The organism is Rhizobium sp. WW_1 (assembly GCF_003610155.1).
GTDB classification, from domain to species: domain Bacteria; phylum Pseudomonadota; class Alphaproteobacteria; order Rhizobiales; family Rhizobiaceae; genus Rhizobium; species Rhizobium tropici_A.
Window position 1 is genome coordinate 54,694 of sequence record NZ_RAIN01000010.1, and the last position, 114,581, is coordinate 169,274.

The 114,581-nt window shown below is 59.7% G+C and carries 107 protein-coding genes, 2 tRNA genes and 1 pseudogene (2 of these 110 only partly in view); 47 read left to right on the top strand and 63 right to left on the bottom strand.

Features of this window, described 5'->3' with window-relative positions; all coding sequences use genetic code 11:
* The 5 genes in view from glp to BJ928_RS25825 are tightly spaced (at most 25 nt apart) and all read right to left on the bottom strand, a layout consistent with a single transcriptional unit that may run on beyond the window.
* Nucleotides 1–87, bottom strand: the beginning of a protein-coding gene (gene glp / locus BJ928_RS25805; RefSeq protein WP_047633398.1) for a gephyrin-like molybdotransferase Glp. Its footprint begins 1,140 nt before the window's first position; the window shows 87 of its 1,227 coding nt (coding positions 1–87); the start codon lies at nt 85–87; its stop codon lies beyond the left edge, outside the window.
* 3 nt (nt 88–90) lie between these two features.
* A complete protein-coding gene (gene moaC, locus BJ928_RS25810; protein WP_047633490.1) occupies nt 91–585 on the bottom strand; it encodes a cyclic pyranopterin monophosphate synthase MoaC in 495 nt (164 codons plus the stop codon).
* Nucleotide 586: 1 nt separating this feature from the next.
* On the bottom strand, nt 587–1,402 hold the full coding sequence (gene trpC / locus BJ928_RS25815) for an indole-3-glycerol phosphate synthase TrpC (protein WP_047633397.1): 816 nt from the start codon (nt 1,400–1,402) through the stop codon (nt 587–589).
* A gap of 6 nt (nt 1,403–1,408) precedes the next feature.
* On the bottom strand, nt 1,409–2,431 hold the full coding sequence (gene trpD / locus BJ928_RS25820) for an anthranilate phosphoribosyltransferase (RefSeq protein WP_047633396.1): 1,023 nt from the start codon (nt 2,429–2,431) through the stop codon (nt 1,409–1,411).
* Nucleotides 2,432–2,456: 25 nt separating this feature from the next.
* Nucleotides 2,457–4,349 carry a peptidylprolyl isomerase gene (locus BJ928_RS25825; protein ID WP_047633395.1) on the bottom strand — a complete coding sequence of 631 codons (1,893 nt, stop codon included), beginning with the start codon at nt 4,347–4,349 and terminating at the stop codon, nt 2,457–2,459.
* Between the two features lie 180 nt (nt 4,350–4,529).
* Between BJ928_RS25825 and BJ928_RS25830 the strand changes: the two genes are divergently transcribed.
* From BJ928_RS25830 to BJ928_RS25845, 4 genes are all read left to right on the top strand, one after another.
* Complete coding sequence (locus BJ928_RS25830) at nt 4,530–4,811, top strand: hypothetical protein (RefSeq protein WP_047633488.1); 282 nt, start codon at nt 4,530–4,532, stop codon at nt 4,809–4,811.
* Between the two features lie 309 nt (nt 4,812–5,120).
* On the top strand, nt 5,121–5,585 hold the full coding sequence (locus BJ928_RS25835) for a MarR family transcriptional regulator (RefSeq protein WP_047633394.1): 465 nt from the start codon (nt 5,121–5,123) through the stop codon (nt 5,583–5,585).
* Nucleotides 5,578–6,804: an HlyD family secretion protein gene (locus BJ928_RS25840; RefSeq protein ID WP_047633393.1), complete on the top strand. Its 1,227-nt coding sequence runs from the start codon at nt 5,578–5,580 to the stop codon at nt 6,802–6,804. Before BJ928_RS25835 ends, BJ928_RS25840 begins: the two co-directional genes overlap by 8 nt.
* Complete coding sequence (locus BJ928_RS25845; protein ID WP_047633392.1) at nt 6,797–8,341, top strand: DHA2 family efflux MFS transporter permease subunit; 1,545 nt, start codon at nt 6,797–6,799, stop codon at nt 8,339–8,341. The genes BJ928_RS25840 and BJ928_RS25845 overlap by 8 nt, the downstream gene beginning before the upstream one ends.
* A gap of 71 nt (nt 8,342–8,412) precedes the next feature.
* On the opposite strand, the gene BJ928_RS25850 is transcribed toward BJ928_RS25845, so the two are convergent.
* Nucleotides 8,413–9,009: a DNA-3-methyladenine glycosylase gene (locus BJ928_RS25850; RefSeq protein WP_047633391.1), complete on the bottom strand. Its 597-nt coding sequence runs from the start codon at nt 9,007–9,009 to the stop codon at nt 8,413–8,415.
* Between the two features lie 716 nt (nt 9,010–9,725).
* Between BJ928_RS25850 and BJ928_RS25855 the strand changes: the two genes are divergently transcribed.
* Nucleotides 9,726–9,815: transfer RNA gene (locus BJ928_RS25855), tRNA-Ser, on the top strand.
* A gap of 89 nt (nt 9,816–9,904) precedes the next feature.
* On the opposite strand, the gene BJ928_RS25860 is transcribed toward BJ928_RS25855, so the two are convergent.
* Nucleotides 9,905–10,660 carry an FkbM family methyltransferase gene (locus BJ928_RS25860; protein WP_047633390.1) on the bottom strand — a complete coding sequence of 252 codons (756 nt, stop codon included), beginning with the start codon at nt 10,658–10,660 and terminating at the stop codon, nt 9,905–9,907.
* A gap of 222 nt (nt 10,661–10,882) precedes the next feature.
* Here BJ928_RS25860 and BJ928_RS25865 point away from each other — a divergent pair, with 222 nt between their 5' ends.
* The 7 genes from BJ928_RS25865 (at nt 10,883) to BJ928_RS25895 (ending at nt 17,588) form a co-directional block, all read left to right on the top strand.
* Complete coding sequence (locus tag BJ928_RS25865; protein ID WP_082011902.1) at nt 10,883–11,506, top strand: flavodoxin family protein; 624 nt, start codon at nt 10,883–10,885, stop codon at nt 11,504–11,506.
* The gene (locus BJ928_RS25870; protein ID WP_047633389.1) at nt 11,499–12,371 is read left to right on the top strand and encodes a sigma-70 family RNA polymerase sigma factor; all 873 of its coding nucleotides are present in this window, start codon (nt 11,499–11,501) and stop codon (nt 12,369–12,371) included. The genes BJ928_RS25865 and BJ928_RS25870 overlap by 8 nt, the downstream gene beginning before the upstream one ends.
* A 78-nt stretch (nt 12,372–12,449) precedes the next feature.
* Entirely contained in the window at nt 12,450–12,953 is a 504-nt protein-coding gene (locus BJ928_RS25875) for a GNAT family N-acetyltransferase (RefSeq protein WP_047633485.1), read from the top strand.
* Nucleotides 12,954–13,274: 321 nt separating this feature from the next.
* Nucleotides 13,275–14,447: a septal ring lytic transglycosylase RlpA family protein gene (locus BJ928_RS25880; RefSeq protein ID WP_047633388.1), complete on the top strand. Its 1,173-nt coding sequence runs from the start codon at nt 13,275–13,277 to the stop codon at nt 14,445–14,447.
* A 70-nt stretch (nt 14,448–14,517) separates the two neighbouring features.
* Complete coding sequence (locus tag BJ928_RS25885; RefSeq protein ID WP_047633387.1) at nt 14,518–15,729, top strand: D-alanyl-D-alanine carboxypeptidase family protein; 1,212 nt, start codon at nt 14,518–14,520, stop codon at nt 15,727–15,729.
* A 153-nt stretch (nt 15,730–15,882) separates the two neighbouring features.
* Nucleotides 15,883–16,560 (top strand): dTMP kinase, encoded by a 678-nt coding sequence (gene tmk / locus BJ928_RS25890; RefSeq protein WP_047633386.1) that lies wholly within the window; start codon nt 15,883–15,885, stop codon nt 16,558–16,560.
* A complete protein-coding gene (locus BJ928_RS25895; protein ID WP_047633385.1) occupies nt 16,557–17,588 on the top strand; it encodes a DNA polymerase III subunit delta' in 1,032 nt (343 codons plus the stop codon). Before tmk ends, BJ928_RS25895 begins: the two co-directional genes overlap by 4 nt.
* Nucleotides 17,589–17,726: 138 nt before the next feature.
* Here the strand turns inward: BJ928_RS25895 and BJ928_RS25900 are convergent, their stop codons facing one another.
* The 3 genes from BJ928_RS25900 to BJ928_RS25910 all read right to left on the bottom strand — a co-directional run bounded on the left by BJ928_RS25900 (nt 17,727) and on the right by BJ928_RS25910 (nt 22,181).
* Nucleotides 17,727–20,213, bottom strand: a complete 2,487-nt coding sequence (locus tag BJ928_RS25900) for a glycogen/starch/alpha-glucan phosphorylase (protein ID WP_245432538.1) — start codon at nt 20,211–20,213, stop codon at nt 17,727–17,729.
* Nucleotides 20,214–20,543: 330 nt separating this feature from the next.
* Nucleotides 20,544–21,170, bottom strand: a complete 627-nt coding sequence (locus tag BJ928_RS25905) for a cysteine hydrolase (protein ID WP_047633384.1) — start codon at nt 21,168–21,170, stop codon at nt 20,544–20,546.
* A 171-nt stretch (nt 21,171–21,341) separates the two neighbouring features.
* On the bottom strand, nt 21,342–22,181 hold the full coding sequence (locus BJ928_RS25910) for a sulfite exporter TauE/SafE family protein (protein WP_052227783.1): 840 nt from the start codon (nt 22,179–22,181) through the stop codon (nt 21,342–21,344).
* A 210-nt stretch (nt 22,182–22,391) separates the two neighbouring features.
* Here BJ928_RS25910 and metG point away from each other — a divergent pair, with 210 nt between their 5' ends.
* The 4 genes from metG to BJ928_RS25930 are packed head-to-tail and all read left to right on the top strand — an operon-like array spanning nt 22,392 to nt 26,056.
* Nucleotides 22,392–23,945 (top strand): methionine--tRNA ligase, encoded by a 1,554-nt coding sequence (gene metG / locus BJ928_RS25915; protein ID WP_047633383.1) that lies wholly within the window; start codon nt 22,392–22,394, stop codon nt 23,943–23,945.
* An 8-nt stretch (nt 23,946–23,953) separates the two neighbouring features.
* Nucleotides 23,954–24,736, top strand: a complete 783-nt coding sequence (locus tag BJ928_RS25920) for a TatD family hydrolase (RefSeq protein WP_047633382.1) — start codon at nt 23,954–23,956, stop codon at nt 24,734–24,736.
* A gap of 4 nt (nt 24,737–24,740) precedes the next feature.
* Nucleotides 24,741–25,568, top strand: a complete 828-nt coding sequence (locus BJ928_RS25925) for an MBL fold metallo-hydrolase (RefSeq protein WP_047633381.1) — start codon at nt 24,741–24,743, stop codon at nt 25,566–25,568.
* Nucleotides 25,565–26,056, top strand: a complete 492-nt coding sequence (locus tag BJ928_RS25930) for a YbaK/EbsC family protein (RefSeq protein ID WP_047633380.1) — start codon at nt 25,565–25,567, stop codon at nt 26,054–26,056. The genes BJ928_RS25925 and BJ928_RS25930 overlap by 4 nt, the downstream gene beginning before the upstream one ends.
* Nucleotides 26,057–26,347: 291 nt before the next feature.
* On the opposite strand, the gene BJ928_RS25935 is transcribed toward BJ928_RS25930, so the two are convergent.
* The 3 genes from BJ928_RS25935 to BJ928_RS25945 form a co-directional block, all read right to left on the bottom strand.
* Nucleotides 26,348–27,451 carry an agmatine deiminase family protein gene (locus BJ928_RS25935; RefSeq protein ID WP_183079454.1) on the bottom strand — a complete coding sequence of 368 codons (1,104 nt, stop codon included), beginning with the start codon at nt 27,449–27,451 and terminating at the stop codon, nt 26,348–26,350.
* A 273-nt stretch (nt 27,452–27,724) separates the two neighbouring features.
* Nucleotides 27,725–28,576, bottom strand: a complete 852-nt coding sequence (locus BJ928_RS25940) for a D-alanyl-D-alanine carboxypeptidase family protein (RefSeq protein WP_047633379.1) — start codon at nt 28,574–28,576, stop codon at nt 27,725–27,727.
* 327 nt (nt 28,577–28,903) lie between these two features.
* Complete coding sequence (locus BJ928_RS25945; RefSeq protein ID WP_047633378.1) at nt 28,904–29,128, bottom strand: DUF1127 domain-containing protein; 225 nt, start codon at nt 29,126–29,128, stop codon at nt 28,904–28,906.
* A gap of 99 nt (nt 29,129–29,227) precedes the next feature.
* On the opposite strand from BJ928_RS25945, the gene BJ928_RS25950 reads away from it, so the two are divergent.
* Complete coding sequence (locus BJ928_RS25950; RefSeq protein ID WP_047633377.1) at nt 29,228–30,121, top strand: LysR family transcriptional regulator; 894 nt, start codon at nt 29,228–29,230, stop codon at nt 30,119–30,121.
* A 44-nt stretch (nt 30,122–30,165) separates the two neighbouring features.
* Here the strand turns inward: BJ928_RS25950 and BJ928_RS25955 are convergent, their stop codons facing one another.
* Entirely contained in the window at nt 30,166–30,822 is a 657-nt protein-coding gene (locus BJ928_RS25955; protein WP_047633478.1) for a dihydrofolate reductase family protein, read from the bottom strand.
* Nucleotides 30,823–31,050: 228 nt separating this feature from the next.
* Between BJ928_RS25955 and BJ928_RS25960 the strand changes: the two genes are divergently transcribed.
* Together BJ928_RS25960 and BJ928_RS25965 are read left to right on the top strand one after the other, a co-directional pair.
* Nucleotides 31,051–32,940, top strand: a complete 1,890-nt coding sequence (locus tag BJ928_RS25960) for an ABC transporter ATP-binding protein (protein WP_047633376.1) — start codon at nt 31,051–31,053, stop codon at nt 32,938–32,940.
* Nucleotide 32,941: 1 nt separating this feature from the next.
* Complete coding sequence (locus BJ928_RS25965) at nt 32,942–34,843, top strand: ABC transporter ATP-binding protein (RefSeq protein WP_047633375.1); 1,902 nt, start codon at nt 32,942–32,944, stop codon at nt 34,841–34,843.
* A 76-nt stretch (nt 34,844–34,919) separates the two neighbouring features.
* Here the strand turns inward: BJ928_RS25965 and BJ928_RS25970 are convergent, their stop codons facing one another.
* Nucleotides 34,920–35,300 (bottom strand): nuclear transport factor 2 family protein, encoded by a 381-nt coding sequence (locus tag BJ928_RS25970; RefSeq protein WP_047633374.1) that lies wholly within the window; start codon nt 35,298–35,300, stop codon nt 34,920–34,922.
* 216 nt (nt 35,301–35,516) lie between these two features.
* On the opposite strand from BJ928_RS25970, the gene BJ928_RS25975 reads away from it, so the two are divergent.
* The gene (locus tag BJ928_RS25975; protein ID WP_047633373.1) at nt 35,517–36,107 is read left to right on the top strand and encodes an NADPH-dependent FMN reductase; all 591 of its coding nucleotides are present in this window, start codon (nt 35,517–35,519) and stop codon (nt 36,105–36,107) included.
* Nucleotides 36,108–36,192: 85 nt separating this feature from the next.
* Here the strand turns inward: BJ928_RS25975 and BJ928_RS25980 are convergent, their stop codons facing one another.
* A complete protein-coding gene (locus BJ928_RS25980) occupies nt 36,193–36,684 on the bottom strand; it encodes a GNAT family N-acetyltransferase (protein ID WP_052227782.1) in 492 nt (163 codons plus the stop codon).
* 96 nt (nt 36,685–36,780) lie between these two features.
* Here BJ928_RS25980 and BJ928_RS25985 point away from each other — a divergent pair, with 96 nt between their 5' ends.
* From BJ928_RS25985 to BJ928_RS25995, 3 genes are read left to right on the top strand one after another with little or no spacing between them, the layout of a single operon-like run.
* Nucleotides 36,781–37,287, top strand: coding sequence for a helix-turn-helix domain-containing protein (locus BJ928_RS25985; protein WP_047633372.1), 507 nt, complete (start codon nt 36,781–36,783; stop codon nt 37,285–37,287).
* A gap of 17 nt (nt 37,288–37,304) precedes the next feature.
* Nucleotides 37,305–38,570, top strand: a complete 1,266-nt coding sequence (fabF, locus tag BJ928_RS25990; protein WP_047633371.1) for a beta-ketoacyl-ACP synthase II — start codon at nt 37,305–37,307, stop codon at nt 38,568–38,570.
* 56 nt (nt 38,571–38,626) lie between these two features.
* Nucleotides 38,627–39,049: a DUF4864 domain-containing protein gene (locus BJ928_RS25995; protein WP_047633370.1), complete on the top strand. Its 423-nt coding sequence runs from the start codon at nt 38,627–38,629 to the stop codon at nt 39,047–39,049.
* A gap of 77 nt (nt 39,050–39,126) precedes the next feature.
* On the opposite strand, the gene BJ928_RS26000 is transcribed toward BJ928_RS25995, so the two are convergent.
* The 7 genes from BJ928_RS26000 to coaD form a co-directional block, all read right to left on the bottom strand.
* Complete coding sequence (locus BJ928_RS26000; protein ID WP_047633369.1) at nt 39,127–40,017, bottom strand: cell wall hydrolase; 891 nt, start codon at nt 40,015–40,017, stop codon at nt 39,127–39,129.
* Nucleotides 40,018–40,275: 258 nt separating this feature from the next.
* Nucleotides 40,276–40,695, bottom strand: coding sequence for a VOC family protein (locus BJ928_RS26005; protein WP_047633368.1), 420 nt, complete (start codon nt 40,693–40,695; stop codon nt 40,276–40,278).
* Nucleotides 40,696–40,937: 242 nt separating this feature from the next.
* On the bottom strand, nt 40,938–42,068 hold the full coding sequence (gene tgt, locus BJ928_RS26010; protein ID WP_047633367.1) for a tRNA guanosine(34) transglycosylase Tgt: 1,131 nt from the start codon (nt 42,066–42,068) through the stop codon (nt 40,938–40,940).
* Nucleotides 42,069–42,074: 6 nt separating this feature from the next.
* Nucleotides 42,075–43,160, bottom strand: a complete 1,086-nt coding sequence (gene queA / locus BJ928_RS26015) for a tRNA preQ1(34) S-adenosylmethionine ribosyltransferase-isomerase QueA (protein ID WP_047633366.1) — start codon at nt 43,158–43,160, stop codon at nt 42,075–42,077.
* A gap of 88 nt (nt 43,161–43,248) precedes the next feature.
* Entirely contained in the window at nt 43,249–43,758 is a 510-nt protein-coding gene (locus BJ928_RS26020) for a peptidylprolyl isomerase (protein WP_047633365.1), read from the bottom strand.
* Between the two features lie 132 nt (nt 43,759–43,890).
* The gene (locus BJ928_RS26025; RefSeq protein WP_047633364.1) at nt 43,891–44,463 is read right to left on the bottom strand and encodes a peptidylprolyl isomerase; all 573 of its coding nucleotides are present in this window, start codon (nt 44,461–44,463) and stop codon (nt 43,891–43,893) included.
* A 29-nt stretch (nt 44,464–44,492) separates the two neighbouring features.
* Nucleotides 44,493–45,005, bottom strand: a complete 513-nt coding sequence (coaD, locus tag BJ928_RS26030) for a pantetheine-phosphate adenylyltransferase (protein WP_047633475.1) — start codon at nt 45,003–45,005, stop codon at nt 44,493–44,495.
* A 201-nt stretch (nt 45,006–45,206) separates the two neighbouring features.
* Between coaD and BJ928_RS26035 the strand changes: the two genes are divergently transcribed.
* From BJ928_RS26035 to BJ928_RS26040, 4 genes are all read left to right on the top strand, one after another.
* Nucleotides 45,207–45,431, top strand: coding sequence for a hypothetical protein (locus BJ928_RS26035; RefSeq protein ID WP_245432541.1), 225 nt, complete (start codon nt 45,207–45,209; stop codon nt 45,429–45,431).
* A 91-nt stretch (nt 45,432–45,522) separates the two neighbouring features.
* Entirely contained in the window at nt 45,523–45,681 is a 159-nt protein-coding gene (locus tag BJ928_RS38905) for a hypothetical protein (RefSeq protein WP_167078361.1), read from the top strand.
* Nucleotides 45,682–45,720: 39 nt separating this feature from the next.
* Nucleotides 45,721–45,855, top strand: a complete 135-nt coding sequence (locus BJ928_RS39745; RefSeq protein ID WP_281023965.1) for a hypothetical protein — start codon at nt 45,721–45,723, stop codon at nt 45,853–45,855.
* 179 nt (nt 45,856–46,034) lie between these two features.
* The gene (locus BJ928_RS26040) at nt 46,035–46,925 is read left to right on the top strand and encodes an NAD(P)-dependent oxidoreductase (RefSeq protein WP_047633362.1); all 891 of its coding nucleotides are present in this window, start codon (nt 46,035–46,037) and stop codon (nt 46,923–46,925) included.
* Nucleotides 46,926–47,076: 151 nt separating this feature from the next.
* On the opposite strand, the gene gyrA is transcribed toward BJ928_RS26040, so the two are convergent.
* The gene (gyrA, locus tag BJ928_RS26045) at nt 47,077–49,872 is read right to left on the bottom strand and encodes a DNA gyrase subunit A (RefSeq protein WP_047633361.1); all 2,796 of its coding nucleotides are present in this window, start codon (nt 49,870–49,872) and stop codon (nt 47,077–47,079) included.
* Nucleotides 49,873–50,097: 225 nt separating this feature from the next.
* On the opposite strand from gyrA, the gene BJ928_RS26050 reads away from it, so the two are divergent.
* Nucleotides 50,098–50,730: a MarC family protein gene (locus BJ928_RS26050; RefSeq protein ID WP_047633473.1), complete on the top strand. Its 633-nt coding sequence runs from the start codon at nt 50,098–50,100 to the stop codon at nt 50,728–50,730.
* 52 nt (nt 50,731–50,782) lie between these two features.
* Here the strand turns inward: BJ928_RS26050 and BJ928_RS26055 are convergent, their stop codons facing one another.
* Nucleotides 50,783–51,352, bottom strand: coding sequence for a single-stranded DNA-binding protein (locus BJ928_RS26055; RefSeq protein ID WP_047633471.1), 570 nt, complete (start codon nt 51,350–51,352; stop codon nt 50,783–50,785).
* Nucleotides 51,353–51,623: 271 nt separating this feature from the next.
* Here BJ928_RS26055 and uvrA point away from each other — a divergent pair, with 271 nt between their 5' ends.
* The gene (gene uvrA, locus BJ928_RS26060) at nt 51,624–54,545 is read left to right on the top strand and encodes an excinuclease ABC subunit UvrA (RefSeq protein ID WP_047633360.1); all 2,922 of its coding nucleotides are present in this window, start codon (nt 51,624–51,626) and stop codon (nt 54,543–54,545) included.
* Nucleotides 54,546–54,578: 33 nt separating this feature from the next.
* Nucleotides 54,579–55,385: a DUF72 domain-containing protein gene (locus BJ928_RS26065; protein WP_047633359.1), complete on the top strand. Its 807-nt coding sequence runs from the start codon at nt 54,579–54,581 to the stop codon at nt 55,383–55,385.
* Between the two features lie 2 nt (nt 55,386–55,387).
* Here the strand turns inward: BJ928_RS26065 and BJ928_RS26070 are convergent, their stop codons facing one another.
* Nucleotides 55,388–56,863 carry a bifunctional ADP-dependent NAD(P)H-hydrate dehydratase/NAD(P)H-hydrate epimerase gene (locus BJ928_RS26070; protein ID WP_047633358.1) on the bottom strand — a complete coding sequence of 492 codons (1,476 nt, stop codon included), beginning with the start codon at nt 56,861–56,863 and terminating at the stop codon, nt 55,388–55,390.
* A 348-nt stretch (nt 56,864–57,211) separates the two neighbouring features.
* Between BJ928_RS26070 and BJ928_RS26075 the strand changes: the two genes are divergently transcribed.
* The 3 genes from BJ928_RS26075 (at nt 57,212) to hspQ (ending at nt 59,567) form a co-directional block, all read left to right on the top strand.
* The gene (locus tag BJ928_RS26075; protein ID WP_015339877.1) at nt 57,212–57,550 is read left to right on the top strand and encodes a P-II family nitrogen regulator; all 339 of its coding nucleotides are present in this window, start codon (nt 57,212–57,214) and stop codon (nt 57,548–57,550) included.
* A gap of 63 nt (nt 57,551–57,613) precedes the next feature.
* Nucleotides 57,614–59,023: a type I glutamate--ammonia ligase gene (glnA, locus tag BJ928_RS26080; protein WP_047633357.1), complete on the top strand. Its 1,410-nt coding sequence runs from the start codon at nt 57,614–57,616 to the stop codon at nt 59,021–59,023.
* Between the two features lie 214 nt (nt 59,024–59,237).
* Nucleotides 59,238–59,567 (top strand): heat shock protein HspQ, encoded by a 330-nt coding sequence (gene hspQ, locus BJ928_RS26085; protein WP_047633356.1) that lies wholly within the window; start codon nt 59,238–59,240, stop codon nt 59,565–59,567.
* 88 nt (nt 59,568–59,655) lie between these two features.
* On the opposite strand, the gene BJ928_RS26090 is transcribed toward hspQ, so the two are convergent.
* Nucleotides 59,656–60,060, bottom strand: coding sequence for a GNAT family N-acetyltransferase (locus BJ928_RS26090; RefSeq protein ID WP_197070138.1), 405 nt, complete (start codon nt 60,058–60,060; stop codon nt 59,656–59,658).
* 263 nt (nt 60,061–60,323) lie between these two features.
* On the bottom strand, nt 60,324–60,983 hold the full coding sequence (locus tag BJ928_RS26095) for an invasion associated locus B family protein (RefSeq protein ID WP_047633354.1): 660 nt from the start codon (nt 60,981–60,983) through the stop codon (nt 60,324–60,326).
* A gap of 263 nt (nt 60,984–61,246) precedes the next feature.
* Between BJ928_RS26095 and BJ928_RS26100 the strand changes: the two genes are divergently transcribed.
* The 4 genes from BJ928_RS26100 to BJ928_RS26115 all read left to right on the top strand — a co-directional run bounded on the left by BJ928_RS26100 (nt 61,247) and on the right by BJ928_RS26115 (nt 65,809).
* Nucleotides 61,247–63,058, top strand: coding sequence for an extracellular solute-binding protein (locus tag BJ928_RS26100; RefSeq protein WP_047633353.1), 1,812 nt, complete (start codon nt 61,247–61,249; stop codon nt 63,056–63,058).
* Between the two features lie 90 nt (nt 63,059–63,148).
* Nucleotides 63,149–63,820, top strand: coding sequence for a DsbA family oxidoreductase (locus BJ928_RS26105; protein ID WP_047633352.1), 672 nt, complete (start codon nt 63,149–63,151; stop codon nt 63,818–63,820).
* A 122-nt stretch (nt 63,821–63,942) separates the two neighbouring features.
* Nucleotides 63,943–64,857: a 4-hydroxybenzoate octaprenyltransferase gene (ubiA, locus tag BJ928_RS26110; RefSeq protein ID WP_047633469.1), complete on the top strand. Its 915-nt coding sequence runs from the start codon at nt 63,943–63,945 to the stop codon at nt 64,855–64,857.
* 154 nt (nt 64,858–65,011) lie between these two features.
* On the top strand, nt 65,012–65,809 hold the full coding sequence (locus BJ928_RS26115) for a class I SAM-dependent methyltransferase (RefSeq protein WP_047633351.1): 798 nt from the start codon (nt 65,012–65,014) through the stop codon (nt 65,807–65,809).
* A gap of 12 nt (nt 65,810–65,821) precedes the next feature.
* On the opposite strand, the gene mfd is transcribed toward BJ928_RS26115, so the two are convergent.
* Both mfd and BJ928_RS26125 read right to left on the bottom strand, forming a co-directional pair.
* On the bottom strand, nt 65,822–69,322 hold the full coding sequence (mfd, locus tag BJ928_RS26120; RefSeq protein ID WP_047633350.1) for a transcription-repair coupling factor: 3,501 nt from the start codon (nt 69,320–69,322) through the stop codon (nt 65,822–65,824).
* Nucleotides 69,319–69,633 (bottom strand): succinate dehydrogenase assembly factor 2, encoded by a 315-nt coding sequence (locus BJ928_RS26125; protein WP_047633467.1) that lies wholly within the window; start codon nt 69,631–69,633, stop codon nt 69,319–69,321. Before BJ928_RS26125 ends, mfd begins: the two co-directional genes overlap by 4 nt.
* Nucleotides 69,634–69,806: 173 nt before the next feature.
* Here BJ928_RS26125 and recG point away from each other — a divergent pair, with 173 nt between their 5' ends.
* Nucleotides 69,807–71,912: an ATP-dependent DNA helicase RecG gene (gene recG, locus BJ928_RS26130; RefSeq protein WP_047633349.1), complete on the top strand. Its 2,106-nt coding sequence runs from the start codon at nt 69,807–69,809 to the stop codon at nt 71,910–71,912.
* A 42-nt stretch (nt 71,913–71,954) separates the two neighbouring features.
* Here the strand turns inward: recG and BJ928_RS26135 are convergent, their stop codons facing one another.
* From BJ928_RS26135 to pcsA, 12 genes and pseudogenes are all read right to left on the bottom strand, one after another.
* The gene (locus BJ928_RS26135; RefSeq protein ID WP_047633466.1) at nt 71,955–73,451 is read right to left on the bottom strand and encodes an esterase-like activity of phytase family protein; all 1,497 of its coding nucleotides are present in this window, start codon (nt 73,449–73,451) and stop codon (nt 71,955–71,957) included.
* 228 nt (nt 73,452–73,679) lie between these two features.
* Complete coding sequence (locus BJ928_RS26140) at nt 73,680–74,378, bottom strand: DUF502 domain-containing protein (protein ID WP_047633348.1); 699 nt, start codon at nt 74,376–74,378, stop codon at nt 73,680–73,682.
* 176 nt (nt 74,379–74,554) lie between these two features.
* Nucleotides 74,555–76,381, bottom strand: coding sequence for a glutamine--fructose-6-phosphate transaminase (isomerizing) (gene glmS, locus BJ928_RS26145; RefSeq protein WP_047633347.1), 1,827 nt, complete (start codon nt 76,379–76,381; stop codon nt 74,555–74,557).
* A 112-nt stretch (nt 76,382–76,493) separates the two neighbouring features.
* Nucleotides 76,494–77,855 (bottom strand): bifunctional UDP-N-acetylglucosamine diphosphorylase/glucosamine-1-phosphate N-acetyltransferase GlmU, encoded by a 1,362-nt coding sequence (gene glmU / locus BJ928_RS26150; protein ID WP_047633346.1) that lies wholly within the window; start codon nt 77,853–77,855, stop codon nt 76,494–76,496.
* Between the two features lie 101 nt (nt 77,856–77,956).
* Nucleotides 77,957–78,703, bottom strand: a complete 747-nt coding sequence (locus BJ928_RS26155) for a FadR/GntR family transcriptional regulator (RefSeq protein WP_047633345.1) — start codon at nt 78,701–78,703, stop codon at nt 77,957–77,959.
* A 16-nt stretch (nt 78,704–78,719) separates the two neighbouring features.
* Nucleotides 78,720–79,059, bottom strand: a pseudogene (locus tag BJ928_RS38595) (sugar ABC transporter permease YjfF); the annotation flags it as partial.
* Nucleotides 79,060–79,206: 147 nt separating this feature from the next.
* The gene (locus BJ928_RS26160; protein ID WP_047633344.1) at nt 79,207–80,283 is read right to left on the bottom strand and encodes a BMP family ABC transporter substrate-binding protein; all 1,077 of its coding nucleotides are present in this window, start codon (nt 80,281–80,283) and stop codon (nt 79,207–79,209) included.
* Between the two features lie 52 nt (nt 80,284–80,335).
* Nucleotides 80,336–81,256: an ABC transporter permease gene (locus tag BJ928_RS26165; RefSeq protein ID WP_047633343.1), complete on the bottom strand. Its 921-nt coding sequence runs from the start codon at nt 81,254–81,256 to the stop codon at nt 80,336–80,338.
* Complete coding sequence (locus BJ928_RS26170; RefSeq protein WP_047633342.1) at nt 81,253–82,338, bottom strand: ABC transporter permease; 1,086 nt, start codon at nt 82,336–82,338, stop codon at nt 81,253–81,255. The genes BJ928_RS26165 and BJ928_RS26170 overlap by 4 nt, the downstream gene beginning before the upstream one ends.
* On the bottom strand, nt 82,328–83,902 hold the full coding sequence (locus BJ928_RS26175; RefSeq protein ID WP_047633341.1) for an ABC transporter ATP-binding protein: 1,575 nt from the start codon (nt 83,900–83,902) through the stop codon (nt 82,328–82,330). The genes BJ928_RS26170 and BJ928_RS26175 overlap by 11 nt, the downstream gene beginning before the upstream one ends.
* A 41-nt stretch (nt 83,903–83,943) precedes the next feature.
* On the bottom strand, nt 83,944–84,927 hold the full coding sequence (locus BJ928_RS26180; RefSeq protein ID WP_047633340.1) for a quinone oxidoreductase: 984 nt from the start codon (nt 84,925–84,927) through the stop codon (nt 83,944–83,946).
* Between the two features lie 12 nt (nt 84,928–84,939).
* Nucleotides 84,940–85,665 (bottom strand): phosphatidylcholine synthase, encoded by a 726-nt coding sequence (gene pcsA, locus BJ928_RS26185; protein WP_047633339.1) that lies wholly within the window; start codon nt 85,663–85,665, stop codon nt 84,940–84,942.
* Between the two features lie 212 nt (nt 85,666–85,877).
* Here pcsA and BJ928_RS26190 point away from each other — a divergent pair, with 212 nt between their 5' ends.
* A complete protein-coding gene (locus BJ928_RS26190) occupies nt 85,878–87,080 on the top strand; it encodes a UbiH/UbiF family hydroxylase (protein ID WP_047633338.1) in 1,203 nt (400 codons plus the stop codon).
* Here the strand turns inward: BJ928_RS26190 and BJ928_RS26195 are convergent.
* Both BJ928_RS26195 and BJ928_RS26200 read right to left on the bottom strand, forming a co-directional pair.
* Nucleotides 87,057–88,019 carry an AEC family transporter gene (locus BJ928_RS26195; protein ID WP_047633337.1) on the bottom strand — a complete coding sequence of 321 codons (963 nt, stop codon included), beginning with the start codon at nt 88,017–88,019 and terminating at the stop codon, nt 87,057–87,059. The two genes, BJ928_RS26190 and BJ928_RS26195, sit on opposite strands and share 24 nt — an antisense overlap.
* 63 nt (nt 88,020–88,082) lie before the next feature.
* A complete protein-coding gene (locus BJ928_RS26200; RefSeq protein WP_047633336.1) occupies nt 88,083–88,835 on the bottom strand; it encodes a cytochrome c biogenesis protein CcdA in 753 nt (250 codons plus the stop codon).
* A 284-nt stretch (nt 88,836–89,119) separates the two neighbouring features.
* Between BJ928_RS26200 and BJ928_RS26205 the strand changes: the two genes are divergently transcribed.
* Complete coding sequence (locus BJ928_RS26205) at nt 89,120–89,395, top strand: PsiF family protein (protein ID WP_047633335.1); 276 nt, start codon at nt 89,120–89,122, stop codon at nt 89,393–89,395.
* Between the two features lie 430 nt (nt 89,396–89,825).
* Here the strand turns inward: BJ928_RS26205 and BJ928_RS26210 are convergent, their stop codons facing one another.
* The 4 genes from BJ928_RS26210 to BJ928_RS26225 form a co-directional block, all read right to left on the bottom strand.
* The gene (locus BJ928_RS26210) at nt 89,826–90,047 is read right to left on the bottom strand and encodes a hypothetical protein (protein WP_047633334.1); all 222 of its coding nucleotides are present in this window, start codon (nt 90,045–90,047) and stop codon (nt 89,826–89,828) included.
* Between the two features lie 15 nt (nt 90,048–90,062).
* Nucleotides 90,063–90,431 (bottom strand): hypothetical protein, encoded by a 369-nt coding sequence (locus BJ928_RS26215; protein WP_052227781.1) that lies wholly within the window; start codon nt 90,429–90,431, stop codon nt 90,063–90,065.
* 145 nt (nt 90,432–90,576) lie between these two features.
* The gene (locus BJ928_RS26220; protein ID WP_047633333.1) at nt 90,577–90,780 is read right to left on the bottom strand and encodes a hypothetical protein; all 204 of its coding nucleotides are present in this window, start codon (nt 90,778–90,780) and stop codon (nt 90,577–90,579) included.
* 470 nt (nt 90,781–91,250) lie between these two features.
* Entirely contained in the window at nt 91,251–91,607 is a 357-nt protein-coding gene (locus BJ928_RS26225) for a hypothetical protein (protein WP_245432543.1), read from the bottom strand.
* Here BJ928_RS26225 and BJ928_RS39410 point away from each other — a divergent pair.
* Nucleotides 91,582–91,923: a hypothetical protein gene (locus BJ928_RS39410; RefSeq protein WP_245432545.1), complete on the top strand. Its 342-nt coding sequence runs from the start codon at nt 91,582–91,584 to the stop codon at nt 91,921–91,923. The genes BJ928_RS26225 and BJ928_RS39410 overlap by 26 nt on opposite strands.
* Nucleotides 91,924–92,067: 144 nt before the next feature.
* Here the strand turns inward: BJ928_RS39410 and aspS are convergent, their stop codons facing one another.
* Nucleotides 92,068–93,468 (bottom strand): aspartate--tRNA(Asn) ligase, encoded by a 1,401-nt coding sequence (gene aspS, locus BJ928_RS26230; protein WP_245432547.1) that lies wholly within the window; start codon nt 93,466–93,468, stop codon nt 92,068–92,070.
* 779 nt (nt 93,469–94,247) lie between these two features.
* Nucleotides 94,248–94,323: transfer RNA gene (locus BJ928_RS26235), tRNA-Lys, on the bottom strand.
* Nucleotides 94,324–94,700: 377 nt separating this feature from the next.
* Between BJ928_RS26235 and BJ928_RS26240 the strand changes: the two genes are divergently transcribed.
* The 3 genes from BJ928_RS26240 to BJ928_RS26250 all read left to right on the top strand — a co-directional run bounded on the left by BJ928_RS26240 (nt 94,701) and on the right by BJ928_RS26250 (nt 96,185).
* On the top strand, nt 94,701–94,958 hold the full coding sequence (locus BJ928_RS26240) for a GlsB/YeaQ/YmgE family stress response membrane protein (protein WP_047633331.1): 258 nt from the start codon (nt 94,701–94,703) through the stop codon (nt 94,956–94,958).
* Between the two features lie 214 nt (nt 94,959–95,172).
* Complete coding sequence (locus BJ928_RS26245) at nt 95,173–95,379, top strand: hypothetical protein (RefSeq protein WP_047633330.1); 207 nt, start codon at nt 95,173–95,175, stop codon at nt 95,377–95,379.
* A 191-nt stretch (nt 95,380–95,570) separates the two neighbouring features.
* Nucleotides 95,571–96,185 (top strand): GntR family transcriptional regulator, encoded by a 615-nt coding sequence (locus BJ928_RS26250; RefSeq protein WP_047633329.1) that lies wholly within the window; start codon nt 95,571–95,573, stop codon nt 96,183–96,185.
* A 54-nt stretch (nt 96,186–96,239) separates the two neighbouring features.
* On the opposite strand, the gene BJ928_RS26255 is transcribed toward BJ928_RS26250, so the two are convergent.
* From BJ928_RS26255 to cysG, 5 genes are all read right to left on the bottom strand, one after another.
* Nucleotides 96,240–97,052: a ferredoxin--NADP reductase gene (locus tag BJ928_RS26255; RefSeq protein WP_047633328.1), complete on the bottom strand. Its 813-nt coding sequence runs from the start codon at nt 97,050–97,052 to the stop codon at nt 96,240–96,242.
* A 231-nt stretch (nt 97,053–97,283) separates the two neighbouring features.
* Complete coding sequence (locus tag BJ928_RS26260) at nt 97,284–97,796, bottom strand: DUF934 domain-containing protein (protein WP_047633327.1); 513 nt, start codon at nt 97,794–97,796, stop codon at nt 97,284–97,286.
* An 11-nt stretch (nt 97,797–97,807) separates the two neighbouring features.
* Nucleotides 97,808–99,487, bottom strand: a complete 1,680-nt coding sequence (locus BJ928_RS26265) for a nitrite/sulfite reductase (RefSeq protein ID WP_047633326.1) — start codon at nt 99,485–99,487, stop codon at nt 97,808–97,810.
* 17 nt (nt 99,488–99,504) lie between these two features.
* Nucleotides 99,505–99,819, bottom strand: a complete 315-nt coding sequence (locus BJ928_RS26270) for a DUF2849 domain-containing protein (RefSeq protein WP_047633325.1) — start codon at nt 99,817–99,819, stop codon at nt 99,505–99,507.
* A 3-nt stretch (nt 99,820–99,822) separates the two neighbouring features.
* Complete coding sequence (cysG, locus tag BJ928_RS26275) at nt 99,823–101,259, bottom strand: siroheme synthase CysG (RefSeq protein ID WP_047633324.1); 1,437 nt, start codon at nt 101,257–101,259, stop codon at nt 99,823–99,825.
* 295 nt (nt 101,260–101,554) lie between these two features.
* On the opposite strand from cysG, the gene BJ928_RS26280 reads away from it, so the two are divergent.
* Nucleotides 101,555–102,142: a nucleoside deaminase gene (locus tag BJ928_RS26280; protein ID WP_047633323.1), complete on the top strand. Its 588-nt coding sequence runs from the start codon at nt 101,555–101,557 to the stop codon at nt 102,140–102,142.
* Nucleotides 102,143–102,164: 22 nt separating this feature from the next.
* On the top strand, nt 102,165–103,013 hold the full coding sequence (gene mazG / locus BJ928_RS26285) for a nucleoside triphosphate pyrophosphohydrolase (RefSeq protein WP_047633463.1): 849 nt from the start codon (nt 102,165–102,167) through the stop codon (nt 103,011–103,013).
* Nucleotides 103,014–103,020: 7 nt separating this feature from the next.
* On the opposite strand, the gene hflX is transcribed toward mazG, so the two are convergent.
* The 8 genes from hflX to dusB form a co-directional block, all read right to left on the bottom strand.
* A complete protein-coding gene (gene hflX, locus BJ928_RS26290; RefSeq protein ID WP_047633322.1) occupies nt 103,021–104,355 on the bottom strand; it encodes a GTPase HflX in 1,335 nt (444 codons plus the stop codon).
* Between the two features lie 78 nt (nt 104,356–104,433).
* Nucleotides 104,434–104,676, bottom strand: a complete 243-nt coding sequence (hfq, locus tag BJ928_RS26295; RefSeq protein WP_003539403.1) for an RNA chaperone Hfq — start codon at nt 104,674–104,676, stop codon at nt 104,434–104,436.
* 107 nt (nt 104,677–104,783) lie between these two features.
* Nucleotides 104,784–105,647: a D-amino-acid transaminase gene (locus BJ928_RS26300; RefSeq protein ID WP_047633321.1), complete on the bottom strand. Its 864-nt coding sequence runs from the start codon at nt 105,645–105,647 to the stop codon at nt 104,784–104,786.
* Nucleotides 105,648–105,697: 50 nt separating this feature from the next.
* Nucleotides 105,698–107,062: a sigma-54 dependent transcriptional regulator gene (locus BJ928_RS26305; protein ID WP_047633320.1), complete on the bottom strand. Its 1,365-nt coding sequence runs from the start codon at nt 107,060–107,062 to the stop codon at nt 105,698–105,700.
* On the bottom strand, nt 107,052–109,325 hold the full coding sequence (locus BJ928_RS26310) for a PAS domain-containing sensor histidine kinase (protein WP_047633319.1): 2,274 nt from the start codon (nt 109,323–109,325) through the stop codon (nt 107,052–107,054). Before BJ928_RS26310 ends, BJ928_RS26305 begins: the two co-directional genes overlap by 11 nt.
* Nucleotides 109,326–109,610: 285 nt before the next feature.
* Nucleotides 109,611–111,062, bottom strand: coding sequence for a nitrogen regulation protein NR(I) (gene ntrC / locus BJ928_RS26315; RefSeq protein ID WP_047633318.1), 1,452 nt, complete (start codon nt 111,060–111,062; stop codon nt 109,611–109,613).
* A complete protein-coding gene (locus BJ928_RS26320; RefSeq protein ID WP_047633317.1) occupies nt 111,059–112,216 on the bottom strand; it encodes a nitrogen regulation protein NR(II) in 1,158 nt (385 codons plus the stop codon). The genes ntrC and BJ928_RS26320 overlap by 4 nt, the downstream gene beginning before the upstream one ends.
* A complete protein-coding gene (dusB, locus tag BJ928_RS26325; protein ID WP_047633316.1) occupies nt 112,213–113,241 on the bottom strand; it encodes a tRNA dihydrouridine synthase DusB in 1,029 nt (342 codons plus the stop codon). Before dusB ends, BJ928_RS26320 begins: the two co-directional genes overlap by 4 nt.
* Nucleotides 113,242–113,462: 221 nt before the next feature.
* On the opposite strand from dusB, the gene BJ928_RS26330 reads away from it, so the two are divergent.
* Nucleotides 113,463–114,581, top strand: partial view of a bifunctional 2-C-methyl-D-erythritol 4-phosphate cytidylyltransferase/2-C-methyl-D-erythritol 2,4-cyclodiphosphate synthase gene (locus BJ928_RS26330; protein ID WP_047633315.1) — the 5' portion only. Its footprint extends 102 nt past the window's final position; only the first 1,119 of its 1,221 coding nucleotides appear in the window; the start codon lies at nt 113,463–113,465; its stop codon lies off the right edge, out of view.

Below are 114,581 nucleotides of genomic sequence, written 5' to 3' on the forward strand. Positions count from 1 at the left end.
GTCGAGAGGAACACTTTCGAAACGATGAATTGGCGTAGCGCTGTTCAGCAGGCGTGCTTGTGCTTCGGCAACGGGCAATAGGCTCATAGGTCAGGCCTCTGGGTGGCGGAAATCTCCGGATTTGCCGCCGGATTTCTCCAATAATGTGATTCCGCCGATCTCCATGCCCCGATCTGCGGCCTTCGCCATGTCGTAGATCGTGAGGCAGGCGACGGAAACTGCCGTAAGGGCTTCCATCTCGACGCCGGTGCGGCCGGTCAGCTTTGCCGTTGCGGTGACACGCAAGCCGGGCAGGCTGGCATCCTCCGCGATATCGACAGCAACTTTCGTCAGCATCAACGGATGACACAGGGGTATGAGATTGCTTGTCTGCTTTGCCGCCATGATGCCGGCAAGCCGCGCCGTGCCGATGACATCGCCCTTCTTGGCGTTGCCTTCGCGAATCAATGCCAGGGTCTCCGGCTTCATTTTTACATAGCCAGCCGCCGTCGCACTGCGCGCCGTTTCGGCCTTGTCTCCGACATCGACCATATGCGCTTCGCCCGAAGCGTCGATGTGCGTGAGACCAGCCTTCGATGTCGTCATCTCATTCGGCCGCCAGAATACCGGCTTCACCGTTCAGCAGCAGCCGGGTCGCCGCCGTCACGTCTTCCTTGCGCATGAGGCTTTCGCCGACGAGGAAGGTGGTGATGCCGACGGCTTCGAGACGCTTGCAATCGGTATGGGTGAAGACGCCGCTCTCGCCGACCAGCAGACGGTCCTCCGGTACCATTGGGGCCAGCTGCTCGCTGACCGAAAGGCTGACTTCGAAGGTGCGCAGATTACGGTTGTTGATGCCGATCAGCGGCGACGACAGCTTCAGAGCGCGCTCCATCTCCTCGGCATCGTGAACCTCGACGAGAACGTCCATGCCGAGGCCGAAGGCTTCGTCCTGAAGACGCTCGGCATCGTCATCGGAAAGCGAAGCCATGATGAGCAGGATGCAGTCCGCACCCCAGGCGCGGGCTTCCTGCACTTGATAGGTGTCGAACATGAAGTCCTTGCGTAGCGCCGGCAGCGCGCAGGCGGCGCGGGCAGCAGTCAGGAACTCGGGCGCGCCCTGGAAACTCGGCGTATCGGTCAATACCGAAAGGCAAGCCGCGCCGCCAGCTTCATAGGCCTTCGCAAGGGCAGGCGGGTCGAAATCGGGACGGATCAGGCCCTTGGACGGGCTTGCCTTCTTGATCTCTGCGATCAGGCCGAAAACACCGGCATCCTGCTTGGCGAGCAGCGCCTTGTGAAAGCCGCGCGGCGCGGACTGCTCAGCCTGCATCGCCTTGAGATCGGCAAGCGGCACCTTGGCTTTAGCGGCGGCGATTTCTTCGCGCTTGTAGGCTTCGATCTCTTTAAGGATATCGGTCATGACGTCTCAGTCCTGTCCTTCCTCGTTGGAAATGGCGACGAGCTTTTCCAACGCAACCGCGGTGGCACCGCTATCCAGCGAATGCGCAGCGAGCTTCATGCCATCATGAAGCGTTTCCGCCTTGCCGGCAATGACCAGCGACGCAGCCGCATTGGCAAGGGCGATGTCGCGATAGGCATTCTTTTCGCCACCCAGCACGGCACGAAGGGCCGCAGCATTGGCAACGCCATCACCGCCCTTGAGGTCAGCAAGATCGGCATGCTTCAGGCCGAAATCCGATGGCGTCAGCTCGAAACTGCGAATCTTGCCGTTTTCAAGCGCTGCAACGGAGGTCTTTCCGGTCGTGGTGATTTCATCGAGGCCGTCGCCGTGGACGACCCAGACGCTCTCCGCATTGAGATCCCTGAGGACTTCGGCCAGCGGCAACACCCATTGCGGTGCGAAGACGCCCAGCAGCTGGCGGCGGGCGCCGGCCGGATTGGACAGAGGCCCAAGCAGATTGAAGATGGTCCGCGTGCCGAGCTCGACGCGTGAGGGGCCGACATGGCGCATGGAGGAATGATGCAGCTGCGCAAACATGAAGCCGATGCCGGCTTCCTGAATGCAGCGGGCGATCGTTTCCGGTCCGATGTCGAGCTTGATGCCCAGCACGGACTGGGTGTCGGCAGTGCCGGCCTTGGAGCTTTGAGCGCGATTGCCGTGCTTGGCGACGGGCACGCCCGCGCCGGCAACAATGAACGCCGCCAGCGTCGAGATATTGTAGGTGCCGACGCCGTCGCCGCCGGTGCCGACGATATCGATGGCATCCGCCGGCGCTTTCACCGGCAGCATCTTGGCGCGCATCGTGGTTACGGCGCCGACGATTTCGTCCACCGTCTCGCCGCGCACGCGCAGCGCCATGAGAAAGGCCCCGATCTGCGATGGCGTGGCTTCGCCCGACATCAGGATTTCGAATGCCTGCCGGGCTTCGTCCCGCGTCAGCGCCTCACGATTGGCGACCTTGGCGAGGAAAGGCTTCAATTCGGTCATTGACGATCCATCCTCCCGAGCGGGCCTAGCGGGACATCGCCTGTTCGGCGAGATTCTGGTTGACCGTTACGGCGTATTTGGACTGCAGCTGGCCGACTATCTGGTCGAGGATGTCGTCGCCTGCGGCGTTGGCAATCTGGGCGACCTGCTGGTCGTCGTTGCTCAGCGCATCGGTCGTCGGATTGTCGTTGACATCGGTGACCTTGAGCAGGATCTGCGTCGTGTCATCCGCACCCACGGCGTTCGCAGCCGTATCGACCGGGCCGGAGAAGGCGGCGGCGATGCCGCCCCGGCCCAGAACCGGATCGTCCGTCGAGCGCATGACGCCGGTCTTGCTTTCAACGGCAATGCCAAGCGGCGCTGCGATATCGGCAAGCGACTTGCCCTTTTGCGCTTCCTGCTTCAGCTCGGCCGCCTTGGCGGCGAGCGCGATCTTCTGCTGCTCGGCTGTCCAATCGGCAACCGCCTTTTCACGGACTTCGGCAAGCGGGCGATCATGGTCGGGCGTGACGTTCATGACGTCGTACCAGATGTAGCCGTCGTTGCCGACCGTCAGCGGTGCGGGGTTGCCGCCCTGATCGGCCTTGAAGACTTCCGAAATCAGCTGCTGGCGAGCGGGCAGATCCTTGATCTCGTTGCCGTTCTGATCGAGGCCGGCCTGATCGATCGCATCGATGGTGACGAGTTTCAGCTTGAGCTGCGACGCCGCTTCCTGCAGCGATGCGCCGGAGCCTCGCAGGTCCTCGAACTTGTCATGGACGCTGGTGATTTCGTTGGCAGCGTTGCCGAGCGCAATCTGCTTGCGGATATCTTCCTTGACCTCGTCGAAGTTCTTCGCCGTTTCAGCCTTCACGTTGGTTACGCGCAGGATGACCGGGCCGAACGAACCTTCGACGACGGGGCTGGTGCCACCTTCCTTGGTGACGGCAAAGGCAGCATCGGCAACCGTCTTGTCCGGCACCTGATCCTTAGTGAAGGTGCCGAGCAGCACGTCGGACGGCTTCTTGCCCTGGTCGGATACGAGCTGATCGAAGGTGGTTCCCGTCTTCAGGGCGTCGGCGGCCGCGTTGGCGAGATCCTTGTTGGCGAAGGTCAGCTGCTCGATCGTGCGGGTTCCCGGAGTGGTGAAGCTGTCCTTGCGCTTGTCGAACTGGGCACGCACTTCGTCATCCGTAACGCTTGCCGTATCGGCGATATCCTCGGACTGAAGCTTCACATAGGCGAACTTGCGATATTCGGGCGCGCGATATTTCGACTTCACGCCATCGAACCACTTCTGCAGGACATCGTCGGCCGGCGCCTTGACGGGATCGATATTGGCGTTGGTCAGCAGCAGATAATCGATGCTGCGCGTCTCGTCGTGATACTGCTTGACGGCATCGACAAGAACCTTCGGCGCGGTAAAGCCGTTCGATACCGCCTCGACGATCTGGCTGCGGATCGCGACCTTGCTGCGTTCCTTGATGTAATCGTCAGGAGAGATACTGCTGTTGCGCAGAAGCATATCGAATTTCTGGCGATCGAAGGCGCCGTTCGCGGCCTTGAAGGCCGGATCGTCGCCGATGAGCTTGGCGAGGCGGTCCTGAGAAAGCCCGAGGTTCATGTCGGCGGCAAGCTGATCGAGCGATGCGCCGGCAACGAGCTGCGCCACCGTCTGCTGCCCGATGCCAAAGGCGCGTGCCTGCTCCGGCGTGATTTGCATGCGCAGTTGCTGGCTTATCGCCTGGATCTGGCGGCGATAGGCGAGGCGGAATTCGTTGGTATCGATGTGCTGATCGCCGACCGTGACAACGGTAGTGCTATTGCCACCGGAGATGAGGGAGCGCTCGACGCCCCACACACCGAAGGCTGCCGCAAGAAGAAGCAACAAACCCTTGGCAACCCAGGTCTGGGCGATTTTTCTCAGCACTTCGAACATCGGAAAGCAAACCTCGTCATCATCAAGTCTTCGCCCGCAGGCGAAACAATCGAAGTTCCTTAGAGCAATCCGAACCGGAATTGAAGAGCCAGTCGGGAAATCGCTTGACGAGGCGCGGATGTGCCGGAACCTTTGATGGACGGCAGCGTTTTAGCAACACGGAAACACAAGGAGCACACGATGGCAGAGACGAAATCAGCTTCCAGTCAGTCGTCTTCAGCGCGAGCACAAACGGAAACGGCAATGGAGGATCTTGCCGCCCAGGTCGCAGCATTGCGCGAGGATCTGGCAAAGCTGTCGCAAAGCGTTGCGGCCGTGGGGCAGGGAGCAAAGTCTGTCGTCGCCGAGGAGGCCCAGGAGATTACGGAGCAGTTGCGTGAGAGAGTTCGCGAGGAGCCGATCTTCATGGTCGCCGCCGCAGCGGGCATCGGCTATCTCATCGGTCTTCTTAGCCGACGCTAAGCCACAGGCTTAACTCTCCCAGGGATGGCGCAAGCCCCACGTGCCCATCCATTTGCGAAACTGCCGAAAAGGCGCGGATCAATGGTCCGCGCCTTTTCAATTGTCGATCAGTACCGATATCTGCACGCATACATTGCGAATAGCGCTGCGCGCCGTATAGCCGCCGCCCGGTGCGACATCTTTGCGACACTCCCTGCGACATCTTGACCATCGCTATTTGTTGAGCGCGCACCCTCTTGTATCACATGGGCGCTTACTATACGTAACAGTAATTATAAGGTTGCTTATCAATAGCAGGCTCCCCATATCATGACCTCGTCGCCCACAGTCGGCTTCCTTCTCCATGACGTCGCGCGGCTTCTTCGGAAGCGATTCGAACAGCGCGCGAAGGATTTGGGGCTGACACGCTCGCAATGGCAAACGCTTGCCTACCTCGCAAACAACGAAGGTATCCATCAGGCCGGATTGGCAGAGATTCTGGAAATCGAGCCGATCACCCTGGTTCGTATCCTGGACAAGTTGAGCGAACGGGGCCTTGTGGAACGCCGCCAGCATCCCAACGATCGGCGCAGCTGGCTCCTTTACATGCGCGAAGAGGCACGACCGTTGATGGATGCCATGCGCGGTATAGGCGAGGAGACCCGCCAGGAGGCGCTCGATGGCGCCTCTTCGGAAGATCAAGAACGCCTCTATGAACTGCTTACCCTTATGAAGTCGAACCTGATTAGCGCCTGCCGTTCGAAGGCAGTCGACAAAGAGTTACAACATGGCTGACGCATCTTCTTCACTTCGCGTACCCGCGAACGTAAATTCCTCCGAACAAAATCAAGCTCCCGTCGCCGAGGCTCCGTCCTCAAATCCGGCGCAGCAACCTTCGACGACCGCTCCGCCCGTAGCCGCGGCGCCTCCCGAGACGCCGCGCAGGCGCCGCAGCCTGACGCGACCGGTCATGTTCGCCCTGCTGCCGATCGCGCTTGTCGTCGGCGGCTATTATTACGTCACCGGCGGACAGATCATGTCCACGGACAATGCCTATATCCAGGCCGACATGGTGGGCGTTTCCACCGACGTCTCCGGCACGGTGATCTCGGTCGACGTGCATGAAAACGAAACCGTCAGGAAAGGGCAGGTGCTGTTCCGCCTGAAGCCCGATTCGTTCCGGATCGCGCTCGAAGGCGCAAAGGCCCAGCTCGGCAACGCCAGGAACCAGATCCTGAACCTGCAGGCGAGCTATCAGCAGTCACTGGCCGAAATCACCCAGGCACAGGCCGACCTGCCTTACTATCAGACCGAATTCGACCGCCAGCAGAACCTGATCACCAACTCGGTCGCATCCAAGGCAGCTCTCGACCAGGCCAGACACAATCTCGAAGCCGCGCAGCAAAAGGTATTGGTCGCAAAGGCGACGGCGGCTGCGACTCTCGCGCAGTTGGGTGGCGAAGGGACGGCCGACCTGCCCCCCGAACAGAACCCGCTCTATCTGCAGGCCAAGGCCGCAGTCGACAATGCGCAGCGCGAACTTGACGATACGGTCGTGAAGGCTCCCTTCGACGGCGTGACCGCCAATGTGCCCTCGCTGCAGGTCGGTGCCTATCTGACAGCTTCCCAACCCGGCTTCTCGCTGGTTTCGACCACTCACATGTGGATCAACGCCAGCCCGAAGGAAACCGAGCTCACCTATGTTCGCCCCGGCCAGAAGGTCGATATCTCCGTCGACGCCTATCCGGGTGTGGTCTGGAAGGGAACGGTCGCCAGCATCGCGCCGGCATCCGGCTCCAGCTTCTCGCTTCTGCCGGCGCAGAACACGACCGGCAACTGGGTCAAGGTCGTCCAGCGCATACCGATGATCATCACCATCGACGACACGGCGAACAAGCCTCCGTTGCGCGTCGGGATGAGCGTCGTTGCCGGTGTCGACACAGGCCATGCCCGCGGCCTGCCTGATTTCATTACCAACCTGCTGGGCCACTCCCGCGGTCAGGACCATGAGTAACGCTACCGCCGCTTCACCCGCAGCGCCCGTCGCCAATCGCGGCGCGATCACCGCCTGCGTCATTCTGTCCGTCATCATGCAGGCGCTTGATACCACCATCGCCAACGTCGCCCTGCCGCATATCCAGGGCGACGTCTCAGCCAGTTCCGACCAGATCAACTGGGTGCTGACCTCTTATATCGTCGCAGCGGCGATCATGACGCCGCCCTCGGGCTTCCTCTCGGCGAAGTTCGGCCGCAAGCGCGTATTGCTGGTAGCGATCGCCGGCTTCGTAGCCGCCTCGGTCCTGTGCGGCCTGTCGGAATCGTTGATACAGATCGTTGGCTTCCGCCTGCTGCAGGGCCTGTTCGGCGCATCGCTCGTACCGCTGTCGCAGGGCATTCTGCTCGATATCTACAATGTCGAGGAGCGCGGCCGCGCCATGGCCCTGTTCGGCGTCTCGGTCATGGTCGGGCCGGTGCTTGGACCCGTCATCGGCGGCTGGCTGACCGACAATATCAGCTGGCGCTGGGTGTTCTACATTAACGTGCCGATCGGCGCGCTCGCCTTCTTCGGCATCGTCGTCTACGTAACGGAAACGAAGCTTGATGCGCTTGCCAAACTCGACTGGTTCGGCTTCGGCATGCTCTCACTCGCGATTGCCGGCCTGCAGCTCTTCCTCGATCGTGGCGAGCAGCTCGACTGGTTCTATTCGACCGAGATCATCATCGAGGCACTCGTCTGCGTCAGCGCCTTCTATCTTTTCCTCGTGCACATGTTCACGGCGGAGCGAAGTTTCGTCAATCCGCGGCTCTTCATGGACCAGAACTTTGCCGTCAGCATCCTGTTCATCTTTATCGTTGGCGTAACCTATCTGGCTTCGCTGGCGCTGATGACGCCCTATCTGCAGACGCTGATGGGCTATCCGGTCGTAACCGCCGGCATCGTCATGGGGCCTCGCGGCGTCGGCACCATGGTCTGCATGTTCCTCGTCGGGCGCCTGATCGGCAAGGTGGACACCCGCTGGCTGCTGTTCATCGGCCTCGCGCTGACGGCCTGGGCCATGTACGACATGACCGGTTGGACGCCGAACGTCTCGCAATGGACCCTGATATCGGTCGGCTTCGTCCAGGGTGCCGGCCTCGGCTTCCTCTTCGTGCCGCTGACGACGATCGCCTTTGCCACGTTGCCCGCGCAGATGCGCGGTGAAGGGACCGGGCTTTACAACCTCTCGCGCAACATCGGCTCCAGTGTCGGCATTTCGGTCGTTTCGATGCTGATCACGGAGAATACGCAGGTCAATCACGCCAACATTGCCACCTATGTGACGCCGTACAACCGCTATTTCGAAGCGACAGCCGCTCAAGGCGTGAGCCCCTTCACCGCTGTCGGCAGGGCGACGCTCGACGGCATGATTACGAACCAGGCGACCATCATCGCCTATATCGACGACTTCAAGCTGCTGATGCTGATGTCGATCTGTGCCATGCCGCTGCTGGTGCTCTTGCGCAAACCGAAGGCGCCACCGGCCGTCGACCACAGCGTCGCAATGGAATAGTCACGCAGTCTTTCCAGTTTCACTGCGTGGCTGATGGCCGCCGGGCGCCACCCCGGCGGCTATTTTTTCGGTTACGGAAAACGGCGACTGACGAAGCGCGAACCGGCGGCTCCGAACCGCCAGAGGGGATCGACATTCTTCGTGATGCCAATGCGCTTGTCCGCCACTACGGGCACCGGTTCGGCAAGCGAAAACGAGAACGGCGCTGCATCCAGGGAGCGACCATTGAGCCCTATGTCGACCGCAAGGGCTTGCGAGAGTTTTCCCGGTCCGTTGCAAAGCGAGACGACATCCGCAAGGCCGCGCCGCCTTATCATCTCCTCGATGCCGCTCTCCGGCTCCAGCGCCCGGATGAGCACGGCGCTCGCACCGGTACAGACGAAGTTCAGGCACCAGTGAATGCCGTAGGAGCGGTAGATATAGACATGTCCCACCGGCCCGAACATGGCCGTGTTGCGCGGCGTCGGCCCGTTGTAGGCGTGGGACGCCGCATCGTCGGGCCGATAGGCCTCGGTTTCAACGATACGCCCTCCGATGCCCGCCACCGTCAGGCGCGCTCCGATCAACTCGGCGGCGACCTTGACGGCGTCCCTGCCGAAAAAGACAGCAAGGGCAGGACCGGCGAGGGGCCGGGGGCCGAGAGATTGAGAGTCGTCGTTGAATGTCATGGGCGAGGGGATATCCGAAGTGGTCGATGCCAACCTTTCCTAAAAGAGGCGCGACGCTTTGGAAATTCCTTTCCTACACATTTCCGTGAAGACATGGCAGGCAACCGGTCTCGATACCGTCGATTTTCACCGTGCCGAATTCGAACGAGTGTGTTGGCCGAGCATCCAACTTCGGTAGTCGACAAGATCGGTCGCCGTCGCCTGTTTTGCTCAAGGTATCCAAGCTATTGATCCGGCTACAGGATTTCTCCACCTATAGTTTGAGCGGGCAAGCAGGGGGGACGACGGCGCATATCGTCCCGCAGACCTGATTTGTCAAAACGGAAGAGATCGGATCTTCTGCGTGGCGATAATTGACAAAAGATAAGCTTCTCTTATCATTAGCCTGCTTCAGTCAGATTTGACCCCTGACCTGGCGAAGGGGGTTCGGCCGCATCCGCTGGCCGGACCCCTTTGTTTTATCAGGGCCCGCCTTTCGCAATCCTTGGCTTGCCTGCCACTTCCTCATAGCATGGTGAATGTTTGATCCGTTCGACGGCCACCATTTCGACGAGCGTATTATGCCGGGAACGCAGCCCGCAGCTCCACCGAATAAGTTGACGCGGCTCCGCAAGTCGCTATAAGCGCAAGTCGGAAACTGCAGTCGTTGCAAGGCGTCGCGAACCACGGCCGCAACACTGGATGTCGAGGAGAAAATACCTTGATATCAAATAGATGGAAGAGTGTCCGAGTGGTTTAAGGAACCGGTCTTGAAAACCGGCGTGCGGGAAACCGTACCGTGGGTTCGAATCCCACCTCTTCCGCCATATCCTTGCAAAATAATCTCGTTTTCAATGGACAGGCGGCACCGCTTCGATGCCGCCCGGAATTATCGTGAGTCATCTCGCGACCGGCGTTAAACCGGCGTGCAGAAAAGCTGGACGAATTTGAAGCTTGTCAGCCAGGTGATATCCGGAGACATACCGACGTCGACGACGTCCTTGCCGTCATAGGCATCCACCTTGAAGCTGTAGTTGAGATCCTGGAAGATTCCCATGATCGTCGAAACCGTCTTTACCGGGTTGTCGAACAGGTAGGTGTGCAGTTCGAGATTGATGTAGGGTCGCTGAGACAGGATCTTCGGCGCCCCGAGCAATACTTCGAGATCGGCGCCATCGACATCGATCTTCAGGAAATCGACCTTTCTGGAATGGTCGTAATCATCGTCGAGCCGGACGACTTGGACCTTCGTCGACAGTCTCGGATCCTGATCCGACGCGAGCATCATAAGCGAACCCTGGCTGTCGAGAACCGGCAGCAGACCTTCCCGATCCCCAACGGCGCGCGGATGGACGACGATGTTTTCAAGTCGGTTCAGCTTTGCATTACGCTCGATCACAGCCGCATTGGCCGGAGACGCTTCCCAGGCATGAACCAGGCCAGTCGGTCCTGCGCATAGAGCCAGAAGAACTGTGGTAAGGCCCTGATGGGCACCGCATTCGAGAACGGTCGATCCCGGCTTGATGGTGTCGATCCACCACTGCCGTTCGCTCTGCCATTGATCGGCGTAGCCGTACCATTGCCGACTGAGTTCATCGAGAATATGAATATCGAACCTGTGCGGCCCGACAAATCGCTCGCAAGCGACGAACGGTTCGAAGACTTCAGACATCAGCTACGCCCCCTTAACCATCATTTATGACCTGCCCCAAGCAGGTTCACTGAACGTCCGGAGTCTTACAAGATCACCCTATTATTATCAATAATTACTAATTCATAATATTCAAGAATAACGACCCTGTGCTTGTCACGCAGAAAACCGACGGCAGCATGTCACATCGGAAATTTCTGCCTTGTCTTGTCCTTCGCAACGCCATTTTCAAAGGAGATGACAATGATCAGCCAGCACATCGCAATCGTCTATCATAGCGGCTATGGGCATACGGGCCGGCAGGCCGAAGCCGTCAGGGCAGGGATCGACGAAATCGACGGCGTGGAAGCCATGCTATTGACCGTGGACGAGGCAGAGCGCCACTGGGGCGATCTCAATGCCGCACAGGCGATCATCTTCGGCTCGCCCACCTATATGGGCGCGGTTTCCGCACCGTTCAAAGCCTTTCAGGAGGCGACGTCGAATGCGGTTCTCGCCCGGGGCTATCTCTGGAAAGACAAGATTGCAGCCGGCTTCACCACCTCCGGGTCACGATCCGGTGACAAGCTTTCGACACTGATGCAAATGGTGATCTTCGCCGCCCAGCACGGAATGCATTGGGTCGGCCTCGATCTGCCGCCAGCGAACTGCTCTTCGACTGGTTCGGAGGAAGACATGAACCGTCTCGGATTCTGGCTCGGCGCAGCGGCGCAGGCGAACACGGATGAAGGCCCGGACACCGCACCTCCTGCCGCCGATCTTGCCACGGCGCGCCATCTCGGTCGACGAGTGGCTCTGACGACGCTGCAATTTGCCCGCGGCCGCGACGTCAATGCGTTTCCGCGAGAGCTCACGACCCATGAGTGACGCGCCTCCCGACCCGATCTTCTCCGAGCTGCGCCCGCGCCTCGTTCGGCTTGCCTACCGGATGCTGGGGTCGGTCGCCGATGCCGAAGACATCGTGCAGAATGCCTGGCTGCGCTGGCGGGGAAGCGATCATGCCGCCGTTCGCGAGCCGGCGGCATTTCTTCGGACTATCGTCACCCGGCTCTGCCTCAATGAACTGAAATCGGCCCGTCGTCGGCGAGAGTCCTATGTGGGCTCCTGGCTGCCGGAGCCGATCTTCGATCCGGAGGAGGACGACGCCGCCGACGATATAACCATGCCGCTGATGTTGGCGCTGGAGCGTCTTTCGCCTCTGGAGCGCGCCGCCTTTCTCCTGCACGATGTCTTCGGCATGGATTTCGATGAGGTCTCCTCGGCGATCGGCCGCGAGGCTGCAACCTGCCGCAAGCTTGCAAGCCGGGCAAGGGCCCATATCACCGAGGCACGACCACGCTTCGCTGTGGGGAGGGAGCAGGGATTGAAGCTCGCGACGGCCTTCTTCATGGCGTCGAGAACGGGAGACATGGCGTCTCTTCGGGCGCTGCTCTCCGAAGATATCGTCGTTTATGCCGATGGCGGCGGCAAGGTGCCGACCTCGCAGCGCCCACATATCGGGCTTTCCGCCGTCATGCTGCTTCATGAGCAATTGGCGCGAATTTTCCGCGCGCAACCGTCGCGGCTGATCCACTATGCCGTCATCGACGGCTTGCCCGGCTTCGTTACGATAGAGGGCGGTAACGTGGTTCAGACGACCGCGCTGCAGATCGAACAGGACAAGGTGGTCGCCATCTACTGCACGCGCAATCCAGACAAGCTGCAGCATATCATCGGCACTATCCCAGATTGACAGTTGACGGCGTGAGGAAGGGGATGCGAAACCGACATCCTCTTCGCGCCGCGCGGCGCATTGGCAAAGAGGATGGGCATGCAGCACTTCAGCATACGCCGCCTTCAGCGTGACGACACTTCGCTGTTCAGGGAGATCCGCCTGGAGGGCCTGAACCGTCATCCGGAAGCTTTCGGTGCGTCGCATGAGGAAGAAGAGGCTTATTCGCTTGCCCAGATTGGCGACAGGATCGAGAGCAATGCCGTGTTTGGCGGCTTTGCTGATGATGGCGCTCTGGTCGGCGTCGTCGCGGTCGCTCGGTCGAGAGGCGTGAAGATGCGCCACATCGCCACGATCTGGGGCATGTATGTGCGTCCGCAGGGGCGGGGCACCGGCCTGTCGCGCTTGCTGATGGTCGCGGCGCTCGACGAGGCACGCCGCACCTGCCGCTCGATCCGGCTTACCGTCGTCTCGTCCAATGCCGCCGCCATTCGTCTTTATGAATCGCTTGGCTTCAAGGCCTGGGCCGTCGATATCGAGGCGCTGAAGGTCGGCGATACCTATCACGACGAAATACTGATGCGTCTTGATACAGACGCCTGAAAGAACTGCGCCAAACCCGTTCATCGCAATCCCATCGCAGTGGCAAAACGATTGCAGCTGTCGCAGTTCGGAACGATCGACGTCGATCCGCACCTTTGCGGGAACCCGGCGATCGCCGCTACTTGCGGCCGGCGACGCTTTACTGAGCATTAACCATGATCTTCAGAATTTATTCGGTGCGCTCAATTTGCATCGCAAAATGGACAAACTGCAATCATGATTAAAGCACCGTTAGGTGATTGGAGCGTAGCAGGATACCGGAATGAGGGACGTATCCGGTAGCAAACCTCCGTCAAAGTAATGAGTAGCGGCTTGGGACAGATGAAATTCGAAAATCGTGCAGTGACATACGCAACGGGTATGCGTTGGTTTGCTCTCTCACTGATGTGCGCAACCATCACTGCCTGCGGCACAACTCAGAAGGTCGCCTCGACGCGCCAGCACGGCAAGGAATATTTCTCCGAGAAGGAATATGGCGTCAAGGCGAGCCCTCGCGTCGTCAACAACGGCCCCGTGCCGAAGGGCGGCGGCCGCTTCATGGTCGGCAATCCCTATCAGGTGAAGGGCAAGTGGTATTACCCCAAGGAAGATTTCGGCTATAACAAGGTCGGCATCGCCTCCTGGTATGGCTCGGCGTTTCACGGTCGCCTGACCGCCAACGGCGAAGTCTACGACCAGCAATCGCTGACCGCCGCGCATCCGACTTTCCCGTTGCCGAGCTACGCGCGCGTCACCAATGTCGAAACCGGCTCATCGATCATCGTGCGCGTCAACGACCGCGGTCCTTACCATCCCGGCCGCATCATCGACCTTTCCAACAAGACGGCGCAGCTCCTCGATCTCCAGCACAGCGGCACTGGCGACGTACGTGTGCAGTATGTCGGCCGCGCCCGCATGGACGGTCATGACGAACCCTATCTGATGGCATCTTACACGCCGAAGGGCTCGCGTCTGCCCGGCATCAATCCGGGCGGCCAGATTGCGACCGGCGTGATGGTTGCTTCGGCCGGACGCATGACGGCGGATCAGCTGCCGGATTCGTATACGCCGACACCGACGCGCGTCAGCCGTCAGGTGCGCAGCTTTGATGCTACGCCGGCGATCGCGCCCGTGCCGCGCCAGTCGCCTTATTCGGCAACGGCCTTCGCTGACGCGCCGAAGCCTGCTTACAATGCCGACAAGCGCAACAATCCGCCGCCAATGACCTGGAACGGCGGCGCCATGCCTGCTGTTGAGTCCGCCGAGCCCGTGATGATCGTTCTGCCGCAGATCGGGCCGATCCCGCGCGAGCGACCTGATTTTACGCCTCGTATGGCAAATCTCGACAACCAGTCCCTGGGTTCGATGGTTGCCGGCTATCAGGAAGCACCGGTCAAGACCGTCTATGTCGATCTCGCTTTCGATGCCGTCATGGTTCGCAATGACGGGCTCACACAGGAATCGATCCTGTCGTCCTATCGCCGCCAGCATCAGGGCACGACGCAGGTCGATTGATCGGCGTCATTGCCTGAATCTTAACCCGTCACTAAAATAATCGTGCCGGTGGTTGGATGAAGGGGACGATATGCCAAAGCGCTTGATTCTTTTGTTCCTTTTCCTGCTCGGTATCGGCAATGTCGCGGCTCTTGCGCAGCCGGCCACGCCAGGCGCCTTCGACACAAAGGCCGCGCAGGCCTTCATGATCGAGGCGTCAACCGGCACCATCCTGCTTGCCAAAAACGAGGATCAACTGATTTCGCCGGCGTCGCTTGCGAAGCTGATGACGCTGGATGTCGTTTTCGATGCGATCGGGCGAGGGGAGATCAACCCCGATACCGAATATCCTGTCTCGGAAAACGCATGGCGGACAGGCGGTGCGCCTTCGCGGGCGTCGACGATGTTCGCCGCATTGAAATCGCGCATACGCGTGGGAGATCTAATCCAGGGCGTTGCCGTGCAGCAGGCAAATGACGGCTGCATCGTTCTTGCGGAGGGCATGTCCGTCAGCGAGCGCGAATTCGCAAGGCGGATGACGGCGCGCGCAAGGGAGATCGGCATGTCCAGGTCGACCTTCACCAATTCCACCGGTCTGCCGGATGCGAACGACCCCAACGCCGGCGGCAAGGTTTCCATGCGGGAGATGGTGATGCTGGCGCAGGACCTGCAGGAGAAGCATCCCGACCTTTACAAATATTTCGGGCAGGCCGATTTCACCTGGAACAAGATCTATCAGCGCAACAAGAACCCGATGCTTCTGCTCAATATCGGCGTGGATGGTCTGGGGCTGGGCTTTGCCGACGGCGAGGGCTTTTCGATCGTCACCTCCATTCAGCGGGATGGCCGCAGGCTGTTCCTGGCGCTTGGCGGTTTGAAGAGCGACAAGGATCGCATCGAGGAGACGCGGCGCGTCCTCGAATGGGGTCTCAGCAATTTCAAGAGCCAGCGCATCTTCGCCGATGGCGAGGTGATCGGCGATGCCAGCGTCTATGGTGGAGCCGCTTCCACCGTAGGCCTCCAGGCGAAGGTACCCGTCGACGTCTACGTTCCTGTGGAGACGCCGGACAGGCTCTCGGCGCGTATCGTCTACCGCTGGCCCCTGACGGCGCCGGTTGCCGCAGGTTATGAAGCCGGAACCCTTCGCGTATTCCTGGGGACCCGCCTCGTGCGCGAACTGCCCCTTTATACGAAGGATTCGGTCGCGCAGGGCACCTTGGGCCGACGTGCTTTCGATGCTTTTATGGAATTGACCGAATCTCTGCTGTTCTCCTGGCTGTGGGACAAGCCTTTGCCGACCTGAGCGGCCCGTATGGCTCGCGAAATCCTTGTTCACACCCCATATAGAATGCCGGACACCGGGACATGCACGGTTCCACCGGGGCATGTCTTGGGTTAAACAGGGTGCGTATCGCATGCCGAAGGAATGGCACGCGAAAAGTGCAGGACATGATCATTGGCTGATGCAAACGGATTATTCGTAAGCTTCGAAGGCGGCGAGGGCGCAGGCAAATCCACCCAGATCCGCCGCCTGGCCGAGCGGTTGCGCGAGCGTGGCCATGAGGTTCTGGTGACGCGCGAACCCGGCGGCTCGCCGGGCGCCGAGGCGGTGCGGCATGTCCTGCTTTCGGGCGCTGCGGAAATGTTCGGCACGCGCATGGAAGCCATTCTCTTTGCTGCCGCCCGAAACGATCATGTCGAGGACGTCATTCGCCCGGCTTTGGCGCGCAGCATCATCGTCCTTTGCGATCGGTTCATGGATTCCTCGCGCGTCTATCAGGGCGTGACGGGCAATCTTGAGCCCGACTATATCGAGGCCCTGCAAAGAGTTGCGGTCAACGGCGTCGTTCCCGACTGCACGCTCATTCTCGACATTCCGGCGGCGGTGGGCCTGGAGCGCGCGCGTAAGCGCGCCTCAACCGTGGCCTCGCCCGACCGCTTCGAGAAGGAAGAGATGCAGACGCATGAAAAGCGCCGCGAAGCCTTTCTCGACATCGCCGCCCGCGAGCCGGAGCGTTGCCATGTCATCGATGCACAAAAGTCGGAAGACGAGATCGCCGCGGAAATCGCCGGGATCATCGACAAGCGTCTCGGTATAGCCGATATCGCCGCGCGATCGGAAGCTGCGCAATGAGCGACGAACGGCCTGGCGTTCTCGATGGCGCAATCCCCCCGCAGGACAACGTAAAGCTCTTCGGCCATGAGGAGGCGGAGGCCTTCCTTGCGCAGTCCTATCGTTCCGGCAAAGGCCACCATGCCATGCTGATCGAGGGACCCGAAGGCATCGGCAAGGCAACGCTCGCCTTTCGTTTTGCTAATCATGTCCTCTCGAATCCCGATCCAGCTTCGGCGCCGGAGACGATCGGCGATCCCGATCCGGCATCCGTCGTCAGCCGGCAGATTTCCGGCGGTGCGTCGCACAATCTGCTGCATTTGAGCCGGCCGGTCGACGACAAGACCGGCAAAGTGAAATCCGCGATTACCGTGGACGAGGTACGTCGCGCCGGGAAATTCTTCTCGCAGACATCGGGCACGGGCAACTGGCGGATCGTCATCATCGATCCCGCAGACGATCTCAATCGCAGCGCAGCCAACGCCATCCTCAAGATCCTTGAAGAACCGCCGAAGCGCGCTTTGTTCCTGGTGCTGTCGCACGCACCGGGCCGGCTCTTGCCAACGATCCGTTCGCGCTGCCTGCCCCTGAAGCTCGCGCCGCTCGAAAACGAACCCCTGCGCTGGGCGCTCGAAAATCTTGGTGTGCCGCCGGGGCAGGGGAGCGACGTGCTTACCGCAGCCAAGGGCAGTGTCAGCGAGGCACTCAAGCTGCTGAACTATGGCGGCGGCGAGATCATCGACGCCTATCGGCAGGTACTTTCGGCCGATGGGCCCGCCGCCCGCAAAGCCATGCACCGGCTCGCCGACGCACTTTCCGGCAAGGACAGCGATACGATCTTCGGCTTCTTCCTGTCGCATATCGGCGACGACATTATCGAGCGAGCCAGGGCTGCCGCACTAGGCGGCTCCATTGTAACGGCCGAGAGACTGGCCCGGCTGCACTCGGAAACCACGGAGCGGCTGAACGTCTCGCAGGCCTATAATCTCGATCGCAAGCAGACGCTCATCACCATTCTTGGCGAGCTCAAGCAGCAGCTTTCGGCGTAATTTCATCGCACAGCCTCCGCCTGAAGGCTGCTACGAACTTTTCTCTATCACGAGCGATGAGAACAGCAGTCGTCTGCGGCCGGAAGCTGATTTCATTCAGGCCGCAAGCGATATGTATTCGCTATGGTCGCGCCTGCCTCACGCAACCGGGCAGGGCTTCATGCCCCAGATCTCTTCGGCATATTGCGAGATGGCGCGGTCGGACGAGAATTTGCCCGAACCGGCGACGTTGAGGATCGCCTTGCGCGCCCATCCGCCGCGATCGCCATAAAGCGCGCTTAATGCTTCGTCGGCTTCCAGGTAAGAAACGAGATCCGCCAGATGCATGTAACGGTCGCCGTTTTTCAACAGCACGTCATGCAGGGCCGAAAACGCGCCCGGTTCGTTGGCACTGAAATAGTTCTGGGCGATCAGATCGAGCGCGTGGCGCGTTTCCTGATCATTCTCGTAGTGCCAATGGGGATTATACCAGCTGCGACTGTCAGCGACTTCCTGGGCGGTCAGACCGAATAGGAAGAAGTTTTCCTCGCCGGCCTCTTCGGCCATTTCGATCGTCGCACCGTCCTGCGTGCCGAGCGTAAGCGCACCATTCATCATGAATTTCATGTTGCTGGTGCCGCTGGCTTCGAATCCAGCCGTCGAAATCTGGTTCGAGACATCGGCGGCCGGAATGAGACGCTCGGCGAGCGAAACGCAATAGTCCGGAAGGAAGACCACCTTGATCCGGCCCGCGACCAGCGGATCCTTTTCGATCGTCAGCGCGAGATTGTTGATGAACTTGATGATGAGCTTGGCGACCTTGTAGGCCGGTGCCGCCTTGCCCGCGAAGAAGAAGGTGCGCGGGGCCATGGTCATGCCGGGATTGGCGCGCAGACGGTTGTAGAGAATGATGACGCGCAACGCGTTCAGCAATTGCCGCTTATACTCGTGAATTCTCTTGATGTGGCAGTCAAATATACTATCGGGATCGACGATCTGCCCGCTGCTTTCCTTCAGCCAATTGGCAAACCGCACCTTGGCATGGCGCTTTGCGCCGAGGAAGGCGTCGCGAAATGCCGCATCGTCGGCGAGCGGCTTCAGTTGACCGATCTGGTCGAAATCGCTCACCCAATGGTCGCCGATCGCCTCGGAGATAACGTTCGACAGCTCCGGATTGGTAAGGCGCACCCAACGACGCGGAGTCACGCCATTGGTCTTGTTGTTGAAACGCTCCGGAAACAACTCAGCAAAGTCGCGTACCGTCGTCGTCCGCAGCAGCTCCGAATGGATGGCGGCGACGCCATTGGTGCTGTGCGATCCGACGATCGCGACATGCGCCATGCGGACCTTGTCTTCGTGTCCTTCCTCGATGAGGCTGACACGCTCGACGAGCTTGTCGTCTCCTGGATGGCGATCGCGCACGTCGTCGAGAAAACGGCGATTGATTTCATAGATGATTTCGAGCTGGCGCGGCAGCATCTGCCGGAAATAATGCAGCGGCCACTTCTCGAGCGCCTCCGGCAGGAGGGTGTGGTTGGTGTAGGCGAGCGTACGCTGTGTCAGGTTCCAGGCATGGTCCCACTCAAGATGCACCTCGTCGAGAAGGATGCGCATCAGCTCCGGTACGGTCAGCGCCGGATGGGTGTCGTTCATTTGGATGGCGACCTTGTTCGGAAGCTCGTTCCAATCGTCATTGTCGCGGCGGAAGCGGCGCAACAGATCGGCAAGCGAGCAGGCGACCAGGAAATATTCCTGCGCGAAGCGCAAGCTCTGTCCCATCTCGGTGGAATCATCGGGATAGAGTACCCGTGTCAGCGTCTGGGCGGCGATGCTACCGACAAGCGCGCCGACGAAATCGCCGGAGCTGAATTCCTGAAAATCGAAATAGTCGGGCGCCGCAGCACTCCAAAGACGCAGGCTGTTGATCGTCTTTCCGCCGAAGCCGACGATCGGCCGGTCATAGGGAACGCCGATGAGCGTCGAAGGCTTGTTGGCGATGATCGTCAGCGCGCCCTGATGCATTTCGAAGCTGCATCCGAGCTTCACCTCGACGAACTGGCCGCGGCGCGATACTTCCCACGGGTCCTGTCGACGCAGCCAGTTGTCAGGCTGCTCGTGCTGCCAGCCGTCCTCGATCGCCTGGCGGAACATGCCGTATTCATAGCGCAGGCCGTAACCCATGGCCGGCAGTTCCATGCTGGCCATGGAATCGAGGAAGCAGGCGGCCAGGCGTCCGAGACCACCATTGCCAAGACCGGCATCCGGCTCCTGCTCGAGAAGATCGAGCCAGTCGAGGTTCGCCTCGCGGCTGGTATTTTCGATGAACCGGTCAAGCACGAGGTTCATGACGTTGTTGCTCATGGAGCGGCCGATCAGGAATTCCATCGACATATAATAGACGCGCTTCGGATTTGCCTGGTCGTAGGTGCGCTGCGTCCTGATCCAGCGTTCAGCCAGGATATCGCGAACCGAACGCGCCATGGCCTCGAAGCGCTGTCGCTGATAGGCCGTTGCCGGCTCGACCAGTGCGTCGGAAATAAGATGACGCTCGAAAAACGTATCGGCTTGGCCGAGGTAAGGCATGGAACTGAGATTTGGGAGATGGGCATGCTTTTCGGCAGCATCGGCATGAATCAATTCGTCCACAACCTTCTCCTTTGAAATCAATTAGAGATTTTATAATGCACGCTCCGGCCTTCGCCGCCCGAGGGAGCGTATTCGCCAACATTCGACGGACGTTACGATTTTTCGACCGCAGAAATGTGACGCATCCTGACCGTCAGTGGACGTCCGCCTCAGGGGACAGTCTCACCGGCCACAAGGCGAGCTACAGCGAATTGGATGCGCGAAGCGGGAAATTGTCGCCGGGCGAGGGAACCAGCGCTCTATCGCCTGATTGCCATCCTCCATGAGACGGCGGCGTTGCTCTGTCAGATCATATGGCGGCCGCTCACCGATACAGTGAACCGGTGGTCTTCATCGCGTGCCGGAGATGGCACCTACAAACTCGCTCGAGGTCGTCACGATCGTATCGCCGAGGAAACGCAATGCATCGAAAGTACGGTTGGCCGCTACTTGGTCTCCATGACCGCAAGCATCTTCGATGACGATGGGAACAATGCCCAGATCGGCGGCATGCCTGCACGTCGGTTCGATGCCGATTTCCGTGGCGATGCCGCAAATTGCCAGCGAGGAAAGTCCCGCATCGCGCATGGCCAGCTGCAACGGTGTTCCTTCGAAAGCCGACATGCCGAGCTTGTCAAAGACGAAGTCCTGCTCCTGGGGACGAAGCTCCGGCACGATCTCGACCGCCTCGCTACCCCTGAGGAACCAGGGATGCACTTTTTGCGGGTCATCGGTGCGCTGCCAAGCCATCGCCATGCGGGTAGCAAACAAACCCATCCAAGGCTTGGGCAATGAAAGATGGCGGCAGAAAGCCACTCGGATGCCGGCACTTCTGGCAGCAGCTACGATCGTTGCAATGCGCCGGACCGTTTCATCCGAGCCTTTGACCTGCCGAGCGATACCGATCTGCATGTCATACACCAGCAAGGCGGTTCGATTTGGAGAAAGCCAATCGGCGAGCGTCGTGGGTACGGTCATCGGCGTAACATCCCTGACTGCAGTCGAGAATTCTTTTTAGGGTAAGCGCGTCCCCTTGCATAGCATCGGCATTGGCACTGCGGAAATTCACAATTCATCCGCGTCTGGCGCAATGCTCCGTCCGATAACCAAACCAGGTTGTCGGGTCTCACTCTATCCCAGTGAAAAGCCTCAGGGAAAGATCAGCTTCCAGGCGACGACAGCCAGCGTCACGGCCAGAATGATCCGCACGGATCGCTCGTGCAGGCGGGGGGCCAGCAGGCTACCGGCGACGATGCCCGGAATAGAGCCCACCAGCAGCGCGAAGAGCATCGTCCAGTTGATCTCGCCGATGAACCAGTAGCCCATGCCGCCGATCAGGGTCAGCGGCACGGCATGGACAATGTCGGAGCCGACGATTTCGCGGACGTCCATCTGGGGATAGAGCACCAACAACATCGTGACGCCGAGCGCGCCGGCGCCGACGGATGTCATGGTGACGAGAATACCGAGCGTCAGGCCGAGCATGACCGTCAGCAGGGCGATGCTGCGCGGCGACAGCGTTCCGCGTTCGCCGCGCCATTTGCGAATGGCCTCCAGAATCTGGCCGCGGAAAATCAGCATCAGCGCCGTCAGAAGCAGAAGACAGCCGAGCGACAGCGTAATGGTATGAGCGACGGCGGGGCTTTCGCGATTGACGCCGGCCATGATCCAGAGCATGGCGAGCGCCGCCGGGACGCTGCCGGACGCGAGAAGACTGACGACCTTCCAATTGACTCGCCCATGCATGCCGTGGACGGCGGTTCCCGCCGTCTTGGTGATTGCCGCATAAAGCAGATCCGTGCCGACAGCAGTCGCCGGATGGACGCCGAAGAGAAGGACGAGCAGGGGGGTCATCAGCGAGCCGCCGCCCACCCCGGTTATGCCGACCAACATGCCGACGAAAAAGCCGGAAAAGGAATAAAGCGGTTGAAATGAATCGATGAAACTCAAATTGACGGCCTCTTGAAGCCGTCGGGCAGGCCAATACATAAACTGATGAAATTCACGACCATGCCTGTCCTGCGCTCCACTCTCCCGAAGGCGTAAAGGCGAGGCGGAGTCGAGTCAAGCAAAGCGCCACCCCGAAGCTCTGAATGCTGCGGTCGCGAAACTTGGTGTTTCGCTCCCTGCAAACATGCGCTAAAGCGAGCGGAGCAAGAATAACAGCGACGTAACAGTAAAAGCGGACCACTGCCCGACATGACCGAAAAAACTCCGTTCTACATCACCACCGCGATCGCCTATCCCAACGGCAAGCCGCATATCGGCCATGCCTACGAGCTGATCGCCACCGATGCGCTGGCGCGCTTTCAGCGCCTCGATGGCCGCGACGTCTTCTTCCTGACGGGCACGGACGAGCATGGCCAGAAGATGCAGCAGACGGCGCGGGCAGAGGGCATGGAACCGCAACAGCTCGCAGACCGCAATTCCGACGAATTCCAGGCCATGGGCAAGCTGCTGAACGCGTCGAACGACGATTTCATCCGCACGACGCAGCCGCGTCACCACGAGACCTCGCAGAACATCTGGAATCTGATGGCCGATGCCGGCGACATCTACAAGGATTCCTACGCCGGCTGGTATTCGGTGCGCGACGAAGCCTATTACCAGGAAAACGAAACCGAGCTGCGCGCCGATGGCGTGCGCTACGGGCCGCAGGGTACGCCGGTCGAGTGGGTGGAGGAGGCAAGCTATTTCTTCAAGCTCTCCGAATACCAGGACCGTCTCCTGAAGCATTATGAGGAAAATCCGGATTTCATCGGCCCGGCCGAACGCCGCAACGAAGTGATCTCCTTCGTCAAATCGGGCCTGAAGGATCTGTCGGTTTCGCGCACGACCTTCGATTGGGGCATCAAGGTGCCGAACGACCCGGCGCACGTCATGTATGTCTGGGTCGATGCGCTGACGAACTATCTGACCGCGACAGGCTATCTTGAGGATCGGAACAATCCTCGGGCGAAATACTGGCCGGCCGATCTGCATATCATCGGCAAGGACATCATCCGCTTCCACGCGGTCTATTGGCCGGCCTTCCTGATGTCGGCGAAGCTGCCGCTGCCGAAGCGCGTCTATGCCCACGGCTTCCTGCTCAACAAGGGCGAGAAGATGTCGAAGTCGCTCGGCAACGTCGTCGACCCGGTCAACCTTGTGAACCATTTCGGCCTCGACCAGGTGCGCTATTTCTTCCTGCGCGAAGTCTCCTTCGGCCAGGACGGCAGCTATAGCGAAGAGGCGATCGGCACGCGCATCAACTCCGATCTCGCCAACGGCATCGGCAACCTCGCCAGCCGCTCGCTGTCGATGATCGTCAAGAACTGCGACGGCCAGATCCCGGAATGCGGCGCGCTGACCGACGAGGACAAGGCGCTTCTGGCGCAGGCCGATGGCTTGCTGGCCTCGACGCGCGACGACATGGGCAAGCAGCTCATTCACCGCGCTCTTGCTTCCATCATCGCCGTTGTGTCCGAGACGGACCGCTATTTCGCCAGCCAGGAGCCCTGGGCGCTGAAGAAGACCGACCCGGCCCGCATGGCGACCGTGCTTTATGTCACGGCCGACGTCGTGCGCCAGATCGGCATTCTGCTGCAGCCGTTCATGCCGGAATCCTCGGCTAAGCTCTTGGATCTCATTGCCATCCCTGCCGACAAGCGTGATTTCGCGGCGCTCGGCGAGGCAGGTCGCCTCGTTGCCGGAACGCCGCTGGAAGCCCCCAAACCGGTCTTCCCGCGCTATGTCGCGCCGACTGCCGAATAAGGTTTTCCATGCTGATCGATACGCATTGCCATCTGGATTTTGCCGACTTCGAAGAGGAGCGCGACACGATCGTCGCCCGTGCTCACGAGGTCGGCGTCAAACAGATGGTCACCATCTCGACCAAGGTCAGAAAGCTCGACGGGTTGCTGGCGCTGACCGATCGCTATCCGTCGGTTTTCTGTTCGGTCGGCACGCATCCAAACAGCGCCGACCAGGAACTGGACATCCAGACGGAAGACCTCGTGCGGCTGGCAAACCAGCACGAGAAGATCGTTGCTATCGGCGAGGCGGGTCTCGACTATTTCTACGATACCGTCAATCCGGAAGACCAGAAGACCGGCTTCCTGCGCCATATCGCGGCCGCGCGCGAGACGAAGCTGCCGCTGGTCATTCACAGCCGTAGTGCCGACGAGGACATGGCCGATATCCTGACCGAGGAAACAGGGAAGGGGGCTTTCCCCTTCATCCTGCACTGCTTCTCCGCTGGCCCTGCCCTTGCCCGCACGGGTGTCGAGCTCGACGGCTACATCTCTTTCTCTGGTATCCTGACGTTCCCGAAATCGGAAGAGCTGCGCGACATCGCCAAGACGATCCCGCACGATAGGCTGCTGGTCGAGACCGATGCGCCATATCTCGCGCCGAAGCGCTGGCGCGGTAAACGCAACGAACCATCCTATGTCGTCAACACAGCCGAGGTGCTGGCCGATACGATCGGCGTCAGCATGGACGAGATTGCCGAAATCACGACGGCGAATGCCTTCCGCTGCTTCTCCAAGATGACGAGGGTTTGACGTCGTGACATATCGGCGGCGCTTCACCATTTTGGGCTGTTCCTCGTCGCCGGGCGTGCCGCGCATCACCGGCGATTGGGGTGCCTGCGATCCCAAGAACGCGAGGAATCGGCGCACGCGCGCAGCCTTTCTCATCGAGCAGATCGCGCCAGATGGCGGCATTACCACCGTCGTCATCGATACGGGCCCGGATTTTCGCGAGCAAATGATCCATGCCGGCGTCAGCTTCATCGATGCCGTGCTCTATACGCACGCCCATGCCGATCACATTCACGGCATTGACGATCTACGCGGCTATTTCCATATTTCGAACGAGCGCATCCCGATCTATGCCGATCCGCCGACCATGGATCGCATCCGCGAAGGCTTCCGCTATTGCCTGGAAACGCCGCCCGGCAGCAGCTATCCGCCGATCGTGCGGCCGGTGCTGATCGAAAATCTCGAGAACAGCTTTACGATCGAAGGGGCAGGCGGCCCGATCCGCTTCTGGCCGCACAAGCAGCTCCACGGCGATATCCACTCGCTCGGCTTTCGCATCGGCAAGCTCGCTTATTGCAGCGATATCAGCGACTTCCCGCCGGAATCTATCGCTAAAGTTCAAAATCTCGACATCCTGATCATAGATGCTCTGCAGTACCGGCCGCATCCCAGCCATCTTTCCCTGGCGGAATCGCTCGAATGGATCGAACGCCTGGCGCCGAAACATGCCATCTTGACCCACATGCATACGCCGCTCGATTATGAGACCGTGCTGGCTGAAACGCCCGACCATGTCGAGCCGGCCTACGATCAGATGCAGATCGAACTCGACGTGGAGGATGACTATCTATGAGCGAAGATATCAAGAAGCTGTCCAGCCTGGAGCGCGTCGAGCTTGCCGCGCGCACGCTGGGGCTCGACATCTCGATCAAGCGCATGGAACAATCGACGCGGACGGCCGAGGAAGCCGCCAAGGCTGCGGGATGCGCCGTTGGCCAAATCGTGAAATCGCTGGTCTTCGTCAATGCCGACACGCAGGAACTGACGCTGCTTCTGGTTTCCGGCGCTCATAATGCCGATACCGCATATATTGCAACGGCTTACGGCGTCAGATTGAAGCGCGCTGACATCGACCGCGTTCGCGACGAAACTGGCTTTGCCATCGGCGGCGTCGCACCGATCGGCCATCTCGTCGAGCTGCCTGTTTTCTTGGACGAGAGCCTTTTGGCTTATGATCAAGTGTGGTGTGCGGCCGGACGCCCGGACAGCATTTTTGCTTGCCACCCGAAGACGCTGGCCGAGAAGATCGCGGCAAAGGTAATCCGCATCAAGGCAAGTTGAGAGCGCGCCGGCCGATCGTGTGGGATCGTTTTTAGTTCCATAATCTATCTTATCTGACGTCTGTATGTGGGGGGTATATTCTATTTCCAAGTGCGACATGCCAATGATTTCAATGGCTTCACTTTGGAGGTTTTGAAACGGCCCTCCGCCGCCCGAGCGACCAATTATCTGTATGTCGCGCCGCTGACCGCATTTGATCGGGTTCTTTTGCTCGAAGAAACGCCACCGCTGATCGCCGCGACAGGAAGCGGATTGGCGATCGCTTGCCGTTAGGTGGGCGATCGCCCGTGCTCAAACCTTCGGCTGCTCATGCGTTGCGCAGTGAATGCCGCCGCCGACCTCACCCACATTGTCGATATCGAGCATCACGATCTCGCGGCCGGGATAGAGATCGACCAAGGTCGCTCTGGCCTTTTCGTCGGCTTTCTTGTCGCCAAACTGAGCCGCTATCACAGCGCCATTGCAAACGTAATAATTGACGTAGGATGAGACAAAATCATCCGCATCGACCCGGATATCGGATGGTTCCGGCAAGACGACGAGATCCAGCTTGCGGCCCTCGGCGTCGGTCGCCTTGGCAAGGATATCGTGCGTTTCGAAGGCCGAGACCGACCAGGGATCATCAGGGTCGACCGCCTCGCCCATCTGGATCAGGACGACGCCTGGCTTCACAAACCGCGCGAGAGCGTCGATGTGATAATCCGTGATGTCGGCACCCTTGATCCCCGGCGCCCAGATCACCTTCGTCGCACCCATGGTTTCCAGCAGCATCTGCTCGATTTCAGCCTTGGTGCCCTTGTTGCGGTTCGAATTCACAAAGCTGCTTTCGTGCGCGATCAGCGTGCCGTGGCCGTCGGTTTCTACGCCGCCAGCCTCGCCGACCAGTCCCGAGTCGAAAACCCGCAGGCCTAGCCGTTCAGCCACGCGTTGGGCGATCCGCCCGTCATTGCCATGAATCTGCTTGTTGCCCCAACCGTTGAAATTGAACTGCGTCACCGCAATGCCTCCCTTGCCATCAACGACAAAGGAAGGGCCTGAATCCCGGCACCAGAGGTCATCCGTCGGAATGTCCCAGAGCTCGACCTTGCCGGAGATGCGCTTGCGGATTGCCTTGTGATGCTCGGCCGCGGCTATCATGACAACGGGCTCGAACTCGACGATCGCATTGGCAATCCTCGCGATCGTTCCCTGAAGATCGAACAGGAAATCCGGGTCGTCGTAAACCTTGCGGTTATTCGGCCATTGCATGAAGGTTCGTTCATGCGGATCGGTTTCCTCCGGATACCGGAATCCGGCGCCGCTTGCCGCCATCTTTGCGCCGGCAACTCGGGAAAATGCCGGGAGCCCGCCAGCCAAAGCAGCCAATTGAAGCAAAGTACGGCGTTGCATCTGCATCGTAGTATCCTGTCCAACCATCTGGATATGATTATGAGCGGCCTTGGATCTCCAGGCAATGGGGGACGGGGCGCACCGCCCTCGCCCATGCTCTAAAGCGCATCGCGATCACTCAGATTCGCTCCCTGCGCTTTAAGCTCTTGATTTTGCGCGTGTCGTTCTCGCAAAACCGCTGCGCACTTTTGCGCGACATGCTCCAGCAATCGTCGCGGGCCGCATGGTCTTCGCCCTGATGCCCAAGTCGACCGGTTTCGCTAGTCTTCGATGCGACAATCAGTTGGTCGTGCTCTGCTTGACCGTCGTAGCCGAGCCGGTGACTGCTGACGCCGCAGGCACATGGGTATCCAGAAGATCTGCCATCTTGTCGTCGCGGATTTCCGCGGTCTTCTCGCCCATGACCACGCCGACGACGCGGCGGCCGTTCTTCGTCGCCGACGTCACGAGATTGTAGCCCGAGGCATCGGTATAGCCCGTCTTGATGCCGTCGGCGCCGGCATAGCGATACATCAGATTATTGTGGCCGCGCAGCTTCATGCCGCGAAACTTCATGCCACGCATCGAGAAGAGCTTGAACTCCTCCGGAAAGTCCCGCATCAGCGCGACGCCAAGCACCGCCATGTCATGCGCCGTGGTGACCTGTTCCGGATCTGGCAGGCCGGACGGATTCTTGAAGACCGTGTTGTTCATGCCGAGCTGATGCGCCTTGGCAGTCATCAGCTTGCCGAAACTATCCTCGGAACCGCCGAGCTGCTCGCCGATTGCAACCGCCGCATCGTTGGCCGACAGAACAATGATGCCCTCGACAGCTTCGCGCACGCTAACCTTGCGGCCCGCGCCGACCGCGAATTTGAAAGGCTCCTTGCTCTCGGCATTCTCCGACATGGTCAATTTCTGATCCCATTTCAGATGGCCTGCATGCAGCGCCTCAAAAGCGAGGTAGAGCGTCATCATCTTTGTCAGCGATGCCGGAAAATTCAGCTCGTTTTCATTCGATGCTTCCAGCACCTGGCCGCTATGCGCATCCACGAGATAGCTCGCCTGCCCGGCCTCGGCCACCGAAGCTGCGCCGATGAGCGATAAAGTCGAAATCGTCGCGGCGAGGAGCAAGGACGTTGTTTTAAGCATGGATTTTGCGATCTCTTATATTGGTGTTTTGGCAAAGCAGCGGGCGAACGAGCAGAACCCGCCGCTAGTCTTCGAGCGGAAGGGATCGGGTAAATCTATGGCGGAAACAAGAACGAAACCATGAAAAAAAGACAACCCGACAATAGTCCCCAGACTGTTTGCCATCCACCCTCGCCTAAATGCCGATCTCGCCATCTCGATCGATGTAACCTCAGGGGCTGGTTCTCTCCGATGCGGCTCGAAATCTCATTGCCGAAGCGGCGCTGGTGAGCCTCATCAACTCCCTCGACCGTTCTGTTCGCGCGATGGTTTCCGCGCCTTCGCGTCTCAATCCCAGAACCATGACTTGTTGATCTCGTTACGCGCTTCGGCGGGTGTCATGCCGATATCGCGGAGCTCATCCTCGGTCAGTTCGCGCAGACTCCATCTCGTCTCACGCTTTTCGAGATAGGCAAGAAATCTCGTCAGCACGACACGTAGAATTCCGCGCTTTCGCAGGCTTTCGGCATTGCCTCTCGCCGCCAGCATCGGCCTATCGATATCGATCATCATCTTCATGCTCCCTGGGCTTGCATCAACATGGCCCTAGGATGCGCTGGCATTCGCAATGAATGAAGCTTATGCTATTAATGCAATTCATAAGGAATTCTTTTGTTGCTCAATCTCGATCAACTGGCCACCTTTCTCAGTGTCGTCGATCTCGGCAGCTTCACGGCGGCTGCCGACAAGGTGGGACTCACGCAACCCGCGGTCAGCCAACAGGTGAAGCTTCTGGAGCAGCGCCTCGGCGTAAAGCTGATCGAGCGCGTCGGACGGCGGGCGCAGCCATCGCCGGCCGGCCTGGAGCTACTTCCTCACGCGCGGCGCATCGTGGAGACCTGTTCCATGGCGGAGGAGGCGATGGCGCCTTTCCGCGAGGGATCGGTCGGCCGCGTGCGGATCGGCAGCGGTGGTACCGCTTCCATCCATCTGCTTCCGCGCGCCATCGCCATGGCGAAGAAGCGGATGCCCGATCTCGAGATCATTGTCCGTGTCGGCAATATCGCCGAAATCCTGCGCGATCTCGAGTCCAACGCGCTCGATCTCGCAGTGGTCGCCCTGCCCGCCGCCGGTCGTTCCCTCGAGGTCGAACCATTCCACCAAGACGAGCTTTTGGCCGTAGCGCCAAAGGGAAGTGTGATGCCGGACGGCGGACCGGATGTCGAATTCATGAGGAACAAGACGCTATTGCTCTACGAAGGCGGCAACACGCGCCGCGCCGCAGATGAATGGTTCGAGGCCGGCGGAGTTCGCCCCGAGCCAGCCATGGAGTTCGGTAGCGTTGAGGCCATCAAGGAGCTGGTCGCCGCCGGCCTTGGCTGGTCCATCCTCCCCGACATGGCACTGAGGCGAAACACGTCTGATCTGCTTGTCACCTCGCCGCTCAAACCGAGGCTCGTTCGGCAACTCGGCATGGTGTTGCGCCGAGACAAGCATCTCACAAAGGGCCTGCGCGAAATCATGAAAGCGCTTCGAGAATTTCCAGCGATCGACCATGCCTCTTGATCGCGGCGCGACGCCCATTTGGAGTCTCGCCGCGATCATACCAGCTATTCGAGCCGCTTGCGGCGCTCGATCTCCTCCTCTGATGGGTCCTGCATGGCGAAGGAACCTGTCTTCACCGGGCCGTCCGGCTGATAGGTCGCGAAGATGACGCCGGTCGGAGACGACTGGGTACGCAGCAGTTTCATTGCGGAAGGAATTGCCCCGCCGGCAAACAGCTTCTTGCCGCTGCCCAGCACGAGCGGGAAGATCATCAGATTGAATTCGTCGATCAGTTCGTGACGCAACAGGGTCTGAATGAGATCGCCGCTGCCCTGGATGAGAAGATCCGGTCCCTCGCCTGCTTTCAGCTCCTTGAGCGCGGCGACGACATCCTTGCCGAGGGACTGGCTCCTGTTCCATTTCAGCTCGGCATCGCCGCGCGTCGCGACATATTTGGTAACGCTGTTGAACTTATTGGCAACCGGATTGTCGCTGCCGATGTGGGGCCAATAAGCTGAGAAAATGTCATAGGTCTTGCGTCCCAGCAGCAGCGCGAACGGCTTTTCGAACAGTTCGAAGAGCGCCTTGCCGGTCCCTTCGTCGGAGTGAGGGAACACCCAACCGCCATGCTTGAAGCCGCCTGTCGGGTCCTCATCGGGACCGCCCGGTGCCTGCATGACGCCGTCGAGACTGATGAATGTAGCTAAGATAATCTTGCGCATGAAATCCTCCTTTTCCGTTATGGTGCCCGAAGGACGTTCCCGCGATTTCGATCCCGACATGTCATCGAATATTTTTCGAACACATAATCTAACGTTCGCGTGGGACTTGTGACCGATTGACTCTTGAACGTCGCCACGGAATCGGCAAAATTCATCCTATCAATATTCTTTCCTGAGATACGAACCCGTCTGCGGGCCCGCCTCGTTTAATTATGCCTGGATAAAAGCGTGAGCAGCGATTCATCAAGAAGCGCGCCGAAGCCAATGGTTTCGCGTGCGCATGTCAATGCGGTCGGTTGGGGCCAAGGCCTGTCGACGATCGTCCGTATCACCCATATGACGCTGCGCCATCCCTGGCAGACTAGCTTCGCAATCGGGGCGACTTTCGTGGCTGCAACGTTGCAGTTGATGATCCCGCGCCTTCTGGGACGTGCCGTCGACCAGACCCAAACGGCGGTTGGCGGCGGCGCCGCCGGGCAAATCGCCGAAAACGCCTTGATGACGACCGCCTTGCTGCTGCTTGTCATCAGCGTTCTGCGCGGCCTGTTCACCATGGTGCAGAACTATTACAGCGAAGCGGTCGGCCATCACATGGGCTACGAGCTTCGGCTGGCCTGTTACGAGAAGATTCAGCAGCTCTCCTTCAGCTTCCACGACAAGGCTCATTCCGGCGACCTCATCACGGTTGGCCTGCTCGACCTCGAAGGCGTGCGCATGTATTTTTCGACCGCGCTGGTGCGCATGGTGCTGCTGACCATGCTGATCGGCGTTGGCGCCTATATGCTGTTGTCGACGGATGTCGTGCTCGGTCTGCTGGCCCTGAGTTTCGTGCCCTTCGTCGCATGGCGCTCTTCCGTCACGCAGCTGCGGCTGCGGTCGACCTGGCTTGATCTGCAGGAGCGCCTCTCGGTGCTGACGCGTGTGATGGAGGAAAATCTCGGCGGCATTCGCGTCGTCCGCGCCTTCGCCGCACAGGCGCACGAGCTGATGAAGTTCGATCGCGCCTCGCATGACGCGCTCTCCCTCGCTCATCAACGTGTCGGCATCCGCGTCATCAACACCAGCGCCATGAACCTCTCCTTCTTCGTGTCAATGGGGCTCGTGCTCTGGCTCGGCGGCCTGAAGGTCATCGACGGCCAGATCAGCGTCGGTACGCTGGCGTCGTTCCTGACCTTCATGACCATCCTGCAGATGCCGGTGCGCCAGCTCGGCCTGATGGTCAATGCTTTTGCGCGCGCGTCGACCTGTGGGTCACGATTGTTCGAGCTGCTGGATCTGGATATCCCTATCAAGGATGCGCCGGACGCCAAGCCGCTGGTCGTGAGCGACGGCACTCTGCGGTTCGAGAATGTCGACTTCAGCTATCCTGGCTCGGAAACGCGGCCGGTGCTGAGGAATATCTGTTTCGAGGCGAAGCGTGGCCAGACGATCGGCATCGTTGGGCCGCCGGGTAGCGGCAAGTCCACGATCGCCCATCTCATTCCGCGCTTTTACGACGTCACCGCGGGAAGCATTACCCTCGACGGCCAGGATATCCGCAAGGCGACGCTGCAGTCGCTGCGGCAGAACGTTGCCGTCGTCCAGCAGGATTCCTTCCTGTTCACCACCAGCATCGAAAACAATATCGCCTACGGCGACCCCTGGGCGAAAGAACCTCGCATCGAGCGCGCCGCCGAGTCGGCGCAGCTGCACAACTACATTCTCGGCCTGCCGGCCGGTTACACGACAATCGTCGGAGAACGCGGCGTGTCGCTGTCCGGCGGCCAGCGTCAGCGCCTGACGATCGCCCGGACATTGATGCTGAAGCCGGCCGTGATGGTGTTCGACGATTCCACCGCGGCGATCGACGCTGCAACGGAGCAGCGTATCCGCAGCGCCATGAAGCGTTTCGCCCGCGACCGCGTGACGCTGATCGTCGCGCACCGGCTGAGTTCGCTGATGCATGCCGACCAGATCCTGTTCATCGAGGATGGTGAGATCGTCGAGCGCGGCACCCACGAGCAGCTTCTGGCCGCTGGAGGGCGGTACAAGGCGCTTTACGATCTGCAGGTTCGCCCGGAGGATGATGTCGTCAAGACATCCGGCGGCACGCTCGAAAGAGCGAAAAGGGAGGTTTGACATGTCGGAAATCACCGAAACCGAGCGCAACGATGTGCGCGAGGATGGTCGTCGCCCTCCCCGCGCGGTCGTCGGGTCACATCGTGTCGAAGAGGAGATCTTCGGCAAGGTCTTCGACAGCAAGATCATCCGCCGCATCTGGGCCTTCGTCAGCCCCTATCGCCGGCAAATCTATATCTCCGTCGCGGCTGTTCTGCTCTTTACCGGCTCCCAGATCGTCATACCGCTTGTCATTCGCCATGCAATCGACAGTGCGATGGCACCAGGCGCCATCGACTATTCCGCGCTGTGGCTGTCTCTCGGGATTTTTACGGCGGCAATCCTCGTCAATTACGGGGCGAGCTATGTGCAGGAGACCTATGTCGGCGAGGTGGCCGAAGAGGTTTTGTTCGACATACGCCGGGCGATGTTTGCCCATCTGCAGCGCGTCTCGCTATCCTTCATGGACAAGACCGAGGTCGGACGCCTGATGTCGCGCCTGCAGGGCGACGTCAACTCCATGCAGGAATTCCTAGAAACTTCCGTGCTTTCCGTCGGCGACATCGCCCTGCTTTTCGGCATCGTCATCGTCATGCTGTCGCTCGATTTCCGGCTCGGCCTGCTGACGCTTTCCGTCATGCCGATCCTGTTTGTCGTCCGGCTGTTCTGGCTGCCGAAGGCGCGTGTCGCCTTCATGAACGCCCATGAGACCAATTCCGTCACCAATGGTGCGCTGGCGGAAGCGATCCATGGCGTGCGGGCGGTCCAGGGCATGCATCGGCAGGCGGTCAATTTCGCTCTTTTCGACGACAAGGCGCATACAAACCTGCAATCGCATCTGACGGCGGCGCGCTATGCCCAGGTCATGGTGCCGATCGTCGATACGCTGACCGGCATGGCGATGGCGATCGTCATCATCGTCGGCGGTTCGATGGTGCTGAACCACAAGCTCGATGTCGGCATCATGGTCGCCTTCCTGTTTTATATTCAGCGATTCTTCGACCCGATTCGCTCGCTGACGATGCAGTATTCCGTGATGCAGCGCGCCATGGCCTCCGGCCAGCGGCTGACCGAGGTGCTCGACGTTCCGGTCGACATCAAGGACGCACCCGACGCCAAGGAACTTTCGCCCGATATGGACGGCTCGGTCGAGTTCCGCGACGTCGTCTTTGGCTACAATCCCAAACATCCGGTGCTGAAGAATGTCAGCTTCAGGGTCAATCCGGGAGAGACCGTGGCGCTGATCGGGCCGACGGGCTCCGGCAAGTCCAGCTCGATGGCGCTCATCCATCGTTTCTACGATGTGCAGCAGGGTCAGGTTCTGGTCGGCGGTCATGACGTGCGGTCCCTCACCCAAGATTCGCTCGGACGTCAGATCGCTATGGTGCTGCAGGAGCCGTTCCTCTTCACCGGCACGGTGCTGGAGAACATCCGCTACAACAAAACGGAAGCGACGCGCGAAGAGGTCATCGAAGCCGCCAAGGCTGTCGGCGCGCATGAATTCATCATGCGGCTGCCCGATGGCTACGACCACGTTCTCGGTCAGCGCGGCGGCGGTCTGTCGCTCGGTCAACGCCAGCTCGTCAGCTTCGCCCGCGCCCTTGTCGCCGATGCCAAGATCCTCGTGCTCGACGAAGCCACGGCGAATATCGATAGCTATACCGAGATGCTGATCCAGAAGGCGTTGGTGAAGCTGCTCGAGGGTCGCACGGGCCTTGTCATCGCCCACCGTCTGGCAACCATCCGTGAGGCCGACCGCATCCTCGTGCTGCAGAACGGCCAGCTCCTAGAAAGCGGCAACCACAATCAGCTGATGGCCAACCGCAAGCTCTACTCGAAGCTCTACAACCTCAATTATGCGTCCTTCGACGACATTCCGGAGGAAGAGGTTTCCGCTGCGGTGCCTGCGGAGTCGCGGACTTAGGGCTTGGCTTGCAAAGCCAGGCCCCAAGGATCTCTGGGCTCTCGACGCACTTTGGACCAATCGAGTGGTGGCGATTTCATCCCATCCGCTCAACCCATTGCGCCCGCGATGGTCCCGGCGCAAACGGAGCACCGAAATATTGGGTCTCACGGCTCACTCTGCCGTCCCGGAATTCCATGATGCTCACCGAATAGGACGGGCTGTCGTCATAGGTGAGGACGAACTCCGTAATCCAGAGGTTCCCCGCCCCAACGATGCGCCGCACGGTGAAGCGCTTGGAATTAGGTTGAGCGATGCGCGAGGCCTGAATGTTGCTCCGCCCCCTGATGCGTTCGCCCGATTGCGGGTACTCGAGCACGGCATCTTCCTCGTATATGTCGTGCTCGACATCGAAATCATTTGCGTCCGAGGCGGCCCAGTGCCGATCGAGCGCTTTTCGAATCTCATTCTCATCCATCTTTGCTGTCCCAGATTGCTGCTCAGCAGATCGATAGGTTTCGTGACGTCAATTCGAATTGAAGAATCACGCCGCCTTATTGGGACGGCTATCAAAATCCATCATTGATCCTATATCACTTTTCATCGGACGTTGCGCGTTGCCTTTCGGCCATGAGGGTGCGCACCACTTGAGCCTGCTTCATTTCGAAGTCCACAGTGGAGGAGATAGTCAACGATGACCGACAATATTCTGGTTCTCTACGGTTCCTACCGATCGGATCGCGTCGGAATCCGCCTCGCGAATTATCTCGTAGCCAGCCTTCGTCAGCGCGGAGACAATGCGGAACTGATCGATGCGAAAGACGTGGGACTGCCGATGCTCGACCGCATGTACAAGGAGTACTCCAAAGGTTCCGCTCCGTCGGAAATGGAAAGGCTTGCCGCGAAAATTCGCGGAGCCGATGCCTTTGTTTTCGTTACAGGTGAATACAATTGGGGCATGCAGCCCGGTCTGAAAAACATGACCGATCATTACCTCGAGGAATGGTTTTGGCGGCCGGCGGCAATTGCCAGCTATTCTGGCGGCCGCCTTTCCGGCGCACATGCGGCGACCGCATGGCATGGCACCCTCTCCGAGATGGGAATGATCGTCATCTCCAGCACGCTTGCCGTCGCCAATATCTCGGCGACATTGGATGCCGACAACAAGCCCATTGGCAGCGGAGGCGATGCCCTTGCGAGAGCTTTTCCCCGCTTTGCCGACGATCTCGCCTGGTGGACCGAGGCAGCGAAACAGCAGCGCGCCCGCAAGGCGCCTCCATACTGAAAACCCGGCACACAAGAGCAGCGGCCGCCGGGCATCTCGTCTTGGCGCCGATTCTCTGCTTCACGGGTGCCTTTGCGATGAACAACTAGCTCACATAGATGAGCTGCTCGGCTCCGAACCGATGCAATCGCGCCGCTTCTCTCATCCCCACTCGTTCCAGCAGCCGGCGGGATGCGGCGTTGGCGGACTGGGTTTCCGCTATCAGTCTATCCAGCTGCAACTCCTTCAAGGCATAATCAAGGACGCGCCTTGCCGCTTCCGTTGCATAGCCAAAACCCCAGGCGCCGGGATGAAATTGATACGACAATTCGCGGTCCTGACCGTCCCTATGATATGAAATGGAAATCAAACCAAGGCGTTGTCGCGAATTCTTGGCTTCCACCAGCCACACTATTTCCCCGTCCGCGGATGCGAGACAGCCTGCCATCACCGCCTCGCGTTGAGCGATCGGAACAGGTCCGCCGAGAAAGCGGCGCACCTCTTCGTGGGCAATCAACTCTCCGACGAAAGCGCTGTCGGTAGACTGAAGCGCTCGCAGGTGTAACCGCTCGGTATCCAGATTACGGTTCTCCATCATACCGCCAATCTATCGAGAGCGAGGGTGCATGTCAGCCGGGTAACATCATGATAGTAACTTGCATAATGATAGTTACTCATGTTATCTGCCTCACCCATGCAAAGAACCAGCTTCAGCACCTTCAAATGCCCCGCCGCCCGCGCGCTCGAAAGCGTTGGTGACTGGTGGAGCATTCTGATCCTGCGTGACGCGCTTCAGGGGTTGAGCCGGTTCGACGAATTCCAGAAGAACCTCGGCGTTGCGCCGAATATCCTCACACGGCGTCTCAAGCATTTGACCGATGAAGGCTTGTTCGAGCGCCGCCTCTACAATGAGCGGCCCCCGCGCTACGAATATGTGCTGACCAGCAAGGGGCGGGATTTCTTTCCCGTGCTGATGGCGCTGTTTACCTGGGGCAATCAGCATCTGCCGGCCGAAGAAGTCGCGATGCGCCTTGTCGACGCCAATACCGGCGAGGACCGCGACCCGCTTCTCATCGACCGCGTCACCGGCCGTGCCTTTCAGCCCGAAGACACGATTCTCGTGCCGGGGCCGGCGGCCGACAACACCGTTCATGAACGCATTGCCCAGATGAAAGCATGGTTTTTGGGCTTCGACGCCTGACCGAATAGGAGCAAGACATGGATCGTATCGTCGTCACCGGGATGGGACTGGTTTCTCCCTTGGGCGTGGGTGTTACGGCAAGCTGGAAGCGACTGGTCGAGGGGCGCTCAGGCCTCAGACTGCTTCCCGACGAGATGGTGGGCGATCTCGCTGCCAAGGTTGGCGGCGTTGTCTCCGATATCACGGAGGATGCCGAGGCCGGCTTCGATGTCGACCGATACGTGCCGGTCAAGGACCAGAAGAAGATGGATCGCTTCATTCTCCTTGCGATGGCGGCCGCTGAGGAAGCGATCCTGCAGTCCGGCTGGCAGCCGGCTGATGTTGGCGCACTGGAGCGGACGGCAACGATCATCGCCTCGGGCGTCGGTGGCTTTCCTGCCATTGCCGATGCCGTGCGAACCGCCGAAACACGCGGCGTCAGGCGGCTGTCGCCCTTCACCATCCCCTCCTTCCTCGTCAATCTCGCGGCCGGACAGGTCAGCATCCGCTACGGGTACAAGGGGCCGCTCGGGGCGCCGGTCACGGCCTGCGCCGCCAGCGTCCAGGCGATTGGCGATGCGGCGCGGCTGATCCGCGCCGGCGAGGCCGATGTCGCCATCTGCGGCGGCGCCGAAGCCTGCATCGATACGGTGAGCCTTGGCGGCTTTGCCGCAGCACGCGCGCTCTCCACGGGCTTCAGCAATAGACCGGAAGAAGCCTCCCGTCCCTTCGACAGCGCCCGCGACGGCTTCGTCATGGGCGAAGGCGCCGGCATGCTTGTCATCGAGACCTTGGAGCATGCGCTTGCCCGCGGTGCGACGCCGCTTGCCGAGCTTGTCGGTTATGGCACCGCCGCCGATGCCTATCACATGACCGCCGGACCGGACGACGGCGACGGCGCGCGCCGGGCCATGCTTGCCGCCCTCTCCCAGGCTCGGATTTCACCGGCTGAGGTCAAGCACCTGAATGCGCACGCGACATCGACCCAGGTCGGCGACCGCGGCGAGATGGAAGCCGTTAAGACGGTCTTCGGGCGCGATGGCGCGATCGCCGTCAGCGGCACGAAATCCGCGACCGGCCATCTTCTGGGTGCTGCAGGCGGTATGGAAGCGATTTTTACCATCATGGCACTGCGCGACCAGATCGCGCCGCCGACCCGCAATCTGCAGGATGCGGACCCCGCTGCAGAGGGGATCGACATCGTCGGCACCGCTGCACGCCCGATGGCGATGGAATATGCGATCTCCAACGGCTTTGGTTTCGGCGGCGTCAACGCCAGCGCCCTCTTCCGCCGCTGGCAGTAATCGCTTCTGCCTGACATCAAAGCGCGCTATGCTTCCCCAAATGGCTGGGGTTCGACATGCGCGCTTTTTTCATAGCCGCCTTTCTCTGCTGCATTTCCTTCACAACGGCCGCCTTTGCGGAAGATCCGGTGCAGACGGCACAGAATCTCATTGAACAACAGATCCAGGCTTTTCTGCACGATGATGCGGCGACCGCCTATTCCTTCGCAGCGCCCGGCATCAAGGCACTTTTCCCGGACAAGGACAGCTTCTTCGCCATGGTGAAGAAGAGCTACCAGCCGGTCTATCATCCCGGCAATTACGCCTTCGGAAAAAGCCGTGCGATCGATAATGGTGCCGTCGTCTATCAGGAGGTGCTGATTACGGGCACCGACGACAAGGACTGGACGGCGATCTACCAGATCACCCGGCAGCCCGACGGCAGCTACAAGATCAATGGTGTGCAGATCCTCTCCAAGGCGACGAGTGAGGGCATCTAATTTAGGAAATAGCGCCGCCCAAATGCAAACAGCGCGCCTCCCAGAGAGACGCGCTGTTTCAAAGCTTGGCAGGTGCTTTAGCCGCGAATTCTAACGGAATTTCCGACGACGCTATTGCCATCGAATTCCGGGCGCGGCTGGGGAATGACAACCGTCGATGCTGGCATCGGCGTATTCGTGTAGATAGTCTCGCCGTTCGAAAGCGGTCCCGAAATCGCCATGTCCGTCGGTGACGGCGTCGGGATCGGAACGGCGGCGGGGATGAGAACGGCGCTCTGCGGCATCGTCACCACCGGATTGGAGACGGGCGTAAAGGCTGCGACGGCCGAAGTCGTCGGCGCTGGCTGGGTTTCCGGCAGGACGAACGGAGATTGCTGCGCGCCCTGCGTGGACACATAGTTCATCGCAACTTCATAGGCCGGAAGCGGCGCAGCTGTCTGCAGCTCACCATCCCGGCCGCGCTTCTCGTAAAATGCGTTACCGCCAGCATAGGCGACGTAATGCATATTGTCGTAGGGGAACCGCAGGCCTTCGGTATGGAAGAACATCGCATCCTTAACCTGGGGATGCCGCTCGCCGCGCAGGATGGCAGAGGCAGCGACCTCAAGATCGGGCTTCGCCTGATCCTTGACTTCCTTGGTCATCACGCCGGGCGCGAACTGCTTTTCCTGGGAGACCACGCCGCAGATCGTGGGCGGATAGGCACCGGAGGTCAGTCTGTTCATCACGACAGTTCCAACGGCCATGTAACCGCCGGGGTCGGAACGCTGAGATTCGAAATACATCGCGCGTTCGAGACAGTCCTTGTCCTTCGCGGTGTAATTATAGGTAACTTTCGCACCACGGATGGGCTTCGTGGTATTGTGCGGGGTCGGTGCGGTCTTCTGCGTCGTCGTGCAGCTGGTAGCGGCCAGGCCGACAACCAATAGCCCCGAAAAACATGCCCCGAATTTGCGTTGCGCCCTCAACGGCAAGTGCCTCCTATTTTCGGTAGTACAGCCCTTATCGACAAGAGAAAGCGTTTTAGCCGGATTTTTTCCAAATTCCAAGCGGCCACGCGATCAAATCAGCCAATGACGTTTTTCAATGGCGGATGGACCGTTTATTCCGATTCGCTATTTTTCCCAATGCTTTATTGTTTCAAAGCCATATCGCAAGCACGGCTGGAGCACCCGACAAACCTTTACGCCTGCGCTCCAATCGGCCTGCAACAATGTTTGTTAAGGTTAGCAATCAATTGATAATAAATGATTGACCGAATAGGCGAGCTCCATGCGCCAGCCCACCTCGATGAGGATTCGGCCGGGTGCGAAACAATAGAACGACCACCCGCCGCGTCTTGCGGCGGGCGGCTGCCAAATTTCGCAGCCTGCCGATTTTGCCCGCTCAAACAGCGCGTCGACCGCCTCCCGAGAAGGCTGCATGAAACCGATGTGATAGGTATTGAGGCCGACCGATACGGCATCGCCGCCACCGAACTTCTCCACCGGCCGACTGATGACCAGTTCAAGCCCGGCATCGTCGCGCAGGATCGCAAGACCGTTCGCGCCGCGCGTCCCGACCTCGGTCAGGCCGAACGCGGAAACAAGAACATCTCGCGTGGCGGCAACATCGGGAACGTGTAGATCCAGGTGATTCAATCTCATGACAGCTCCACAGGGTTTCCCGCGGAGGTATGCCGGTCGACGTGGCACACGCTAACGCGGGATACTCGGCCACGATGGCCAAGTTCCGCGTCGCGGGCTCTCGCGCCAATGGCGTGGAGCAGAGCTTCCCAGTGGAAGGGGTCGGGCCTACCGAAACCGACCCTGCCTTTTTCGACAGATGTCAACTAACGCAAAATCTCGGGGGCAGCAAGAGCAGTCCCGGCACCCCGATAGTCGCCGAATTACACCGGCTCGAGATCGCCCCTCGCCCAATTCTCCGTCGTTTCCGCCATGAAGTCGGCAAAACGGCCTTCGGCAATCGCCTGGCGGATGCCCTGCATCAGCTCCTGGTAATAGGCGAGATTGTGCCAGGAGAGCAGCATGCCGCCGAGCGCTTCGTTGGCGCGGACGAGGTGGTGCAGATAGGCGCGCGAATAATCGCGCGAGGCCGGGCAATTGGACTGCTCGTCGAGCGGACGCATGTCTTCAGCATGACGGGCGTTGCGGATGTTTACCTTGCCGCGACGCGTGAAGGCCAGACCGTGACGGCCGGAGCGGGTCGGCATCACGCAATCGAACATGTCGATGCCGCGCGCGACCGATTTCAGGATATCGTCGGGCGTGCCGACACCCATCAAGTAACGAGGCTTCTCGGTCGGCAGCTCGGGAAGCGTAATATCGAGCATTCGAAGCATGACTTCCTGCGGCTCGCCGACGGCGAGACCGCCGACTGCATAACCCTTCAGGCCCATGCTGCTGAGCGCTTGCGCCGAGCGAACGCGAAGTTCCGGAACATCGCCGCCCTGGACGATGCCGAACATCGCCTTGCCGGGCTGGTCGCCGAAGGCCACCTTGCAGCGCTCCGCCCAGCGCAGAGACATTTCCATGGCGCGCTCGATGTCCTTCGGCGTTGCCGGCAGTGCAACGCATTCGTCGAGCTGCATCTGGATATCGGAACCCAGCAATCCTTGAATCTCGATCGAGCGCTCCGGCGACATGTGATGCAGGCTGCCGTCGACATGCGATTTGAAGGTGACGCCCTGCTCGTCCAGCTTACGCAGACCGGACAGCGACATCACCTGGAAGCCGCCGGAATCGGTGAGGATCGGATGCGGCCAGCGGATCAACTGGTGCAGGCCGCCGAGACGCGCGACGCGCTCGGCCGTCGGGCGCAGCATCAGATGATAGGTATTGCCGAGAATAATATCGGCGCCCGTCTCGCGCACCTGGTCGAGATACATGGCCTTGACGGTGCCGACCGTGCCGACGGGCATGAACGCCGGCGTGCGGATCGCGCCGCGCGGCATGGAGACTTCGCCGAGGCGCGCGCCGCCATCGGTCTTCTTCAATTGAAACTGAAAGCTCTCGGTCATTTCGTTCTAGTCTTTCTGGTGGAGCAGGCTGCCATCGCCATAGGAATAAAAGCGATAGCCCGTCTCGATAGCATGGGTATAGGCCGCGCGCATCGTATCGAGGCCGGCAAAGGCCGATACGAGCATGAACAGGGTCGAGCGCGGCAGGTGGAAATTGGTCATCAGCATGTCGACGGCCTTGAAGCGATAGCCGGGCGTGATGAAAATGCCCGTGGCGCCTTGCCATGGCTGGATCGTACCGTCATCTGCCGCAGCACTTTCAATCAGTCGCAGAGAGGTGGTGCCGACACAGACAATGCGCCCGCCCCTTGCCTTGACGGCATTGAGCCTTTCAGCGGTGGCGGCATCGACATAGCCGATCTCGAAATGCATCTTGTGGTCGTCGGTATCGTCGGCCTTGACCGGCAGGAAGGTGCCGGCGCCGACATGCAGCGTCACGAAATGCCGCTCGACGCCGAGGGTATCGAGAGCAGCAAATAGGGACGGCGTGAAATGCAGGCCGGCGGTGGGTGCCGCGACGGCACCCTCTTCGCGCGCATAGATCGTCTGGTAATCGGCGCGGTCGCGATCGTCTTCCGGGCGCTTCGCCGCGATATAGGGCGGCAGCGGAATATGCCCGACGCTGGCAATCGCCTCGTCGAGAGCGGGACCGGAGAGATCGAACTTCAACGTGATCTCGCCGCCCTCGCCCTTTTCTTCAACCGTGGCATCCAGCGCGCCAAGTGCGCAGACATTCTCGCCGTGACCGAACTGGATGCGATCGCCGATCTTGATGCGCTTCCCGGGCTTGGCAAAGGCCTTCCAGCGATCGGGTGCGACGCGCATGTGCAGGGTCGCCGAAACCTGTTGGCCGGGCGCACCCTCGCGATGGCGAATGCCCTCCAGCTGCGCCGGGATGACCTTGGTATCGTTGAAGACCACGGCGTCGCCGGGACGCAGAAAGGATGGGAGATCCCGCACCTGATGATCGCTCAGCGTATTCGAGCCATTGTTCGGGTCGACGACGAGCAGACGGGCGCTGTCGCGCGGCTCGGCGGGTCTGAGCGCTATCAGCTCATCCGGCAGATCGAAGTCGAAAAGGTCAACACGCATTCATTTGGTCCAGGCAGTTCATTCAGGCAAAGCGAAACCCGCCCCTCACGCCAACGGCGCAAGAGGCGGGTTTCAGGAGTAATCACGATCAGACGTCGGCGGCAACCCGCGCGGATACGATCGAATCCGGCTCCTTCACCGGCTCGCCGCGCTTGATCTGGTCGACGAAATCCATGCCGGAGATAACCTGGCCCCAGACGGAGTACTGCTTGTTCAGCCAGGGAGCGTCCGCGAAGCAGATGAAGAACTGCGAGTTGGCCGAGTTCGGGTTCTGCGAACGGGCCATCGAGCAGGTGCCGCGAATATGCGAGGTCGCGGAGAATTCGGCCTTCAGGTCAGGCTTGGAGGAGCCGCCCATGCCGGCACGGCCGGGGTTGAAGGTTTCGCTGCCCTGCTTGCCGAACTGCACGTCGCCGGTCTGAGCCATGAAGCCGTCAATGACGCGGTGGAAGACGACGCCGTCATAGGCCTTTTCGCGCGCCAGTTCCTTGATGCGGGCGACATGCTCGGGAGCGACCTGCGGCAGAAGCTGAATGACAACCTGGCCCTTGGTGGTTTCCAGGATGAGGGTGTTTTCTGGGTCCTTGATCTCAGCCATGTTCGTTTCCTTGTTCTCTCTGTTGGGTTCTGCACGGTCCCGAACGACTTGACGTCTTCAGGTTCATGCAACTTGCCTCGGCACGATCCCTTCCCGAAGGCATAGGCACCTTCGGGGATCGCGCCCGTAAAATCACTTCTTGGTGACAGTGACCTTGATCATCTTGTCAGGGTTGCTCACTTCGCCGTTCTGGCCTTCGCCGCGCTTGATTTTGTCGACGAGCTCCATGCCCGAAATGACCTTGCCGACGACCGTGTACTGGCCATTCAGGAAATCACCATTGGCGAACATGATGAAGAACTGCGAGTTGGCGGAGTTCGGGTCCTGCGCACGCGCCATGCCGACAGTGCCGCGCTGGAATGGAACCTTGGAAAATTCCGCCGGAATGTTCGGCAGGTCGGAACCGCCGGTGCCGGCCTTGTTTGCATCATAGCCCTTCGTCGTATTGCCGTACTGGACGTCACCAGTCTGAGCCATGAAGCCATCGATGACTCGATGGAAGACGACGTTGTCGTAGGCACCCTTCTTCGCCAGCGCCTCGATCTGGGCGACGTGCTTCGGAGCAACTTCCGGCATCAGCTGGATGACCACCGGGCCGTCCTTGAGCTGGATGGTCAGAAGATCCGCGGCCGCGGCCGAGAACGCGCTGCCGGCGAAGGCGGCAAGGCTCAGGAATCCTGCCAATGCAATATGAAAGAGTTTCATGGATACTCCGTTCGGGATTGGATTTAGGCTCAGCTGTTGCCGCTGGCCATATTTTTGAGTTTGCCGGTCAGGGCTTGCAGAACCGCTGACGGAACGAAGGCGCTGACATCGCCGCCCATGGATGCGATCTGCCGCACCAATGTGGCGGTTATGGGCCGCGAGGCCGTGCCGGCTGGCAGAAACAGCGTCTGGATATCCGGCGCCATCTGCCTGTTCATGCCGGCCATCTGCATTTCATAATCGAGATCCGTGCCATCCCGCAGGCCGCGCACGAGCAGGCTCGCGCCATGGGTGCGGGCGGCGTCGACGACGAGATTGTCAAAGGCGACGACCGAAATATCGCCCGCCTTTTGCGGCAGGGCCTCGCCGAGCGATCGGCGGATCAGTTCGGCCCGCTCCTCGAAAGAGAAAAGCGGCTTCTTGCCGGGATGGATGCCGATGCCAACGATCACCTTCGAGGCGACGTTCAACGCCTGCACAAGAACATCCAGATGTCCGTTGGTCATCGGGTCGAAGGACCCAGGATAGAAGGCTGTCGTCATAGCAAGCCGGCTCGTTGTTTCGACGCCTTTTGTCACGGATGACGCCGCATCGCAAGTGATTTGCAACCCAGGGACCGCCTCTGAACCGTAGATGAACACGCCATTCAAGCCTGTTTCAGCTCGGCAATGCTTTACTGGCATCAACATCGAAACGGGCCTGGTTCAACGGCTCGCCGGTTACGGCTTCAGGGAAATCTCGCCATGCTCGTCTTCATCATCGCCGGCGCCATCATCGGTTCATTTTTCGTCGAATACCTCGTTCATCTTTTCGCAGACAACTACGAGCTCGAATGGGAAACGGCCTCGGAAAGAGGCGAGAACGTCGATTTTGCCCAAGAAATCGTCACTGCCATGCGCAAAACGCATCGCGAATCTGAACGCCAGATGAACAAGGCATTCAAGATGGCTTCAGACGCGCATTGCTAGATAGCCCTCAATATCGGCGGAACCATTTGGGAAACGCCGCGTTAACAGTTCGAAACTCAGATTGCACATTGCGGCAAGAAGGAAGAAGAGTATGCCCGACAAGATCACCCTTATTAACTTTGTTTGGATGGCCATGATTTCGGGAATGCTCGCAGCAACTGTTGCGCTTTACGATCAGAAACCAGACCAGTCGAAGATCTATGGTCCCTTTGCTTCGGCTCGTCCCTTCGTTGCCTCGAGCCAGTACTAAGGGATCTGAACGCTAGTCCCACCAAAGGAGGGAGCGATCATGTTCACAATTTTGACGCTGCTTACGCTTTTCATCAGCATCATGTTTATCGTGTCAGTCGCATCCACCATTTCGGCGCTCCACCGCGAAAGCGAAGAGAGCAAGAGGCTGCATAAGCGTCACAAGACGCTCTGATCTCCGCGTACCGAGCATCTCCCCCGCCATATGCTCGGATGGACCCTGAACCGGACGCTCTCCCCGCCAGCGTCCGGTTTTTTATTGCCGTAATTTCAAGATGTTGCGCCGATGCGCTGCTTTCGAGACAGCGAACGTAACTCCCGCTATACTCGAGCCAGCTTCGTTCGGGGATCAACATGCGCATTGTTTTGACAGGCAGCTCGGGGCGGCTTGGCCGCGCCATTTTCAATCGATTGGCGGGAGAACATTCGGTCGTCGGGATCGATCGCTCGCCGTTTTCGACGACACATCTTGTCGGCGATCTCGCCGACACCGCGCTTCTGCGCGAGGCGATCGAGGGTGCCGATGCGATTGTCCATTGTGCGGCCCTTCATGCACCTCATGTCGGAACCGTTCCCGACGCCGAATTTCGCCGTATCAATGTCGAGGGAACATATCTGCTAGCCGAGACGGCAATGGCTGCCGGCGTGAAACGGCTGATATTCACCAGCACTACCGCCCTTTATGGCCATACGGTCGTTCCAGGCGGCTGCATATGGGTCGACGAAGATACCGTTCCGCAGCCTAAGAGCATCTATCATCGCACGAAGCTGGAAGCCGAACGGATGCTTGAGAGTATGGCCGGACCGGATCTGCAGGTGCGCGTCTTGCGCATGTCTCGCAGTTTTCCGGAGCCTGCCAATATCGCAGCGACCTACAGATTGCATCGCGGCGTCGACATACGAGACGTAGCCGACGCCCATGCGGCCGGCTTGACCAACGGCGGCGATCACTTTCAACGGCACATCATCTCTGCGGGAACGCTATTCAAACCGGAGGATTGCGAGATGCTGGCGGTCGACGCCGCGTCTGTCATCCAACTGCGCGCGCCCGGCCTCGCTACGAAATTTGCGCAACGAAACTGGCCATTGGCTCAAAGGATCGATCGCGTCTACGCATCGAAATCCGCAAGCTCCGTCCTCGGATGGCATTTCCGCTTTGGCTATGACGAGGTTCTTGCCCAACTGGATCGAGGAAGCCTGGAAGTTTTGCCGCCCTTTTCCACAAGCAACAGGCAGGCGGAATAGAACGACTGGACAATCGGCGGTGAACTCGGAAAGCGAGCTGGCCCAAAAAACAATCGCATGGGCCTGTTGCCAAGCCCATGCGATTGAAATCGTTCCACTTCCGGAGAGTTGGCCGGTCAGCCAAAGGCCTATCCGGCAAGGACAGCGCCCTCTATTCTTCGCTGCCACCCTCGTCGCCTGCATTTCCTGCCTCGCCGGCAGCAGCATCATCCTCGGCTGACGAGGCATCTTCCTCGTCGCTTTCCGGCTCGCTGATGCGCTCGACTGATACGACCTTCTCGTCCTTTGCAGTCGAGAAGATAGTGACGCCCTTGGTCGCACGGCTGGCGACGCGGATGCCCCCGACTGGGACGCGGATCAACTGACCGCCATCCGAGACGAGCATGATCTGGTCGCCGTCTTCGACCGGGAAAGCGGCAACGAGTTCGCCGATCTCGCCCGTCTTCGAGGTGTCGGTGGCGCGGATGCCCTTGCCGCCGCGGCCGGAAATGCGGAAATCGTAAGAGGATGAACGCTTGCCGAAGCCCTTTTCAGAGACCGTCAAGATGAACTGCTCCAACGCCTTGAGCTCTTCGTAACGCTCGTCGCCGAGCTGCCCCTCTTCGGCAACCTCTTCGCCGACCAGCGCGATTTCCTCATCGTCTCCGGTTGCCGAGCGACGCTCGCTGACGGAACGCTTGAGATAGGCCGCGCGCTCCCAGGGTTCCGCATCCACATGCCGGACGATCGTCATCGAAATAATGCTATCGCCGGGTGCGAGGGTGATGCCGCGCACGCCGATAGAGTTGCGGCCGGCAAAGACGCGCACATCCGAGACCGAGAAGCGGATGCACTGGCCAAGCGCGGTCGTCATCAACACATCGTCATGCTCGGTGCAGGTTTCGACGGAGAGGATTTCATCACCCTCCTCCTCGAGCTTCATGGCGATCTTGCCGTTGCGGTTCACCTGAACGAAATCCGACAGCTTGTTACGGCGCACGGTTCCGCGCGTCGTTGTGAACATCACGTCGAGATTGTCCCAGCTATCCTCGTCCTCTGGCAGTGGCATGATCGTGGTGATGCGTTCGCCGGGCTCCAGCGGCAGCATATTGATCAGCGCCTTGCCGCGTGAAGTCGGCGTGCCGATCGGCAGGCGCCAGACCTTTTCCTTGTAGACGATACCGTGCGAGGAAAAGAAGAGAACCGGCGTATGGGTATTGAGAACGAATAGCCGGGTAACAAAGTCTTCGTCACGGGTCGTCATTCCGGAGCGACCCTTGCCGCCGCGGCGCTGCGCGCGATAGGTGGTCAGCGGCACGCGCTTGATGTAGCCAAGGTGCGAAACGGTGACGACCATGTCCTCGCGGGCGATCAGATCCTCATCGTCCATCTCGAGACCGCCATCGACGATCTCGGTACGGCGCGGCGTTCCGAATTCATCGCGAACCGCAGCAAGCTCTTGTTTTACAATCGTTTGGATACGTGCGCGCGAAGACAGAATATCAAGATAGTCCTTGATCTCCACACCGATCTGGTTGAGTTCTTCGTCGATCTCATCGCGGCCGAGAGCAGTCAGACGCGCCAGACGCAGCTCAAGGATCGCACGCGCCTGCTCTTCCGAGAGGTTGTAGGTGCCGTCCTCATTGATGCGATGGCGAGGGTCATCGATTAGCCGGATAAGCGATTCGACGTCCACGGCGTTCCAACGCCGCGTCATCAGCTCTTCGCGAGCCGATTGCGGGTCCGGTGCCTGGCGAATGACGCGGATGACTTCATCGATATTGGCAACCGCAATAGCCAGGCCGACCAAGACGTGGGCGCGATCACGCGCCTTGCGCAGCAGATACTTCGTGCGGCGGCTGATGACTTCTTCGCGGAATGCGACGAACGCGCGCAGCATGTCCATCAGGTTCATCTGCTCCGGCTTGCCGCCGTTCAGCGCCACCATGTTGCAGCCGAAGGAGGTCTGCAGCGGCGTGTAGCGATAAAGCTGGTTCAGGATGACATCTGCATTGGCGTCGCGCTTCAGCTCGACGACGACGCGATAGCCCTGACGGTCGGATTCGTCGCGCAGATCCGAGATGCCCTCGATGCGCTTCTCGCGCACGAGTTCGGCCATCTTCTCGATCATCGACGCCTTGTTCACCTGATAGGGGATTTCGGTGATGATGATCTGTTCGCGATCGCCGCGCATCGGCTCGATGGTGGCAACGCCGCGCATGACGACGGAACCGCGGCCCGTCTCGTAGGCGGAACGGATGCCGGCGCGACCGAGGATCTTGGCGCCCGTCGGGAAATCCGGACCGGGGATGATCTGCATCATGTCGGGCAGCTCGATCGCTGGATTGTCGATCAGCGCGATACAGCCGTCGATCACTTCCAAGAGATTGTGCGGCGGAATGTTCGTCGCCATGCCGACGGCGATACCGCCGGAGCCGTTGACGAGCAGGTTCGGGAAGCGCGCCGGCAGAACCTTCGGCTCTTCCGTGGTCGCGTCGTAGTTTTCCTGGAAATCGACCGTTTCCTTGTCGATATCCTCAAGAAGCTCGTGGGCGACCTTCGTCAGGCGCGATTCCGTATAACGCATCGCCGCCGGCGGATCGCCGTCGATCGAACCGAAATTGCCCTGCCCGTCGATAAGGGGAACGCGCATCGACCAGTCCTGCGCCATGCGGACCAAGGCGTCATAGATCGAGGCGTCGCCATGCGGGTGGTAGCTACCCATAACGTCGGCGACCGGACGGGCCGACTTCACATATTTGCGGTTCCAGTGATAGCCGCTCTGATGCGCCGCATAGAGGATGCGCCGATGAACAGGCTTCAGACCATCGCGAACGTCGGGAAGCGCGCGGCTGACGATTACGCTCATGGCGTAATCGAGGTACGACCGCTGCATTTCCTCCATGATGGAAATCGGCTCGATGCCTGGCGGGAGCTTCCCGCCGCCGGGTGGTGTTTGCTCAGTCAAAACAGATCACGATCTCTTTTAGAATCACTGCGAAATTTATAGCGGAAAGGCTCCGCGAGCGCCAATTTGGGCCGATGTTTTTGAACAGACTTTTGCCTCTTTAAGCCGTGAAATCGAACATTTCCGTGGCGTAACCCGGCAATAGCGGAGCATTGCTCTTTGCGAAAGCCCATTCCTCGCATAACAATGGCCGGCAACAACGACAAAACAAGCTTCGGGGACTATATGGCGAGCGCGGACACGCTGATCAATGCCTTCACGACTCTGCTTGTGACCGTCGATCCGCCGGGGCTCGCGCCCCTCTTCATCGGGCTCACGGCCGGCATGAACCGCTCCGAACGCAAGCAGGTGGCGTTGCGCGGCTCGATCATCGCCTTCTTCATTCTGGCAGCCTTCGCCCTGTTCGGCGCGAGCGTGCTTGGCGTGCTCGGCATCTCGATCGGCGCCTTCCGCATCGCCGGCGGCCTCCTGCTCTTCTGGATTGCCTTCGAGATGGTGTTTGAGCGGCGCCAGGACAGGAAGGAAAAGACCACCGAGGTCGCCATCACACAGGATCATATCCGCAATATCGCGGTCTTCCCCCTCGCCTTGCCGCTGATCGCCGGCCCCGGCGCGATATCGGCGACGATCCTTCTGGCGGGATCGCTGCAGACGACGCTTGATCGAGCGCAGCTAATCGGCGTCATCGCCGTCAACCTCGCGCTCGTCTTTGCGGCGCTTGCCATTTCCGACAGGCTCGACCGCATGCTCGGCGCGACAGGCCGCGCCATCCTGACGCGGCTGCTTGGGGTCATCCTGGCGGCACTTGCCGCGCAATTCGTCGTGGATGGGGCAAGGGCAGCATTGAAGCTTCCATGAAAAAGCCCGCCAAGTGCGACGGGCCTTCAAATATCAACTGCGTATGCCGATCTCAGAACGGGATGTCATCATCCAGATCGCGCGAGAAATTGCCGCCGCCACCGCCCTGGTTGCCACCACCACGGTTGCCACCGCCGCCACGGGAGGAGCCCTGCGAGGACGATTGGCCGTAGTCGTCACCACCGAAATCGCCGCCGTAGCCGCCACCAAAATCACCGCCGCCGCGACCGCCACGGCTGCCGCCTTCCATGGAGCCGCCGCCGCCTTCGCCACGACCATCGAGCATTGTCAGGGTCGAATTGAAGCCCTGCAGCACGATTTCGGTCGAATACTTGTCCTGGCCGTTCTGATCCTGCCACTTGCGCGTCTGCAGCGCGCCTTCGATATAGACCTTGGCGCCCTTCTTCAAATATTGTTCCGCGACCTTGCAGAGACCTTCGTTGAAAATGACGACACGATGCCATTCGGTCTTTTCCTTGCGCTCGCCGGAATTGCGGTCGCGCCAGGTTTCCGATGTCGCAATATTCAGATTGGCGATCGGCCGGCCGTCCTGCGTGCGACGGATTTCCGGGTCCGCCCCGAGATTTCCAATCAGAATTACCTTGTTCACACTACCAGCCATGATACCACCCTGCTTGCCGCCCATCGACGGCTTTGAAATTCCATCCAAGCACCTTAACCCATAGCGGGCGTCGGGTGCTATTTATGCGACCTTCCGAGCTTCGTTCATCCACAAAGAATTCGCCGCGATAATTTTGTTCTTTATTTGTTCTAATTTATCCCTATGATGATGTCAACGGAATCGAAAACCCGGCTCCACCCATCATTTCAGCCTCGACTCGCGGGCTGACATCACTAAATAAAGGCAGACTCCAAGGGACCTGCATACGACGATGAGCGAACTGAAGACTATTTCCATACGTGGTGCGCGTGAGCACAATCTCAAGGGCATCGATCTCGACCTGCCGCGCAACAAGCTGATCGTCATGACGGGCCTCTCCGGCTCCGGCAAGTCGTCGCTCGCCTTTGATACGATCTATGCCGAGGGCCAGCGCCGCTATGTCGAAAGCCTTTCGGCCTATGCGCGCCAGTTCCTCGAAATGATGCAGAAGCCTGACGTCGACCAGATCGATGGCCTGTCCCCGGCGATTTCGATTGAGCAGAAGACCACGTCGCGCAATCCGCGTTCGACGGTCGGCACGGTCACCGAAATCTACGACTATATGCGTCTGCTGTTTGCCCGCGTCGGCGTGCCCTATTCGCCTGTCACGGGCCTGCCGATCGAGAGCCAGACGGTCAGCCAGATGGTCGACCGCGTGCTCGCTTACGAGGAAGGCACCAGACTCTATATTCTGGCGCCACTCGTTCGCGGCCGTAAGGGCGAATACAAGAAGGAACTGGCGGAGCTCATGAAGAAGGGCTTCCAGCGCGTCAAGGTCGACGGCCAGTTCTACGAGATCGCCGATGTGCCGGCGCTCGACAAGAAATACAAGCACGACATCGACGTGGTGGTCGACCGTATCGTCGTCCGACCCGACATGGCCGCTCGCCTTGCCGACAGCTTCGAAACCTCGCTGCGCCTTGCCGACGGTCTTGCAGTCGCGGAATTCGCCGACAAGCCGCTGCCGCCGGAAGAAACCGCCGCCGGCGGTTCGGCCAATAAGTCGCTGAACGAGACGCATGAGCGCGTGCTGTTCTCGGAGAAATTCGCCTGCCCAGTTTCCGGCTTCACCATTCCGGAAATCGAGCCGCGCCTGTTCTCCTTCAACAATCCCTTCGGCGCCTGCCCGTCTTGCGACGGCCTTGGCTCGCAGCAGAAGATCGATCCGGAGCTGATCGTGCCGGAGCCGGAACGCACGCTGCGCGACGGCGCCATCGCTCCTTGGGCCAAATCGACCTCGCCCTATTACAATCAGACACTGGAAGCACTCGGCAAGCATTACGGCTTCAAGCTCGGCAACCGCTGGAACGAGCTGTCCGACAAGGCCAAGGACGTGATCCTGAACGGCACTGAAGACAAGATCGAATTCCATTATGCCGATGGTGCGCGCTCCTACACCACGCACAAGAATTTCGAAGGCATCGTGCCGAACCTCGAACGCCGCTGGAAAGAAACGGATTCCGCCTGGGCGCGCGAAGAAATCGAGCGTTTCATGTCGGCAGCCCCCTGCCCGGCCTGCAACGGCTATCGCCTGAAACCAGAGGCTTTGGCGGTCAAGATCGACAAGCTGCACATCAGCCAGGTGGCCGAGATGTCGATCCGCGTCGCCCGCGACTGGTTCGATGCACTGCCGGGAACTTTTACCGACAAGCAGAACGAGATTGCCGTCCGTATTCTCAAGGAAATCCGCGATCGCCTGCGCTTCCTCAACGATGTGGGGCTTGAGTATCTCAGCCTTTCGCGCAATTCCGGCACGCTCTCCGGCGGCGAAAGCCAGCGCATCAGGCTGGCGTCGCAGATCGGCTCGGGCCTGACGGGCGTTCTCTACGTCCTCGACGAACCGTCCATCGGCCTGCATCAGCGCGACAATGCCCGTCTTCTGGAGACGCTGAAGCATCTGCGAGACATCGGCAACACCGTGATCGTCGTCGAGCATGACGAGGACGCGATCCTGACGGCCGACGACGTGGTCGATATCGGCCCCGCGGCCGGTGTGCATGGCGGCCAGGTGGTGGCGCATGGCACGCCGCAGGACATCATGGCGAACCCGAAGTCACTGACCGGTAAATATCTTTCCGGCGAACTCGGCGTGCCCGTTCCGGACGAGCGCCGCAAGCCGAAGAAGGGCAAGGAAATCAAGGTCGTCGGCGCACGGGGCAACAACCTCAAGAACGTCACGGCCTCCATCCCTCTCGGCGTCTTCACGGCTGTCACAGGCGTTTCCGGCGGTGGCAAGTCCACCTTCCTGATCGAGACGCTCTACAAATCGGCGGCGCGGCGCGTCATGGGTGCCCGCGAAATTCCAGCCGACCACGACCGCATCGACGGTTTCGAGCATATCGACAAGGTGATCGATATTGATCAGTCGCCGATCGGCCGCACCCCGCGTTCGAACCCGGCGACCTATACCGGCGCCTTCACGCCGATCCGCGACTGGTTTGCCGGATTGCCTGAGGCCAAGGCGCGCGGCTATCAGCCCGGCCGCTTCTCCTTCAACGTCAAGGGCGGCCGCTGCGAGGCGTGCCAGGGCGACGGCGTCATCAAGATCGAGATGCACTTCCTGCCTGACGTCTACGTCACCTGCGACGTCTGTCACGGCAAACGCTACAATCGCGAAACCCTCGATGTCACCTTCAAGACCAAGTCGATCGCCGACGTGCTCGACATGACGGTCGAGGAAGGCGTCGATTTCTTCGCCGCCGTTCCCGCCGTGCGCGACAAGCTGCAGAGCCTGAAGGATGTCGGCCTCGGCTATATCAAGGTCGGGCAGCAGGCCAATACGCTTTCGGGTGGCGAAGCACAGCGCGTCAAGCTAGCCAAGGAACTGTCGAAGCGATCGACGGGCCGCACGCTCTATATTCTCGACGAACCCACAACCGGGCTGCACTTCCATGATGTCGCCAAGCTTCTGGAAATGCTGCACGAGCTGGTCAATCAGGGCAATTCCGTCGTGGTCATCGAGCACAATCTCGAAGTCATCAAGACCGCCGACTGGATTCTCGATTTCGGTCCCGAAGGCGGCGATGGCGGTGGCGAGATCGTCGCCGTCGGCACGCCGGAAGCGGTCGTCAAGGAGAAGCGCTCCTATACGGGGCAATTCCTGAAGGAGTTGCTGGAGCGGCGGCCGATGAAGAAGGTTGCAGCGGCGGAGTAAGGTTTACTCGGACTGACGTCCAAGGAGGAGAGAATGACCAAAGCGGGAGAAATCCGCACAGGCATTGGTGGCTGGACTTTCGAACCCTGGCGCGGGACCTTTTATCCCGATACGCTGAAGCAGAAGGACGAACTGAATTACGCCAGCCGTCAGCTGCGGGTGATCGAGGTCAACGGCACCTATTACAGTACGCAGAAGCCCGAGGTCTTCGCCAAATGGGCTGCCGATGTACCTGACGGCTTCATTTTTTCTTTGAAGGCCACGCGTTTCGTGACCAATCGCCGCGTTCTCTCCGAGGCCGGCGAATCCATGCAGAAATTTCTGGAGTCGGGCATCAGCGAACTCGGCGATCATCTAGGCCCGCTGCTTTGGCAGTTCGCGCCGACAAAGAAATTCGATCCGGATGATTTCGAGTCTTTCCTGAAGCTGCTGCCGGCCAAGCAGGATGGCCTTGCGCTCAAACACGTCGTCGAGGTCCGGCACGATTCCTTCAAGGTGCCCGAATTCGTCGCACTCCTCGAAAAATACAATGTCGCGCCGGTCTGTGCCGAACATTTCGATTATCCGATGATTGCCGATGTCACGGCCGATTTCGTCTATGCCCGTCTGCAGAAAGGGTCTGACGATATCAAGACCTGCTATCCGCCGAAGGATCTGAAAGCCTGGGCGGATCGGCTGAAAGCATGGGCCACGGGCAATCTGCCCGATGATCTGCCGCTGATCGATGCCAAGCGCAAGGTCAAGGCGGAGCCGCGCGATGTCTTTGCCTTCATGATCCATGAGGGCAAGGTGAATGCGCCACCCGGCGCGATTGCATTGCAGGCGGAAGTTGCCAAGTAGCATTAAAGTGGCTTGACGGCCGCGACGAGATCTTCGGCCGTCAAACCCTTGCCGGCATGTTGGCCTGCCAAGCCATGCAGCCAGACGCCTGCGGCTGCAGCCTCGAAGGCTGGCATCCCTTGCGCCATCAGCCCGCCGACAATGCCGGCGAGCACATCGCCGGAGCCGGCCGTGGCAAGCCAGGGCGGCGCATTGGCATTGATTAGTGTCCTGCCATCAGGGGCGGCAATCACGCTGTCGGCGCCCTTGTAGATGATGGCGGCATGGGCTCTTGCCGCCGCGGCCCTCGCCTTGTCGATCTTGCTCAAAGTCTCATCGGCGGCGATATCGGGAAAGAGGCGGCCAAACTCTCCCTCGTGCGGCGTCAGCACCAATCGGGTCGGTCCTTCGGCAAAAGCATCGAACAATCGCTGCGGGTTGTCGCGAAACGAAGTGATGCCGTCCGCATCGAGCACGAGATGGCGATCCGCAAGCGCGAGGCAGAATTGCCGCGCACGCTCGCCTGCACCGAAACCCGGTCCGAGAATGAAGGTCGAGAGCCGCTGATCGGCAAGCCATGTCCGCAATGCGGCTTCATCATCGACCGGATGCAGCATGATTGCCGTCAGCAGGCCGGCATTGATGCTGAGCGCATCCGGCGGCGAGGCGATGGTGACGAGCCCCGCTCCGGCCTTCAACCCGGCCATGGCCGACATGCGGGCCGCCCCCGTCGCATTCGGCCCGCCCGAAAAGACGACGAGATGGCCACGCTTGTATTTATGCGTCTCGGTGCCCTCGGACGGTATTTTTGCCTGCCACTGCGCTGGCGTGTTTTCGGCGATCAGGCCGTCGGCGTGGGCGCGGACGATGCGGCCGGGAATACCGATATCGAAAACCTCAACTTCCCCGCAGAGGTCGCGACCTGGAAGGAGAAGATGACCCGGCTTGCGTGTCATGAACGTCACCGTTCGCGCAGCACGAAAGGCGGCGCCGAGGATCTGGCCACTCCCCCCATCGAGGCCGGATGGCAGATCGACGGCAATCACGGGAATGCCCGCCTCCCCGATCCGCGCGATCACGGCGGCCACCTCAGTCGGGATGGGACGAGAGAGCCCCGCACCGAAGATCGCGTCGATCACGACATCTCCTGCTTTCGGGACATAGTCGCCAACTGCTGCCCCTGCGACAGGACAATCGGCGAGAGCGCAGGCGGCATCCCCTTTGAGCCGCATCGGATCGCCCAGATGGAAGAGTTGCACACTGGCCCCGGCCTGCCACAGCGCGCCCGCCGCCACATACCCGTCCCCGCCATTGTTGCCCGGTCCGCAAAGAACGATATATCGAAGCGCCCCGGGGAAATGCCGGAGTGCCGCAGCGGCGACAGCCTGTCCCGCCTTTTCCATAAGACCATAGGAATCAATGCCGGATAGCGCAGCAGCGCGATCGACGGCGGCCATATCGTCGGGAGTGAGGAGCAGATCGGCGAGCGGCAACATCATGGCGGATATTATAGATGCGAAATCTGCCTCAAAAACAACCGCTATTCCGGCCGAGGATTTGACCCATAAATATGCATTTGCATAATAATTATGCAAATGCATTCAAGGACTTGTCGAAGCACAAACATGCCACGCATGGCTGCTTTTTGCGAAATTTTGCTTATCCCACGCATTTCCGCGCGAAATCGCTTCCATTTTTCCGAAAAATCCTCATCAATTCATCGTCTCGGTGCAAATTTGCCGGGATTTTTTACGGCAGCTCATTCTCAACTGGCATGATACGTGCATTACGTTGGCCGAGCGGGGAGTAGTCCTGCTGTATCAGGAGAAGCGGAGAGACATTTTCTCATGAAAAAGATCGAAGCGATCATTAAGCCTTTCAAGCTCGACGAAGTGAAGGAAGCCCTTCAGGAAGTCGGCCTGCAGGGCATCACCGTCACGGAAGCGAAGGGCTTCGGTCGTCAGAAGGGCCACACGGAGCTTTACCGTGGCGCCGAATACGTCGTCGACTTCCTGCCGAAGGTGAAGGTCGAGGTTGTATTGGCGGACGAAAATGCGGAGGCGGTGATCGAGGCCATCCGCAAGGCTGCGCAAACAGGCCGTATCGGCGACGGAAAGATTTTCGTTTCCAACGTGGAAGAGGTCATTCGAATCCGCACCGGCGAAACGGGCATCGACGCCATCTAATCCGCCCGGCCCTTTCCGGCCGCGGCTCGTTTAATCGTCATCTATGTCAAGGGAAGTAATTTCATGACGACCGCAAGCGAAATTTTGAAGCAAATCAAGGACAACGACGTCAAGTTCGTCGATCTGCGCTTCACCGACCCCAAGGGCAAGCTGCAGCACCTCACCATGGACGTGGTCTGTGTCGACGAAGACATGTTCGCCGACGGCGTCATGTTCGACGGCTCCTCGATTGCGGGTTGGAAGGCCATCAACGAATCCGACATGGTGCTGATGCCCGATCCGGATACGGTCCACATGGACCCGTTCTTCGCACAGTCCACCATGGTCATTCTCTGCGATATTCTCGATCCGGTCTCCGGCGAAGCCTATAATCGCGACCCGCGCGGCACCGCCAAGAAGGCCGAAGCCTATCTCAAGGCCTCCGGCATCGGCGACACCGCCTTCTTCGGCCCGGAAGCCGAATTCTTCGTCTTCGACGACGTCAAGTACAAGGCCGATCCCTACAATACCGGCTTCAAGCTCGATTCCAGCGAACTGCCGTCCAACGACGACACCGACTATGAGACCGGCAACCTCGGCCACCGTCCGCGCGTCAAGGGCGGCTACTTCCCGGTTCCGCCGATCGACAGCTGCCAGGACATGCGCTCGGAGATGCTGACGGTACTGACCGAGATGGGCGTCGTGGTCGAGAAGCATCACCACGAAGTCGCCGCCGCACAGCACGAACTCGGCATCAAGTTCGAGACGCTGGTTCGCAGCGCCGACGGCATGCAGATCTACAAGTACGTCGTGCACCAGGTCGCCAATGCCTATGGCAAGACGGCAACCTTCATGCCGAAGCCGATCTTCGGCGACAACGGCTCTGGCATGCACGTTCACCAGTCGATCTGGAAGGGCGGCAAGCCGACCTTCGCCGGCGACGAATATGCAGGCCTGTCCGAGAGCTGCCTCTACTACATCGGCGGCATCATCAAGCATGCCAAGGCGATCAACGCCTTCACCAATCCGTCGACGAACTCCTACAAGCGTCTCGTCCCGGGTTATGAAGCTCCGGTTCTGCTCGCCTACTCGGCTCGCAACCGTTCCGCCTCCTGCCGCATCCCGTTCGGCTCGAACCCGAAGGCCAAGCGCGTCGAAGTCCGCTTCCCCGACCCGACCGCCAATCCCTATCTCGGTTTCGCCGCCATGCTGATGGCCGGTCTCGACGGCATCAAGAACAAGATCCATCCCGGCAAGGCCATGGACAAGGATCTTTACGACCTGCCGCCGAAGGAACTGAAGAAGATCCCGACGGTTTGCGGCTCGCTACGCGAAGCGCTTGAAAGCCTCGACAAGGACCGCAAGTTCCTGACCGCCGGCGGCGTCTTCGACGACGACCAGATCGATGCCTTCATCGAACTGAAGATGCAGGAAGTCATGCGCTTCGAGATGACGCCGCATCCGGTCGAATATGACATGTACTATTCGGTCTGATACAACTTCAGAGGCCCCGGGAAACCGGGGCTTCTTCTTCATACGAGCTTGTCGGGCAGGCGTACCGCGGGATGATAACCCTCAAATGACCTCGAACCTCCGCCGACTGGAGAGTTCCAAGCCGGAATGTGACAGTTCAATGAAGGAATGGGGGCAAAATCCTTGATATCAGTGGTGAAAGTCACCACATGATTGCTTGAAAGGAAGTCGTGCCATGAAACAACGAAACGCAAAATTCAATATTGGCGACGTGGTTCGACACCGGATGTTCCCCTTCCGTGGTGTCATCTTCGATGTCGATCCGGAATTCGCAAACACCGAGGAGTGGTGGAATTCCATTCCGGCGGAAGTGCGGCCCGAAAAGGACCAGCCCTTCTATCACCTTCTCGCCGAAAACGACGAGACGGAATATGTCGCATACGTATCGGAACAGAACCTCGTAAATGACGAGAGCGGTGTTCCCTTGCGCAATCCGCAGATTGCCCAGGTCTTTGACCGCGCCCCGACAGGAGAGCTCAAGCCCAAGATGAGCTTCGCCCACTAGGGCCAGTTGTGTATCGAGGAATTCAGGGAGATTGCTGTTGCGGTCTCCCTTTTTCTTTGCTCAACAAGTCTCGATTTTTTGTCTTCAATCAAAGATGTTTGGAAAAAAAGATCCTGCTTGTACCGGGCGGCTCACAGCCGATCTCGCCAAATCGGCGCCAACCGTGCCGCTCGTAGAAGCCGGGAGCTTGGAAGCTGATCGTATAAAGCACCGCCGCGACACAACCACGCCGTCGCCCCTCCTCTTCGAAGGCATGCAGGATCTCTGTTCCCAGACCCGCGCCCCGATGTTCGGGCGGAAGGTAGAAAAGCTCAAGGAAAAGCAATCCCAATGACGATCTGCCGGTTGCGCCGCCTATAACCGCGCCCGTGGATGGGTCAATGGCAACGACCGCAATCGGCTTGCGGTCGGCATAACCCGTAACTTCGTCATTGAAGTCATTCAAACCGCCGCCGATCAATTGCGTCATTTCGGCGGTGACATTGTCACTCACCACGACTTGAGGCTTCCGCATTCAAAGATTCTCCAAAGCTCCAACGGACGGAGAACATATCACGAACATAAAGGCCGACGAAATGGGCCGCCGGCTCTTCGGGCGACTTGCGGGACAAATTCAACGATGATCGGACCGCCAGGAAGCAAGCTCTGACACAAAACGCCGCCTGCAACAATTCGATGCAAGCGGCGTTCGGTAGTCTGGACTTCGAAAAGCTTGTTCGACCAAGCCTTTACCAATCTCTTGAGATGTATCGCAGCTTACTGCTGCTTGGCGGCCTTCTGCGCGTCTTCCAGCTTCTTGCGGGCTTCCTCAGCCTTCTTCTGCATGCTGTCCTGCAGGCTCTTCTGGCTTTCGGCAAGCTTGGAGTCGGAGATTGCCGGGCCGTCAAAGGCGGCGCCAAAGCCGGTCAGCGAAATCTTGATCGGGTTCGGAGCGCGGCGGAAGTTTACCGAGGTGAAGGTGACGTCGGTGCCCTTCTTCAGCGAAGCGATCATCGCGTCGGTGACCGGGACTTCGGCGGTGCACTTGTCCGGAAGGCAAACGGCGTAATCGAGCTTCTGGCCCTTGCCGCCATCGACCTGCATGGTGATGCCGGGCGGGATGAGGCGAGCAGTCGGAACCGAGATCTGCAGGATCTTACGGTTGACCTTGCCGTCTACGGAGATGAGGCCGACGGCCGTTACCAACTGGCCGTTGTTTGCCATGATCAGGTTCTGCACGATGCAAATATCGGCATCGTCCTGCTTGGTGCAGGTCTTGTACCAGCCGAGACGCGGCTGGTTGGGATCGCCACCACCGTCGGCAGGAGCTGCATTGGATGCGTCCTGAGCAAAGGCAGCTGCCGGCATGGCCGCGCCGATCATGAGAGCCAGAGCAGAGAGACCTGCCCGCATTTTGTTGTCAGTCTTGAACATCATAGCGAAACCGCCTCCTGAAATCCGCCTCGGGACGACAGCGTGCCGTCCCATGCAATCGGGTCAATCCGTCGTTCACCTGTCGAATGAATAAGGCAAATACATGACCCGGGAAACCCGGCACCCCTGTTACATCGCACTCGCACGGATATCCAGCTTTTCTTTGGTCTTTTCTGCCAAGTCCTAAGATTTCCGCAGTCGCGTGTTGAATTCGGCACGCTCATGATAATGTTCGGCCGAATCGTGCCCTTACCGGAAAGGATGCCATGCAAGCGCTCCGGATCGCTGTCTTCCTGCTCTTCGCAACCTTATGCAATGCCGCCGCGGCGCAACCGCTTTATGGCATCGCCATGCACGGAGATCCGGCCTTGCCGGCGGACTTCAAGCATTTCCCCTATGTCAACCCGGATGTGAAGAAGGGCGGCCGTATCAGCTATGGCGTGGTCGGCACGTTCGACAATCTCAATCCCTTCATTCTGAAGAGCATGCGCACGACGGCGCGCGGCATGTGGGACCCGGAATTCGGCAATCTCATCTATGAGCCGCTGATGCAGCGCTCTCAGGATGAGCCTTTCACGCTTTACGGGCTGCTGGCGCAAACGGTCGAATGGGACGACAGCCGGAGTTATATCCAGTTCAATCTCAATCCTGCCGCCAAATGGTCCGACGGACAGCCGGTGACAGCCGAAGATGTGATCTTCACCTTCCAGCTTCTGCGCGACAAGGGGCGCGTTCCCTTTTCTTCCTGGCTCGATACGATCGCTTCGATCGAAAAGGTTGGCGAACACGGCGTCATGGTCCGTTTCAACGACAAGGCCAATCGCGAAACCCCGCTTATTATCGCGTCGTCCGTGCCCATCCTGCCGAAACATGCGAGCGACCCTGACAGCTTCGACCGCACGACGCTCAGCACCCCGATCGGCTCGGGCCCATATCGGGTGAAAAGCCTGGACCCCGGCCAACGAATCACCTTCGAACGAAATCCCGATTACTGGGGCAAGGACATTCCGGCGAAGGTCGGCGTCGACAATTACGATCAGATCGTGGTGAACTACTTCCTGCAGGATACGACCGTGTTCGAATCCTTCAAGAAGGGCGACATCGACATCTATAAGGATGGCAGCCCGGCTCATTGGCAACAGGCCTACAATTTCCCGGCGGTAAGCTCCGGCGCCGTTGTCAAGGAGACGTTCACGCCGAAAACACCGAGCGGCATGCTGGGTTTCGTCTTCAACACGCGCCGGCCGATCTTCGCCGACAAGAATGTGCGCAAGGGACTGGCGCTCGCCTTCGATTTCGAATGGTTCAACCGCAACCTTGCCTCCAGCGCCTATACGCGCACCGAAAGCTACTGGCAGAACTCCGATCTTTCATCCTTCGGCGTACCCGCCGATGCCAACGAACTCGCGATGCTTGGCCCCATCAAGGACCATATCGACGCCGACCTGCTTGACGGCACCTACAAGCTGCCGGTCAGCGATGGCACTGGTCGCGACCGCAAGATCCTGCGCAAGGCCGTCAACTTCCTGAAGCAGGGCGGCTACACGATCAAGGGCGAGCGCATGGTCGACGGTGCCGGCCGCCAACTCAGCTTCGAGATCATGACGCAGAATGCGGATCAGGAGCGTATCGCCATCGCCTATCGCCGCTCTCTCGCGCTGCTCGGCATCGCTGTCACCATCCGCACCGTCGACGATTCGCAATATCAGCTGCGAACGACAAACTATGATTATGACGTCATCATCAAATCCTACCCTTCATCGCTGTCGCCAGGCATCGAACAGGTAGGACGATGGAGTTCCGCAGCCGCCAAGACGCCGGGCAGTCTCAACTTTGCCGGCGTCGAAGATCCGGATGTCGACACCCTCATCAATCACTTCCTGACGGCACATTCCGCCGAGGATTTCCGCGATGCCGTGCGTTCCTTCGATCGCATCCTGCTCTCGGGTTACTACGTCGTGCCGCTCTACCATATTGCGCAGCAATGGGTGGCGCGGCGAAGCCATATCGCCCATCCCGACATACTGCCGCTCTATGGTTATCAGTTGCCGGTCTGGTGGGACGCGTCAGTACAGTAGCCTCCATGGTTCCCTTTCGGTAACTGGTTGAAGCCGCCGCCGCAAAGGCCTAGATGGAGTGGGAGAGCCCAAAACCGAAAGGATAGAGCCATGGAACGCATCACGATCGACATCGTCTCGGACGTCGTTTGCCCATGGTGCTATCTCGGCAAGGCGCGACTGGAGCTCGCCATTGCCGAAGTGCAGGACACGGTGGGCGTCGACCTCAACTGGCGCCCCTACCGCCTGAACCCGGACTATCCGCCCGAAGGCGTCGACCAGAAGAAGGCGCTGGAACAGAAGCTTGGCGGCGCGGAGCGCGTGGCGCAGGGGCACAAGATGCTGACCGATCTCGGCCGAGAAGTGGGCATCAAATTCGATTTCGACGCGATCAAGATCGGCCCGAACACGCTCGACGCCCATCGCCTCATCCACTGGGCCGTCACCGAAAGCCGCGAGAAGCAGGACAAGATGGTGGACGCCCTCTTCAAGGCCAATTTCGAAGAGGGCCGCAATGTCGGCGATCACGCGGTTCTGCTCGATATTGCTGAAAAGGCCGGCCTCGACCGCTCCGTCATCGCCACGCTGCTTGCCTCCGACGCGGACCGCGATCTCATCGTCGGCGAAATCGACGCCGCCCAGAAGATCGGCGTCAACGGCGTTCCCTTCTTCATCTTCGATCAGCAATATGCGGTGAGCGGCGCCCAGACGCCGGACGTGCTTGCCGAGGCGCTGCGCGATATCGCCAAGATGAAGGCTGAGGCGCGCGCCGGGATGAATTGAACGAGCGCCGCTGACTGTTATTGGCGACCACCGGGTCAAATTGGGGTAGCCCCGCTCGATGCCGCTGCAGCATGGACGAAACGCCTACCTTCCTTCCTTGATCTAGCCGCCGGACTTCGATGATGAACGCTCCCACTCGTCCCGATCTAAGCGACATAAAGCTGGGAGACTGGGTGGATCGTCGGTTGCCCCCGGCATTGCGTCCCTATACGCGGCTTGCGCGACTCGACCGCCCGGTCGGAATATGGCTCACGCTCTTTCCTTGCTGGGCAGCGCTTATCCAGGCTTCGCACGGCTTTCCCGGTATCCTGCAGTTGATCGTCTTCTCCCTCGGCGCATTGCTGATGCGAAGCGCCGGCTCGACCACCAACGACATTGCCGACCGGAAATTCGACGGCCATGTGGAACGCACGCGCTTTCGGCCATTGGCGAGCGGACAGATCGGCGTGCCGCAGGCGGCGCTGTTTCTGGCGGCAGAACTCGCGCTGGCCGCTTCGCTTCTGCTTTTCCTGTCACCCTTGACGCGTCTCGTCGCAATCTGCGTGCTGCCGCTCGTCTTCGTTTATCCGTTCTGCAAGCGCTTCACCCATTGGCCCCAGGCCGTCCTCGGCGCTGCGTTCAATTGGGGGATGCTGATGGCGTGGTCGGAGGTCATGGGAAAAATTCCCGCCGGTGCGTTTCTCATGTGGCTTGGAGCCATCGCCTGGCAGATCGGATACGACACAGTTTATGCCTATGTCGACGAGAGAGACGATAGGAGACTCGGCTTGAAATCGACGGCAATCCTGTTTGGTGAGCACGGCAAGGCTTGTATCGGTCTGTTCTACGCCGTCACCGTTGCCGCCTGGTCGATCGGAGGCTGGATGGTCGGCATGTCTTTTCCCTATGCCATAGGAATGCTCGTCATCGCCGCGCATCTCGGATGGCAGACCTGGCGCCTCGACCTTGAGCGCCCAGACCTCAACTATCGACTATTCCTGGCGAATATTCTGACCGGCGTGTTGCTGGCTGCCGCGGCCTCGGCTGGAACTCTCTAGGCGGGCGACCAACCATAAAGAGAGTTGGCATCAAGCGCTTCTCCATTGTAGGCTGTCACCCGAAATCGGCCCGAAGCTGAAGACCGGCGCTTGGTTGAACGGCGCTAGAAGAAACAAATTCTGGATTTCGACTTTAGATCGGGAGGAGCCGGACATGTCGTCGATAACCTCCGTCAGTGACAAGCAATATGCGGACAGCAGCAAGCTGGCAGCACGCGCCCGCCTCAACAGTGAATATATGATTGCCGAGATCGGCTGGTTTCCGTGGGTAGCGCAGCAGCTTCCCTTGAAATCAGGCGATCGCGTTCTGGATATCGGCTGCGGCCCCGGATGGTTCTGGGCGGCAACCGCCGCGTCACTGCCTGACAATCTGGACCTCACGCTCGCTGATCTCTCTCAGGGCATGGTCCAGGAAGCCGTCGAGCGATGCACGGCCTTGCCCTTTGGTAGCGTCACCGGCCGGCAAGCCGACGCCGCAACCCTGCCTTTTGCAAACGACTCCTTTGACGCCGTCATTGCGATGCATATGTTCTATCACCTGCCGGACCCGTTCAAGGCCATCGCGGAGATGTATCGGGTTCTGAAGCCCGGCGGCTTCGTCGCGGTCACGACTAACGGAGCCGACAACATGCGCAAGCTGTATGAGCTGACCACTGCCTTCGGCAGCCCGCCTTACGACCCAGCCGGCTCGGCCTTCGGATTCGATGCAGCGGAACGGCTGATGCAGACCCAGTTCGGCAATGTGAGGATAACCGAGCACCCGGCCCTCCTGCGCGTGACCAAACAGGAAGACGTGTACCTCGCCCTCACCTCCTATCCTCCTGGCGATGAGGCCGATGACACGCAGCTAGCCGCATTTCGCAAGGCCATTGCCGAAGCGTTCGAGGCTGGCGGCGGCGTGCTTGAAACCGAGAAGGAAACCGGGCTTTTTATCAGCCGCAAAGAGCGTTGACAGCCCGCATCTCTACTTCGCCAGCTCCGCCAGTTGCGTCATGACAACGGCCGCCCCCTGCAGCCGCTTTTCCGGCGTCGGTAGGTCGCGCGTCAAGAATACGCTATGGTCGGGACGGATCTTCGCCATCGTACCCTGCTTGGCGATATAGCCGACGAGGTTGGCCGGGTTCGGGAATTCCTTGTTGCGGAACTGCACGACGACGCCCTTCGGACCGGCATCCAGCTTCTCGACATTGGCGATACGGCAGAGCGATTTGATGTAGACGATCTTGAGCAGATGCTGGACTTCGATCGGCATTGGTCCGAAGCGATCGATCATTTCGGCCCCGAAACCGTCAATTTCCTTGATTTCGGTTATCTCGCCGAGGCGGCGATAGAGCGCCATGCGCAGATGCAGATCGGGCACGTAGTCGTCGGGGATCATGACCGGCGTGCCGACGGAAATCTGCGGCGACCAGCCGGTATCCTGGATCTCGTCGACGCCCTTCACTTCGGCGACAGCTTCCTCAAGCATCTGCTGGTAAAGCTCGAAGCCGACTTCCTTGATATGACCGGACTGTTCCTCGCCGAGCAGATTGCCGGCGCCGCGGATATCGAGGTCGTGGCTGGCGAGCTGGAAGCCGGCGCCAAGCGTATCGAGCGACTGCAGCACCTTGAGCCGGCGCTCGGCCGTCGTCGTCAGAACCTTGTTGACCGGCAACGTAAACAGCGCGAAGGCGCGCACCTTGGAGCGGCCGACGCGGCCACGCAACTGATAGAGCTGGGCGAGGCCGAACATGTCGGCGCGGTGGACGATCAGCGTGTTGGCTGTGGGTACGTCGAGGCCGGATTCGACAATGGTCGTCGACAGCAGCACATCGTAGCGGCCCTCATAGAAGGCGTTCATGATGTCTTCCAGCTCGCCGGCCGGCATCTGACCATGCGCGACCGCTACCTTCAGCTCCGGCACATCCGACTGCAGGAAGGCGTGGATATCGGCGAGATCGGCAAGGCGCGGGCAGACATAGAAGCTCTGGCCGCCGCGATAATGCTCGCGCATCAGCGTTTCGCGGATGACAAGAGAATCGAAGGGCGAGATGAAGGTGCGCACCGCCATGCGGTCGACCGGTGGCGTGGTGATGAGCGACAACTCGCGCACGCCGGTCATGGCAAGCTGCAGCGTGCGCGGGATCGGCGTCGCCGACAGCGTCAGCACATGCACGTCGCTCTTCAGCTCCTTCAGCCGCTCCTTGTGCTTGACGCCGAAATGCTGCTCCTCGTCGATGATGAGCAGACCGAGATTGGCGAAGCTGATACCGGAGCCGAGTAGCGCATGCGTGCCGACAACGATATCGGTCTTGCCATCGGCCACTTCCTTCTTCGTCAGCGCCAGTTCCTTAGAGCCGACCAGACGGGATGCCTGCTGTATACGGATCGGAAGGCCACGGAAACGCTCGGAGAAGGTCTTGAAGTGCTGGCGGGCGAGCAGCGTCGTTGGCACCACCACGGCGACCTGAGCGCCGTTCATGGCGGCGACGAAGGCAGCGCGGAGTGCCACTTCCGTCTTGCCGAAACCGACGTCGCCGCAGACGAGGCGGTCCATCGGCCGTCCCGCGCCGAGATCGTCGCGCACAGCCTCGATGGCGTTCATCTGGTCGTCTGTCTCGTCATAGGGGAAGCGCGCGGCAAATTCGTCGTAGAGACCATCCGGTGTGCTCAGCACTGGCGCGTGGCGGGTCAAGCGTTCGGCCGCGACGCGGATCAAGGCGCCGGCCATATCGAGCAGGCGCTTCTTGAGCTTGGCCTTGCGCATCTGCCAGGCGCCGCCACCCAGCTTGTCGAGCTGCGCCTCAGTGCCCTCGCCGCCATAGCGCGAGAGAAGATCGATATTTTCGACTGGCAGAAAGAGTTTGGCGTCGTCGGCGTAGCGTAGCTCAAGGCAGGCGTGCGGCGCGCCGGCAGCCTCGATAGTCCTCAGCCCGACGAAACGGCCGATGCCGTGCTCGGCATGGACGACGATGGAACCCTCATCAAGCCCCGCCACTTCCGAGATGAAATCGGCGGCGCGCTTGCGGCGCTTCGAACGGCGCACCATGCGGTCGCCGAGAATGTCCTGCTCACCGATGACGATGAGATCGCCGGCCTCGAAGCCGGCTTCCAGGCTGAGCACGGCGGCAGCCGCCTCGCCTTTGGCCAAGCCGTCAAGATCCTTGAAGGCCTCGATCGTCTTGACACGCGCCAGACCATGCTCCGACAGCACCTGCAGCAGCCGGTCAAGCGACCCCTCGGTCCAGGCCGAAATCAGCACCTTACCGCCCACAGTACGCTTGTCTGCAATATGTTTGACGACGGCGTCGAAGACGTTGACGCGCTCGCTGTCGGCGCTATCGGTCGCGGAACGCGCCCAGCGCGGTCCCTGCCGGGCTTCGAGGCTGATAACGCGGCGCGCCTCGCCCTCATGCTCGTTGAAAGGCGATATGCGGATGGCGCTGAAGGCGTCCAGTGTGTTCCCGAAAGCCTTGCCGTCGAGATAGAGCTGGCCCGGCGTCACAGGCTTATAGGGCGTGCCCTGTGCCATCTGGCCCTTGCCCTGCTGACCCGAATTCAGGCGGGCATCGTAATAGTCGAAAACGAGCTTAGAGCGCTCCTCGGCGGCCTCGCGGACGGTATGATCCGTGACCAGCCGGAAGCCCTTGAGGTAATCGAAGACCGTTTCGAGCTTCTCGTAGAAGAGCGGCAGCCAATGTTCCATGCCGGCGTAGCGGCGACCTTCGGACACGGCGACATAGAGCGCATCGTCGCGCGTGGCGGCGCCAAAGGCCGAAAGATAATTCTTGCGGAAGCGGCTGATCGTATCCGGCGTCAGCGTCACCTCGCTCATCGGATTGAGATCGAGCGAACGCACCTGCCCCGTCGTGCGCTGGCTGGCCGGATCGAAGCTGCGGATGCTTTCCAGCGTATCGCCGAAGAAATCCAGACGAACCGGCTCCTCCGTGCCCGGAACGAAGACATCGAGAATGCCGCCGCGAACGGCGAATTCGCCGACTTCGCGCACGGTCGCGACGCGATCGAAACCATTGCGCTCCAAGCGGCTGGCAATATCATCCATCCGCACCTGATTGCCGGGACGGGCCGAAAACGCCAGGCTTTCAATCACATCCTGCGGCGCGACCTTCTGCAGCATGGCATTGACGGTGACCAGCACGATAGCCGCATGTGGCTTGCGATGATGCGCGATCAGGCCGGAGAGCGCCGCCAGCCGACGGGCCGAGGTATCGGAACTCGGCGACACGCGGTCATAGGGAAGGCAATCCCAGGCGGGAAGAGTGAGAACCGGTATTTCGGGCGCGATGAAGCCGAGCATCTGTTCGACATCGGCCATATGCTGGCCGTCGGACATGACATAGGCGACCGGCTGACCGGCTCGCGCCAGATCGGCAAGCAGGAATGGCTCCATGCCGGCCGGAACATGACCGACCGTCAGCGGCTCGCTTGCGGCGAGCACCTTCTTCGCGTCGAAACCGGGGGTCATTTCGTCAATCCAAACCTTTCGGCGATCTCTTCGAAATCTGGCTTATAGGATGCCAGGCGCTCGAAGAGTGGCGTCTGCAGATGCTGCGGCGTCGGCTCGCTGCCGAGAATCCACTTTAGGAGATCATTGTCCTCCTCGGCCATGATACGCTCGAGTTCGTCGAGATCGGCCTCGGGAAGGTTCGGCAACTCATTGTCGGCGAACTGGCCGAAGACGAGATCCATCTCGCGGATGCCGCGATGCCAACAGCGGAAAAGGATGCGCCGGCGGCGAGGATCGAGATCGGCACTGCTGAGGGTCAGCCCAGTCATCAAAAACACCTTTATGTTGATGCGTCTCTATAAAACCAGCGCAGTAAGGTGGGAACCGGTTTTTCAGAAAAAAGCATCTGCGATGCAATTTTCCGGGGAGTGTTTCGCGTGATGTCGCCGAGTTCTCCGCCGGCCCTTGCCAAATGCGCCCTGCCCGTCGCATTTTGCCCACAATGCGTCCCGCCATCCTCGATCCGCTGTTTGCCTCCATTTCTTCGCTGCCCGGCGTCGGGCCGAAGGTATCCGAGTTGCTGGTGAAGCTGCTCGACCGCGAGACGATCGACGACTGCCGCGTCGTCGACCTCATCTTCCACGCGCCGCATTCGATCATCGACCGGCGCGAGCAGCCGGGCATCGCCAGAGCGCCGCAGGGGGCCATCGTCACCATTACAGGCCGCGTCGACCGGCACCAGCCGCCGCCCAATGCGCGCAGCAACGTGCCCTACCGCGTCTATCTGCATGACGAAACCGGCGAGCTGGCGCTGGTCTTCTTTCGCGGCAAGGCGCAATGGCTGGAAAAGCAGCTGCCCATCGACGAGACCGTCACAGTCAGCGGCAAGGTCGACTGGTTCAACGGCCGGCCGTCTATGGTGCATCCAGACTATATCATGCGCGAGAGCGAGGCGGAGAACCTGCCGCTGGTCGAACCGGTCTATCCGCTGACCGCGGGTCTGACGCCGAAGTTTCTGCGCAAGACCATCGAAGCGGCGCTGCCGCGCATCCCACAACTCCCTGAATGGGATGATATCGCACTTGCCCAGAAGCAGGGCTTTCCCTCGATCTCCGACAGCTTCCATATGCTGCATGCGCCACGAGACGCGTCCGATATCGACCCGCAGGCACCGGCCCGCCGCCGGCTTGCCTATGATGAATTCCTCGCGGGGCAATTGTCGCTCGCGCTCGTGCGCCAAAGGCTGCGCAAAGTTGCCGGGCAGCCCGTGCATGCTACTGGAGAAATCAGCAACAAGATATTGGAATCCCTACCCTTCTCCATGACCAACAGTCAGCGCGACGCGGTTGCGGATATTCTCAAGGATATGGCCGGCACGGAGCGCATGCTGCGGCTGCTGCAGGGCGATGTCGGCGCGGGAAAGACGCTTGTTGCCTTGATGGCTATTGCCGCCGTCATCGAAAGCGGCGGCCAGGCCGTGCTGATGGCACCGACCGAAATTTTGGCACGCCAACATTATGCAACGATCTCGAAATTCGCAGCAAGTGCAAACCTTTCCGTCGAAGTTCTAACAGGCCGCACGAAGGGACGTGAGCGGGATGCGATCCTGGAGCGTATCGCCTCCGGCGAAGCACAGATCGTCATCGGCACGCACGCATTGTTTCAGGATAGCGTCGCCTATGCCAACCTCATGCTGGCCGTCGTCGACGAGCAGCATCGCTTCGGCGTCCACCAGCGCCTGCGCCTGACCGCCAAGGGTATCTCGCCGCATATGCTCGTCATGACTGCCACGCCTATCCCGCGAACGCTGGTGCTGGCTGCATTCGGCGACATGGACGTTTCAAAACTCACCGAGAAGCCGGCGGGCCGCAAGCCGATCCAGACGATCACCATCCCGAACGAGCGAACCGGAGATATCGTCGCACGCCTCAGGAGTGCGCTTTCCGAAGGCAAGAAAGCCTATTGGATATGCCCACTTGTGGAGGAATCCGAAGAATCCGATTTAATGTCCGTCGAGGAGCGGCATGAAACACTGACCAAGGCGCTCGGCCCAGGGATCGGCCTCATTCACGGCCGGATGAGCGGGCAGGAAAAAGACGCCGTCATGATGGCCTTCAAGAATGGCGAGATCCGCCTGCTGGTCGCCACCACGGTGGTGGAAGTCGGTGTCGACGTGCCGGACGCGACGATCATGGTCATTGAACATGCCGAGCGCTTCGGCCTGGCGCAGCTGCATCAGTTGCGCGGGCGCGTCGGACGCGGCGACGAGGCCTCCACCTGCATCCTGCTCTATAAGGGACCGCTCGGAGAGACCGGACATGCTAGGCTGTCCATCATGCGCGACACCGAGGATGGCTTTCGCATTGCCGAAGAGGATTTGAAGCTGCGCGGAGAAGGCGAGCTTTTGGGCACGCGCCAGTCCGGCACGCCAGGTTTCCGCATTGCCAGCCTCGAGGCCCATGCCGATCTTCTGGAAATCGCCCGCAAGGATGCCGCCTATCTGATCGAGCGAGATCCGGAGCTGACAAGCGAACGTGGTGCGGCGGTGCGCACCCTGCTCTATCTCTTCCGCCGCGACGAGGCGATCCGCTTCCTGCGGGCGGGATGAGCAGATGGACGCGTTTGCCGCGTCCATCCCTGTGTCACGATCTCACTTGATAGCGATGCCTGGAATGGTGACCTGGAACACCTGGAACATGGTATCGACGTCAGCACCACTATCATCCTTGTAGGCGGCGCCGACCTGGAAGCCATCCTGGGTGATGAAGTCGTTGTCGTTGGCGACGAACAGGAAGTAATCATCCGGCAGCTTCGGGTCCTGAACGCTGGCAAGCGACATGGCTTCCCATTTTTCCGAGAGATTGTTGCGATCGTTCGGAGCGCCGTTGTGAAGGCCGAAGCGAGCAAGATCAGCGCTGTCGTTGATGTCGATGAACTGGCTGAGGACAGCCGGCTTGACCGAGGGATCGAGAACGCCCTTCGGAGCGACAGCCGTGTCGCCGTCGAACTTGCCGCCGGCAATGTCGGTGGCAGCGGATGCGTCGACAGCGACGATGCTGCGATAGATCGACTTGTCGCCCTTCTGGCCGTAGCCATTGTTGCTGTCGCGTGCGAGCATCAGGAAGCTCGTCGGCGAAAGCGCTACGATTTCGCTCTGGGCGGCTACGGCAGTCTTACCCTTGTCGTTGGTGAAGACCGGCAGAGGCACGACATATTCATGCACCAGCTTCAGATGGTCGAGATCGGCTGCATCGTAAACCAGGGCGCGCGTGTTCTGGCGTGTCGAACTGGAATCGCCGCCATCCTGGCGCGTGGCGGACTGGAGCACGGCGATCAGGAACTTGCCGTCCGGGGTGAGCGACATGCCCTCGAAGCCCTGATTGTTCTGGCGGCCGCTGGTCGGGTCCTTCGGATCAGGAGCGGATTCGCCCGGGCCCGGATTGTTCGACGAGAAATTGACTGCGCCCTTGCGCATCGGCAGAAGCGCAGCCGGCGGTGCCGTGGCAGCCAGCATCCGGCCGTCAGGCGAGAAGCGGTAGATATAGGGGCCGTATTCGTCGCTGATGAACATTGAGCCATCGGGCAAACGGACAATGGCTTCGTTGTCGAGCGAGATCTTGCCATTCGGTGCTTGCGGCAAGAGCGGCATAGCGCCTTCCGCCGGGCGAACGCCGTTGGCGGGATCTAGCCCAGTGGTTTCGGCACCCTTGCTATCCTTCAACAGCAGGGTATCCGCGAGCTTTGCATCCACACCCGACTGTTCCTTGCCAGCCGGCGGCGTTACACCCGGAGCGACGGGCGTCAGCACGATATCGATGGTGTTGAGACGCGCGCGATAATCCGTCGTGCCGGCAACATTGTAGCCGCGGTCCGGCAGCAGCCACAACGAGCCCTTGTAGGTGCCGTCGGCATTGCGGGTCCAGCTCTTGGCATCGATCGACATGCCCGAACCGGAACCGAAGGTTTCGCCGAACTTGTCGCGCTGGTTGGACGGAATACGACCGATGGCGACGCGTCCCTTGTTGACGAGCGTCACGCCCTGGACGCTCACGGAACTATCGGCGAGTGCTGCGAGCGGCGCAGCGAAAACGAATGTAGCGAGCGCAGCCGACAGCAGCGACAGGCTCTTCGAACGCACATGATTCAAGACAATATCCTCCTGATGAAAACCTTTGTGGAGACGATGCATTCATCTCTGGCCCACTTTTCGGGCCGTGCCGAAAGGCTACGACCCGGCGCGACGCTCCGGGCGTTCAATGGCGAGATACATTCGGTTGCTGTCCCCAATGACGATCTAAGGCGTCAACATGATAGGGGCATGACAGTTCGCGCATCACGCGAAGATATCGAGACAACTATAAGAACAAGAGTAATTCTAGGATAGGGATTTCATGGGAACGGGTTGCCGCAATTCCTTGGCCGGCAGCAGTTCCTTATAGTCTGGCGCAACGAGGCCGCCCGATATCAGGAGCTTTGCACCATCCTCCGGGCTCATGTCGAGCACCGTGATCTTCTCGCGAGGAACAAAGACCAGAAAGCCGGCCGTCGGCACCGGCGTCGGCGGCAGGAAGACGGCCACCATGTCTTGCCCCATGGCGTTGAATTTCGAGGCGATCTCGCCCTTGGCATCCGTCGATATGAACACCATGGACCAGAGGCCGGGGCTTGGATATTCGATCAGCCCAACCTTCTTGAACGAGGTACCCTGCTCCTTCAGCACTGTTTCGAAGATCTGCTTGACGCTCTTGTAGATGGTGCGCACCAGTGGCACGCGATTGACGATCGACTCGCCGAAACGCACGATGCTCTGACCGATGAGGTTCTTGGCGAGAAATCCAACGATCGTAATGAAGATCATCGCGATCAGCAGACCGGTGCCCGGAACGGCGAAATTCAGATAGCTTTCGGGATCGTAGCGTGCGGGGATATAGGGACGAACCCAGCTGTCAGCCCAATGGACAACGGACCATGTCAGCCAGAGGGTGATGGCAATCGGAGCGCAGATGATCAGGCCGGCCAGGAAATTGTTTCTGATCCGCGTGGTCACGGACATTTTGATGAGCTTTTCAGTCATTCGCCGCTCGACAACTCCGTTCCGCCGCTACCTCTAACCGGCAAATCCTCCCCACCAACTCCGTAGGAGAATCGTGCCAGAAATCGGCGCGGCATACAACCCGCCAGCCACGTCACCGTACCGAACAAACGTCCGGCTCACGACGACGTGACAGCAAATGCGGGACGGAAGTTGCCCTATTCCACGGTGACCGATTTGGCGAGATTGCGGGGCTGATCGACATCGGTACCCATGAAGACAGCCGTATGGTAGGCAAGTAATTGAATCGGCAGCGAAAAGATGATCGGGGCGATGATCTCGTCGACGACGGGCAAGGTGATCGTCGCCATGGTCGGCAAGGTCGAGGCGGCCGCGCCAAGCTCATCCGTAATGAAGATGATCCGGCCGCCGCGCGCCGCCACTTCCTGCATATTGGAGACGGTCTTGTCGAAGAACCGGTCATGCGGGGCGATGACGATGACGGGCATGTTCTCATCGATCAGAGCGATCGGCCCATGCTTCAATTCGCCAGCCGCATAGCCCTCGGCATGGATATAGGAGATTTCCTTCAGCTTGAGCGCACCTTCCATGGCGAGCGGGAAGCTGGTGCCACGGCCGAGATAAAGCACGTCCTTGTATTTCGAAATTTCGCGAGAGAGGCTTTCGATCTGCGGCTGAATGATATTCAGCACCTGCGCCATGATACGCGGCATCTCAACGAGGTGATGAACCAACTCCTTCTCGTCCGCGCTGCTGACAGTGCCGCGAGCAACGCCGGCGCCGATCGCCAGGGATGCGAGAACGGCCAGCTGGCAAGTGAAAGCCTTGGTCGAGGCAACGCCGATCTCCGGGCCGGCCATGATCGGAAACACGGCATCGGATTCGCGCGCGATGGTCGATTCCTTAACGTTGACGACGGCGCCGATCTTCAAGCCATTGTCCCGGCAATAGCGCAGGGACGCCAGCGTATCGGCCGTTTCGCCGGACTGTGAAATGAACAGCGCAGCCTGCGAAGGCGACAAGGGCATTTCACGATAACGGAATTCGGAGGCAACATCGATTTCGACGGGAAGACGCGCATAGCGCTCGAACCAGTATTTACCGACCAGGCCGGCGAGATAGGCTGTGCCGCAGGCCGAAATCGCCAGACCGGAGACATGTCCGAAGTCGATTGCCGATACTTCAGGACGCACGCGATGGCTGCCGAAATCCACATAATGGCTGAGCGCGTGGGAGATGACTTCCGGCTGCTCGTAGATTTCCTTTTCCATGAAGTGGCGATGATTGCCTTTGTCGACGACATAAGCAGTCGCCTGGGAAATCTGCCGCGGCCTCTTCACTTCCTTGCCATTGAAATCGAGAATGGTCGCGCCGGCATGGGTGACGATGGCGCAATCGCCGTCGACGAGATAGGTGATCTCGTTGGTAAAAGGCGCAAGCGCGATCGCATCCGAACCGAGGAACATCTCGCCCTTGCCGTAGCCGACGGCAAGCGGCGGGCCGGAGCGCGCCGCCATCAGCGTGCCGGGATCGTTCTCGAACATTACGGCCAGTGCGTAGGCGCCCGTCACGCGATTCAGCATCTTCAGCATCGCCGCGCGCGGATCGAGACCTTCGTGGACATAAAGCGCAAGCAGGTGCGCCACGACTTCGGTGTCGGTCTGCGAAGCGAAGATCTTGCCCTCGGCCTTCAGCTCCTCCCGCAGTTCGGAAAAATTCTCGATGATGCCGTTGTGGACGACAGCGACGCCTTCGACGAAATGCGGATGCGCGTTGGTTTCATTGGGAACGCCATGCGTCGCCCAGCGGGTGTGCGCAATGCCCGTCGTGCCGGGCAACGGGTCCGACTCGAGCCGCTTCTCCAGATTGAAGAGTTTGCCTTCCGCGCGGCGGCGATCCATCACACCATCATGAATGGTCGCAACGCCAGCCGAGTCATAGCCGCGATACTCGAGGCGACGCAGCGCGTCCACCAAGCGATCCGCTACCGGCTTCGTTCCGACGATCCCAACAATACCGCACATACAACTCTCCGTCTGGCCTCAGATGTGAGGGCAAGTCCTAATCAATCCTGCAATTTTCTCAATTGCCACAACGGTCACTTTCGATTTCGGACCGTTACGTGAGCACGAGGGTTTAGTGGCCACCCTTCTTCGCTGCTTTGACGGCGAGAGCCCGTTCGCGGATCACCTTGGCCCGCTCCGGCTTCACCTCCTGACGCGCACGACCGAAGGCCAGCGCGTCAGCGGGAACATCCTCGGTGATGACGCTGCCGGAGGCTACGTATGCGCGGTCGCCGATGCGAATAGGCGCCACCAACGAAGAATTGGAGCCGATGAAGGCATTGGCGCCGATGTGCGTCTCATGCTTGTTGACGCCATCATAGTTGCAGGTGATCGTGCCTGCTCCGATGTTGCTGCCAGCGCCGATCGTCGCATCGCCGATATAGGCCAAATGGTTGACCTTGGCACCCTCACCGATCTTGCCATTCTTGACTTCGCAGAAATTGCCGACCTTCGCTCCGCCGGCAAGATCGGCGCCTGGACGCAGCCGCGCAAAAGGTCCGACCGTCGCACCGGCGCTGACATGGGCGCCTTCGATGTGGGAGAAGGCATGGATAACCGCACCGCCCTCGATCATAGCGCCGGGACCGAAGACGACGTTCGGTTCGATCAGCGCATCCTGGCCAATCACGGTGTCATAGGCGAGGAACACGGTTTCCGGCGCAATCATGGTCACGCCGGACAACATCAGTTCATGCCGGCGGCGCTCCTGCCAGAGGCGTTCGATGAAAGCGAGTTCAGCGCGATTGTTGCAGCCGGTCATTTCGACTTCAGGCGCATCGACGGCAACCGCACGGCCGCCGAGCGAACGGGCGATCTCGACGAGATCGGTGAGATAGTATTCCCCCTTGGCGTTGTTGTTGCCAATGCGATCAAGGAGATCCAGTGCCTTGCGACCGTTGATCGCCATCAACCCGCTATTGCACCACTTTATCGCCAGCTCGGCATCGGTCGCGTCCTTCGCCTCGCGAATGGCGATCAGCTCGCCGTCCTTGACCAGCAATCGGCCGTAAGCGTTCGGATGATCCGTATGGAAACCGATGACGACGACATCGTTGCCGTCGGCCAGTCCCTGGCGGGCGGCACGCAGTGGCGTATCGGTCAGCAGAGGCACATCGCCATAGGCAACAATGATATCATCGTAGCCCCTGGCGATCGCCTCGCGTGCGGCGAGCACAGCGTGGCCGGTGCCGAGACGTTCCTTCTGCAGATAGGATTCGACGGCGATGCCGCCGATCGATGCCGCCGCGCTGACCTCATCCGCATTGCGCCCAACGACCAGAGCCGCCGCCGAAATATCGGTCTTGGCAATCGCTTCCATGACATGGGCGATCATCGGGCGGCTGGCGATCGGATGCAGGACCTTCGACATCGACGACTTCATGCGGGTACTGTCGCCTGCGGCGAGTATGATGGCGAGACAGCTGCGTTCCATTTCAAGCTCCGAAATATGCGGTCAGGCGTTGCCCGGGACCGGGCGAGTCCCCTCATAGCAACAAGTCGCGCGCTGAACTATGGCGAAATTCAAGACGAGGTTCACGTTTCGGCAAGAATCTCGAAAGCTTCGAGAACGTGCTGGCGCCCATCGATAATCACGAATTCCATGGCCTTGTGCGCCGCAGCGACATCACGCGCTGCGATGGCGTCCACGATGGCCATATGCGTATCGGCGATATTGCCGAAACCGTTGCTCGAGGGCGGCGCGCTCATGCGGAACATGCCGACGAGCGCGGCCTCGATGAGCCCGCCGAGCGATCGCATGAACGGATTCTGCGAGACTTCGGTGATCGCCAGATGGAAATGCAGATCGGCAACCGCGAGACTATCAGGCGTGTGGTGCGGGGCGGCCATGGACGCGGCAAGACCGCGAAGCAGATCGATGTCCTCGCTGCTTGCCCGTTCCGCCACGAGGCTGGCTGCAAAGGGCTCGAAGGCCATGCGTATATCATAGAGATGGAGCAGAAAATCCTTGTTGACCCCGCTCTCGAAGTGCCAGCTGAGCACCTCGTTGTCGAACATGTTCCAGTGAATCCTCTCCGTCACTCGCGTGCCGACGCGGGCGCGCGGAACGACCAGCCCCTTTGCGGCCAAGGTCTTCATGCTTTCGCGCAGGACAGTGCGGGATACTTTGAAGCGCTGCAGGAGTTCACTGTCGCCGGGAAGAATGCTGCCGATCGGAAAAGCACCGGAGACAATCCCCTTGCCCAACTCATCAACCACCTGAGCATGGCTCGTGCGTGATTTCCCCTCGGATTTTCTCGTATCAAGCAATCGGCCGCGCAAGCACTCCGTCCTTCCCTCAGACATATTGTCGTTCAAGACAGGAAATCGGCAGAGGGCTCTTCTGCATCAGAATAAAGGCGAACAGCTATAAGCCGATCAATATCTTCGTTCACCAAAGCTGGAAAACATTCCACCGAAAGTGATGTAGGTCAGAATCAAGCCCTGTACGAAAATTCCGATGAGTGTTCCTCCGACGAACCCTGCTCCTCCCATCAGCAGTGTTCCGCCTCCAGCCATGTCAGCGACCGCACCGCACTCGACGCAGATCATGGCAAGCGAATATCCGGCAATGTATAGAGCGAAAAAACGATTCCGGATAGACGGGCGACAAAGCTGGACCGGGCCGCCAGCCACATAGGCTTTCCCGTCCGACGGCTTGTCCTTTAACGTTCGCGGAAATTCCTGACGTGCGGCTGATCGCCAGCTCATCTGCGGGCGCCGACCCAAGGATACAAAAAGGGCGCCCGAGGCGCCCTTTCTCGACTTCGACCATTTCGCCGCGCTTACTTCGACGCCGGCAGCTTGTCGTCAACGCCTTCAATGTAGAAGTTCATGCCGAGCAGCGTGCCGTCGTCAGCCTTTTCGCCAGCCTTCAGCCAGGGCGTGCCGTCCTGCTTGTTGATCGGGCCGGTGAAGGGAGCAAGCTCGCCGGACTTGATCTTGGCTTCGGTTTCCTCAGCCATCTTTTTCACGTCGTCGGGCATGTTGGTGTAGGGCGCCATCTTCAGGATGCCGTCCTTCAGGCCGTCCCAGCTCTGCTCGGACTTCCACTTGCCGTCGAGCAGCGCATGGACACGCTTGGAGTAGTAGTTGCCCCAGGTGTCGACGATCGCGGTCAGCTGTGCCTTCGGGCCAGCGGCGATCATGTCGGATGCCTGACCGAAAGCATGGATGCCGCGCTCCTGGGCAACCTGCATTGGCGCCGTCGTGTCGGTATGCTGCGTCAGGATATCGACGCCCTGGTCGACCATGGCCTTGGCAGCGTCGGCTTCCTTGCCGGGGTCGAACCAGGTGTTAACCCAGACGACCTTGAGCTTGAAGCTCGGATCGATCGAGCGGGCGCCCTGTTCGAAGGAGTTGATACCCATGACGACTTCCGGGATCGGGAAGGAGGCGATGTAGGCGGCACCGTGGTTCTTCGACATCTTGGCCGCGATCTGGCCGAGGATGTAGCGGCCTTCATAGAAACGCGAGTTGTAGGTTGCGAGGTTCGGACCGCTCTTGAAGCCCGTCGCGTGCTCGAACTTCACCTTCGGGAACTTGGCGGCAACCTTGACAGTCGCGTCCATGAAGCCGAACGAGGTGGAGAAGATCAGCGAGCAGCCGGAACGTGCAAGACGCTCGATGGCGCGTTCAGCATCCGGGCCTTCCGGCACGTTTTCGAGATAAGGAGTCTCGATCTTGTCGCCAAATTCCTTCTGGATCTGCTGGCGGCCGAGATCATGCGCCTGCGAGTAGCCGCCGTCCGTATGCGAGCCGACATAGACGAAGCAGACCTTGGTCGGAGCCGCTTCGGCGGCGGCAGCGAAACCAACGATGGCGGCAGCTGTCGTTGTGAGGGCGAGTGCTAGTTTTTTCATGGTTACCCCTGTTGGTTTGACATGTTTTGCAGAAATCGGCCCGGTGTTGCGATCAGCGCTCCGGAACGAAGGGCTTGCCGAGCGACGCTGGTGTGTTGATCAAGGTCGCGCGACGATTTTGAGAGATGATGACGAGAACCACAATAGTCGACGCATAAGGCAGCATCGACAGGAATTGCGAGGGTATGCCAACGCCAAAACCCTGCGCATGAAACTGCAGGATCGTTACGGCACCGAAAAGATAGCCGCCGGCCATGACGCGCATCGGCCGCCAGGAGGCAAAGACCACCAAGGCAAGCGTCACCCAGCCGCGGCCGGCCGACATGTTTTCGACCCATTGCGGCGTGTAGACGAGCGAGAGCTGTGCGCCGGCAAGGCCGGCACAGGCGCCACCGAACATGACGGCAAGGTAGCGCGTGCGGATGACATCGATGCCGAGTGCATGGGCCGAGCCGTGACTATCGCCGACAGCGCGCAGTTTCAGGCCGGCGCGGCTGCGGAAGAGGAACCAGTTGACCCCGATCAGCAGCGCAATCGAGAGGTAAAAAGTCAGATCCTGCTTGAACAGCACCGGTCCGAGGAACGGAATATCCGACAGGAACGGGAAGACGATCTCGTGCAATTGCACGCCTGGCACGCTGACATAGCCCTCGCCGATCATGCCGGAAAGACCGAGGCCGAGGATGGTCAGGGCCAAGCCGGTCGCGACCTGGTTCGTGACCAGCGTGAGGGTGAGGAAGCCGAACAGCAGCGAGAACAGTGCGCCCGCGACAATGCCTGTCAGCAGGCCGACATAGGGCGATCCGCTCATCTGCGCGCCGACGAAAGCGGCAACGGCGCCGATAATCATCATGCCTTCGACGCCAAGATTAAGCACGCCGGAGCGCTCCACCACGAGCTCGCCGAGGCCGGCGATAACGAGCGGCGTCGATGCCGTGATGATGGTGAGAAGGATGGCTTCAAAGACGCTCATGCCGCACCTCCCCGCACCCGCGACCAGACCAGGCGGATCTTGTAGTAGATCAGGGTGTCGCAGGAGAGCACGAAAAACAGCAGCAGGCCCTGGAAGACGCTTGCCGCCTTGGCCGATATGCCCGGCGACAATTGCGCGGCTTCGCCGCCGAGATAGGTCAACGCGAGCACCAGGCCGGAGAGGATCGCTCCGAGTGGATTGAGGCGCGCAAGGAAAGCGACGATGATAGCGGTGAAGCCATAGCCCGGCGAGATTGCCGGCTGCAGGTGGCCGATCGAACCGGAAACTTCGGATATGCCCGCCAATCCCGCGAGTGCGCCTGAGAAGAGAAAAGCGAACCAGACCATTTTCCGCGAGGAGAAGCCGGCGAAGCGCCCTGCCCGCGCCGACTGGCCGAGCACGCTTATTTCGAATCCCTTCAGCGTATATTTCATCAGGAACCAGGCGAGAACCGCGGCGACGACGGCAAAGACGATGCCCCAATGCGCGCGTCCGGAATCCTCCCAGATTGCCGGCAATACGGCTTCCGGCGGGAAATCGATGCTCTGCGGGAAGTTGTGACCCTGTGGATCGCGCCAAGGCCCGCGCGACAGCCAATCGAGGAAGAGCTGCGCGATATAGACCAGCATCAGGCTGGTCAGGATCTCGTTCGTGTTGAAATGCGCCTTCAAAAGCGCCGGAATGGCAGCGTAGAGCGCGCCGCCGATGGCACCGGCGATCAGCATCAGCGGCAGAACCATCGGCGAATGCCAATCGGTGAAGATGATCGGGATAAAGGAGCCAGCGACAGCCCCCATCGTAAACTGGCCTTCAGCACCGATGTTCCAATTATTGGATCGATAGCAAAGGCAAAGACCGACGGCGATCAGGATCAGTGGCCCAGCCTTGATCGCCAGTTCATGCAGCGACCAGACTTCCAAGAGAGGCTCGACGAAGAAGGCATTGAGCGCTTCGACGGGGTCCTTGCCCATCAGGGCGAACATGATGGTGCCGGCGATCAGCGCCAATGCGAGCGCAAGCAGCGGCGACAGGAGGCCGAAGAGCTTCGAGACCTGCGGGCGCTTTTCGAGTTCAATGCGCATGGGCAGGCTCCGAATGCGTCTTGGAATCATGCAGACCGCCCATCAACAGGCCGATCTTTTCGCGGGTCAGTTCACCGGCTGGATAGGACGGCGACAGGCGCCCCTCCGAAATGACGGCGATATCGGTCGCGACCTCGAAGATCTCATCCAGATCCTGGCTGATGACGAGCACGGCCGAACCGTCGCGGGCGAGGTCGACCATGGCCTGACGAATACGGCTAGCGGCACCCGCATCGACGCCCCAGGTCGGCTGGTTGACGACGAGCACGCTCGGCTGACGATCCAGTTCGCGGCCGACGATGAACTTCTGCAGATTGCCGCCGGACAGAGCGCCCGCAGCCGGGTCCTCGCCGCTCTTGCGTACATCCATTGCTTCGCAAATCCGCTTAGTCGCCTGCTTGACCGCGCCGTGCCTGATGATGTTGAGAAAGCCTCCGCCAAGGAATGCCCTGCGATCCGACTGATTGCGGGCGAGCACGAGGTTATCAGACAGCTTCAATGCGGAGACCGCCGCATGGCCGTGGCGCTCCTCGGGTACGAAACCGGCGCCGAGCAATCGACGGGCGTTGATGCCCCTGGTGCCAACACCCTCGCCACGCAACTGAACCAGATCATCCGACGCAACGGCATATTCGCCCGAGATGACATCGAACAGCTCGCCCTGCCCGTTTCCGGCAACGCCGGCTATCGCCAGCACCTCGCCGGCACGCACGCGCAACGAGAGATCTTTGAGCGACGTTGCAAAGGGGGTGCGCGCTGGCGCAGAAAGGCCGGCGATTTCCAGAAGGATGTCGCCCTTCTTGTCCATGCCTTCATGCTGTACGCTCGCGACATCGCTGCCAACCATCATACGGGCGAGCGATCCCGTCGTTTCCTGCCGTGGATCGCAAGCACCCGTTACTTTGCCATGGCGAAGAACCGTGGCGCGCGAACAGATACGCTGCACCTCTTCGAGCCGGTGGCTGATGTAAAGCACCGATCGCCCCTCGTCTCGCAGCTGGAACAGCGTCTCGAACAGACGATCGGCCTCCTGCGGCGTGAGAACGGCGGTCGGCTCGTCGAGAATGATCAACTTCGGATTCTGCAAAAGCGCGCGAAGGATTTCGATACGCTGCCGCTCCCCGACCGAGAGGTCTGCGACATGCGCATTCGGATCGAGCGGCAGGCCATAGGCACGCGAGAGCTTTGCAGCCTCCTCGGCAATTTTTGCCAGCGGGATATTGCTGTCGAGCGAGAGCGCGATGTTTTCCGCGACGGTCAGCGCCTCAAACAGGCAAAAATGCTGAAACACCATGCCGATGCCGAGCTTGCGCGCAGTACCAGGCGCATCGATCGACACAGGCTGCCCCTGCCAGACGATCTGCCCATGCGATGGCTCGAGCACGCCGAACAACATCTTGACCAGCGTGGATTTGCCTGCACCATTTTCCCCGAGGAGAGCGTGAATTTCCCCCGGCTGGATTTCAAGATCGATTTCGTTGCACGCAGTAAAACTGCCGAACAGCTTCGTCAGTTTGCGAACCGACAACAATGCTTCGGCCGCCGGCATATTGGATGACGACACGTTCCCCTCATTTCCTTCCCACCGACCTGTCCTTTACGGATCTATGGGATCAGTAGTGTAGTTCCACTCGTTTTTCTGGCTTCCAGATCCGCGTGCGCGCGCCCAGCATCGCCCAACGGATAAGTCTGATGAATATTGATACGCACTTTGCTGCTTTGCACAACAGCAAATAACGCATTTGCGCTGGCTCGCAACTCCTCAGGCGTGCCGACATAGGCAAAAAGACTGGGACGCGTCGCGAAAAGCGAGCCCTTCTGGTTGAGGATGGCGAGATTGAAGTTCTCGATCGGACCCGAGGACTGGCCGAAGGTGACCCACATGCCGCGCGGCTTCAGGCAATCGAGCGAATGCGGGAAAGTATCCTTGCCGACCGAGTCGTAGACGACATCGACGCCCTTGCCGCCGGTAATCTCGCGGACACGCTCGGCGAAGTTCTCCTTGCTGTAATCGATGACGTGGTCATAGCCATGCGCCAGCGCCAGCTCGACCTTTTCGGCGGAACCGGCGGTGCCGATAACGGTGCCCGCTCCGAGCGCCTTGGCCCACTGGCCGGCAATCAGGCCGACGCCGCCGGCGGCGGCGTGAAACAGCAGCGTCGTTCCCGGACCGACCTTGAAAGTGCGATTCAACAGATATTCGGCCGTCATACCCTTCAGCATCATCGATGCCGCGGTTTCGAGCGGAATATCGTCTGGCACCTTGACCAGATGGCGGGTTTCGATGTTGCGCTCGACGCTGTAGGCACCGTCGCTGCTGGCATAGGCGACGCGATCGCCAACGTCAAAATCGGTCACGCCGGGGCCAACTTCGGTGATCGTGCCTGCTGCTTCCTTGCCGAGCGGCAGCGGAAACTGAGGAGCCTTGTAGAGACCGGAACGGAAATAGACATCGATGAAATTGAGGCCGATGGCCGCATGACGAAGCTGCACCTCGCCCGCGCCGGGAGGCGGTAGATCTACCTCCTCCAGCTTCATGACCTCCGGACCGCCATTTTCATGGATACGGATAACCTTGGTCTTCTTCATGACGCGTCGTCCTTATTGGCGTCCGAGGGACGGGAAAAATTGCAGCACGGCGCCGATACAATAAAGATAAATACCACTGATGATGAAGAGGACAACGGCCCATTGCGGCATGACGAAATGCATCAGCAGCGAATAGATACCGAGCGCCGACCAGAAGAGGAATATGCCAAGGTTCAGCGGCCGGAGGCGCTTGACGCGCACGGGATGCAGAAAATTAATCGGCAGGAAGGTCAAAACGACGGAAACGCCGACAATAATCATGGCCGTCGTCGCGCTGGCGTCGATGACGAACAGCGTGAAGATCACCATGTTCCAGACGACCGGGAAACCGGAGAAGAAATATTCGTCCGTCTTCATGCCGGTATCGGCATAATAGATGGCACTGGAGACCACGATCATGCCGGCCGCCACAAAGGACCATGGCTCGCCGATCATGCCGCTCTCATAGAGTGCGAAGGCGGGCAGCAGCACGTAGGTCACGTAGTCGATGATATTGTCGAGCGTATCGCCCGACCAGTTGGGCAGCACTTCCTTGACGCGAACCTTGCGGGCGATCGGGCCGTCTATGCCATCGACCAACAGAGCCAGGCCAAGCCACCAGAACATATCGACAAAGCGATGTTCGGATGCCGCGACGACGCCGAGAAAGGCGAGAAACGATCCGGATGCCGTCAGTATATGGACGGAGAAAGCACGCATCTCCGCATAAGGCACCCGCTTGTAATTGAAGATTTTCATCCGCCCCACGATTCGTCAGCTTATTCACCTGCCCCGGCAGGCGGTTTTTCTTGCTAATATGCATCCTTTGGTCGACACCGCCAGCGCAAAAGCGTTCACCGCCGCACGCTAGCGCGACTTACTGTCATTTTCACCCATTGCGATGTTTCATCCCATGGATTTCAACAGGCTAAGCGCTTATTTTCAGAACCGAAGGCAATTGAGGCATCGACATGAAGCAGATTGAAGTGGCCGTTATCGGCGGTGGCCTGGCCGGCATGATCACGGCATTCGCGCTCGCGCGCGGCGGAAGATCCGTCGCACTCGTCGCGGCGCCGCATAACAAGGCCGACAAGCGGACGACGGCGCTGATGGATCAATCGATCCGCTTTCTGGAGCGCCTGACACTTTGGGACAGAATAGCGCCCGCCGCAGCCGCGCTGACCACAATGCGTATCATCGACGGCACTTCACGGCTGCTACGGGCTCCCACAGTCTCATTCCGGTCGTCCGAAATCGGGCTGGAAGCCTTCGGCTACAATATTCCGAATGCCGTGTTGCTTGACAGTCTCAGCCAAGCCATCGAAGCGGAAGGCAATGTCACCCGGATCGAAGCCACGGCATCCGAAATCACCTTCGGCGACGATGGCGTGTCGATTTCTCTCGACAATGGCGATTCGATCGATGCCGCATTCGTCGTCGGCGCCGATGGCCGCAATTCGAAGGTGCGCGAGACGCTCGGCATCAAGACCAAGGGCTGGTCCTATCCGCAATCGGCGATGGTTTTGAATTTTGCCCATAGCCTGCCGCACCAGAACATTTCCACCGAATTTCACACGGAAAGCGGGCCGTTTACGCAGGTCCCCCTGCCGGGCAGGCGTTCCAGTCTCGTCTGGGTGCAGAAGCCGGCAGAAGCGGCCGCCAATGCCGAGACATCGCTCGAAGAGCTTGGCAGGCTTGTTGAGGAACGGATGCAATCGATGCTCGGTCAGGTGACGATCGAGGACAATGTGCAGGTCTGGCCGCTTTCCGGCATGACGGCCCATCGCTTCGGCAGGGGACGCGCCGCGCTGATCGGCGAAGCCGCCCATGTCTTTCCGCCAATCGGCGCGCAAGGGCTCAATTTGAGCCTTCGCGATATTCTGGTGCTGACGGAAATTCTGAATGACCGCCCGGAACAGCCAATCCCGGCGACCTCGGGCGACAGTTTCGACCGCAAGAGACGCGCCGACATCATCAGCCGCACCGCGAGCGTCGATCTCCTCAATCGTTCGCTGCTGTCGGACTTCCTGCCTGTGCAGATGCTCCGCGCCGCCGGCCTGCATGTGCTTTCCGCCATCGCTCCGCTGCGTAATATCGTCATGCGCGAAGGCATCGAACCCGGCGGCGGCCTGCGTAATTTTCCGTCGATGCTACGGGAAAAGCTGCGCCGGTAAGGCGCCCGACTTTATCAGGTAGAGAACAACCGAAACCGTCGCCACGGAGCAGGCCGTGGTGATCAGGATGGTGGCGGACGACCGCTCCTGCCACACATCATATTGCTGGGCGATCACGAAGACACTCGTCGCCGTCGGCAGTGCCGCGAGCAAAACCGCCGCCTCGATCCATACGGGATCGAAGTGCCCGAATGACTGCAGAACGGCGTAGACGACGAGCGGGTGCAGGATGAGCTTCGCCGGCACGATATAGCCAATCTCGACCGGAATGCGCTTCAGCGGCCGCAGAGCCAAGGTCACGCCCATGGCAAATAATGCACATGGTGCAGAGGCTTGCGCGAGATAATTGATAAACTGCTCGAATGCTGCTGGCTGCTTAAGCGAAAATGCCGCCACGACGAAACCCAGCGCCGTAGACAGGATGAACGGATGCAGCAGCACTTTCCGGACGATATCCATAGCAAGCTGCGGCGGAGAGCGCCTGTCCCCACCTTCCAGCGCCATCAGCACCGGCGCGACGATGAAATGCAGCGCGTTTTCGAAACAGACGATCAGCGCCACGGGAACGGCAGCCCTTTCACCCAACGCCAGCAGCGCCAAACCCGGCCCCATATAGCCGATATTGCCATAGGCGCCCGAGAAGGCCTGGATCGTGCTGTCTGCAAGCGAATTGCGACGCAGGAAGCGGCCGATCAGAAACAGCAGCAAGAAAACCGAATAGGTCGCGGCTATGTCGGTTGCGATGAAATCGACCCGCGTCAACTGCTCGATCGGCGTTTGGGAAACGAGCTTGAAGAGCAGCGCCGGCAATGCCGCATAGATGATGAACGTATTGAGCCAGCCGAGAGCCTCCACCGGCTGCTTCGTCACTCGCGCGGCGACGTAGCCAATCAGAATCAGGGCGAAGAATGGCAGCAGCAGGCCGACAATATCAGCCATGGGGGTCGGCCATCGGGCATGTTCCGTTTTGCCGGGGAAATCGGGGCGAGAGTATCGCCCGATTTAGCCGATTTTCATCAGGATGGGAAAGGTTTGCTGAAACCAGATCGCCATATCGCTGACATAGCCGAAGATGAAGGCAAGGCCGGTCAATACCAAAAGCCCGCCCATGACCTTCTCGACCGTGCCGAGATGGCGGCGGAAGCGGGAGAGAAAGTTCATGAAGGCGCCGGAGAAGCCGGCGGCGATCCAGAAGGGAATGGCAAGCCCGAGGGAATAGACGGCGAGCAGGCCGGCGCCGGCGCCGACCGTTTCGCGCGAGGCGGCGATGCCGAGGATGGCGCCGAGCACCGGGCCGATGCAGGGCGTCCAGCCAAAGGCAAAGGCAAGCCCCATGACATAGGCGCCCGTCAGCGTCGCCGGCTTGCCGCCGCTCTGGAAACGCGCTTCACGGGCAAGAATGCCGATGCGGAAAACACCGAGGAAATTCAGGCCCATCACGACGATGATGAGGCCGCCGATCTTGGCGAGGACATCGAGATGCTGGCGCAGCAACATGCCGATGGAGGAGGCGCCGGCGCCGAGCGCCACGAAGACGGTGGCAAAGCCCAGCGTGAAGAACAGCGCCGACAGCAGCACATTGCCGCGTACGCTCGGTGCGGATGCGACAGCCGCACCGCCGCCACGGAACTGCTCCACCGAGATGCCCGCCATGTAGCAGAGATAGGGCGGCACGAGCGGCAGCACGCAGGGCGAAAGAAACGAAAGCGCTCCGGCGAGCAAGGCACTCAGAAGCGAAATATCGGCAAGCGACACGATGGACTCCGGCTATGTCATTCCGGTCCCTTCCTAACGATGCGGGCACCGGAAGGCCAATCACCTTTTCGAGTGGACACCGAGTCTTGCCTTAAAGTTGACGGAATTGAGGTTCCCGCGGAAAGGCGCAAAACCCAGGTTTTACCCGGGTTTTGCGGGCGCGACCAGCAGTCGCAAAACTGTCTGATGAACGAATTGCTTTTGCAAAAATATTGGTCCAAGCTGTTGATGTTCGTCGAACAACGTACATTCCACCCAAGCTATTTAGCGGAGGAAAAGCCCCCATGCGTATTGCTACTATGTTCACGACTGCAGCCTTTGTCGCCCTCTTCAGCGTAAGTGCCATGGCACAAACGGCAACCACCCCCAGCACCACCACGACGACCCCAAGCGCAACGACGTCGACCCCGTCGACGACCACGATGAAGCCGAAGGCAATGAAGCCGGCACAGACTGCCGTCTCCAAGGCATGCTCCACCCAGGCTGACGCCAAGGGTCTGCATGGAAAGGCGCGCGCCAAGTTCCGAAGCGACTGCAAGAAGAACGGCGGCAAAGCCTAAAAGCGCATTTCATTCCAAAATCGTGGTCAACTTTACCGTTCAGCTGGCGGTAGAGTTGATCAACGCGCTTCCCTCGATTACCCCGCGCAACATTCCGATTGATAAGACTGGCTGCGGCGTCAGATACCGCAAGGTCTGATTGTTTTTGCTTCGGCCCTTTCGGATATGGATCGATCAACTGCCCGTGCCATCGATGATGACACGGCGCGCTTATGCTCTACCCGTCGATACCGATCAGCAGCAGGTCCCAAGCGATGGGTGGTTTGGCAGGATTTGCCATGCAGCACTGGCAACGTTGCGCAACAAACGAGACAAACCCCGGAAACCCATTGAAATTACAGTCCGTCCTGTCCGATCGAATCAATGAACGGAGCAGGAAGTTGAGACCAGCCATAAACCCTCCCCCCTCAGAAGCAGCATCGCACGCGAACTATCTGACGGCCTGTCTTTTCGCGTTGGAACCTTCCATCGAGAGCCTCATCGAGGCTGCCATGAAATCAGGTTGGAAGCGCGAATATGTTCTCCTGGCGATCATGGCCATTGCGCTGAACGACAGCAGCGCGAATGGATCGTCATCGCAGCCATTGCATTCATGAATCGGTGATGACCAAATTGCCGGGCAAACCATGACCGTCACTTCTGGAACGGCCATTGCTGCGTTCAATCGTCAGAGCGCGGCGGCGGCCCTGCCGAAGACGAAATCGGCTTCGGTGCCGTCGGTCAGCCGAACCCGGCCGGAGCCATCGAGACCATTGGCTTGGCGCGTCGCGATGACGATGCCCTTGCGACCATCCGAGCAGTGGACTGCCATGGAAATCGTCACGGACGTGTCGAGCGAATCATAGCTGCCGGCACACTTGACGGTCTTGCCCTTCAGTCTCCCCGCCACCTGGAAGCTGCCACCGGACATCGTTGCGGTCGATGTTCCCCGCATAACGTCGCCTTTGCCCGAGATCACCGCCACCGGTACCGTGATGGCACAGGATGCAAGCGACGCCGCCGAAATGGCGACGATGACAAACCCGCTGATTTTCATGAAACTTATCCCCCAACTGACGCGCGAAGTTATGCACGCCATGGGCGAGCGGTCAATCCTGCTTCGTCAAGCTGGGCAGTATCGTTCATGCATATGGAAACGGCACATCGTCCGCGTGAGCAGCGGCCTAACAGATGGATATTGCTCAGGTTCCCTTCGGCTTGCGCTCCCTCGTGGCGGGGTCGACCTTGCCATCCGCGAGCCTGTTGCGGGGATCGGCGACGAGCGCTGCCTTATTCTTCTCCTTTGCCACCCCTTCGCCTTCGGGCGCCTTGCTGTGTTGTATCTTCGCCAGCGCCTGCTTCTTGTCGCGGCTGCCACGTGGTTCTCGCTGCTGATCCTGTGCCAAGAAGCACCTCCTCTCTGTTGGAAGAGGAACTCGTGCGATCGGCTTAGGTTCCAGCGGAAACGGTATCGGCAAGCTGCGATCGTCGAGGGATGACACGATCTATCTCGTTGCGGGCTATCGGAATCACAAATGGAGGCAGCCCGAAACGGGCAAAGGCACATCTCTCTATACCTTTAGCGACACTTAATATTATAATACGACGATAGACGTGAAACGAATCATGAATCTCATGCGTTTAGATATAGGTTTCGCTGCCATCTGAGGAAGCTAACCATGACGTCGTTCGAAAGGAAGAAACTCGCTCGGCTCGTTATGCTCACATTGCTGCCGATCTTCGGCGGTCTGACAGCGGTTGCGATCGTCGCGCTCTCCGCAATCGCATAGGTGCCGGCCGCAGAATCTGCGTCGATGAGCCAAGCCCAATCGCTGATCTCGAATCAGAGCGCTCTTTATGTGTTGCTATTCAAACATCAGGAGCAATCGGTACTATCAACCGAAAATGAATAGTCCCTACCCTTCAGCTGATAGATGTAATTCGCCAGAGACGCCTCGCCCGAGCTGAATTTCGGCAGCAGGAAGTCGCAGAGATCGGTAAGCTGCGCCGATTTGACGAGAGGCGGATCGAAATCATCATCGTCGTCATCAAGATCGTAGAAATAGCTGTAGATGTGATCGGTGAGGTCTATCTTCGTGAGCGTGGTCTTCTGATCGACCTTTCTGGGCAAATCCTTGTTGGCGAAAACCACAGGATAGCGCTCCGTGAGGTAGGGAATCACCAATCGCTCCGTCACCGGTGTCGTGATGGCGATACCGATCAGCGGCAGCACGCTCAGGGCTATCGAAAACCTCCTGCCTGCGATCAACCCGAACAAAAGTCCCAGGGAACCCAGCAATCCGCAAACGATTGCATATATTTCCCACAACGATAGCTCTGCCACGAATTCCATCATTCGCCTGTCGTCTTCACCAACCATCTTTTTGATGACGCTATCGTACTATCAAATCGACATTTTTCACCAGAAAATTTGCGACGAATGCCATCAACAACCTGTGCGTTATGATGTCTTTACGGGCTTCAGACCGATGACGGGCCAAAACTCCAGTGCTGCTTTGAACGTTTGCCGCGCGACAATCTACGGCTGACTTTTTGTACCCCGTAGTTACTTCCATTCGGCTTTGGATGGTGCTTCTCTCCGGTTCCAGTCGATCCACTACAGGAAACTGGCCCAAGGCCGCGGCACATAATTCCTACGTGCCGCCAGCTTTCTCGGACCCTTCGCGCCCGATTTAGGGGCGCAGCCGTTTGGGGGTGCGGCTAAGCAAGGTCACCTCCCTGATGCTGGCGACATTCAGCATCCGCATCAGAATGCGGCCCAGGCCGACGCCCATGCCTCCGTGCGGAGGGCAGCCATATCGGAAAAAGTCGAGGTAGTCGGAAAGCGCATCCAACTTATAGCCACGCGCGGTTGCCTGAGCCACGAGGCGTTCATAACGATGCTCCCGCTGCGCTCCGGTCGTGATCTCCATCCCACGCCACAAGAGGTCGAAGCCCTTTGTCATATCAGGCCGATCATCTTGGCGCATGTGGTAGAACGCCCGATGCCTTGCGGGATAATCTGTGATGAACAGGAACTCGTGGCCTGTCGTCTTTGCCATGTGTTCAGCAAGGATGCGTTCGCCTTCGCTATCCAGATCAGAGCGCGTTCGGAGCGGATGTCCCAAGCTTTCGAGCGTTTCGCGCGCCTCTTCGAATGCCAGCTTTGGGAATGGAAGCGTTGGCGGCGCGACATCGACGCCAAAGAGCCGCCTGATTTCCGCCCCGTGAGCCGCGGCAACGGCAGTTATCGCATGGGATAGCCAGCGCTCTTCAATCTCCATCAACTCGTAATGGTCTTCAATCCATGCGATCTCCATGTCGATCGACGTGAACTCGGTTTCATGACGGGACGTAAACGACGGTTCTGCGCGAAAGGCCGGCCCGATTTCGAAGACCTTCTCCATGCCTCCGGCAATTGCCATTTGCTTGTAGAATTGCGGTGATTGCGCCAGGAATGCCGTCATGCCGAAATATTTTACGGCAAACACCTCCGCTCCAGACTCACTGAAAGTGCCCATCAGCTTCGGCGAATGAATTTCGCGAAAGCCGTGTTGTTCCCAGAAAGAGCGCATGGCCCCTTCAAGCGTCGTCTGCACCGCGAAAACGAGTTGCTGAGCTGGATACCGCAGGCTGACCTGGCGATGATCTATCCATTTATCCAATCCGGAATCCTCGGCGATAGGAAGCCGAGCTTCCGCAAGACCGCAGATTTCTGCGTTCTCGATCACAACTTCCAGACCACCGAGCTTCACGCTGGGAGCGACATCCACCCTCCCCGTGACAATGATCGAACTCTCCGGCGTCGGAATATCAAGTGCGGCCGCAAGCCCGGCATCGCCCTTTGTCTGCGTGAGTTGAACCTTTCCGGTCTGATCACGAAGAACAATGAATCGCATATGTTTCTGGTCGCGGATGGTTTCGGCAAACCCGCATAGTTTGACCCGCTGCCCAATGAGTGAAGGCAGATCGGCGGCGAAGGAACGTGTCGAAGGTGAAGTATGAGACATGACTTTCTCCTGAAAACGGAAAACCGGATCGGAGAAGCCAAAACCAAAAGCCCTTCCGAAAACCGGCAGGGCTGTGGTGATCAATGAGCTACGTTACGAAGCGCACACGATATCCACGACCCCGGAGGGGCCGTTATTATTGATCGTGCTTTTTGATAGCGTGCTCATGGCGCACATTTATTCGCAAGAGGATCGAAATGTAAATATCGATGTTTGCGATGCCGACCGGCTCGGCCGCCTTCCGTTCAGGAGAAAATCCGGAATTCGAAGATCGCTTCGGAACCAGATTTGAAAATCTGCCATATTTTTCCGCAGACTTGCTCGCTAGCGCGAGGATTGGACGAGGCGTCCGCTGCCCCTGCTAGCGCAGCTTCGCAATATGCGGCGGCTGCGGTGCAGCGTTCTCATGGCGTCCCGACATCGAGCCGGTAATTACGGCAACAGCGGCAACCACGACGTAAATAATCGTCCCTTTGGGCTTCCGGTCCGATATGCAATGCCTTGTCGACTCTAGCGAGCGCGGATGGTCAGACATCTTGATCCTTTAATATTCAAGCGCTCGTGTTTAGTCGATCATCGGCACCGAATGAACATCCAGATTCGCGTGTCTCCCTTGCACGGCGCGAATAGCAATCCATGCCTGATTCTGAACCGCTTGGCAAAAAAGCGACCCTCGCGACCCGCACAAGGCTCTGGGACGACGGATATCCTCATAGATGGAATACGGACAAATCGAGCGAAACACCGCTCGCGGGATATTTTGGGGAAGGTAGAGTTCCCTCACAACACAATGCCGGAGTTCGGTTCCTCGCGTTCGCGATGGAAAACCAAAAGAATCTCTCTAGAAAACATAATGAAGTTTCTGGTGAGAGCGATGGGATTCGAACCCATGACCTACTGATTAAAAGTCAGTTGCTCTACCGACTGAGCTACGCTCTCCCTCTCCGCAGGCAGATGCTGCCTCGGCTGGAAGTGCGCGGAACATATGCAGACGCCCTATTGCGGTCAACCCATAAAATCGAGGTTGTTAGCGGCCGAAGATGCTTTTCCTCACCTTGATGGGATGAAATGGCGGCATCGGACCGACGAAATTGCTCTTTACCGGGGAAAATCGAAGGTCCGGCGTCATAAGCGGGCGAACTTCGACAAGGCAATTGATTCTCAAAGACCTAAACAACCGTAACAATTTCCCTCAATAATCAGGATTGCAATGAACGGATTGATCGGCTCGCCATCCGCAACAGTTGGGGTGCGAATCGTTTTTGGTGTATATCAGTTATTGTTAACAACCTGTCGGGCCCTCAGGAGGTTCTTTTATGGAAGACGCAAACGTCGGTTGGATTGCAGCAATTATCATCGGCGGCTTAGCTGGCTGGTTCGCCGAGATGATCATGAAGAGCAATACGGGCATCATCATGAACATCATTCTGGGCATCGTTGGCGCGCTCGTTGCCAGCTGGCTGTTCCGTACTCTCGGCATCGCGCTGCCGTTCCATGTATGGCTGAATTACCTGATCACGGGTTTCATCGGCGCCTGCATCCTGATTTTCATCGGTCGCCTGATCAGACGTTAGCGGCGTACCGGGCAAGACACCCCAATCGGGAAGAGGAAAAGGGGAAGGCGGTTCGTTCCGCCTTCCCTTTTTTGTTGCCTCGATTTGGCCGCCTGAACGCGGGTAGGCAGCAAGCTCCTGGTGGGCCGGATGAAATGGGGAGCGCTTTTAAGGCCTTCCCAAGCCCGACATCGACGCTATCTATCAAGACTGGAACCGAAAGGAGGTTGGAAATATGACGGAAAACGCCAATCGGACAACCGCTCGCAAAGTCGTCCGCGGTCGCGCCTATAGCATTGCGGAGTTTGCGCGAAAATATCGCCTCGACGATGCGGAGGCAAAGCGCCTCTTCTATAAGTTCGGTCCTTCGTCCACCGAACTGGACCTGCTCATGGCCGCCAAACGAAGGCCGCCGACGCTTGCGACCGCAATCGGTCAGTGATGCGGCTCTTCCAGCCAGACCCGTAAGATACCTCGAGATCGCCGCGCTTCGAAGCGATGGCAACGCGCAAGCGATACACGGCGCAGTACATGTCAGCGCCCGTGTATCGCATTGATATATCACAATAGGTTGCCTTCGATTATGCGAGATGACACTCTGTGCCGCTCAAGCAAACGTCGGACACAGCTCGAATGCAGAATTCGCTTAGCCACCTCGCCTATCTCGCGCTGGAATATGCGATCGTGACGCTTGAGCTGAAACCGGGCGCGCTCGTCACCGAAAAGCAGTTGATCGAGATGGCTGGGCACGGGCGGACGCCGGTGCGCGAGGCCATCCAGAAGCTTGCCTGGCAAGGCTTGATTCATGTTCGACCGCGCGTCGGGCTGCAGATCGCGGAAATCCGCCCGGAGGATCATCACTATGTCATGCAGGTGAGGCGCGAACTGGAGCCGATTGCGGCGGCACTCGCCGCCGCCCATGCAGATCCGCAGCAGCGCAAGCAGTTGCGGGAATGCGCGCGGCTGATGACGGCGTGCGCCGTTACCGGCGACTTGCCCGGCTTCTTCGCAGCCGACAAGACCTTCGACGAAGTTCTCGAAGCCGCCTGCCCTAACAACTTCATCACCGCCGCGCTCGCCCCCGTGCAAACGCATGCGCGCCGGCTATGGTATGCAACCGGAACGCATGATCGCATGGATCGAGCGATCGCCATGCATGTTCAAGCCATCGAAGCCATTCAAAACGGCGATACGAATGCTGCTGAGACAGCCATGACCGCGCTTATCGATTATCTCAACGGCGCATGAAAAAGGCGGCTTCGCTGCCGAAACCGCCTTTCATTCCAGATTGAGATAATTCGGTCAGCCGACGAAAGCGCGTTCGATAACGAACTCTGCCGGCTTGTTGTTGGCGCCTTCGTTCAGCCCAGCCTTTTCCAGCAGGTTCTTGGTGTCCTTCAGCATGGCGGAAGAACCGCAGATCATGCCGCGATCAATCGCGGGGTCGAGCGGCGGCACGCCGAGATCGCTGAAAAGCTTGCCGTTGTCGATGAGGTCGGTGATACGGCCCGTGAAGGGGAAGTCTTCGCGGGTCACAGTTGCATAATGGCGCAGCTTGTCGCCAACGACTTCGCTCAGGATCTCATCGCTGCGGATTTCCTCGACGAGGTCGAAGCCGTATTTCAGCTCGGCGACATCGCGCGTGGTATGGGTCAGGATGACTTCCTCGTACTTCTCATAGGTTTCCGGATCGCGGATCAGGCTCGCGAACGGTGCGATGCCGGTGCCGGTGGAGAACATGTAAAGGCGACGACCGGGCGTCAGCGCATCCAGCACCAGCGTGCCAGTCGGCTTCTTGCGCATCAGCACTTCGTCGCCGGGCTTGATGTTCTGCAGGTGCGAGGTGAGCGGACCGTCCGGCACCTTGATGGAGAAGAATTCCAGCTCGTCGGCCCAGGCAGGGCTTGCGATCGAATAGGCACGATAAAGCGGTTTGCCATCGACCATCAGGCCGATCATCGCGAATTCGCCGGAGCGGAAGCGGAAGCCTTGCGGCCGGGTCATGGTGAAGCGAAAGAGCCGGTCGGTATAATGCGTGACGCTCAGCACTTTCTCGGCGAAGACGCCGGCGGGTACTGCTGAAGCAAATTCATCTGTCTTTGCGGGGGCGTTCATTCTGTCTCGAATCCCGTTTTTGTCTTACACGTCTTTCCTGGCAGGCTCATTGCGCGATGCTGATATTATAATATAGCCCGTATTGAAAGGCATTCCATTCCGTCAGCCACCACAGGACTGAAATATGTATATTTCAGTCAAGATTCCAGATCGCCGACATTACATAATTTGCGAGGCGTGAATACGGCAATCCAACGCTGTCGAATTGCCGCAAGAGCTTGCCTCTTGGCGTCAGGCCGATTTTGCCGGCAACCGACGCCAGCTATAGGCCTGTCCGCCCTCGGCGCGGCCCGCAGTCGGCTGGTAGTAATGCGGAATACCCGGCAGGCGGTTTTCCGACAACCTCTTCAGCGCGGTCTCATTGGTCACGGCGAAACTGTCGATGCCGACGCGCAGCATCAGTGGAATCTGGTCGATCAGCACGTCGCCGACGGCGCGCAGCTCTTTGCCGTAACCCAGGCGTTGCCGCAGCAACGAGGCATGGCTGAAGGCACGACCATCGTTGAAGGCCGGAAAGGCAACCGCGATGATCTCGAGACGATCAAGATAGGGCTGCAGCCGGGTCACGTCGTCAGCCGGCTTGATGACGACGCCGAGGCCGACATCGTTGCTTTCTTCCGCCTTTGCGATCAGCGCATCGAGGTCGAGCAAAGGCTTCTGCGTTTCGGTTGCCTTTAGCTCGTCGGTCTCGATAATCCACCGATCATTGTCGACGAAGCCGGTTTCCCGCCAGATCTTGGTCATAGTCGATCTCCTTAGGCTGCTTCAGCGGCCGACGAGGACGCGCCATAGAGCGCGGTCTTGAACGGCTGCGGCCCGACGCGGCGATAGGCGACGAGGAAGGTTTCAGAAGGATCGAGGCGAAGGCCGAGATAGGTGTCGACGATGGTCTCGATGGCATCCGTCACCTTGTCGGGCTCGAAGCCGCGACCGATGATCTCGCCGATCGACGTATTTTCGTCGCCAGAGCCACCGAGCGTGATCTGATAGAGTTCCGCGCCCTTTTTCTCCACACCAAGCAGGCCGATATGGCCGACATGGTGATGACCGCAGGCGTTGATGCAGCCGGAAATCTTGATCTTCAACTCACCGATCTCCGCCTGGCGCTCGGGCGAACCGAACCGGGTGGAAATCTCCTGCGCGACGGGAATGGAGCGCGCATTGGCAAGCGCACAATAATCGAGACCAGGACAGGCGATAATATCGGTGATCAGGCCGGCATTCGCGGTTTCGAGGCCGATGGCAACGAGGCCGCGATAGACGGCTTCGAGATCGGCCAGCGCCACATGCGGCAGGATGAGGTTCTGCTCGTGGCTGACGCGGATTTCGTCGAAGGCATATTCCTCGGCGATGTCGGCCACCGCTTCCATCTGGCTATCCGTTGCATCGCCCGGGATGCCGCCGATCGGCTTCAGCGAGATTGTCACCATACCGTAATCAGGGTTCTTGTGCGGCTGCACATTCTGCTGCATCCAACGCGCGAAGGCTGGATCGGCCTTCTTCCAGCGCGCCAGGCTTTCCCAGCCTTCGGCGCGCTCAGGTAGAACCGGCGGTGCGAAATAGGCGGAAATCGCCTGGACGTCGGCCTCCGGTAGCTTCAGTTCGGTATCCCGAAGCTTGTCGAACTCGACCTCGACCTGGCGGGCCAGTTCCTCGGCGCCAGTTTCATGCACGAGGATCTTGATGCGCGCCTTGTACTTGTTGTCGCGGCGGCCATGCAGATTGTAAACGCGCATGATTGCCGTCGTGTAGGACAGGAGATCCTCTTCAGGCAGGAAGTCGCGGATCAGCTTGGCAATGAGCGGCGTACGGCCCTGCCCGCCCCCGACATAAACGGCAAAGCCGATCTCGCCCTTGTCGTTCTTCTTCAGATGCAGGCCGATGTCATGCACCTGGATCGCGGCGCGGTCGCGCTCGGCACCGGTAACAGCGATCTTGAACTTGCGCGGCAGGAACGAGAACTCCGGATGAACGGAGGACCATTGCCGCAGGATTTCGGCGTAAGGCCTGGGATCGGCGACCTCGTCTGCCGCAGCGCCGGCGAAATGATCCGCCGTCACGTTGCGAATGCAGTTGCCCGAAGTCTGAATGGCGTGCATTTCGACGGAGGCGAGATCGGCCAGCGCATCCGGCATTTCGGAGAGCTTCGGCCAGTTGAACTGCAGGTTCTGGCGGGTGGTGAAGTGGCCGTAACCGCGGTCATAGGTGCGCGCGACATGGGCGAGCATGCGCATTTGGCGCGAGCTCAGCGTGCCATAGGGAATCGCGATGCGCAGCATATAGGCATGCAGCTGGAGATAGACACCGTTCATCAGGCGTAGCGGCTTGAAAGCGTCTTCCGAAAGCTCACCCGAGAGGCGCCGCTCCACCTGATCGCGAAACTGGGCAACCCGTTCCGCAACGAAGGCGTGGTCGAATTCATCGTAACGATACATGATTTCCTCGGGGCTTCTCAGACTGCAATGAAATCGGGATCGGCCGCGGCATAGCCGGGCGCGTATTCCATGGTGGGGCCTTCGGCGCGGATACGCTCGCGCAGGCGCAGCGGCCAGAGCTTGCCGCCGGTTTCCTGAACGTCGACCAGATTGACGTCGACGACCTTGTTGTCGGCATAGGCCTGCTTGCCGATCGCTTCTAAAGCAGCTTCCGCCTCGGCATGGCGGGCGACGAGCGCTTCCTGCAGCGAGGTCGTCCACTCACCATTCGCGTTCAGCCAAACGGCGACGCCATCGGTGAGCCGGTTTGCGGTCAAAACCTTATCGACCATCCATCAGCTCCTTGCATAGTCTTGAGCAACGGTCTCGCGGCGGACCAGCGGCTCGGATTGTTCGAAATTCGCACCGGCGACGGCGTCGCCGATAATGACCATGACCGGTCCGCTCAATTCGTCGCGGCTTTCGAGATCAGGCAGATCCCGCAATATGCCATGCATCAGCCGGCGATCGCGACGGCTGGCATTTTCGATCACAGCAACTGTGGTCTCAGGCGGCAGACCAGCCTGCATCAGACGGCCGGCGACCGAAGCAGCGACCGTGCGGCCCATGTAGACGGCGATCGTCGCACCGGATACGGCAAGGCTCGCCCAATCGGGCAATACATCGCCCGTGAGATCGTGACCGGTCGTAAAGACGAGCGACGAAGCGACGCCGCGCAGCGTCAGCGGCAGTTCGAAATCGGCGGCGGCAGCAAAGGCGGAGGTGATGCCAGGAACGATCTCGTACGCGATGCCGGCGGCACGCAAGGCTGCCATTTCCTCGCCTGCGCGGCCGTAGACCAGCGGATCGCCCGACTTCAGCCGCACGACGCGCTTGCGTTCGCGACCGAGCTGCACCAGCAAATCGTTGATTTCTTCCTGCGACTTGCTGTGGCAGCCCTTGCGCTTGCCGACGGAGAGGCGCTCGGCATCGCGGCGGCCCATGTCGACGATCGCCTGCGGCACCAGCGCATCATAAACGATGACATCGGCTTCCATCATCACGCGCTGCGCCCGCAAGGTCAGCAGATCTTCCGCGCCGGGACCGGCGCCAACGAGCCAGACGCGGCCCTCGACCTCGCGCGACGACCGCAGCAGCTGATCGGCTGCCTGCTCCGCCTGCGCGGCATGGCCGGCATTGACGGCATCGGCGACGGGTCCCGAAAAGAACTGCCGCCAGAAGATGCGGCGGGCAACGCCGCGCGGCACAAGGTGCTCGACCGGCTTGCGGAAGCGCGTGGCGAGCTCAGCCAGCTTGCCAAGCGATGGCGACAGCATCTGATCGATCTGAGCGCGGATCATCTGCGCCAGCACGGGACCGGCGCCCTCGGTGCCGATGGCAACGGCCACGGGAGCGCGGTTGACCAGCGCCGGCGTATAAAAATCGCAATAGTCAGGCTGATCGACGGCGTTTGCCGGGATTCGCTCTGCGCGGGCCGCATCGACGATCCCGCGATCGGCCTCGGCATCACCGGTGGCGGCAAACACAAGCGTAGCGCCCTTGACCTGATCTGGTGAGAAATCACCGCGTACGGCTTCGATACGATTGGCGATGAGGAAGGCGTGATAATCAGCCTCCGGTGCCTGCACAAACGCGACGACCTTCGCCTGCGTGTTCAGAAGCAGCCGCACCTTGGCAAATGCCTCGTCGCCATTACCAAAGACAGCAGCAATCCTTCCTTCCACACGGAAGAAGGCGGGAAACACCGAAAGCTGTTCAGTCCTGGGAGGCATCGTTATTCCACTTCGAGATTTGCCGAATATCACCCTTGCGGCCAGGAGATTGAAGAAACAGAAATTCTAATGCCCTTGCATGCGCGTATTCTTTTGCTCGACATGCCAAGGATTTGAGCAAAACTCACCAGACGAGCAGATTGCAATAAGCATATAAAATCTATAGATTTTTACGACTCAGCCTCATTGCCGAGATGCTTTATTGCTTGTGGCAAACATAGTCCTTAAGTTATTTACGCATACCGCCGCATTTGCAATCCCGGTAGACTGCAGCAAAAATCGTTGGAGAAAACCCTTGTCTGACAATAGCATCGCTGCACGCCTCCTCAACGTCGTCGAACATGACATCCTGCCCCTGACCCGCCAGGGCGTCGCTGCCGGCAACAAGGTTTTCGGCGCGGCCATCCTGCGCAAATCGGACCTTTCGCTCGTTATCGCGGAAACCAACAATGAGTTGGAAAATCCGCTCTGGCATGGTGAGGTTCATGCTCTCAAGCGCTTCTACGAGCTCGGCGAAAAGCCCATCACCAAGGATCTAATCTTCCTGTCCACGCATGAACCCTGCACCATGTGTATGTCGGCGATCACCTGGGCCGGTTTCGATAATTACTATTATTTCTTCAGCCATGAGGATTCGCGCGACGCTTTCGCGATCCCGCATGACCTCAAGATCCTGAAGGAAGTCTTCGGCCTGGAGCCGGGTGGCTATCGCCGCCAAAACGCATTCTGGAATAGCTTTGCCATCTCCGATCTGGTGGAAACGGAAGAAGATCCGCGCAAAGGCGAATTGAAGAACCAGACGGCGCGCATCAAGCAAGCCTATGCCGGATTGTCCGAGAACTACCAGGCGTCCAAGAGCGACAACGACATCCCCTTGAACTGACAGAGCAAGACCCGAGGCAATGATGGAAGCATCTCGAGACATTTCCGGCCTGATCGATATCATGGCGGCGCTGCGAAACCCCGAGAGCGGCTGCCCCTGGGACATCGTCCAGACCTTCGAGACCATCAAGCCCTATACGATCGAAGAGGCCTATGAGGTTGCGGATGCGATCGAGCGCAAGGATAACGACGATCTTTGCGACGAGCTTGGCGACCTGCTGCTGCAAGTCGTATTCCACGCGCGGATCGCCGAGGAAGCGGGAGCGTTTTCCTTCGGTGATGTCGTCCACGCCATCACCCGCAAGATGATCCGCCGCCATCCCCACGTCTTCGCCGTCTCGGATGCGAAGACCGAGGATGCGGTGACGTTGCAATGGGATCGGATCAAGGCCGAAGAGAAGCGAGAACGCGCCGAGCGCCGCGCCAAAAGCGGGATTACCGAGGATTTCAAGGCCGGCTTCCTGGGCTCTGTGCAGCGGACCTTCCCTGCCCTGACGGAAGCTTTGAAGCTGCAGGAGCGCGCCGCCAAGGTCGGCTTCGACTGGTCGGCACCGGAACCCATTCTCGACAAGATCGAGGAGGAGATCGGTGAACTACGAGCGGCGCTTGCGAGCGGCGACAAGACCAAAGTCAGCGACGAACTCGGCGACCTGATCTTCGCCGTCGTCAATATCGGCCGGCATGTGAACACCGACCCCGAGCAGGCCCTGCGCGGCACCAACACGAAGTTCCGCCGCCGTTTCCACCACATCGAGACGACGCTCGAAGCTGAAGGCGAGACGCTGGAAGGCGCCTCGCTGGAGCGGATGGAAGAGATCTGGCAATCAGCGAAAGCGATAGAGCGGCAGCTTGCGGGGATCAAGACGGCTTAAAGGCCGCCTATTCCCAGTCCTCGCGCTGCGGCTTGGGGCCATTGCCCATGCGCCGCTCCAGCTCAGCCGCCTCGGTTTCGGTCAACCGGACTTCGAGCGTCACGGTGCCGTCCTCGTTGTCTTCGCGGTTGTCGACGATGGCATGATTGTAGAGCCAAGGCAGCAGCGCCAGCTTTTCGACCGGAAGCGTGATCGCCGTCTCGGTCAGCACGCCGGAAAGGCGCCTGCTGATTTCGTCCATCAGGCGATCGACGCCTTCACCGCTTTTCGCCGAGACGGCAATGACGTTCTCGGCGGTCGATGCTTTCTGTACGATAGCATCATGCGCCTCCGGCTCCAGGCGATCGATCTTGTTCCAGACCTCAAGGATGCGATCCGCGCCCTCGGCCTCGCCGATGCCGAGGTCGCCGAGAATGCGCATCACGTCGGCGCTCTGGACCTGATTGTCGTCATCCGAGAGATCGCGCACATGCAGGATCAGGTCGGCTTCCAACACTTCCTCGAGCGTCGCTCTGAAAGCGGCCACCAAGTGAGTCGGCAGGTCGGAAATGAAGCCGACTGTGTCGGAGAGGATGACGGTGCGGCCATGCGGCAGCTTCATGCGGCGCAGCGTCGGATCGAGCGTCGCAAACAGCATGTCTTCCGCCAGCACGCCGGCGCCGGTGATACGGTTGAACAGTGTCGACTTGCCGGCATTGGTATAGCCGACGAGGGCGACGATCGGATGCGGCACCTTCCGGCGCTTGGCGCGATGAAGCTGGCGGGTACGAACCACCTGCTCCAATTCACGCTCCAGCCGTATGATCCGCTCCTGCAGCATGCGCCGGTCGGCTTCGATCTGGGTTTCGCCTGGACCGCCCATGAAGCCGGCACCGCCCCGCTGGCGTTCAAGGTGGGTCCAGCTTCGAACCAGCCGGCCCTTCTGATAGTTCAGATGCGCAAGCTCGACCTGCAGCGTGCCTTCCTTGGTGGAGGCGCGCCGGCCGAAGATTTCGAGAATGAGGCCGGTACGGTCGATGACCTTGGCGTTCCACGCCTTCTCGAGATTGCGTTGCTGTACCGGCGTCAGCGGATGGTCGACGATGACGAGGCCGGCGTTGAACTCGTCGAGCAGCGCAAGGATTTCCTCGATCTTGCCGGTGCCGAGCAATGTTGCCGGTCGCGGATCGTTGATAGGCACGATGGAGCCGTTGACGACGTCGAGATCGATGGCGAGCGCGAGCCCTTTGGCCTCATCGAGACGGCTTTCGGGTAGTCGCGAAACGGAGATGGCACTGTCGGCCTGGGCGGAACGCGCCGCGCGTGCCTGTTTCAGCACGGGCACAACGACAACAGCGCGCATATCATCCCGGTGCTTTATGGTCTCCGGGATGAGGGAATCATTTTTGGTATCGCGTGTCGTGATAGTAGGAAGTCCTGGTTAGGATGCGGCTTCTTCGCTCTCGAACATCTGCATGGGCTGACCCGGCATGATCGTCGAGATCGCATGCTTGTAGACGAGCTGAGAATGGCCATCGCGGCGGAGCAAGACACAGAAATTGTCGAAGGAGGTCACGACACCCGTGAGCTTCACGCCGTTAATCAAGAAAATTGTCAGTGAAATCTTTTGCTTGCGAACAGTATTGAGAAATAAGTCCTGCAAGTTCTGAGAACGTTCCGCCATCGCGCCGCTTCTTTCTTTTTTGCCGACCGAGGTCGGTTAAATGTCATGATATTCAGAGGTCCCGGACGGGAGATACCCTCATTCTCTCCCCCCAGCGAATCTTGGTATCAAATCACGGTCTTTTCCGCAACGTCGAAAAAGGCTTCGCGAATTTTCTGTGACATGCTGCCCGGATGACCGTTGGCGATGGTCTCTCCATCGATAGAAACGACCGGAAAACAGATACTTGTGGCTGCCGTGATGAAGACCTCCCGAGCCTTCATCATCTCCTCGACCGAGAAGAATCGCTCGACAATGGTCACATCGAGCTTCGCCGCGACGTCCATCAAGGTCGTGCGCGTGATGCCGCGCAGAATACCGTGCTCGGCGGGGCGGGTGACGAGATTTCCGTCATGGTCGACAATCCAGACGTTGGTGGCGGCTCCTTCCTTCACCATGCCGTTGTGGTCGATGTAGATCGCTTCCTGCGCGCCGGCTTCCTTCGCCTGCTGTCGGGCCATCGCATTCGGAAGGAGGCCGACAGACTTGATGTCCACACGGTCCCAACGGTTGTCACGGACAGTGATCGCCCTGATGCCATTGGCATTCTTCTTGGCGATTACGGACTGATCCGTGCTTTTCGCGGTCACGACGATCGAAGACGGCGTACCATTAGGTGGAAAGACGTGATCGCGCCGGGCAACGCCACGAGTCACCTGCAGGTAGAACAGGCCATTGCGGACATGATTGCGGCGCAACGTCTCGCGAATCACCAGGACCAATGCCTGCCGGGTCATCGGCCAGGCAATGCGCAGTTCGCCGAGCGAACGGTTGAGGCGATCGAGATGGCGCGTCATGTCGACGATCACGCCATGACGAACCTCGCATACCTCGTAGACACCGTCGGCGAACTGATAACCGCGATCCTCGATGTGCACCATGGCATCGCTGTGCTTGACGTAGCGGCCGTTGACGTAAGCTATTCTCGGCATGAAAGCCCCTGATGCGAAATTCTGTATTGTTTGAAATGTCGGGCGGCCGCTCAGACGCCCAACGACTTCAGCTTACGATGCAGTGCCGAGCGCTCCATGCCGACAAATTCCGCAGTGCGCGAAATATTGCCTCCGAAGCGGTTGATCTGGGCGATGAGATAATCGCGTTCGAACATCTCGCGCGCCTCGCGCAGCGGCAACGTCATGATGTGATAATCGTTCTTGGCGGAAACCTTCGGCAGCATGTCTCCGAGGTCGGTCGGCAGCATTTCCGCCGTGATCGGCGTCTCCGCGCCATCCGAGCGCGCCAGAATCATCAGACGCTCTATATTGTTGCGCAGCTGGCGGATATTGCCGGGCCAGTCATGCGCCTGCAGCACGGCCATGGCGTCATCGCCGATGCGGCGGGGGCGAATGCCGGCCTGCTCTGAAATCTGACGCATCAGCTGATCGACGAGGAAGGGAATATCTTCCCGGCGTTCGGCAAGTGCCGGCACGCGCACCGGCACCACGGCGAGGCGATGATAGAGGTCTTCGCGAAACAAGCTCTCGGCGATGCGGCTCTCGAGATTATAGGCCGTGGACGAGATGATGCGCACATCCACCTTGACGCGCTTGGAACCGCCGACACGCTCGAACTGCTGGTCGACAAGAACGCGCAGGATTTTGTTCTGCGTCTCGCGCGGCATCTCGCCGACTTCGTCGAGATAGAGGATGCCGCGATGGGCTTCTTCCAGGGCACCGATCTTGCGCGCCTGTCCCGGCGAGCCCTCGGTGCCGAACAAGGCGATTTCCATGCGCTCCGGCGTGATGGTTGCCGCATTCAGCGCCACGAACGGGCCGTTCGCCCGCGTCGACTTCTTGTGGATCATGCGCGCCACCAGTTCCTTGCCGGAACCGGAGGGGCCGAAGATCATGACGCGGCTATTGGTGGGCGACACCTTGTCGATCGTCTGACGAAGCTGCGAGACCGCAACCGAGGTTCCGATCAATTCCACCGCGTCGCCGGTGCGGCGTTTCAGCTCGGAAACCTCACGCTTCAGCTTGGAATTTTCGAGCGCGCGCTCGGCAATCAGGATGAGGCGATCGGCCTTGAACGGCTTTTCGATGAAATCGAAGGCGCCGCGCTTGATGGCGGAGACGGCCGTCTCGATATTGCCGTGACCGGAAATCATGACTACAGGCAGATCCGGATGGCGGGTCTTGATCTCGTCGAGCAGCGCAAGGCCATCGAGCTTGCTGCCCTGCATCCAGATATCGAGGAAGATCAGCCGCGGCGCCCGGTCGGAGATAGCGGCGAGCGCACTGTCGCTGTCATAGGCCGTGCGGGTTTCGTGCCCTTCATCCGAAAGAATTCCCGAAACGATTTCGCGAATGTCTTCCTCGTCATCCACTACGAGAATATCAGATGCCATAGACGCTTTCCTTGTCACTTGCTGTCTGGGCGACGGCGGCCTGCTCACGGCGCGGCAGATGCACGCGGATCATGGCTCCCCTGCCCTGGTCGAAATCGGCGGGTGCGTCGTGGAGTTCGATCTGCCCGCCATGGTCTTCAATGATCTTCTTGACGATGGCGAGGCCAAGGCCCGTGCCCTTCTCGCGCATCGTCATGTATGGTTCGAGAATGCTGTGCCGGTTCTCGACCGGAAGGCCGCGGCCATTGTCGATGACATCGACGGTGAAGCGGTCGCGATCTGGGTCCAGGGACGAACGCACCAGGATTTTCGGTTGCTCGCGCGCCTCATCGCTCGGCACGCCTTCGATCGCCTCGACGGCATTCTTGATGAGATTGCCAAAGGCCTGGCCGAGCATTCGCGTGTCGAACATGCCTTCCAGCCGCTCGTCGCCCAGCTCGCGTTGGAATTTGACGTGATTGTTGCCCATCTCGCGCAGGAAAACCGCGTCGCGCAGAATGTCGCGCAGATCGCCCGGCTCCATGGTCGGCTTGGGCATGCGGGCGAATGAGGAAAACTCGTCGACCATACGGCCGATATCGCCCACCTGCCGGATGATCGTATCGGTGCACTGGTCGAAGACCGGACGGTCGGCATCGGCAATGTTCTTGCCGAAACGGCGGCGGATGCGCTCGGCCGACAGCTGGATCGGTGTCAGCGGGTTCTTGATTTCATGGGCGATGCGCCGCGCCACGTCGGCCCAGGCCGTCGAGCGCTGCGCGATCACCAGATCGGTAATGTCGTCGAGCGTGATCACGTAGGATTCGTTGGCATCGCGCGATTCCTCGCGCGTCACCTGAACGCTGAGCGTGCGCACCGTTCCGCCGCGAACCAGACTGATCTGCTTGCGGAAATCGCTGCGATGACGCGTCGTCGCTTCTGTGACGACCTGATCGACCTCGGGGGAGATTTCCGACAAATTCTTGCCGATAAGCTCCTCGCTTTTCAGCGTCAGGAGATCTTCGGCTGAGGTGTTGGCAATCGTGATGCGCCGATCGTGCTCGACGCCGATCACAGCCGCGGTGACGCCCGACAGCACGGCCTCGATGAAGCGGCGGCGGTCGTCCACCTCGTCCTTCGCCTCAAGGATTTCATCGCGCTGGGTGCGGATTTCGGAGATCATCTTGTTGAAGGTGCGCGACAGGCTGCCGACGTCGCCATCGGCCGAGCGGACTGGCACCAGCACGTTCATGTTACCCGAAGCGACATTGTCCGCTGCGCTGATGAGAAGGCGGATCGGCCGCACGATGCGGTCGGCAATCGCGATTGCGGTCCAGATCGCCGCCAAAAGCACGATCAGAGCGAAGCCGATATAGAGGACGGCGAAGGCGATCTGAAGCGACATGCGCCCCGCCTCCATCGCCTTGTATTCGACGGTGTTGTCCTCGACCATGCGCATTGCGTTCATGACGCGGGGGTCGACGGCGCGCACGGTGTAAAGGAACGAACCGGGGATTTCATCGAGCTTGATGACCGCGCCGACGAGATTGGTGACGCCTGGCGGGATAAGCGTCGGCTGGCCATTGGCCGAGGAATCGAGCGCATCTTTTGGAATGGCCGGCAGCGGTCGTTCCGTCTTGATTTCGGCCTGGACGATGGCGGTGCCGTCTCGGCGCACGAGGAAGGCGCCCAGCAAGCCGCGACCGCGAGCCTGACGGGTCATTAGATCGGCAAAACCGGTACGATCGAGATTGAAGAGCGAGCGATTGCGCTCGAGATCGTTCGCCATCGAGACAGTCTGCCCCTGCAGATAGCTCGCATTCTCCATCAGATAGGCCTGCGCGACGTTCTGCGAGGAGCTGATGATCTGCTGCGTGCGCACGCCGAACCAGCGGTCAAGGCCGACATTGAGCGTCAGGCTGGCAACGATGGCGACGAGAATGGCAGGCGTGATCGCGACGATCGAGAAAAGAACGACGATGCGGATGTGCAGACGCGCTGCGGCGCGACCTCGGCTGCGCGCCTTGACCAGCCGCGCGACCTCGCGGGCGATCAAGGCAATCAGTCCCAGCACGAACAGGCCGTTGATGACGACGGAAGTGAAGACGACAGAGGATGTCGGAGCGATCGGCGTCAGCCCGAGAAGCATCAGCAATGTGGCGATGGCGCACAGAAGCGCACCGCCGGCCAGGATCAGGCCAGGTAGGGCAAAGGAAGCACGACGGTCCGTCACCTTGACAACCGCCTCGTCGCTCGCCGCCGGCGACACCGCGTCCTGCATCATTCCCATCAATCTCCACGCCCGAGCGACGGTCGGCGCCCTGCTCGAATCGCACGGCCATTATCAGGCACCGGTGCGAGCGACAGGCAGAGGCGGGAACTGTCGTCCGGTTTCGCACGGAAGCGAAACCTTTACTTCACGTCACTTTTGCAACAAGTTGAAAAATCAGACGGACTCTCGTTCTGACGAGAATGGGTCAGATGAATCGCCACCGCAAAAACGACGAATCTGCTGCGTGACCTTTAAGCAACGCATTGTGGCGAAAATGCAACGCATCGGCTTGGCTTGTCAAGCCGTGCGCGAGCTTCTGTAAACCGAAACACCCAGTTCTCTGATCTTTTTGCGCAGCGTATTGCGATTCAGGCCCAAAAGATCGGCTGCCTTGATCTGATTGCCGCGCGTGGCGGTCAGGGCGGCGAGAATCAGCGGGTATTCCATTTCGGTCAACACGCGGTCGTAGAGGCCGGGTGGCGGCAGGTTCTCGCCGAAGCCGGCGAAATAGGTCCGCATATTCTCCTCCACCGCTTGGGCGATGCTCATCGTGCCCGTGCGCACCGGCCCCTTTTCGATCGGACTGTCGGGCACATCGGCGCGCAGTTCCGCATCGATAATCTCCTTGGTGATGACATCCTGAGGATAGAGCGCCATCAGCCGACGGATCAGGTTTTCCAACTCGCGAACATTGCCCGGCCAGGGATAGGCCTTCATCAGCTCGAGCGCTTCCTGATCGAAGCGCTTGGAACCCAAGCCCTCCTTTTCAGCTTGAGTGATGAAATGACGCACGAGATCGGGAATATCCTCGGCGCGGTCACGCAACGGCGGCAAGCGCAGCGGCACGACGTTGAGGCGGTAGTAGAGATCTTCGCGGAACAGACCCTGATTGATCGCCTGCTTCAGATCCTTGTTGGTGGCGGCAACGATGCGAACGTCGGTACGGATCGGCGTACGACCGCCGACGGTCGTGTATTCGCCCTGCTGCAGCACGCGCAGCAGACGCGTCTGCGCATCCATCGGCATGTCGCCAATTTCGTCGAGGAACAGCGTGCCGCCTTCCGCCTGTTCGAAGCGGCCCGTCGACCGGGTCTGCGCGCCGGTGAAAGCGCCCTTTTCGTGGCCGAAGAGCTCGGATTCGATCAGGTCGCGCGGGATCGCGGCCATGTTGATGGCGACGAACGGCCCGTTGCGGCGCTTGCCGTAGTCATGGAGCGCGCGCGCCACCAGCTCCTTGCCGGTACCGGACTCGCCTGTGATCATCAGCGTCAGGTCGGTCTGCATCAGGCGCGCAAGCACGCGGTAAATTTCCTGCATGGCGGCGGAGCGGCCGACGAGCGGCATGCCATCCTGCATGTCGTCATCGATCTTGGTCGGCTTGCGCTTCGGCTCCGACAATGCGCGGCCAACGATCGCGATCAGTTCCGTCAGGTCGAACGGCTTCGGCAGATAGTCGTAGGCGCCCTTCTCCGATGCCTTGATCGCCGTCATGAACGTGTTTTGCGCACTCATGACCAGAACGGGCAGATCCGGTCTCGCCTTCTTGATGCGCGGAAGCAGATCGAAGGCATTTTCGTCGGGCATGACGACGTCGGTTACAACGAGGTCGCCTTCGCCGGCCGATACCCAACGCCAGAGCGTGGCGGCGTTCGACGTGATGCGTACGTCGTAACCCGCGCGGCTCAGGGCCTGGTTGAGCACGGTGCGGATGGCCGCATCGTCATCGGCGACAAGGATCGTGGCTGTCATCGAGTAGTCCCTGTAGAGTTCGGAAAGGGGGCATCTTCTAGGGTGATGCCCTTGGAGGCGGGCATCAGAACACGAAATGTGGTGCGATGGTTCTGGCTGTCGCATTCGACGATGCCGCCATGATCGCCGATGATCTTGGCGACCAGCGCGAGACCGAGGCCAGTTCCGTTCGTCTTGGTGGTGATGAACGGATCGAAGAGATGCGGCACGAGATCGGCGGGCACGCCAGGACCATTGTCGATTACGCAGAATTCCAGCGGCAGCGAGATCTTTTCGCGCGTACCGGCAACAGAAAGCCGGATACCGGGGCGATAGGCCGTCGTCAGCATGATCTCGCCGTCCTGACGGTCTCCGACCGCTTCAGCGGCATTCTTAACCAGATTGAGAAAGACCTGCACGAGCTGATCCCGGTTTGCGAAAACCGCCGGCAGCGAGGGATCGTAGTTTTCGGAAAGCTTGATGTTGCGGGCGAAACCAGCCTTGGCAACCGCCTTCACATGATCGAGCACGGAATGGATGTTGACAGGTACACGATCGACCGGCCGTTCATCGGAGAAGACCTCCATGCGGTCGACCAGCGAGACGATGCGATCGGTCTCGTCGCAGATCAGGCGCGTCAGGGCGCGGTCGTCGTCCTCAACGGACTGTTCGAGCAGCTGAGCGGCGCCGCGAATGCCCGAGAGCGGGTTCTTGATCTCATGCGCGAGCATGGAGGCAAGGCCGGTGACGGAACGGGCGGCGGCGCGATGCGTCAGTTGCCGGTCGATCTTGTCGGCCATCGAGCGTTCCTGAAACACCACCACCACCGAGCCGATATCGCTCGAAACCGGGGCGACATAGAGGTCCACCAGCTTGTCCTGGCCGAGACGCGGCGAGCTCAGATCGACGCGGTATTCGTTGACCGGCGCGCGGCGCTCACGCACCTGGTCGATCAGGGCAAGCAAGGGGCTGCCGAACGGGATGAAACTGGAGATCTTGTAGCGTGACAGGTGCGAGGCGCTGGCCCCGAAGAAAGCTTCCGCCTCCCAGTTGGCAAAGGCGATCAGGCCCGCTTCGTCAACCATGACGACGGGATTCTGTATCGCGTTGAGGACGGCCATGGCCACGGAATTGGCCGTGTTGTCCCCGCCTCCGGAGCTGGGTTTCGAAGTCATGCAGCCTCCTGGACGCATTGAGCGAGATCGGCGCCTGCCTGCAGTGCGGCATGGAAGGATGCAGCCACCTCGCCACTCTCTTTCGAGGTCATGATTTTTGCCTTGTCGGCGCCCGTCGTCGCCGGCGCATAGCGATCGAGATACCAGGCCAGATGCTTGCGGGCATGGCGGATGCCTACGGCTTCGCCATAGAATTCCAGCATCATCCGGTAATGTTCGAGTGCGATCTCGACGATCTCCTCACGGCCCGGCTCGCGATGACCGGCGAGAACGCCCGCATGCCACGGACGGCCCTGGCAGCCTCGACCGATCATGACGGCGTCAGCACCGGAACGGCGCAGGATTTCCTCCGCATCCTCAATCGTTTCGACATCGCCATTGGCAACGAGCGGAATGGAGACGACATCGCTGACGGCGCGGATCGCATCCCAATCCGCCCTGCCCTCATAGAATTGCATGCGCGTGCGGCCGTGGATGGTGACGAGCTGGATACCGGCCTCCTCGGCCCGCCGGGCAATATGCGGCGCGTTGATCGTATTCTCGTCCCAGCCGAGCCGCATCTTCAGCGTCACGGGAATGTTCACGGCACCGACGGTTGCTTCGATCAGTGTCAGCGCATGATCGGGATCACGCATCAGCGCCGAGCCGGAATAGCCGCCTATGACCTTCTTGGCCGGGCAACCCATATTGATATCGATGATATCGGCTCCGTTATCGGCAGCGATCTTGGCGGCCTCAGCCATCCAATGCGCCTCGCGGCCGGCAAGCTGCACCATATGCGGCTTCAATCCGGCGCTTCTCAAACGCGCCCAGGATTCCGCCGTGTCCTGCACCAGCTCGCGGCTTGCCACCATCTCCGTAACCACCAGACCGGCACCGTAACGCAAGGCAAGCTGCCGGAAAGGCAGATCGGTCACGCCCGACATCGGCGCCAGGATCACGCGATTTCGGATGGATACGGAACCGATGGAAAATGGAGCTGCAAGCTTGGAAGAAAGCAAATGATTATCTTTCGGGCACACCATACATCTGCACTATTTTTAGACACGCTTTGAAAGTTTGCCAAGGGGTTTCGGACAGCCCCGATATTTTTTGGGCAAATGCTGGAAAGTTCTGAGTTGAGGAGATAGACCCTGCATCAGCACGGTCCGTTTCGGCGATCTATTTAGCATGTGCTTGTACAAAGAAAAGCCTTACGCTTTTCAAAGCCATGCCGGAGACCGAGCCTTTCATCTTTCGGGGGTTTATGACGCAAATGCATTCAACGCAACCGCTGTCAGTGGGAATCGTAATCGTTGCCGCCGGGCGCGGCGAACGGGCGGGTTCTCCCGAAGAAGGCCCCAAGCAATATCGCCCGATCGGCGGCAGAGCGGTTATTGCGCATACGCTTGAAAGATTCGTGACATGGCCGCAGGCGTCGAAGATCGTTGTCGTCATTCATCGTGACGATGAAAAGCTGCTTCGCTCGGCGCTGGAGCAAGTTGCGGGTCTGCCCGAGGTCGAAATCGCCTTCGGCGGCGCAACGCGCCAGCAATCCGTACTTGCCGGACTGCGGCAGCTAAAGGCGAGCGGCGTGACGCATGTCATGATCCACGACGCGGTCCGACCCTTCTTCGACCATGATCTGCTGGATCGCGTCGCAGCCGCGCTTGCAGCTGGCGCGCCGGCTGTGCTGCCCGCCATGCCCGTCACCGACACGCTGAAGCGTGGTGACGCAAACGGCCTGGTGGTCGAGACCGTGCCCCGCGCCGGACTTCACGCCGCGCAGACGCCGCAATCCTTCAGCTACGACGATATTCTCGCGGCGCATGAGAAAGCGGCAGCCGACGACAAAAGCGATTTTACCGACGATGCGGCGATCGCGGAATGGTGTAACCTGCCGGTGACATTGGTGACCGGCAGCGCCGACAACGTAAAACTGACCATCAAAAGGGATATTGCCATGGCCGACGAAAAGCTCAGCGCGGCGCTACTGCCCGACGTGCGCACCGGCAACGGCTATGACGTGCATCAGCTGGAGCCCGGCGACGGCGTGACCCTTTGCGGCGTCTTCATTCCGCACGACCAGAAGCTGAAGGGGCATTCGGACGCCGATGTAGCCCTGCATGCCCTGACGGATGCCCTGCTCGCCACATGCGGCGCAGGCGATATCGGCGATCATTTCCCGCCCTCCGATCCGCAATGGAAGGGTGCGCCGTCGCGGATCTTCATCGAACATGCGGCCAAGATCGTGCGCGAGCGCGGCGGCACCATCATGAATGCCGATGTGTCCCTGATCGCAGAGGCGCCGAAGGTCGGGCCGCATCGCGATGTCATGCGCGCCAGGCTTTCGGAGTTCCTGGGCATCAGCATCGATCGCTGCTCG

Bases quoted from the DNA above. Each gene is read 5' to 3' on its own strand.
- moaC (WP_047633490.1), bottom strand. From the start codon at position 585: ATGACGACATCGAAGGCTGGTCTCACGCACATCGACGCTTCGGGCGAA.
- trpC (WP_047633397.1), bottom strand. From the start codon at position 1,402: ATGACCGATATCCTTAAAGAGATCGAAGCCTACAAGCGCGAAGAAATC.
- trpD (WP_047633396.1), bottom strand. From the start codon at position 2,431: ATGACCGAATTGAAGCCTTTCCTCGCCAAGGTCGCCAATCGTGAGGCG.
- BJ928_RS25825 (WP_047633395.1), bottom strand. From the start codon at position 4,349: ATGTTCGAAGTGCTGAGAAAAATCGCCCAGACCTGGGTTGCCAAGGGT.
- BJ928_RS25830 (WP_047633488.1), top strand. From the start codon at position 4,530: ATGGCAGAGACGAAATCAGCTTCCAGTCAGTCGTCTTCAGCGCGAGCA.
- BJ928_RS25835 (WP_047633394.1), top strand. From the start codon at position 5,121: ATGACCTCGTCGCCCACAGTCGGCTTCCTTCTCCATGACGTCGCGCGG.
- BJ928_RS25840 (WP_047633393.1), top strand. From the start codon at position 5,578: ATGGCTGACGCATCTTCTTCACTTCGCGTACCCGCGAACGTAAATTCC.
- BJ928_RS25845 (WP_047633392.1), top strand. From the start codon at position 6,797: ATGAGTAACGCTACCGCCGCTTCACCCGCAGCGCCCGTCGCCAATCGC.
- BJ928_RS25850 (WP_047633391.1), bottom strand. From the start codon at position 9,009: ATGACATTCAACGACGACTCTCAATCTCTCGGCCCCCGGCCCCTCGCC.
- BJ928_RS25860 (WP_047633390.1), bottom strand. From the start codon at position 10,660: ATGTCTGAAGTCTTCGAACCGTTCGTCGCTTGCGAGCGATTTGTCGGG.
- BJ928_RS25865 (WP_082011902.1), top strand. From the start codon at position 10,883: ATGATCAGCCAGCACATCGCAATCGTCTATCATAGCGGCTATGGGCAT.
- BJ928_RS25870 (WP_047633389.1), top strand. From the start codon at position 11,499: ATGAGTGACGCGCCTCCCGACCCGATCTTCTCCGAGCTGCGCCCGCGC.
- BJ928_RS25875 (WP_047633485.1), top strand. From the start codon at position 12,450: ATGCAGCACTTCAGCATACGCCGCCTTCAGCGTGACGACACTTCGCTG.
- BJ928_RS25880 (WP_047633388.1), top strand. From the start codon at position 13,275: ATGAAATTCGAAAATCGTGCAGTGACATACGCAACGGGTATGCGTTGG.
- BJ928_RS25885 (WP_047633387.1), top strand. From the start codon at position 14,518: ATGCCAAAGCGCTTGATTCTTTTGTTCCTTTTCCTGCTCGGTATCGGC.
- BJ928_RS25895 (WP_047633385.1), top strand. From the start codon at position 16,557: ATGAGCGACGAACGGCCTGGCGTTCTCGATGGCGCAATCCCCCCGCAG.
- BJ928_RS25905 (WP_047633384.1), bottom strand. From the start codon at position 21,170: ATGACCGTACCCACGACGCTCGCCGATTGGCTTTCTCCAAATCGAACC.
- BJ928_RS25910 (WP_052227783.1), bottom strand. From the start codon at position 22,181: ATGTATTGGCCTGCCCGACGGCTTCAAGAGGCCGTCAATTTGAGTTTC.
- metG (WP_047633383.1), top strand. From the start codon at position 22,392: ATGACCGAAAAAACTCCGTTCTACATCACCACCGCGATCGCCTATCCC.
- BJ928_RS25920 (WP_047633382.1), top strand. From the start codon at position 23,954: ATGCTGATCGATACGCATTGCCATCTGGATTTTGCCGACTTCGAAGAG.
- BJ928_RS25930 (WP_047633380.1), top strand. From the start codon at position 25,565: ATGAGCGAAGATATCAAGAAGCTGTCCAGCCTGGAGCGCGTCGAGCTT.
- BJ928_RS25935 (WP_183079454.1), bottom strand. From the start codon at position 27,451: ATGCAGATGCAACGCCGTACTTTGCTTCAATTGGCTGCTTTGGCTGGC.
- BJ928_RS25940 (WP_047633379.1), bottom strand. From the start codon at position 28,576: ATGCTTAAAACAACGTCCTTGCTCCTCGCCGCGACGATTTCGACTTTA.
- BJ928_RS25945 (WP_047633378.1), bottom strand. From the start codon at position 29,128: ATGATGATCGATATCGATAGGCCGATGCTGGCGGCGAGAGGCAATGCC.
- BJ928_RS25955 (WP_047633478.1), bottom strand. From the start codon at position 30,822: ATGCGCAAGATTATCTTAGCTACATTCATCAGTCTCGACGGCGTCATG.
- BJ928_RS25965 (WP_047633375.1), top strand. From the start codon at position 32,942: ATGTCGGAAATCACCGAAACCGAGCGCAACGATGTGCGCGAGGATGGT.
- BJ928_RS25970 (WP_047633374.1), bottom strand. From the start codon at position 35,300: ATGGATGAGAATGAGATTCGAAAAGCGCTCGATCGGCACTGGGCCGCC.
- BJ928_RS25975 (WP_047633373.1), top strand. From the start codon at position 35,517: ATGACCGACAATATTCTGGTTCTCTACGGTTCCTACCGATCGGATCGC.
- BJ928_RS25980 (WP_052227782.1), bottom strand. From the start codon at position 36,684: ATGATGGAGAACCGTAATCTGGATACCGAGCGGTTACACCTGCGAGCG.
- BJ928_RS25985 (WP_047633372.1), top strand. From the start codon at position 36,781: ATGCAAAGAACCAGCTTCAGCACCTTCAAATGCCCCGCCGCCCGCGCG.
- fabF (WP_047633371.1), top strand. From the start codon at position 37,305: ATGGATCGTATCGTCGTCACCGGGATGGGACTGGTTTCTCCCTTGGGC.
- BJ928_RS25995 (WP_047633370.1), top strand. From the start codon at position 38,627: ATGCGCGCTTTTTTCATAGCCGCCTTTCTCTGCTGCATTTCCTTCACA.
- BJ928_RS26005 (WP_047633368.1), bottom strand. From the start codon at position 40,695: ATGAGATTGAATCACCTGGATCTACACGTTCCCGATGTTGCCGCCACG.
- tgt (WP_047633367.1), bottom strand. From the start codon at position 42,068: ATGACCGAGAGCTTTCAGTTTCAATTGAAGAAGACCGATGGCGGCGCG.
- queA (WP_047633366.1), bottom strand. From the start codon at position 43,160: ATGCGTGTTGACCTTTTCGACTTCGATCTGCCGGATGAGCTGATAGCG.
- BJ928_RS26020 (WP_047633365.1), bottom strand. From the start codon at position 43,758: ATGGCTGAGATCAAGGACCCAGAAAACACCCTCATCCTGGAAACCACC.
- BJ928_RS26025 (WP_047633364.1), bottom strand. From the start codon at position 44,463: ATGAAACTCTTTCATATTGCATTGGCAGGATTCCTGAGCCTTGCCGCC.
- coaD (WP_047633475.1), bottom strand. From the start codon at position 45,005: ATGACGACAGCCTTCTATCCTGGGTCCTTCGACCCGATGACCAACGGA.
- BJ928_RS26035 (WP_245432541.1), top strand. From the start codon at position 45,207: ATGCTCGTCTTCATCATCGCCGGCGCCATCATCGGTTCATTTTTCGTC.
- BJ928_RS38905 (WP_167078361.1), top strand. From the start codon at position 45,523: ATGCCCGACAAGATCACCCTTATTAACTTTGTTTGGATGGCCATGATT.
- BJ928_RS39745 (WP_281023965.1), top strand. From the start codon at position 45,721: ATGTTCACAATTTTGACGCTGCTTACGCTTTTCATCAGCATCATGTTT.
- BJ928_RS26040 (WP_047633362.1), top strand. From the start codon at position 46,035: ATGCGCATTGTTTTGACAGGCAGCTCGGGGCGGCTTGGCCGCGCCATT.
- BJ928_RS26050 (WP_047633473.1), top strand. From the start codon at position 50,098: ATGGCGAGCGCGGACACGCTGATCAATGCCTTCACGACTCTGCTTGTG.
- BJ928_RS26055 (WP_047633471.1), bottom strand. From the start codon at position 51,352: ATGGCTGGTAGTGTGAACAAGGTAATTCTGATTGGAAATCTCGGGGCG.
- uvrA (WP_047633360.1), top strand. From the start codon at position 51,624: ATGAGCGAACTGAAGACTATTTCCATACGTGGTGCGCGTGAGCACAAT.
- BJ928_RS26065 (WP_047633359.1), top strand. From the start codon at position 54,579: ATGACCAAAGCGGGAGAAATCCGCACAGGCATTGGTGGCTGGACTTTC.
- BJ928_RS26070 (WP_047633358.1), bottom strand. From the start codon at position 56,863: ATGATGTTGCCGCTCGCCGATCTGCTCCTCACTCCCGACGATATGGCC.
- BJ928_RS26075 (WP_015339877.1), top strand. From the start codon at position 57,212: ATGAAAAAGATCGAAGCGATCATTAAGCCTTTCAAGCTCGACGAAGTG.
- glnA (WP_047633357.1), top strand. From the start codon at position 57,614: ATGACGACCGCAAGCGAAATTTTGAAGCAAATCAAGGACAACGACGTC.
- hspQ (WP_047633356.1), top strand. From the start codon at position 59,238: ATGAAACAACGAAACGCAAAATTCAATATTGGCGACGTGGTTCGACAC.
- BJ928_RS26095 (WP_047633354.1), bottom strand. From the start codon at position 60,983: ATGATGTTCAAGACTGACAACAAAATGCGGGCAGGTCTCTCTGCTCTG.
- BJ928_RS26100 (WP_047633353.1), top strand. From the start codon at position 61,247: ATGCAAGCGCTCCGGATCGCTGTCTTCCTGCTCTTCGCAACCTTATGC.
- BJ928_RS26105 (WP_047633352.1), top strand. From the start codon at position 63,149: ATGGAACGCATCACGATCGACATCGTCTCGGACGTCGTTTGCCCATGG.
- ubiA (WP_047633469.1), top strand. From the start codon at position 63,943: ATGAACGCTCCCACTCGTCCCGATCTAAGCGACATAAAGCTGGGAGAC.
- BJ928_RS26115 (WP_047633351.1), top strand. From the start codon at position 65,012: ATGTCGTCGATAACCTCCGTCAGTGACAAGCAATATGCGGACAGCAGC.
- mfd (WP_047633350.1), bottom strand. From the start codon at position 69,322: ATGACCCCCGGTTTCGACGCGAAGAAGGTGCTCGCCGCAAGCGAGCCG.
- BJ928_RS26125 (WP_047633467.1), bottom strand. From the start codon at position 69,633: ATGACTGGGCTGACCCTCAGCAGTGCCGATCTCGATCCTCGCCGCCGG.
- recG (WP_047633349.1), top strand. From the start codon at position 69,807: ATGCGTCCCGCCATCCTCGATCCGCTGTTTGCCTCCATTTCTTCGCTG.
- BJ928_RS26140 (WP_047633348.1), bottom strand. From the start codon at position 74,378: ATGACTGAAAAGCTCATCAAAATGTCCGTGACCACGCGGATCAGAAAC.
- glmS (WP_047633347.1), bottom strand. From the start codon at position 76,381: ATGTGCGGTATTGTTGGGATCGTCGGAACGAAGCCGGTAGCGGATCGC.
- glmU (WP_047633346.1), bottom strand. From the start codon at position 77,855: ATGGAACGCAGCTGTCTCGCCATCATACTCGCCGCAGGCGACAGTACC.
- BJ928_RS26160 (WP_047633344.1), bottom strand. From the start codon at position 80,283: ATGAAAAAACTAGCACTCGCCCTCACAACGACAGCTGCCGCCATCGTT.
- BJ928_RS26165 (WP_047633343.1), bottom strand. From the start codon at position 81,256: ATGAGCGTCTTTGAAGCCATCCTTCTCACCATCATCACGGCATCGACG.
- BJ928_RS26170 (WP_047633342.1), bottom strand. From the start codon at position 82,338: ATGCGCATTGAACTCGAAAAGCGCCCGCAGGTCTCGAAGCTCTTCGGC.
- BJ928_RS26180 (WP_047633340.1), bottom strand. From the start codon at position 84,927: ATGAAGAAGACCAAGGTTATCCGTATCCATGAAAATGGCGGTCCGGAG.
- pcsA (WP_047633339.1), bottom strand. From the start codon at position 85,665: ATGAAAATCTTCAATTACAAGCGGGTGCCTTATGCGGAGATGCGTGCT.
- BJ928_RS26190 (WP_047633338.1), top strand. From the start codon at position 85,878: ATGAAGCAGATTGAAGTGGCCGTTATCGGCGGTGGCCTGGCCGGCATG.
- BJ928_RS26195 (WP_047633337.1), bottom strand. From the start codon at position 88,019: ATGGCTGATATTGTCGGCCTGCTGCTGCCATTCTTCGCCCTGATTCTG.
- BJ928_RS26205 (WP_047633335.1), top strand. From the start codon at position 89,120: ATGCGTATTGCTACTATGTTCACGACTGCAGCCTTTGTCGCCCTCTTC.
- BJ928_RS26210 (WP_047633334.1), bottom strand. From the start codon at position 90,047: ATGGCCGTTCCAGAAGTGACGGTCATGGTTTGCCCGGCAATTTGGTCA.
- BJ928_RS26215 (WP_052227781.1), bottom strand. From the start codon at position 90,431: ATGAAAATCAGCGGGTTTGTCATCGTCGCCATTTCGGCGGCGTCGCTT.
- BJ928_RS39410 (WP_245432545.1), top strand. From the start codon at position 91,582: ATGGCGATACCGATCAGCGGCAGCACGCTCAGGGCTATCGAAAACCTC.
- BJ928_RS26240 (WP_047633331.1), top strand. From the start codon at position 94,701: ATGGAAGACGCAAACGTCGGTTGGATTGCAGCAATTATCATCGGCGGC.
- BJ928_RS26245 (WP_047633330.1), top strand. From the start codon at position 95,173: ATGACGGAAAACGCCAATCGGACAACCGCTCGCAAAGTCGTCCGCGGT.
- BJ928_RS26250 (WP_047633329.1), top strand. From the start codon at position 95,571: ATGCAGAATTCGCTTAGCCACCTCGCCTATCTCGCGCTGGAATATGCG.
- BJ928_RS26255 (WP_047633328.1), bottom strand. From the start codon at position 97,052: ATGAACGCCCCCGCAAAGACAGATGAATTTGCTTCAGCAGTACCCGCC.
- BJ928_RS26260 (WP_047633327.1), bottom strand. From the start codon at position 97,796: ATGACCAAGATCTGGCGGGAAACCGGCTTCGTCGACAATGATCGGTGG.
- BJ928_RS26265 (WP_047633326.1), bottom strand. From the start codon at position 99,487: ATGTATCGTTACGATGAATTCGACCACGCCTTCGTTGCGGAACGGGTT.
- BJ928_RS26270 (WP_047633325.1), bottom strand. From the start codon at position 99,819: ATGGTCGATAAGGTTTTGACCGCAAACCGGCTCACCGATGGCGTCGCC.
- cysG (WP_047633324.1), bottom strand. From the start codon at position 101,259: ATGCCTCCCAGGACTGAACAGCTTTCGGTGTTTCCCGCCTTCTTCCGT.
- mazG (WP_047633463.1), top strand. From the start codon at position 102,165: ATGGAAGCATCTCGAGACATTTCCGGCCTGATCGATATCATGGCGGCG.
- hflX (WP_047633322.1), bottom strand. From the start codon at position 104,355: ATGCGCGCTGTTGTCGTTGTGCCCGTGCTGAAACAGGCACGCGCGGCG.
- hfq (WP_003539403.1), bottom strand. From the start codon at position 104,676: ATGGCGGAACGTTCTCAGAACTTGCAGGACTTATTTCTCAATACTGTT.
- BJ928_RS26300 (WP_047633321.1), bottom strand. From the start codon at position 105,647: ATGCCGAGAATAGCTTACGTCAACGGCCGCTACGTCAAGCACAGCGAT.
- BJ928_RS26305 (WP_047633320.1), bottom strand. From the start codon at position 107,062: ATGGCATCTGATATTCTCGTAGTGGATGACGAGGAAGACATTCGCGAA.
- BJ928_RS26310 (WP_047633319.1), bottom strand. From the start codon at position 109,325: ATGATGCAGGACGCGGTGTCGCCGGCGGCGAGCGACGAGGCGGTTGTC.
- ntrC (WP_047633318.1), bottom strand. From the start codon at position 111,062: ATGACAGCCACGATCCTTGTCGCCGATGACGATGCGGCCATCCGCACC.
- BJ928_RS26320 (WP_047633317.1), bottom strand. From the start codon at position 112,216: ATGACTTCGAAACCCAGCTCCGGAGGCGGGGACAACACGGCCAATTCC.
- dusB (WP_047633316.1), bottom strand. From the start codon at position 113,241: ATGGTGTGCCCGAAAGATAATCATTTGCTTTCTTCCAAGCTTGCAGCT.